This window comes from Microtetraspora glauca (assembly GCF_040656155.1).
Lineage (GTDB): Bacteria > Actinomycetota > Actinomycetes > Streptosporangiales > Streptosporangiaceae > Microtetraspora > Microtetraspora glauca.
Window position 1 is genome coordinate 1 of record NZ_JBFALK010000025.1, and the last position, 112,800, is coordinate 112,800.

A 112,800-nucleotide genomic window follows, 5' to 3' on the forward strand; every position below is an offset into this window, starting at 1 on the left:
CAGTCGTACCGGGCGACACGGCGACCCGTGGTGGTGACTTCACGCATTTCTCGACCCGCGTCGTCCCCCTGCGGTCGGGCCCGCACCCAGCCCGGGGAGAGGGCGTCACACGATCCGCGGAGACGCCGCGAGCCGGATCCCGATGTGGCTGTGGGTGCCCAGCAGCCACGCCGCGCTCACGTAGACCGACACCGTGGAGCCGCCGACGATCTGGGCCACCATCGACACGGGGAACCACATCCCCGCGAGCAGCGGCAGCCAGCGCAGCGCCCCCTGGTAGCGCCGGGTCACCGCGACCGCGACGCCCAGGACGAGCATGCCGATCTGGCTGAGCGGCCAGCTGGCGTCGAGGATCAGCAGCGCGGGCGGGAAGTCGTCGTAGGTGGCGTACCCGAAGGACAACGCGTTCACGAGGAACGCGACGGGCAGCAGCACGAGCAGGCCGGCCGGGATCACCCGGCCCCAGCGGTCGCCCGTCCCCCGGGTCCGCAGCACCACCTCGACCAGGGCGAAGACTCCCACGACGAACAGCATGCCGGTGACGCTGTCGAGCGTCTGGATGCCCTCCTGGATCTTGTCTCCGACGATGACGGTGCCGGCGGCCCAGGCGGCCGCGCCCACGGCGAGCAGCACCCCGGCGAGGCGAACCCGCCCCGGGGAGATCGTGGGCGCCGCCGCCGAGGGGCGGCTGGAGCTGTCCTCCGGGTTGACGTTGCTGGGCTGGATGTGCACGGCCATGGTCGTCCTCCTCGATCGCTGGGGTTCCCACCGTCCCCGCGACCTGTCCCGGGCGGCCAGTGAGCAGTGCCACGCGCCGCGTCCCGGCCGGCCCGCCCCGGTCAGGGACCCGTGTCCCGGATCGACGGGGACACCGCTCCCGTGACGGCGCGGCGGGCCGCGTGGCACGCTGAGTGTCGTGTCCGGCCTTCCCCGCGCGCTTCCCCCGGCGATCCACCACGAGATCTCCCGAGCGCCCCGCCGTACCGCGTCGGCCGCGATCGTGGTCGCGGCGCTGTCCGTCGTCGCCGCCGCGCTCGCCACGTGGGCCGACATGGCGGCCGGTCCCGGACCGCGACCCGAGCCGTTCGACTGGGCCGTCTGGTCCTCCACGGTCCCCGGCGTAGCCCTCGCGGCCGCCGGCGGCGTGCTCGCCCTCCGGCTGCCCCGCCATCTCATGACCTGGCTCCTGATCGGCGGAGGCGCCGTGGCCTGCGCCAACGGTCTCGCCGCCGCCTACGCGGTGTTGTCCCTGACCGGGCACGGAGGGACGCTGCCGCTGACCCCGGTGGCCGTGTACGCCGCGGCGCGGCTGGGCCCGCTGCTGAACCTCGTCCCGCCGCTCGTGCTGCTGTTCTTCCCCGACGGCCGCCTGCCGTCGCCGCGCTGGAGATGGGCCGCGTCGCTCTCCCTCGGCTCCATCGGTCTGGCGATCCTCGTCTTCCTCACGCTCCCCTGGCGGATCGAGTCCACGGCGAGGACGTGGCCGGGGATCGACCTCCCGCTCCCCCCGATCCCGGACGACATCTGGCGGGCGGCCATGGCCGTCGCGCCCGTCCTGCTCGTGCCGAGCCTCCTCGTACCGGTCGCGGCGTTCGCGTGGCGGTTCAGAGGGTCCTCGGGCGTGCGCCGCGCGCAGCTCCGCTGGATGTTGCTCGCCGCGCTGTTGAACGGGGTCCTCACCCTGATACCCATGCTGGTCAGGGGCCTGCCGCAGGATCTCGCGTTCGTCGTCTCCATGGTCGCGATCGCGGCGGCCGTCCTGGTGGCGGTCGGCCGGTACCGGCTGTACGACATCGACCCGGTGCTCAACTGGACCCTCCTGTACGGCGGTCTCGCGGTCGCGGTGGTGGTGATCGACGTCCCGGTCTTCGTGGGGCTCGGTGCGCTCATCGACGAGCCGGTCGCGGCCGTACTCGCGGCGGCCGTGGTGGCGGTCGTCTACGCGCCGCTGCGCACCCGCGCGCGCCGGTGGGTGAACCGCGTACTCGCCGGGGGGAGCGAGCCGTACGACGTGGTCTCCGTGCTCGCCCGGCGGCTGGAGGACTCCGTGGGCCCCGACGAGCTGCTGCTCGAGGTGGCCAGGGCGGTGTCGGCGTCGTTCCGCTCGCCGTACGTCCGGGTCGAGCTGGACCGGGCGGACGGCCAGACCGTCGTGGTCGAGCACGGGACGCCCCGCGACGGCATGCTCGTCCTGCCGTTCGCCTACCGGGAGGTCCCGATCGGGCGGCTCGCGCTGGCCCCGCGCAGGGGGGCGCCCCTGGCCGAGGCCGACCAGCGGCTCCTCGCCGACGTCGTACGGCAGGCCGCCGCGGCCGTACGGGCGACCGCGCTGACGGAGGAGCTGCAGCACAGCCGCGAGCGCCTGGTCACCGGTGTGGCCGAGGAACGCCGCAGGCTGCGCAGGGATCTCCACGACGGGCTGGGCCCGACGCTCGCCGCCGCGGCGCTGAAGGTCGAGGCCGCGCGCAACCTGGCCGTACGCGATGTCGGCGCGGCCCGGGACGCGCTGGACCAGGTGCGGCGGGACCTGGCGACGGTGATCGGAGACGTGCGGCGCCTCGTGCACGACCTGCGCCCACCGGCCCTCGACCAGTTCGGCCTGGCCGAGGCGCTGCGGCAGGAGGGGGCCAGGTTCCGCGCCGGAGGGCTCGCCGTACGGGTCGAGGCGCTGGGGGACATGGACGGGTTGCCCGCCGCGGCCGAGGTGGCGGCCTACCGGATCGTCTGCGAAGCTCTGGTCAACGTCGCCAGGCACGCGGGCGCCGTGACCTGCGAGGTGCGCCTGACCGCGAGCGGCGACGAACTGGAGGTCGAGGTGGTCGACGACGGGCGGGGGATCCGGCCGGGCGCCCTGGTGGGGGTGGGCCTGGTCGGCATGCGGGAGCGCGCCGAGGAACTCGGCGGCCGGTGCGCGGTCAGCACCCCGGAGGGGGGCGGGACCCGGGTTCACGCGGTGCTCCCGGCGCGGACGGGAGCGTCGCTGTGACGCCTCGGGTGCTGCTCGCCGACGACCACCCCGTGTACCGCGAGGGCCTGCGGATGATGCTGGCCTCCACCGGTGACGTCGACGTGGTCGGCACCGCCGCCGACGGGGACGAGGCGGTCGCCCTTGCCGTCGAGCTGCGCCCGCGTGTCGTCGTGATGGACCTGCGGATGCCCCGACTGGACGGCGTGCAGGCCACCGAGCGGATCGTGGCCGCGTGCCCGGAGACCGGCGTGCTCGTCCTCACGATGCACGAGGACGACGAGAGCGTCTTCGCCGCCATGCTGGCGGGAGCCCGCGGATACCTCCTGAAAGGCGCCGACCAGACGGAGATCATGCGCGCCATCACGGCGGTCGCGAGCGGAGAGGTGATCTTCGGTCCCGCGCTGGCCGGGCGGGTCACCCGCTACTTCGCCAGGCTCGCCTCCTCCCAGCCGTCCCGGGAGGAGGCGTTTCCCGAGCTCACGGTGCGTGAGCGGGAGGTGCTCGACCTCATCGCCGCCGGGCTGTCCAACGGGATGATCGCCGAGCGCCTGCATCTGTCGCCGAAGACGGTGCGCAACAACGTGTCGAACGTCTTCGCCAAGATGCGGGTCGCCGACCGGGCCCAGGCCATCGTCCAGGCCAGGAAGGCCGGGTACGGCCACTGACGTGCCGACCGCCGGATAGCCGAAATTTCGCGATATTTCGTTATTCGGTGTCGGGCCGTATCTCGACGTTTTGGCAAGAGACGGTAATCATCCCAGTTTTAAGGTCATCGCACGCGTGGTCGGTGCTCGGCCCCGGGGTACACAGGCTGACGTCGCCTATTCCGGAGAAGAACGTCTCCGTCGTGCCGATGACTGAAGGGCAGGTGTGCGACGAGATGATCCGCCGCCGCGTGGGAGAAACGCACGCCATTTCGGGGCGCAGGATATGGGCACCGGCATTGGCCGTGACGGCGGTCGCGATGTTCGGGGCCGTCGCGTGGCCGCACGAGGGGGCGAACGCGACGGCGATCCGTCCCGCCGCCTGGGTGACGACGACCGCCGGCGACCGTGGTCCCATCGTCGTGCGCACCGGCAACGGCAAGTGCAACAAGAACATTTCGGTCTCGATCAACAGCCCCACCATCCAGCGCGGAGTGCAGCAGGTGTCGAACACCGGCGAGAGCAACAACACACAGTCGGCCCTCTGCAGGAAGCGGGGCCGCGGCTGCAAGATCTTCCAGAGGATCAAGGCGTTCCACAGGCGATGAAGACGCTCATCGTCCGCCGGAGCGCACGGTAATGATGCGGTAATAACCGTCCTCCTCGTCATCTGCGCCCGGATCGGGGTACGCCCTTTTCAGTACGCTGGCGAAACGGTTCCGGCCCCGAAGACGGCCCGAACTCGTCCGGAATTCAGCAGAGGGCGACATCGATGATTTGTCAGCAGGCCGGCCGGACGCTCAGCGGAAAGAAGAGCCTTGCCGTTCTCTTTCTCGTCGGCGCTTCCGTTTCGACGGCATTCATCGCCGGCATCGCGCCGCTTCCCGCGTATGCGAAAGCGGAGCGTTCCCCGGCTGACCGGAGCTCCGGGCGCGATGGCGGTGGCGGGGACGAGAACAACACCGGAAACGGCAGCCGTAACAAGAACATCTCCGCGGTGAGGAGCCCGACGAAGAATCGCGGCTTCCAGCACACGTCGACCAGTGATATCGGCGGAGCCACCAGCGTCCAGAACGCCCTGTGCCGTGATGCCAAGGTGTGCACGATAACGCAGAACGTCACGGTGGTTCTCCCGGCCGAAGCCGGAAAGGGCGATCCGCGGCCGGCGGACACCGACGCCATGCGGCAGTCCGGCACGTCCGCGCCGGGACCGGACCCGACGTCCGACGGCGTGGGCGTGCCGGACACGCTCGACACGGCCCTGTTCTGGTACCGGGACGATCTGTCCGACCCGGTCCGTGCCTCGCTGGGACCGGGCTTCGGCGATCTGTGGTGAACTCGCCCCCGGGTCCAGCGGGGCCGGGCGCTGACGCGTGACCGTCAGGTGGTGGCCAGCGCGACGGTCGGGGACAGGCGGGCGGCGCGCATCGCGGGATAGAGGCCGGCGACGGTGCCGACGAGGAGTGTGGCGCCGATCGCCCCGCCGATCGCCCATGGCGGCACGACCGGTGGCCAGTCCCGGGACAGCGCGTACCCGATCGTGGCCAGGGCGCCGAGCACCGACCCCGCGATGCCGCCCAGCGCCGACAGCAGCAGGGACTCCGCCAGGAACTGGACGCGTACCTGCCCTCTGGTGGCGCCGAGGGAGCGGCGCAGGCCGATCTCCTTGCGGCGTTCCAGCACCGAGATCACCATCGTGTTGGCCACGCCGACGCCGCCGACCAGCAGGGCGACGCCGCCGAGCCCGAGCAGCAGGTTGGTGAAGGCGCCCGCCGCGGCGGCGCGCGCGGCCAGGGCGTCGGACGGCCTGCTGACGTTGACCTCCTCCGGGTTCTCCGGGTTCACCGTACGGGGGAGCACGGCACGGACGGCTTCCACGGACTCCTCGGCCGATCGTTCGTAGATCGTCGTGGGGTGACCGTCGAAGCCCAGGTGTTTCTCGGCGGCGGGGAATCCGATGAGTGCCGACCGTTCGATCTCGGGGGCGAGCGGCATCGGGCCCAGGATTCCGATGACGGTGAACCATCGGTCGCCCATCCACACCTGGACGCCGGTCCTGGTGATGCCGAGCCGTTCGGCGGCCTTGGAACCGAGGACGACGGCGGGCCGCTGTTCGGTGGCGGCGTTCAACCAGGTTCCCTTGGCGACGCGTCCTTCCAGTGTGGTGAGCAGGTCGACGGTCGCGGCCTGGACGGAGATGCCGCCGGTCACCGCTTCGGGGATTTGGTCGGTACGCCGTACGGTCGCCTCGACGGAGCCGGTGGCGGCGGCGGTGCGGACCGGGCCGACGCGGCTGACCATGGCGGCCGCGTCGACGGGCAGCTTGGCTTCCTCCCCGAAGAGGGTCTGGCCGGCCGAGACGGTGAGCATGTTGGTGCCGAGCCGGTCGAGTTGGCGGAGCAGTTCCTCCCGCGAGGACGAGGAGATGCCGATCACCGCGATCATCGTGGCGATGCCGATGGCGATCCCGAGCGCGGACAGGATCACCCGGGTCGGGCGGGTGCGCAATCCGGCCGCGCCGACCCGCAGCACGTCGGAGGGGCTGAGCCGGGCGGGCACCGGCCGGCGGGTCATTCGCGGGCTCCGATCGTGATCTCCGCGGGGGCCCGGCGACCGGAACCTTCGTCGGCGACGATCCGGCCGTCGCGGACCCGGACCTGGCGCGGGCACCATCCGGCGATCTCCATGTCGTGCGTGATGACCGCGATCGTCGTCCCGGCGGCGTGCAGGTCGCGCAGGACCCGCAGCACCTCTGCGCCGGCGGCCGAGTCCAGGTTGCCGGTGGGCTCGTCGGCGAGCAGCAGCGGCGGGTCGCCGGCGACCGCGCGGGCCACCGCCACCCGCTGCTGCTCGCCGCCCGACAGCTGCTCCGGCCGGTGCCCGAGCCGGTGGCCGAGGTGTACCCGTTCCAGGGCGGCGGCGGCCCGCTCGCGCCGGGCCCGCAGCGGGATCCCGGTGTAGAGGAGGCCGTCGGCCACGTTGTCCAGCGCGGTCATGCCGGGAGCCAGGTGGAAGCGCTGGAAGACGAACCCCAGGTGGTGCGCGCGCAGCGCGGACAGTTCGCGGTCGGACAGGTCGGCGACGTCGTGCCCGGCGATGCGTACGGTGCCGCTGGTGGGCCGGTCCAGGGTCCCGATCATGTGGAGCATGGTGGACTTGCCCGACCCGGAGGGGCCGACGATGGCCAGCAGCTCGCCACCCCCGACCGCCAGGTCCACCCCGCGCAACGCCTGCACGTTCCCGGCGTAGACCTTGGTCACGTCACGCAGTTCCACGACGTACGGCTCGGTCATGACGCGGGCACCCCCACCCGCATGCCCTCGGCCAGGCCGGTGCCGGTGATCTCCACCATGCCGCCGCCGAACGCGCCGGTCTCGACCGCCACGAGGCGGGTGGCGCCGTTCTCGACGACCTCGACGCCGAAGCCGCCCTCGCGCAGCGCGAGCAGCGCCTCCACGGGTACGGCCAGCACGTTCTTGTGCCGCTCGCTCACCAGCTCGACCTCGACCGGCGCCTGGTCCAGCCTGGTCTTGGGGGTTTTGTCCAGGGTGATGTCGACGTCGACGGTCGTGGTCCCGTCGCCCTCCCCCTGGCCGGATCCGCTGGACCTGGCCACCGTGCCGACCGAGGTGATCTTTCCGCTGATCTGCTCGCCGCCGGGCAGCTCCACGGTGACCTTGGCCCCCTTCCTGGCCAGCGTCTGGTCACCGGTGTCCAGATCGACGTGCACCAGCCGCCGCAGGCCGCTGACCGTGAGGACCGACCGGCCGGGGCCGGTCTTCGCGCCCACCTCGGTCTTGGCGTCGGTCACCCGGACCGCCGAGGGCAGAAACACCACCTGCGCGGCGTCCACCCGGCCGGTCTCCGGCAGCCCGCGGTCGTCCTGCCACGCCTTGACGGCCAGGTACGTCGCGTAGCTGAAGTGGTCGTCCACCGTCAGGTCGTCCCCGTAGCCGAGGGCCTTGAGGTTGCGCTCCAGTTGCTCGACGTCCGGGCCGTCAGAGACGCCCTGCTGCAGCGGGCGGTAGAGCGGCAGCGTGCCGTACATGAGCACGACCGGTTTGCGGTCGACCTTGAGCAGCGAGCGGCCGCGGCGGATCACCGCGCCCTCGGCGGCCACCCACGTCACCGTGCCGGACGCGTCCGTGCTGAGTTGGCGCTCGCCCGCGTAGGTGAGCGCGCCGTCGACGGTCTTGGTGTCCACCAGGTCCTGCCGGGTGATCGCCGCCGTGGCGGTCGTGGGAGGTGTGGCCGGCGCCGCCGCCTCCGTGCCGCCGCCGTCGAGCAGGGACACCACCGTCCAGGCGGCGGCGATCGCGAGGAGGCCGGCGGTGGCGGCGAGGAGCTTTCTCACGGCTTCTCCTTGAACTTCGGCGCGAACTCCTTGCACGCCTCCTCCGCCGCCTTGAGCTTCTGCTCTCCTCCCTCGGGGATCTTCATCTGGACCCGGCCGTCGGTCGGGTCGGGCATGTCGATGCCGTGCTCCCGCATGCACTGGGCGAGCTTCAGCATCCGGTCACGCATCTCCGGATCGTCCGCTCTCACCTTGTCGCCGACGGCCTTCTCCATGATGGGCTGGCACTCCTTCATCGCCGAGTCCGCCTTGCCCTTGTCCATGCCCTTGGGAATCTGGACGCGGATCCTGCCGTCCGTGCCCGGGTCGGGCATGTCGATGCCGTGCTCCCGCATGCACTGCGCGAACTTCAGCTGGGCATCGTGCGGGTCGAGTGACGCCGACGCGGACGCGGACGCGGTGGGATCGGCCGAGGCGCCGCCGGCGCTGGCGATGCCGTCTCCTTTCGAGGCGGTGCCGCAGGCGGCCAGCGCCAGCGCCAGCGGGGCGGTGACCGCGAGTAGCCGGATGTTCATGGTTCACTCCTTCGTGCCGCGGGGCCTTCGCCCGGGGCGCGGCCCAACTTCAGCGGGACCGGTGCTAAACGCGGATAAGCCCGGACAGGCGTTGGACGGGCGCGGATCTGGGGGTGGCTCGCCTTACCCGCGGCTAACACGTGGTCGGTCAGTCTCGGTGTGCCGCTTCAGGCGAGTCCCGGGAGGTGCGGATGCGCGTGCTCGTCGTCGAGGACGAGGAACAACTGGCCGACGCCGTCGCGCGTGGGCTGCGGCTGCACGCGCTCGCCGTGGACGTCGCGTACGACGGTCAGGAGGCGCTGGAACTGGCCGCGTACATCGACTACGACGTCATCGTCCTCGATCGTGACCTCCCGGAGGTGCACGGGGACGACGTCTGCCGGGAGCTGACGGCGGCGAGCGGGGCGAGCCGGATCCTCATGCTGACCGCGGCCGGGCAGGTACGCGACCGGGTGGACGGGCTGTCCATCGGCGCCGACGACTACCTGGTCAAGCCGTTCGTTTTCGCTGAGTTGGTGGCCCGGGTGCGGACGCTGGCCCGCCGCTCGCCCCGGGCGGCGCCGCCCGCGCTCGAACGGGCCGGCGTACGGCTCGATCCCGCACGCCGTACGGTCACCAGGGACGGGCGGGAGGTCACGCTGAACCGCAAGGAGTTCGACGTGCTGCTCGCGCTGTTACGCGCGGGCGGGAACCTGGTCTCCTCGGCCGAGCTGCGCAGGTCCGTCTGGGACGAGTACGCCGACACCGGGACGGGCGTGCTGCGCGTGACGCTGACCTCGCTGCGCAGGAAACTCGGCACGCCACCGCTGATCGAGAACGTGCCCGGCAAGGGGTACCGGTTGTGAGCGCGTCCGGCACCTCGCGGCCGCGACGCGTCCTCGCCGCGGCGTTCCCCTGGAACAGGCTGGGGCTGCGCATGCGGCTCACCCTGCTGTACGGCGGGCTGTTCTTCGTCGCGGGCTCGGCGCTGCTCTGGTCCACCTACCTGCTGACCGCCAGGGCGCTGGACCAGCAGTTCGTCATGCGGCTCGCGAAAGCGGACATCACTCCCGCGCTGCCCGATATGGGGCCGACGAAGATCAGCGGTCAGATCTTCACGAGCACGGTGAAGACGGAGGTGGAGCAGCGGGCGGCGGGCGTGCTGTCCGAGATGTTGCGGTCCTCGCTCCTCATCATGATCCTGATCGGGATCGTCGCGCTGGTGCTCGGCTATCTGGTGGCCGACCGAGCGCTGCGGCCCCTCGACCGCGTGACCGAGACCGCGAGGCGGCTCTCGGAGAGCACGCTGCACGAGCGGATCGCGCTGCGCGGCCCGCAGGACGAGGTCAAGCGGCTGGCGGACACCTTCGACGGGATGCTCGACCGGCTGCACCGGGTGTTCGACGCCCAGCGCCGGTTCATCGCGAACGCCTCGCACGAGCTGCGCACCCCGCTGGCGATCAACCGTACGGTCCTGGAGGTGTCGCTGGAGGAGCCCGCCGCCTCAGAGGACCTCAAGGCGCTGGCCCGCGCGCTGCTCGGCACGAACGCCCGGTACGAGCGGCTGATCGACGGCCTGTTGCTGCTCGCCCAGTCGGAGCAGGAACTCACCGTGCGCAAACCGGTCGATCTCCGCTATATCGCTCACACCGTGCTGGACGAGCTCGACCTCGCGCCGCGGAAGAGAGCGGTCACCGTGCATCAGGACCTGCGCCCGGCGGTCGTCCAGGGGGACCCGCTCTTCCTGGAACGCTGCCTGTTCAACCTGCTGGAGAACGCCGTCAAGTACAACGTCAGGGACGGCGAGGTCTGGCTCACGGTCCGCGACGATCGCGACCACCGTGGCGACCACCGTGGCGACCACCGTGGCGACGACGGTGACGGGGTGGTCGTCACGGTGGAGAACACCGGGCCCCAGGTGCCGCCGTACGACGTGGACGACCTGTTCGAGCCGTTCCGCCGGTTGCACGGGGAACGGATCCGCTCGGCGCGCGGCGCCGGGCTCGGCCTGTCCATCGTCCGCGCCATCGTGGACGCCCACTGCGGTACGGTCACCGCCCGGCCCCGCCCGGAAGGCGGCCTGATCGTCAGCGTCCGGCTGCCCCGGGGGACGGAGCCGGACCCTTCGCCATAGGCCGTGGCGGTGAGTCCGATGATCGGCCTCTTTGCGGGTAGGGGGGAGGAAAACCGGGTTCCGGATGAGCCGAGTTCCGGACGGTCGAGTTCGGGCCGGTCGAGGAGGTCACCCAAGGATGGAGCTGTCTGCCGCGAAGACGCTGGGCCTGCCGGACCGGGTGCGGGCCTGCCTGTTCGATCTGGACGGCGTCCTGACCCGTACGGCAGGGCTGCACGCCGCCGCGTGGAAGGAGATGTTCGACGCGTTCCTGCGCGCGCGGGCCGAGCGGACCGGCGAGCCCATGGTCCCCTTCGACCGGGTCGCCGACTACGACACCTACGTGGACGGCAAGACCAGGGCCGACGGCACCCGGGCGTTCCTGGCCTCGCGCGGCATCCACCTGCCCGACGGAACCCCCGACGACCCGCCGGACGCCGAGACCGTGAACGGCCTGGGCAACCGCAAGAACCAGCTGGTGCTGAGCCGGGTCAAGAAGGACGGCGTGGACGTGTATGAGGGATCGGTCCGCTACGTCCGCGCGGTGCGGGACGCCGGGCTGCACCGGGCGGTGGTGTCGTCGAGCGCCAACTGCCGCGAGATGCTCGCCGGGGCCGGGATCGAGGACCTCTTCGAGGAACGCGTCGACGGTCGCACCGTGATCCGCGACCACCTGGCGGGCAAACCGGCGCCGGACACGTACCTGGCGGCCGCGCGGGCGCTCGGAGTGGCGCCGGACGAGGCGGCCGTCTTCGAGGACGCGCTGGCGGGGGTCGAGGCCGGGCGGGCCGGGCGGTTCGCCTTCGTGGTCGGGGTGGACCGGGCCGGGCAGGCCGACGCGCTGCGCGAGCACGGCGCCGACGTGGTGGTGTCCGACCTCTCCGAGCTGATGGACCGATCATGATCAAGCATCCGGCGTTCGCCTGCGAGCCCTGGTGCCTGCGGGTGTCCGGGCTGGACCTGGACGTGCTCGCCCAGTCCGAGTCGCTGTTCGCGCTGTCCAACGGGCACATCGGCTGGCGCGGCAACCTCGACGAGGGGGAACCGCACGGCCTGCCCGGCAGCTATCTGTCCGGTGTCTACGAGCTGCGGCCGCTGCCGTACGCCGAGGCCGGCTACGGCTACCCCGAGTCGGGGCAGACGGTCATCAACGTCACGAACGGCAAGGTGATCCGGCTGCTCGTCAACGACGAGCCGTTCGACGTGCGTTACGGACGGCTGCGCGCGCACGAGCAGTCGCTGGACTTCCGGGCCGGTGTGCTGCGCCGTACCGCCGAATGGGAGTCTCCGGACGGGTGCACGGTGCGGGTGTCCTCGATCCGGCTGGTGTCGCTGGTCCAGCGGGCGATCGCGGCGGTCTGGTACGAGGTGGAGCCCGTGGACGAGGAGCTGCGGGTGGTGGTGCAGTCCGAGCTCGTCGCCAACGAGCAGCTTCCGCGCGTGGCGGGCGATCCGAGGGTCGCCACCGCGCTGGAGGCGCCGCTGGTCGCCTGCGAGAACGCGGCCTGGGACGCCCGCTCGGTGCTGGTGCACCGCACCCGTCAGAGCGGCCTGTGCGTCGCGGTGTCGATGGACCATGTCATCGACGGGCCGCCCGGCACCGGCGTCGTCGCGGAGAGCTCTCCCGACCTCGGCCGGGTGACGGTGACGGCCTCGATCTCGCCCGGGAATCCGTTGCGGCTGGTCAAGTTCGTCTCGTACGGCTGGTCGGGCGCGCGGTCGCGCCCCGCGGTCCGTGACCAGGCCGACGCCGCGCTCGCCGGCGCGCGCCAGACCGGCTGGGACGGGCTGGTCGCCGAGCAGCGGAGCTACCTGGACGACTTCTGGGCCCGTGCCGACGTCCGGGTGGAAGGGGATGCCGAGATCCAGCAGGCGGTGCGGTTCGGGCTGTTCCACATGCTCCAGGCCACCGCGCGCGGCGAAGGGAGGGGCATCCCGGCCAAGGGGCTGACCGGCAGCGGCTACGACGGGCACTGCTTCTGGGACAGCGAGGCGTTCGTGCTGCCGGTGCTCACCTATCTCCTCCCCGAGGCCGTCGCCCACATGCTGAGCTGGCGGCACAGCACCCTGCCGATGGCCGAGGCTCGCGCCCGGCAGCTCGGGATGAAAGGGGCCACCTTCCCCTGGCGGACCATCCACGGGGAGGAATGCTCCGGATACTGGCCCGCCGGGACCGCGGCCTTCCACGTCAACGCCGCCATCGCCGACGCCGTCAACCGCTATCTCGACATCACCCGGGACGAGGCGTTCGAGACCTCGGTCGGCCTGGAGCTCCTCGTCCAGACCGCACGGTTGTGGCGCTCCCTGGGACACCACGACGCCGACGGCGCCTTCCGCATCGCCGGGGTCACCGGCCCCGACGAGTACAGCGCCGTCGCCGACAACAACGTCTACACGAACCTGATGGCCCAGCGGAACCTGCTCGCGGCGGCCGAGTCGTGCAAGCGCCACCCCGAGGAAGCCAGGAAACTGCACGTCGACGAGGAGGAGGCGGCGGGCTGGCGGGACGCGGCCCAGGCGATGTACGTGCCCTATGACGAGACGCTCGGGATCCACCCGCAGGCCGACGACTTCACCAACCACCAGGTGTGGGACTTCGCCGCGACCAAGCCCGACCAGTACCCTCTGCTGCTGCACTTCCCGTACTTCGACCTGTACCGCAAGCAGGTCGTCAAGCAGGCCGATCTCGTCCTGGCCATGCACCGCAGGGGCGACGCGTTCACGCCCGAGCAGAAGGCCCGTAACTTCGCCTACTACGAGCGGATCACCGTACGGGACTCGTCGTTGTCGGCCTGCACCCAGGCGGTGATCGCGGCGGAGGTCGGCCACATGGACCTCGCCTACGACTATCTCGCCGAGGCGGCGCTGATGGACCTCGAGGACGTCGAGCACAACACCCGCGACGGGCTGCACATCGCGTCCCTGGTCGGGAGTTGGATCGCCCTGGTCGAAGGGCTCGCGGGCATGCGCCACCACGATGGCACCATGTGCTTCGCGCCCCGGCTTCCGTCGGGGCTCACCGAGCTCTCCTTCACCGTGTCCCTGCTGGGGCGGCGGCTGACGGTGAAGGTGAACCGGGACACCGCCACCTACACCCTGCTCGCCGGTGAACCGCTCACGATCGTCCATCACGGGCGGCCGGACACCGTCTCCACGGCCGCGCCGGTCAGTCACCGGATCCCTCCGATCTCCCCCGGAGAGCCGCCCACGCAGCCGCCCGGACGCGCCCCGGCCCACCGGCTGTCCATGCAGGACACCGGCTTCCGGCGGCCCACCCGGGCGTGATCCGTCCGCGCTCAGATGGTGGTCAGGATGGTCACCAGCTCGTCGAGCGATCCGATCACCGTGACGCGATCCGCGATCTCGCCGCCGGGCACGGCTCCGGTGACGGCCCTGTCGAGCCAGTAGGCGCGCAGGCCCGCGTCCCTGGCGCCGCACGCGTCGATGTCGTACTTGTCGCCGATGTACGCGACCTGCTGCGGCGGCAGGCCGAGGAGCGCGCACCCGGCCAGGAAGATGCCGGGGTCCGGCTTGGGCGCTCCGTGATCGTCGGAGCAGAGGATCGCGTCGCCGAAGTGGTCGAGCAGCCCGATCGCGCGCAGCTTGTCACGCTGGTGGGCCAGTGAGGAGTTGGAGATCACACCGAGCCGGTACCGCTCCGCGAGCGAGGCGAGCGCGGGGGCCGCGTCGGGGAAGGCGGCCCAGGCGGCGGTCCGGAACTTCGTGTATCCCTCGAACCAGGCCGATGCCGCCTGGTCGGAGATGCCGTCGGCCGGGAGTCGCCCGATGTGCGCGAGGAAGCGCCGGGTCCGGGCGAGCTGGTGTCCGGCGAACGTCAGCTCGCCGGCGAGGAACCGGGCATACTCCTCCTCCATGATCTCCCGCCAGATCGCCGCCGCGTCGGCGGGGGAGGGGAACAGCTCAAGCAGCCCCTCGGCCGCCAGGTGCTTGAGTATGCCGACCCGCTCCGAGGTGGAGTAGTCGAACAGCGTGTCGTCGATGTCGAAAAGCACCCCGCGGACCGTCATCCGTCCACCTTGTCAGATCCGGTCGTGGCTCCGGTCGACCGGGCCTGGGACCGGATCTGACACCGGTCGTGGCCACGCGCTGGCCCGAGGAACCCGCGAGATGGGGCGATTGAGGGGGTTTGGCTTACTGTGATCAGCGTGCAGCGAGCCGACGACTCCGGCGATGGCGTGCCTTCCGTGCCTTCCGGGCCGGCCGTGCCGCCGTCCAGCCCGTTCGAGGAGGCGCTCTGGGCGGCGTTCGAGGCGGGCCGTACGGCACTGTGCCTGAGCATGCTCAAGGACGCGGACTTCGTGCTGCCGATCAGCCGGGCCGCGGCCGAGGGCACAGAGCCGGCCGCCTGGCCGACGGCCACGGACACCGAGCGGACCTGGCTGGTGGCCTACACGTCGGCCGAGGCGATGGTGCTGGCCACAGGGGGCGTCACCGAGTACCACCGGATCGCCTCGATGGTGGAGCTGGCCGCCGGCTGGCCCGATCCCCGCTGGGGCCTGGCGATCAATCCCGGGTTGCCGGTGGGGTTCCTGCTGGAGTCGGGGACGGTGGCCAGGCTCGCCGTTCCGACGCTGGCACAGGATCTCGCGCTCGCGCCCGAGGCCGGCGTTCCCGTGATGCAGAAGCTGCTGCGCCCGGCCGAGATCCCCGAACTGCTGTCCGGCCGGGAGCCGCGGATCTCCGGCTACTGCCACCACGCCCTTGACGTCTCGCACATCGCCACGCCCGCCGTACTCGCCGAGGCGCTCGGCCAGACCGACGCGTTCACCGCGAGTGGCGGGCTCACCCTGTTGCGCTGGCGCCCGGCCGGGCTCGGCCTGTACCGCACGCCGTACGGCGGGGTGAACGAGGAGGGGCGGGACGCGGTGGCCGGCTGGGTCGTGGAGGAGCCGCCGTTCGTCGGGCTCGGCCTGGCGCCCAACGTCGACCAGGTCATCCGCGAGTACAAGGTGTACGGCGTCGGGCTGACCCACGGCGCCGAGATCTGGGAGCTGACCGCGGAGGGGACCGAGCATCGACGCGCCTACTATCACGGTGACCTGCGGCGCTGGCTGCTGGTCGCGGTCCGGGAGGAAATGCCATGACCTGGCACTCCTACCGCGCGCGCTGGCGGGGCGCCGACTACCCGTGCAGCCCCGACTCGTCGGCCCTGGAGACGTGGGTACGGCTGCGCCGTGACGAGCCGGCCGAGGGTTTCGAGGAGGTCGAGCCCGGGTGCCACGTCCGTACCGTTCCGGCCGCGGAGTGCGAGTCCGTGCATTTCGTGACGACGGTCTGCCGGTGGCGTGACACCGAGTTCCACGTGCACGCCGAACGCGAGGGCGAACTGCTGCTGGAGTATCTCGGCGGCTCGGCGCCCGAGGCGGTGGCGCTCGGCCTGGAGCGGATCGAGCGTGGCGTCTACCGCGCGTGGGTCCCGCGCGCCGAGGTCGGCGAGCTCCGGGAACGCAAGGTCTCGCTGGACTTGTGAACTTTTGCTGAAGATCAACGATTTCAGCCGCAGTCTTGTCGAATGATGTTCACTTGTCGGAAACTAGCGAGAAACGTGTGTGATGCCACAGACATACATGTGACCTGGCTCTGGGGGTGCCATGGAGTCCGACGCCGAGACGCACGCCGCCGGTCTGCGGGCCTACACGGAGCAGCTGCGCACGACCTTCCTGCGACTCCAGGACGAGGGCGCCGAGCTGCACGCCAAGGCCAGGAACATCCAGGTGTCCGAGAAGTCCCGCGACGGCCTGGTGTCCGTCACGGTCGGCTCGCGCGGTGAGCTGATCCGCCTCGACATCGATCCCCGCATCTACCGGCGCCCGGACGCCCGCGGCCTGGCCGACGCGATCACCGAGACCGTCCATCGGGCGGCGGCCCGGGTACAGGAGCAGATCATCGAGGTCTTCGAGCCGCTGATCCCGGCCGACCAGATGAAGGCCCACCTCGACGGCGACCTCGAAACCGTGATGACCCAACTCGCCGACCAGATGGGCGGAAGGCTATGACCAACACCTACGACGGCCTCGCCATCAACAAGTCCGCGGTGGACAAGGGCCTGTCGCAGTGGAGCGCCATGGCCGGCGACCTGGACAAGGCGCTCCCGGGGCTCATCGCGAGGATCGTCGAGCTCCACGCCGCCGCGCCCTGGGGAGGCGGCAGCGAGGGCCACTCGTTCCGGGACTCCTACATCCAGGGCGGCGGGCCCGGGGCCCTCATCGACAAGGGCAAGGCCGTCGTCAAAGAGATCGTGGACGTCGGCCCGAGGCTGCGCACGACGTTCGAGAACTCGCTCACCGTCGAGGAGGCGCACACGCAGGACCTGGCCCGGGGCACAGTGCGCGAGGTCTGACGCGCGATTGTCCGAGACGCCCTGAGCAGGGTGCGACGGGCGTGGATCAGGGTCGGAGCGGCGGAGCGGGAGCGGCATGGCCACGAACACGAACACGGGCCCCAGCACTGTCAACCAGAGCAGGGGGGCCACCAGGCAGGGCGCCGCGGTCCGCATCGACAGGGACGTCACGGCCGCCTGGGAGACCGACAAGCTGCCCGACTGGGTGGTCTACACGCTGATCCCGCTGCTGTCGGCCGGGCAGAAGTGGCCGGACGCCAGCGAGAGCAAGTTGTCGGAGCTGGCCCAGGCATGGGACGCGCTGGCCGTCGGGCTCACGCCGTACAGCGAGCCCGCGGGCAAGGCGGCCCGCACCGTCGTGTCCGGCTGGCAGGCCCCGGCGACGGCCGACTTCGTCACCCGGGCGCAGAACCTGTTCGGCAGGCAGGGCGGCCTGCCCGCGATCTCCCGGGGCGCGCTCGGCTACTCCGCGAAGGCCAGCAACTTCGCCGTCGAGACGCAGTACTCCAAGTTCTCCGTCAACGTGGCGTTCTGGGTCACCGCCATCGCCATCGCCATCGCGCTCTACGTCGCCTTCTTCACCGCCGGCTCGACCGCACCGCTCATCGGCCCGTACGCGTCGGCGGGCCGCGCGGCGATCAGCCGCATCCTCGCCCGGCTGGCCGCCATCGCGGGCCGCCAGGTCGGCACCACCGGCGCGGCCAAGATCGCCGCGCTCAGCGGGCCGACGGGCAAAGGCCTGATCGCCCGGCTGCTCCTTTCCCCGCTCGGCCGGGAGCTCATGGAGGAGATGGGCGAGGAGTTCTTCATCGACGCCGCCGCCCAGTACCTGCAGATGAGGGAAGGCACCCGTACGGAGTGGGACTGGGACAAGTCCAAGGCCGCGCTCATCGGCGCCGGCGCCGGCGCGGTGGCCGGCATGGGCGTCTCCGGCCCGATCTCCAAGTTCACCCGTGACGTACCGGGCTTCGGGGGGCGGGCGCTGAACACCGGCCTCAGCAACGTCGTCGCCTCACCGGCGGGCAGCTTCCTCGCCAACGGCCTGGTCTACGACCAGTGGGGCAACCCGTTCACGATGGAGTCGATGAGCGGCGCGTTCTTCGGAGGCGTCGGGCGCACCGGCTCCATCAGCCCCTTCAATCCCGAGGTCGTCACCGCGCTCGCCAACCCGAGCACGGCCCTCGCCTCCGCGTACGACATGGCGGCCCAGTCGGACGCGCGCCGGATGGGTCTCACCATCGACCCGGGCCTCGGCGGGTCGGGCGGCGACGCCACCGGCACCGGAGGTACTCCGGGAGGCACCGGTGGCGGATCAGGCCCGATCGTGGGCGCCGCCGCCGGCGGCGGCCGGTCCTCCGGAGGTGCGACGCGCGGCGGGACCTCCGTGTCCACCCCGTCCGGAGGCGGTACGGCGTCGCGTACGGGCACGGTCACCGCCGACGCGGAGGACGGCGGCCGCCGCGCCGCGTCCCCGTCCGCCGCCGACGCGGAAGGGCGCGGCAACCAGAGAAGCCGGCCCGACGACGAAACCCGCCAGAACGACGCCGAGGCGAAGCCCGACGCCGAAGGCCGGCCGACCACTGACACCGACCAGGCGGCGGTGACCACGCCGGACGCGCGGCCGGACACCGCGCCCTCGGTGGCACCCGACTCCCGAACGGACTCCACGGCCCGCACCCAGCCCGAGGTGTCACCCGCCGCGCCCGAGACCCAGCCGGACGCCGATCCCGGCCAGCGGTCCGACCCCGCTCCGGCGGCGTCCGACACGGGTACCGGCACGGGGGAGACCAGGACGGACACCTCGCCCGACGGCGCACCCGCCACCGACACCGGCGCGACCCAGGACACCACTCCGGCCCCGGACAGCGGCACGGCCCCGGACAGCGGCACGGCCCCGGACACTGACGCGGCGGTGGCTCCGGACAGCGCGCCGGATGCCCGGCCCGCGCCCGACACATCACCGGACACATCACCGGACACGGCATCGGGGGAGGTCGCACCGAGCACGCTCGCCCAGGAGGAGGCGGACCGCCATGTCGTGCGGGGCAGGGAGGCGGTCGTCCGGGCGCTGCTCGACGCGCATCCGGGCACCGTGCTGCTCCCCGACGGGGGCCTCATCGTGCCGCTTCAGGGAGCGGGCATCGGCGTCTCTCCCGCCGCTGTGGCTCGGATCGTCGACGGTGCCGCGCGGCGTTCGGCGCAGGTGGAGGACGACGAGGCGCTGCAGGCTGAGGCGCTGGCCCTGATCGACGAGCAGCTCGCCGCCGACATGGGGCCCGGCGACACGGCGCCCGAGGACACGTACGCGGCCGACCTCGTCCCGGGGCAGCCCATCGGCCTGCGCGCGAACGCGGCGCTCGACTACGCGCTGAACCGCCTGGCCCCGGGGGCCGTCCTGTTGGCGGACGGCGGGCATCTCGTGTCCGACGCGTCCGGCGACTATGTGATCACGCCGAGGATGTTGCGTGCCGTCCGATCCGTCCTTGAGGCCGCCGCGGTGAGCGGGCAGGACGCGGCCACGCTGCGGAGCAACGCGATCCTGGTCATGAGCCAGGCGATGGCCGTCAGCCAGGAGACCTCGCCGGCCCCCGAGCCGGTCACCAGCCGCCCCGGCACCGTCACGTCCCGGCCGATCGCCGACACCCGTTATGTCACTGACGGCCGCCCGAACCAGCGCCTCACCGACGACGAGATCCGCGCCGAGGTCGGGAAGCTCGTGGCGTCCGACTTCCAGGGTGATGAGGTGACGAGCTGGGCCTGGTCCCCTGACGAGACGACTCTGGTGGTGGAGACCGCCAATCACGGCACGCAGCGCTTCCGGTTCGTGGTCGGCGGCCTCGACTCCCGCCTCATGGCCATGACCGAGGTGAACCGCGGGGGCGGCGACCATGTCGTCCACTTCGCGCCGCATATCGCCCCGGACCAGCTCCCGCGCGTCTGGTTGCACGAGATCACCGACACCCTGCACGCGCTGAGCCGGCCGGAACAGGGTGTCATCCGCAGGACGCTCTTCCGCCGGGGCAGACAGCAGAACCACGTCGACGGATGCGTGCCGGCCCGGCTCAACGAGCACGCCTACCTGGTCCGCAAATGGCAGGCCGCGACGTCCGCGGACGAGCGCCAGGACATTCAGATCGATCTCGACGGCGTGGCCCGCGACCTCCGCGGGCACGGGCAGATCCCCCCACCGGCGCCCTGGGGTGTGACGCCTCCCGTACGCCGGGTCCACGCGCCCCCTGTGGCGGAGGCGGCGTTGGCCGAGCTGCGGCGGCTGGTCGACGATCCCGCCGTGGCGAGGACGGAGCTTCCGGACCGGGCCAAGCCGTACCTGGCCGAGCTGCGGCGCGTCGCCGACGATCTGGCCCGGGCCGAGGGGGAGCTCAAGAACCAGGAAGAGTCGCATAAGGACACCGCGACCAAGGCGGAGGAGGAGGCGGACAAAGCCAAGGCCAAGGCCGCCGAAGCCGCCACGATGCGCGACCAGGGCAAGGAGGCGCGCAGGCAGAAGCACGAGAAGGAAGAGACGCAGCACCGGGCCAAGCAAGCCAGGCACCTGCGGATCGCCGATGCGTACAGGGAGGCGGGGGAGAAGGCGGAGGCGGCGACGAAGGCTTACGGGCAGGTGATCGGCCTCGTGCGACTGGCGGCGTCGCCGAACGGCCACGAGGCGACCTTGGCCATGTCGAGGCTCATCAGTCTGCTGGCGGACGCCCGTACGCGGCACGAGGACTACCTGGGGTCGGTGAAGACGGCCCTCCCGCCGAAGGAGTCGCTGCCCTCGGCGCTGCCGACCCGCAGCCTGGCGCATCTCACGCCGTTGACGGACGCGATCAACAAGGTGCTGGCCGAGAACAACTCCCCGCGCCGGTTCACTTCCCGGCAACTGGAGCACATCCTCCGGGCCGACTTCCGGAAGGCCGTCTCACCGGACGGCGCGCTCCTCCGTATCGGCACCGGGAGGACGGCGGTGGAGCTGAAGATCCGGCTCAGCCTCTCCGACATGGTCCAGATCATCGATCCGGAGATCGTGGCCTCGGAGATCATGCTCGGCGTCATGCCGCAGGGAGGCCGGACGACCCGGACCACCGAGGGAGGCAGCGGCAGCCTGTCGGTGCCGCTCGGCCCCAAGCTGCTCGCCTCCATGGTCCCCAACGAGGACGTACGATCCGCGCTCGAACTCATGGGTGATGTGGGGGTCAACCTTTCCTTCGGGCGCTCGTGGTCGCGCGGTCCCGGCGCAGCCGACTTCGCCCTCGCGGGGGCGGTCGAGGACAACCGGGGAGAGTCCCTGCTGTTCGACGCCGCCGCCACCTGGTCGGTGAGCGTGCGCACCCGCCGGCAGAGCACCTGGCAGGAGGTGGCGACGATCGACTCCGGGGCTCCGGGGGACGCTCCCTCACAGCGGATCTGGGTCTCGCACGCCTACACCGTCGGGCCTCCCGCGAGGACGGAGACCATCGACTCCGGCAAGAAGAGCAACCAACTGCCCGAGCACTTCGTCAACGGCCTGACGGGGCTGGACCAGCTCGCCGTCGATGTCATCGGGCGCCTCCACGAGGGGCTGGGAAGGGTCCGCAGCCGGGCGGGAGTGGAGTGGCTCCGTGAGGGGGAGACGAGGATCGGCGGCATCGCCCGCCAGCAGATCATCAACATGATCGACCACGAGCTGCCCGGCAGGCTCGGGGAGGCGACCGATCCTGTTTACGGGATGACTCGTGTGATCACGGACGGGCACGGCCGGCCGGTGGCCACCGTGACGATCAAGACAACGGTGGACAGGGACAGCGCCGTCCTGGTCGGGACGCCGACTCGTGACCACTGGCAGGAGCGGCTGCGGGTGGGCTTCTCCAACGCCACCGGCAGCGAGTCGTTCAACGGATCCCTCTCCGCGGGGGTCAGCCCCCTGCCCGTCCCCATCCTCGGCGACGCGATCGGCGGGCTTCCGGATCCCGGCGGTTACGGCGATGTCGACGTGACCGCCGGGGCAGGGCGCGGAGTCTCCCGTTCGCAGTCGTCGTTCGTGAACGGGAACGCCATCCACCCCAGCGTCCAGCGCTACACGGGACACACCCAGGGATATGAGCTGGCCCTGAAGCACGAGGTCACCATCGTCCTGGCCGACGGGAGGGTGCTCAAAACGGTGCCGGGCACGAGTGAGGGCCTGTTCCGGATGCCGGAGACCGATGCCTACCGGTACGGTCTGCCGGTCGACGAGAACGCGCTACTCAAGCGGAAAAACGGCAAGCCCAAGCTGGATCGCCAGGGCAACCAGATGCTCAGAGGGGACCCGGAAAGATCGCGACCGCCGGGCCGGAAGAAGGCGCTGCCGTCCTGGCTCCGGCCGCCGAAGCAGGGGCGCCGTCAGACACCCACGGCGTCCGCGAACCAGGCGGCCGAGGAATTGATGCGCGGCGCGGGACCGGCGCTGGTCCAGCGGCTGACCGGCGTGGACGAGGCCAGGAAACAGGTCCTGGACAAGCTCGCCGACCTCGGCCTCGTCCCGAAGTTCGAGAACGGTGTCCCGCAGTACTCCCGGCTCCCGATACGGCGGGCCGGGCAGATGGCGAACCTGCGCGAGGTGCTCGAACAGCTCACGCCGGAGCGCCTGGAGACCGGATACGACCAGGCGGCCCAGGACGGCATCCCCATCACCCTGACCCGCGACGGCTTCGGCCAGTCGTCGCGGACGTACACGCTGCGTGTCCGGCTGGAGCAGGACCACGACGCGGCGACCTATCTCGGCCGTACCGACACCGAGGCCGTGGTCAACCTCGACATCGGGGGCGACACCGCCGGTCGCGGTAGCGGCCGCAGCTGGACCGGCAACGTGGACGTGCCGTACAAGACGTCGGAGGGACCGCCCGAGGGCGAGGACGGGCTGACGGGAACGCACGAGCGCAAGAAGTCCGGCAACTACACCCGTTCGATCGGTTCCAGCATCGGTGGCAGCGACTTCGGGGTGACGCTCGTGGAAAGCACCGGCGAGGTCGCCCTCTTCGACGTGCCCCACAAACTGGTGGTCGACATCGTCGTGGACGACGAGGTCGTGCACTCGGTGTCGGCGGACGGCAGCGCGCGGCTGGTCTTCGCGGCCGACCTGCTCCCGCTGAAGAAGGCGCCCTATCAGCCGCACAACGTGGGCGTGCTCTCTGAGGAGGTGCTCAGCCGGGCGACGCTGCTGCACATGGACACGACCGGCATGCTGGACCAGGTGAAGGCCGTGCTGCCCCGCAGCATGCGCCTTGACTCCGTCGCGTACCACCACTTCGCGGCGTTCAGTAATGTGCGCAACCTCATCGCGCATCCGGAGTGGCGCCACTCGCCGTACTTCACCGGAGTCGGCGTCCGGCCGCAGGGCGCGCTGCCGACGGAGGCGTCGCTGACGATCGAGGGCAGCTTCGGTGAGTCGTCCCTGGTCGGCGTCGCCGACCTCGTGGTCGGCGACATCAACTTCATGATGGGCAGCGCCGGCGTGAACTGGGGGCAGGGCTGGGGCAGATCCGGCGGCTCGACGCACGGCATCTCCGACTCGGACGGGCACGGCACCTCCCATCAGGGCGGCACCGGCGGCCACACGGGCGCGCGCGGCAGTTCCCGATCCCACAGCCAGCTCGACATCTGGGGCCGGGAACAACTCATCATCGAAACCGGCAAGCAGTACATCTTCCGCGGCGCCGTCGATTTCACCCTGGAGGGCAAGGAAAACGCCCCCGACTTCACCGAACTCGGCGGCAGCGGGAAGGCCACGACCGGCAACGCGTCGTTGAACGGCCGTCCGGTCGTCTACTCGATCCCCGAGTACGACGCGCTGACCTTCTACGCCAACCGCAAGCTCGACCTTCCGCTGATCCAGGTGGCCGACGCGGTGGAGAGGTTCGTGAACGGCAGCCTGACCCTCGACCGGACCCTCGCGACCTCGCTGCTCCAGAAGTACCTGCTCGATCTGAAGCACGCACGCGACGCGGGAGAGAACGTCTCGTTCGCCGACGGGCACACCGCCGACTCCCTGCTGCCGGCGCTCAAGAAGGTGAGCGGCCTGGAGCAGGTGGACACCGACCCCAAGGGCCTGGCGGAGCAGGAGCGGCTCGATCGGGCGCTCAGCGAAGCTGCCAAGCTGACTCAGCGACTGCGTGCGGTCAGGGTGGCTCCGCAGTACGAGGGGACCGTGGGATTCGCCGCGGTGGAGAGCTTCACCGTGATGGCCAAGGCCGGCCCCGTCAACGTGCGGGACGCGGTGCGCGCCGCGATCGGCGAGGCGGCGCCCGGCGCGATCGACAGCAGCCCCGTCATGCGCCGGAGCCTCGACGTCGACTTCGACAAAGACCGGGTCCGGGGGCACATCAACGAGATGCTCAGCCCGCGGGGCTACGTCAAGACCTACGAGACCCTGGCCGACCCGTCGAGCGGCCGGGCCGAGCTGGTCACGGTCCGGGCCAAGCTGGTTCCGGTGCCGGGCAGCGCCGAACTCGTCGGGCGCACCTACGACGCCGGCCTGATCCAGCAGGACTATCTCTACCGAGAGGTCTCCGACTCCGGGGCGTACAACGGTTCGCACTCTTTCAGCCTGTCGGCCTCGGAAGACGAGTCCGGCGAGGGCGTCGACGGCAACGTCGGCACCGACCGGGGCCGCTCGTACGGGGCCTCCAGCACGGAGCAGGTCACCAGGCTGCAGCGCATCGCGCAGTTCGGCGGGGTGGACCGGGTCCAGCAGCGGTACCAGATGGTGATCGAGGTGGAACGCACGCCGGTGCGGATGGGACCGGGGCGCAAGCCGACGCGCGGTGTCCTCAATCGCATCAAGGGCCGAGGCACCGGCCGGGCCACGATGACGTTCGACGCCACTATGGTCCGGCGGATGCCGATCGGCATGACCAGGCCGGTGAACGACAGCACGGCGGAGCCGGCCAGGATCACCGACACCAGGCGGGTGGAGCTGCCGCCCGCCCACTACGTCACCTCGGTGCAGGACGCCCAGGGCAACCGCCCCAGCCTGTTCGACGCGATCCAGAAGCAGTTGCGCTCGATGTCGGGCACCACCGCGACCCAGGAACAGATGGCGGAACTGGAGGCCCGGCTCTCGCCCATATCGCTGGCCGCCGCCTTCAGGCGGATGGCCTCCCCTGGCGGCCACGAGCTGGTCTCGACGATCCGTAAGGGAGCCCCGACCCAGGGGATGAACCGCAAGGGGAACATGAGCCAGGGCGTGGACGTCCGCGTCGAGGCCCATCTGTCCGACCTCCAGGTGGTGTCCGGCCCCGCCGTGGTCCACCCGGACGGGACCACCACCCCGGTCGAGGCCGAGCTCGGCGTGGTGGACCGCGTCCAGCGAACCTCGTCCACCTCGACTTCTCGCGGCCGGCTGCTCCCGATCGGCAGCGGAGTGGGCGGGCAGACGGAGTTCGGCCACCTCTCGGCGAGCGTGGGGGAGCAGGCGTCGGACGGTGTCACCGACAGCAGCGGCCTGCGCAACGAGGCGAGCACGTTCGAGAAGGCGAAGGTCGTCACCGTCCGGGTCCGGGTGGACTACGACCTCACGTTCCAGCGCAAGACGCGGTCGGCCGACGGCACCGAGGCTCCCTTCAGGAACCCGGTGAGGCTGCCCTCCGCCGCCTCCGGCGAGGTGTACGTGACCATGTTCGAGGCCGACCTCAAGGAGATGCAGGCCCGCATGGAGGCCGGGATCCAGGTACGGCCCCAATGGGACTTCGGCGACTCGGCGCGACGGCCCTCCGACTTCACTCCCGAATCCGGTCGCGAGAGCCTGATCCACCAACTCACGGACGCCCGGGTCGAGGCCAGGGAACAGGGCGCGGTCGTCCGGGCCCGGGTGCCGAACGGACAGGGGGTCGACGTCTACCTGGCCGCCCCGGACGGCTCCCTGCACAGCGTGAAGCCCGACGGAGGGTTCGCCGAGGCGGTCGCCACGCTGCCGCCCCAGGCGCTGGACGCGGCGGCGACGGCGGGCCTCGACCTGCGCCAGATCTTCATGGACCCGCAGCTGCCGGGCACGTTGACCGATCGGGTGACGGCCGCGCTGGCCGGCCAGAACATCCGGCCGGCGGCGCCGGATCCGGCCTGGCCGTCGGAGGCGGCCACGCCCGGCGCGGCGTCGCAGGGCGGCAGCGTGGGGCAGAGCGCATCCGGGGCGCCGTCGCCGGCGCTGCCGGGCACGCCGTTCGACACCCAGGCCCGGCCGGCGGGGGTGCCGGACCTGACCGTGACGGAGCTGGTCGGCCAGAACATCTCGGTCGCCGACTTCGGCGGCGGGGTCACCGCGCTCGACTGGACCACCGACCAGGGCGTGCCCATCACGCCGGACGCGCCGCCCGCCGACCTCGACGGCGCGGTCGTCAAGGTCACCACGCCGGCGCACGGCGTGCAGCACGCCCGCGTCGTCGTCGGCGATCCCGGGGAGGGCCGGATCGGCTACACGTCGTACCGTTCCGGGACGCCCGAGGACCCGCACATCATCACGATCGCCCCGCGTACGGACCCGGCCGTGGTCTCCTCGGTCCTGGTGCACGAGATCTCACACGTCGCCGACCGGCACGCGGCGGAGGCGGCGGGCGCGCCGCAGGGGGTGATCCGGCCCTCGCTGCCGGAGCACGCGCACGAGGAGGGCACCGACCACTGCCTCACCCCGCGCCTCAACGAGCACGCGCACCTTTCCCGCAAGTGGAGTGAGACCACCGATCCGGCGGCCAGGGCCCGCATCGCCGAGGCGATCGAGGCCGTCGCGGACGACATCACGAGGCGCGGGCAAACCCCGCCCGCGCCGCCCTGGGCGTCCGGGCCCACAGCGGTCGAGGCGAGACCCGAACGAGTCTCGATCGCGGATCTGCTCAGCGGCGAGGCCGCTCCCGGCGTGCCCGCGCCGGAGGCCGGCCAGGCCCGCTCCGTCCCGCTGCCCGAACTCGCCGCGGTGGCCGCCGTCGAGCGGGCCGCGACCGCACTGAACGCCGAGGTACGCCGGCTCGGCGACGGCCTGATCGAGATCACGACCCCGGGCGGGGCGTCCGTCACGGTGCGGGTGGCGCCCGCCGGGACACCGGCCGAGAACGGCGTGCTCGTCTACCAGGTCGATCCGCACCTGACGATCGGCGCCAACGAGCGGGCGGCCGCCGCGATGGTGGCCGGAGCGGTGGCCGAGGCGTCCGGCCTGCCGAGGAGTCCCACGGTCCTGTCCGGCGACCCGAACGCAGGCCGGCTCAGCGTCGCCGACGCCCGTGCCCTCGGCGAGCTGAGCGAGGCCGTCCGCCAGGTGAACACGGCCACGCACCCGCAGCTCCCCGCGAGGATGCGTGTCCTCATCGGGGTCGCCCAGCGGATGGGCCTGGACGCGGGCGGCGCCGAGCGGTTCCGGGGGCTGGCGCCCGATCCCCTGCTCGACCGGGTCACCGCACTGGTCGACGGCCGATGGCCACTCGGGGCGAGTGAGTACCTGCACAGGGCACGCCTCATCAGCAACGGCACCGGCTGGGAGCCGCCGGAGGACGACGACGAGGGCTGGGACCCGCTGGAGGACGACGGCGAGGAGTGCCGTTGCCCGGCGGGCGAGCCGTGCGCCTGCGGTCGGCGCGCGGGCCTGTCCATGGTCGAGGCATGATGGGGACTTCCAAGGAGAGGACGGCTATGGCGTTCGCGGTGGCACGGACCAGGGACGAGGCGCATCTCTACCTCGACCTGCATCCGTGCAAGCAGTGCGGTTCCGTGGAGACGGAGTGGGGCAGGGGGCTGGTCAACGTGGAGGGCGAGCTCGCCGACCGCTACGCCGGCACCTGCGACGGCTGCGGCGCGGAGCGCGAGTTCTTGTTCGGCCTTCCGGAGCGGCCCGTCATGCCCGCGGGCTATCCGACGTTCGGCGGCAAGGAGTCCTCCCAGCTCATCGACGCCGGCGAGTGGATGTGGGTGGCCGACCTGACCGCGGGCAACGTGCCGGTCGCCGACCGGGCCGAGGCCCATCGCGTGTTGTCGGTGGCCGCGGCGGCGGTGGAGGAGATCGTCAAGTTCATCCCGCCGGGCCAGGAGGAGGTGCCCGACGACGGCTTCTGGTCGGAGCGCGGGCGGACCGTCCGCGCGGCGGAGCCGGGCCGTTTCCAGCTCGATCGGCTGCTGGTCGTCCGGGACACCTATCGCGATCTGGCGGCGCAGCATGCCTGAGCCGGAGCGGAACGGCGTGGACGAGCAAGGTGGCCTGTCGCGGCCTGATGACGGGTCCGGCGGGTACGGCGGGGGCTCGGCACGCTCGCTGGTCGAGGCGTACGTCTATCTCGACCTCACCGTGCTCGGCGAGGAGCGGAACGCGGCCGAGCACGCCGTGCTGACCGAAGAGGAGGACGGCTGGCGGGTCAGGCTCGACGACGCCGAGGTCCTCGTGCCCTACGCGGCCGAAGAGGAGGCGAGGCGGGAGGATCTCACGTTCGGCTTCGGCGTCTCGGAGCTGATCGACCCCGGCCAGTGGGTGCTGGTCGGCGCCACGTACGCGAGAAGGGCGCTGGAGGCGGCCTTCTTCTTCGCCGCCGATCCCTCCTCCGACGAGCGGTACGAGGAGATCGTCACGGACTGGCGGTTCGCGGCCGACGCGGCGGCGGAGGCGCTCATGTTCGTTCCCGACGGCGCCGACGCGCTGCCCCCGGTGTCGTTCTGGACCGAGATGGGGCGGGAAGCGTACGAGAGCGAGCCGGCGCGGTTCACGCGGGCCAGGCTGGAGGACGACCTCGTCTACTACCGCGCCGCGCTCGACGACTTCCTCCGGTTGCACGCCGAGGACGATTGATCATCTGTCCGGGGCGGGACGCTCTACCTCGCGGACTCTCCGGCATGTTCCAGGAAGGCGCGGACCTCCTCGGCCTCCGGAACACCGAGCTCCCCGTAAAGGCAGAGAGCCAGCCGCCCGTGCTCACACGCCTGCTCTGAGCGCCCGAGTGCGAGGTGGGCGCGCGCCAGTCCATCATGAGCACGCGCCTGCTCCGGCCGGTTGCGCGTCAAGTCGGCGAGCGCGAGCGCGGCCGTGTGCTCCTCGACCGCCAGAGCCGGGTTGCCCGCCGCCTCGGCCAGCCCGTTGAGTGCGGCCGCCTCGTCGGTGGTGTTGCCGAGCGTGCGGTGGAGAGCCGCGGCCTGCTCGTGGCGGGTGCGTGCCTGGGCCGGCTCGCCTTGGTGCCGGAGGACGACGCCGAGGTGGTTGAGGGTCACCGCCTCTCCGGCCGGGTTGCCGACCCTGCGGTGGAGAGCCAGTGCCAGGTCGAGATGGCGCCGGGCCTCCTCCGGACGGCCGGCCCGGTCGAGGACGAGGGCGAGGAGGCCGAGCACGTGCGCCTCGGCCCAGGTGTCGGCACCGATCCGGGTGAGGCCGAGGGCCTGCTTGAGGTACTGCTCCGCCTGAGTGTCCTGCCGCCGGCGCAGGGCCACGTTCCCCAGGGTGAGGAGTGCCCGAGCCCGTTCGTGGTCCTCCTCGCACCCGTCGAGGGCCTGGTGGGCGTGCTCCTCCGCTCGCTCGTACTCGCCGCGCCGCCAGTAGGTCCATGCCAGGTCGGTGAGTGCTCGCGCCTGGACCTCGCGGTCGCCGAGTTTGCGGCTGCGCTGGAGCGCCAGGGTGTGCAGCGTGAGCGCGTCGTCGTGGTGCGCCTGCCCGTCGAGGTAGGGGCGCATCGTCAGAGCCAGGAGGCCGAGGCAGATCTCCGGTCCGTGGACGGCGGTCGCGATGATGTTGGAACGCTCGGCGTCGAGCCAGGCGATCGCCTCCGCGGCGTCGCGGACGGGCGCGATCGGGGCGGCCGGCTGGGGGATGCCCTCCCGCTGGCTGACACTGTGCGGGAAGAGCCGGTCCATCGCCGCGCGGGAGCGGTGCAGGTAGTGGACGAGCAGCCGCATGACGGCGCCGTCGTCCCCGGCGATCGAGCGCGCGTGCTCGCGGAGCAGATCGTGGAAGGTGTATCTGCCCGGTTCGAGCTGCAGGAGCATGTGGGCGTCGAGGAGGCCTTCGAGGAGCTCCTCCGCCTCGTCCTCCGAGATCCCGGCAAGCGCGGCCGCGCCGCAGGCGTCGATGTCGCGCCCGGGAACCAGCCCGAGCAGGCGGAACATGTGCTGCTCGGCCTCATGGAGTTGCTCGTAGGAGAGGGCGAAGGCCGCCGACACCCCGTCCAGGAGCCGGCGATGGTCCCGCAGCCGCCCCGCCAGATAGGACACGGTCCAGCGCGGGCGGTGCTGGAGACGGGCGGCGGAGATCCGGATGGCGAGAGGGAGGTGCCCGCACAGGCGCAGCACCTCGCGTACGGCGTCCGGCTCGTGGTGAGCGCGTTCGCCCACGATCCGCTCGAACAGCCGGGCCGCGTCCTCCTCGCCCAGCACGTCGACCGACAGCGCGTGGGCGCCGTCCAGGTCGATGAGCCGCCGCCTGCTGGTGATCAGGAGGAGGGTGTCGGAGTGGCCCGGCAGCAGGGGGCGCACGTGCTCGGCGTCGAGGGCGTTGTCGAGTACGGCGAGCACGCGGCGGTCGGCCAGCTCGGCGCGCCAGAGGGCGCTCCGCTCGACCAATGGGACCGGGATGCGGTCGGCGGGCACCCCGAGCTGGCGGAGGAGGGCCTCCAGCGCGGCGGCGGCGTCGACCGGCTCCCGGCCCGCGGTGTGGGCCCGCAGGTCGATGAAGAGCCGGCCGTCCGGATAGCGGGCGGCCAGCCGGTGGGCCACGTGGACGGCGAGCGTGGTCTTGCCGATCCCGGCCATGCCGTCGATCGTGACGACCGCCGAACCGTGGTGCTCGCCCACGAGCCACTCCTGCTCGGCGGTCCGTCCGGAGAAATCCGGAATGTCATAGGGCAGGAAGGTGGAGCGACGCGGCGGGCCGGAAACCACTGGTGCCGTGTCAGCCAGGCGCAGGGCCGGATCATCCACCAGGACCGCCCGCTCCAGCTCGGTGAAGGCGTGTCCGGGGTCAAGGCCCTGTTCGTCCACGAGAGCCGTACGGTAAGAACGCGCCGCGGCCAGGGCGTCGGCCTGCCGCCCCGCCCGGTGCAGGGCCAGGACGAGGTGGCCGTTGAGCTTCTCGCGGAGCGGGTTGGCGGTCACCTGGGCGGCGAGCTCGTCGAGCAGGTCGCCGTGCCGTCCGGCGGCCAGCTCGCCTTCCACCAGGCGCTCGTATGCCGACAGCCGCCGGTCGTTCCAGAGCTCCCGGACGCCGCTGACGTAATGCGCGTGCACATCCTCCAGCGCCTCGCCGCCCCACAGATCCAGGGCTTCGCGCAGCTCACCCGCGGCAACCAGTTCGGTGAACTCCTGCGCGTCGACCTGGCCGGGCTCCGGCTGCGCGACGTAGCCGCCGGCCCGCGTCTCAAGGAGGTGTCCGGCTCCCGCGCCACGCAGCGCCTTGCGGATCGCGGTGATCGAGGCATGGATCTGCGATCGGGCGGTGTCCGGCTGGTCGTGGCCCCACATCGCGTCGATCAGCCGCTCGATGCTGATCACCCGGCCGGCATTGAGCAGGAGGTAGGCCAGTACAGCCCGGTGACGTGGGGCGATACCCGTCAGCGGCGCGCCGTCGACGATCATCTGGACGGGGCCGAGAAGGGTGAAGCGCGGCATCGTCCCCCCATCACCGTCGCATCGTGCGCGCATAGCGAATGTATCAATCCGGACAGCCACTCTGATCTCACACGAACCGAGACGGAGGAAACACGATGGAAGCCCGGATGAAGAACCCCGCCACGATCATCCCCGCCGCGATGAAGCCGATCATGGAGTTGATGAAGGCCGCCCGGTCGCAGGGGCTCCCCCAGGAGCTCATGGAGATGATCCATCTGCGGGTCAGCCAGATCAACGGCTGCAGCTTCTGCGTCGACGCCGGCCTGAAGAACCTGCGCAAGCTCGGCGAGAGCGACGACCGCATCGGCCTGGTCGCCGCCTGGCGCGAGGCTCCGTACTACACCGAAGCCGAGCGGGCCGCGCTGGAGCTGGCCGAGGCCTCGACCCGGCTGGCCGACCGCGCCGACGCCGTCCCCGACGAGGTCTGGGACAACGCCGCCGACCACTTCGACGAGCGGCAGCTCGCGTCGATCCTGCTGATGACCGCCGTCACCAACCTCTTCAACCGCCTGAACGCCCCGATCCGGCAGATCGCCGGCAGCTGGTAAGCCCGCGCCCCCCACACACAAGGAGACACCGACATGTCCGTCGTCCGCTCGCACCGCTACTCCGTCGCCGACGCCGACCTGGAGGAGTTCCTGGCCCGCCGGAGCTCGCTGATCGCGACCGTCCGGGAGGGGCACCCCGGGCTCACCCACGTCGTGCTGATCCAGCTCGAGGACGGCACCTACACCGACACCTGGCACTGGGAGACCGGCGCGCAGATGGGCGCCGCGCTCGCCGCCCTCCCCACCTTCCCGGAGGCGCCGCTGACCATGGCCCTCACCAAGGACGGCACCGCCCTGAACGGCCAGGTCGTCGACGAGCGCTGAGATCGCCCGCCCCCGGGGAGAGTGACCGGGGGCGGGCGATCGGGGTGGGTGACCGGGGTGGGTGACCGGAGGAGAGCGACCCGCGTCAGGCGGCGCCGCGTACGGTGACCGTCAGCGTCCCCTCGACCGGTGCCCGGCCAGGTACGCCGATCGAGAGCGTGCCGGTGTAGGTTCCCGGACTGCCGAAGGCGCGGTCGGACACCACGGTGAACGCGTCGTTGATCCGCATCTCGGGGATGCTCGCCTCACGGGTGGTCGTCGGGGTGAGCCGCTCTGTCACGCCGTCGCTCCAGGTGACGATCGCCGTGAGGGCGGTGGAGGCGACGCCGGGCGCGGTGACGGTCCAGGTGGCTCCGGCCGGCGCGCCGCCCTTCACGGTCACCGGCGCACCGAGCGCCGCCATGCGCCAGGGGACGTCGGCCGTGGGGAAGAAGTTCGTCCCCTGGACCGTCAGCCGGCCGCCCATCGCGGACAGGCGGGTCGTGAAGTCGGCGTAGTTCCGCTGGGCCTGCGGGGTCCATCCCGCCTCGGCGGTGGCGATGAGCCTCGGGTAGCTGTAGTACTGCGCCTGGCCGACCCGGCGGATGAACTCGCCCCACAGGGCCGACTCGACGCCCAGCACGCTGGACTCGGTGACGTTGGGGATGAACGTGCCGGGATCCCAGTTGTAGTGGCGGTCCAGCCCGCACACCCCGCCGCACGCCCAGGTGCCGCCCTGCGGCTGGCGCGCGTCCTGCTTCTGCGGCACGTACGTGTGGGCCGCCGGCGAGAGGATCACCTTGGCGCCGCGGTTGTTCACCGCGCCGGCCACGGCGTTCCTGTCGCCGTTCCAGAACTGGACGACGGCGCCGTCCCGCGGGAGCGCGGTCCCGGCGTACTCGTTCCAGCCGACGACGGTCTTGCCCAGCGACGCGACGGTCTCCGTGAAGGCGTCGACCATCCTCGTGTAGTCGGCGTGGCTGGTGACGTGCGCCTCGTCACCGCCGATGTGCAGGTACGGCCCCGGGGTCATCTCGGCGATGTCGGCCAGGACGTTCCGTACGAACTCGTAGGTCACGTCGCTGCCGGCGTCGAGCGACGAGTAGCCGACGGAGCCGGTGCCGTTGTGCGGCACGGTCGCCTCCCCCGGCCGCGGCCGGGGCTGAGCGCCGGCGGAGTTGAGCTGCGGGATCGCGTGCAGCGCGGCGTTGGTGTGGCCCGGCAGGTCGATCTCGGGGACCACCGTCATGCCGTTCTCGCCGGCGTAGCGGACGATCTCGGCGTAGTCGGCCCTGGTGTAGAAGCCGGTGACGCCGAGCTCGGTGCCCATCTGCTGGCCGTTGCCGTTGTATGTCATCGCGGTGCCGCCGCTGATCCCGGTGAGCAGGCCGTAGTCGATGCCGGACGGGTTGTCGTCCGGTGTGCCGACCGCGATGCGCCAGCCCTGGTCGTCGGTCAGGTGCAGGTGCAGACGGTTGACCTTGAACTGGGCCGCCGCGTCGATGTACGCCTTGACCTCGTCCATCGGGTAGAAGCTGCGGGCGACGTCGAGCATCATCCCCCGGTACGCGAAGCGGGGATAGTCGCTGATCGTCACCTGGGGCACCGTCCACGCGGTGGACACGACGGTGTCGGACTCCACCCACTGCGGGAACAGCTGGCGCAGCGTCTGCACGCCGTTCAGCGCGCCGTTGGGCGTGTCGGCGCCGATCAGGACACGATCGGCCTCGACGGTGAGCGTGTATCCCTCGTCCGCGTGGCCGGCGGGCGCCTTGCCCGCGCCGACCTCGACGACGATCGGCGCGGGACCCCATCCCTGGCCCACCACGTTCAGGCGGTAACCGGTGGACGGCCGCAGGATCCCGGCCAGGTACCGCGCCGGGCCGTCGGCGCCCTGGCCGATCGCGACGATGCGGGTGTTCTTGTGCAGGGTGAACGGCGTGCCGTCGTGCGTCTCGACCGACACCGGACGCGGGAGCAGGCCGAGGGTCGGCTGCGGCGGCGCGGGCGGGCCGTCCCAGATCTCGAACTCGGAGATCGAGTACCCGTACGCGGCCCACCGCTGGTAGCCCCGCATGCGGACGTAGGACACCGGCGCGGGGGACTTCACGTCGATGATGTCGGTGCGGGGGCAGGTGTCGCGCTGGAGCCGGGTGACGTCGGTCCAGGTGACGCCGTCGGCCGACGTCTGCAGGGCGAAGTCGCGGGCGCAGGCGTTGGGCCAGGTGAGCGTGACGTGGTCGACCGTGGCCGGTCGGGCCAGCTGGACCTGCACCCAGTTGTCGTCCTGGTATTTCGACGACCACCGCGTATTGGTGTCGCCGTCGTTGACGTGCGCGGCGACGAAGTCCTGGCGGTCGAGCTCGACGCTCGACGCGGTGGCGGTGCCCGTGAGCGCGAGGTTGGCCGGAGCCGCCACGGCGGTCGCCGCCGGGGTGGCCGACGGGGTGGCCGACGGGGACACCCGTGCCATGCCGACGCCCGGTTGCGCGAGCATCGCCGCGGCGAGTACGGCGGACAGGGCGACCCCGATCGAGCGGCTCCTCGATCGGGTGGGGGAACGGTGGGGGGATGCGGACATGGGGCTCCTTCGCGACGCCCGATGTTGTCGCCGACGCATGCCGAGCCGACGCTCGGCCCGCCGGTTACGGGGATAACGCCCGAGTTTGGGCGTCGGGGTCGGTTTATGTCAAGAGTCTGAACATAAATCGACGAGACGCGGGCGTCCGTATCACCACTGTCAGGAGGCGTCGGTCCGGAAGGACGAGCGGTACGACTGCGGTGTGACGCCGACGACGCGCTTGAAGCGCTCACGGAAGGCGGTGGGCGAACCGAAACCGGCCTGTGCGGCGATGCGCTCGACGCCGTGGTCGGTGGTCTCCAGCAGGAACTGCGCGCGCCGTACCCGGGCCCGCAACAACCACTGCAGCGGCGTGGTGCCCGTCTGCTCCCGGAAGCGGCGGCTGAAGGTCCTCTCGCTCAGCCCGCTGCGCGCGGCCATCGCCGCCAGGGTCACCTCCTGCGCGAGGTTGTCCTCGATCCACGACAGCACCGGCTCCAGCAGTGAACCCCGGGGCATCGGCGGCTGCGCGTGCACGATGAACTGCGCCTGTCCGCCCTCCCGTTCCAGCGGCATCACCGACAGCCGGGCCGAGTCCGCGGCGACCGCCGAGCCGAGGTCCCGCCGGATGATATGCAGGCACAGGTCCAGGCCGGCGGCGGCCCCGGCCGATGTCAGGATCTGGCCGTTGTCGACGTACAGCACATCAGGCCGCACATCGACCAGCGGGAACATCTCGGCCAGCCGGTGGGCCGCCACCCAGTGCGTGGTCGCGCTCAGCCCGTCCAGCAGTCCGGCCGCGGCGAGGGTGAACGCTCCGACGCAGATGGACGCGATCCGGGTCCCGGCGGCCGCGGCCGCGCGCAGGGAGTCGAGCACCTCCTGGCCGGGCGGCGCGGCGTGCTCCGAGCATCCCGGCACGATGATCGTGTCCGCCTCGCGCAGCGCCTCGAGGCCGTGTGGGGCGATGATCGTGAAGGCGTCGCCGGGCACCTGCGGCGTCGCCGCACAGACCTGGACCCGGTACGGACGGCGCCCGTCCGCCAGGCGGGCACGCCCGAACACCTCGATCGGGGTCGCCAAGTCGGCCGCCACCACATGGTCCAGGGCCAGGACCGCCACCGTGTGCATGGGGACACGGTAAGCGAGAAATCGCCAACCACAAACGGACAGGTCAAAGAAGTGGTATGTGCGTTTTCGCCGACCATACCGGGTGGCGAGAATCCGGTGGAAGTTGTCGATTCAGCCCATGGGAGCCGGTGACCGGTCGCCCTAGCCTGGCGCTGCACGTTTCCGAGCATGTTGAGGAGGAGCGCACTGATGCGCGCGCAGTTCGTCTTGTTCGACGGCTTCGACCCGCTGGATGTCATCGCCCCCTACGGGGTTCTGTACGGCGCGGGGACGGCCGCCGTCGTGCGGTCCGACCGCGGCCCGGGGACCGGAACCGACCGGTGACGAAGTTCCTGCTCTCCGTCCATGTGCTGGCCGCCATCATCGCCATCGGTCCGGTGACCGTGGCGGCCAGCATGTTCCCCGCGGCGGTGCGCCGCGCCCAGTCGGCCGGACCGGACGCCCCCTCTCTCGCCTCCGCCCGGCTCCTGCACCGCGTCTGCCGCGTGTACGCCGTCGTCGGCCTGGTCGTCCCGGTCTTCGGCTTCGCCACCGCCAGCAGCCTCGGCGTCCTCACCGACGCGTGGCTGATCACCTCGATCGGGCTCACCGCCGCCGCGGCCGGGGTCCTCGCGCTGCTCGTCCTCCCGGGCCAGGAGGGACTACTCGTCGAACTCGACCGCGCCGGCACCTCGGTGGAACGGGGCGCAACGGCGCGCCTGGCCATGTTCACCGGCATCTTCAACGTGCTCTGGGCCGTCGTGACGATCCTCATGATCATCCGACCCGGCTCGACCACAGGAGTGTGACCGTGAACCGCACCAGACAGCCCCTGCGCATCGCCGCCGCGGTCGAACTCGCTTCGCTCCTCGTCCTGCTGGGCAACCTCGCCACCGCACACCTGCCCGCCATCTCCTCGCTGGCAGGACCCATCCACGGCTGCGCCTACCTGTTCACCGTCATCGCCACGGCCCGCGACCCGCGGCGCACCCCCGTGGCCGTCGGCCTGGCCCTGCTGCCCGCCGTCGGCGGACTCCTGGCCCTGCGCCGGCTGACCACGACCACGGAGCGAGCCGGCCGGAGTCTCGCCGACTGAAGCGGCGCTCGGCGGCGGAAAGGCGTCGAGGCTGCCGGGGTCCGTCGCTCATTCCCCGCCGGTCAGCTCACGCTTACGGCGCAGCAACGCCGCCCGGTGGGCATGGGCCCGTACGGCCAGCACGAGCGCGATCACGACGAGGACGGCGCCGGTCACCAGTGAGGCCACCAGTCCGGTCCCGCGCTGGACGGCGGCCACCGCCAGGACCACGGTCATGACGGTCGAGGCGGTCGTCGCGAGCCAGGCGGCGATCACCCGGTCCAGGGCGAACAGCGGTGCCCGCCGGGTGATCGCCCAGGCCCCGTAACCGGCCCATGCCAGGCAGAACACCGTGAGAGCGGTGAAGGCGAGGTGGGTACGGCCGGGCAGCGGGCCGGGCTCGCCGGCCCACAGGACTCCCACGAACACCGCTCCGGCGAGCCCGGCCAGCAGGGCCGCGACGCCCCGGATCCGCGCCCACGGTGACAGCGTCGGCGCCAGCCGTTCGAGCATCTCCTCGGGTGAAAGGCGTGGCTCATCGTTCATGGCAGGTATCCCTTCTGGATGAGATGGTCGCGCGACATCCGGCGGGCCCGGTTCAGCCGGGACTTGACCGTGCCGACCGGGACCTGGCAGATCTCCGCGCAGTCCTCCAGCGACAGGTCCTCCAGGTAGAACAGGACGAGGATCTCCCGCTCGACCACCGGCAGGTCCGACAGCGCGGAGACCAGTCCGGCGCGGTCGACCACGGCCTGAACCGGATCGTCGGCGGTCGGTTCGGCCCCTGTCGGCGCCTCGGCCCTGGCGTACTCCTCACGGAGCCGATCGGTCACCGCGCGGCGGGCGATGGTGAACAGCCAGGGCGCGAACCTGCCCGGATCGCGCAGCCGGGGCAGTCCACGGATCACGGCCAGCCAGATCTCCTGGGCCACGTCGTCGGCCCGCTCCGCGTCGAGCATGCGCCGTACGTAGGTCCACACCGGCACATGCCAGGCCGCCACCAGTTCGGTGAACGCCGCGCGTTCGCCGAGCTGGCAGCGCACCACCAGCAACTCGTCGGTCATCATGTCCTCCCGTCACCCAGCACAGTCGGGAAGAGAACCCCTCAGGTTCACGATGACCCGGACGACTTCCGCCGCTAACGGATTTCGGGGAACGCGGATTTCGGGGAACGCGGGCCGGGGGCCCGCGTCACCGTGACGCGGCGACCGTCCGGTGATCGAACAGGACCGCGACGGCGTCGGCGGTCTCCGGGTGAAGGGCCAGCAGCGCGCCGACCTCGCCGTGACCGGGCCCGTCACCGGCCTGGACGGTTGATCGCCACTCGCCGTCGCACCCGAGCAGCGCGGCGACGGCGTCGCACGCCGCCGGATTGCCGGCGAGCAGGTCGGCCACCGGTCCGGCGGCCAGGGCGGGTGCCCGCCCCGGCGCCGCGTCCGGGCCCGAACGCGGCCGCGCCGACCACGGCGGCACCCACGTGTCGACGGCCGGCAGGGCGGCAGGGAACGTGCGGCCCGCCTCGCGTACGAGCACCGGCACCAGCTCGGGCGCCTGGTCCCGCAGGGTCGTGATCAGCTTGGGCAGCCACGGGAGCAGGACGGTGTCGGGCAGCCGACCGAACGCCTTGGACATCAGCTCGACCACGAAGGGCGTCAGCGCCGGAGCCGGTTCCAGCGCCTGCACGAACCCGCTCAGATACAGCGGGAACGCCGGGATCACGAGCGGGTTGGCCAGCAGCTCGTCACACTGTTCCCGCAGCTCGGCCAGCGGCATCAGGCCGAGCTGGAACCGGGCGGCCCACAGCAGCGCCACCTTGGCGGGCGCCGCGGGATGCGACTGCTGTACGGCGAGTTCGAGCTGGGCGCGGTCACAGCCGAGAGCCAGCGCGAGGCTTTCCATGGAGAACAGGAAGCCGAGCATCGCGGCCACCTGGCGGACCCCGGTCTCCTCGTCCACGAAGGCGGTCGGCAGCAGCGTGCAGTAATGCGCGTATCCGGCGGTGACGAACGCCTCGCACCACTCCGGCAACGCCGGCTCGGTGGCCCGGTAATGCGCCAGCAGGCGGCGGATCCGGCGCAGCACGTCGGGGGCGTCGTCCACCGTTCGCTCGGCGGACAGCAGTTCCACGGCCCGCGCCCCGAGCTCCTCGGTGAACCGGCGGCTGCCCAGATAGAGGATGGAGTCCTCCACGGCCGCGAGCGCGACGGCAGCGGTCGCCTTGGGCGCCCACACGGTACGGCGCAGCCGCTGCTCCAGCACCTGCTCGACGGTGACGCCCTCGTAGCCGAGCTCGATGATCGATCGCTGGTGGCGGCCGATGGCCAGGTCCCAGCTCTCCTGGATCGACCGCTCACCCAGCCGGCGCTCGCCCATGATGGGACGTACCGCGTCCTCCGGCAGCAGGCGGCGGAGCATCCACAGCAGGTGCGAGCAGGGGCCGAGCTCAGGGTTCGCGGCGAGGTCGAGCAGCGCCCGCTGGATCGTGCGCTTCTCCAGGTCGACGCCGAGCGGCTCCAGCCGGTCGTACACGTCGCGGGCCAGCGGCGGGAGGGCCTCGTACCCGACCTGGCCGATCCGGTCGCCGCCGAGGAGGATCTCGCACAGGCGGCGCACGTCGCGGCGGCCGGGCACCACGTCCTTCTCGATGCAGGTGACCGCAGCGTCCTGGAAGTCGTACGGCGTGGGCCGGGCCCGGTTGCGCATCCCGGCGAGCAGGATGGACGTCTCGAACACGGCGATGGCGTCGGCCGTGCTGGCCAGATAGCCGTTGCGGCGGGCGAGGCGGACGATGTCGACGCACCAGCCCAGCAGCTCGGCCTCGTCGAGACCGTCCAGCGCGGGCGGGTTCGCCAGGAAGCCGGACAACCGGTCGGTGACCGGGCCCTGCGGGGCGGGCGCAGGCAGCGGCGCGCGCTTCGCCCGCTTCGCGGCTCCCTTCTGGCCGTCGAGCCGGAACGACGTGACGCCCCAGCGGGTCAGCGCCTTGCTCCAGGTGGCCGCGGCGATCGACACCGAGCCGGAGGCGAGGCCGAACTGCGCCTCGATGGCGGACTGGCTGGACGGGATGAGCCCGTACAGCCAGCGTGTGCCTGTCCGGGGGCTGATGTCGTAGGGCACGTCGGACGACAGGCCGAACTGCTCGACCCGGCTGGCCGCGTGGTAGGCGCCGCACACGTACAGGCAGTCGGCCGGATCGGCGCCGGACGTGGCGAGGTGTTCGCGCATCCGGGTCCACATGTAGCGCTCGCGGTCCTCGTCACGGGACGAGCGGTCGTCCTCGGCCGGGCGAAGGCGCCGGAACAGGCTGCCGATCAGCACCATGACCTGGCGGTAGGTGTCGTAGTCCGCGCCCGCGAGGGGCTGCTCCACGTACTGGTCCCACCACTCGGACCAGTGCCGCACCTTGCCGTGGTGCAGCAGGTGCGCTTCGAGTTCGGCGAAGCGGGGACGCAGGTCACCGATCTCGACGCCCACGGCGTCGCCGTGCAGGGCCGCGTCCTCCTCGTGCCCGGCGGTGTCGTCGTCGGCCGGGGCCGCCTGGGGCTCGGCGGGTCGCTCGCCGGGCAGCCACTGGAAGACGTGGTCCGCCGAGCGGTCCACCAGGACCAGTTCGACGCCCGGCGTGTCGAGGGCGTACGCGATGGCCTGGTACTCGGCCGACGCCTCGGTGATGGGCGCCACGACGCTGAGCGGCCCGGAACCCGGCGGGAAACCGTCGAGGTCGGACGCGAACGCCTGCAACGCCACGGGGAGGCGGCAGTTGCGCAGCTCGTCGAGCAGCGGCCGGAGGTCCTCGCACAGCTCCAGGTAGACGACCTTGGGCTGCTTCTCGCGCAGGCGGCGCACCATCGCCAGCGCGGAGGCCGGCGAGTGGTGGCACACCGGGAAGATCTCGAGTTCCTCGCCCAGCGCCCGGTCGACGTCGTCGACCATGCCCGACAGGATGTCGGCCAGGGCGCTCGGAGCGTCGGCGAAGGCGGCCGCGGCGTCGAGCAACTGCCCGCGCAGCGCGCCGAAGGTGCCCTGGCTCATCGAATCTCCTTGAGCGTGGAGACCCCCGCGTTCAGACAGGGGAGGAGAGCGGGAAGCCCGACCCGTTCGGGTGGAACTGCCCAGGAGTGGTCAGGAGAGCGTGGCGATCGCCTGGCGGCCGCCTTCGAGGAAGTCCTGCCACGGGCCGCCGTCCTGCTTGCTGCGGGGCTCGATGACGCCGTGCCAGTACTTGTTCAGGATGGCCAGGTCCTCCGGGCTGCGGCGGGCCAGCGAGCCCACCAGGGATCCCGCCAGCGTCTCCGCGCGCAGCGTGCGGTCGCCGAAGAAGTGGCTGTGCAGGATGGCGTCCTCCAGCACGCCGATCTGCTCGGCCGTGGACAGCGCCGACTCCAGCTTCTCGTCGTCGCTGGTGGCCGACGCCGCCGCGGCGCGCAGGTCGGCGAAGCTCTGCAGCAGGATGTCCAGCAGCGTGGGCGGCAGGTCCAGCTCGATCTGGTGGCGGCGCAGCAGCTCGGTGGTGCGGAACCGGACGATCTCCGCCTCGCTGCGCCGGTTCGTCACCACGGGGATCCGGACGAAGTTGAACCGCCGCTTCAGAGCCGACGAGAGGTCGTTCACGCCCCGGTCCCGGCTGTTGGCCGTTGCGATGATCGAGAAACCGGGCTGGGCGAACACGATGCTGTCGTCGTCCAGCTCGGGGATCGACACGTACTTCTCGGAGAGGATGGAGATCAGCGCGTCCTGCACGTCGCTGGTCGCCCGGGTCAGCTCCTCGAAGCGTCCGATCATGCCCTGCTCCATGGCGGTCATGATCGGTGAGGGGATCATCGACTCGCGGGACTGCCCGCGGGCGATCACCATGGAGACGTTCCACGAGTACTTGATGTGGTCCTCGGTGGTGCCCGCGGTGCCCTGGACGACAAGGGTCGACGTGCGGCAGATCGCGGCCGAGAGCAGCTCGGCGAGCCAGCTCTTCCCGGTGCCCGGGTCGCCGATCAGCAGCAGGCCGCGATCTGACGCCAGGGTCACGATGCTGCGTTCGACGAAGCTGCGGTCGCCGAACCACTTCTGCGAGATCTCGCGGTCCAGCCCGTCGGAGCGCTCGGACCCGAGCACGAACAGCCGCACCATGCGGGGGCTGAGCCGCCACGAGAACGGCTTGGGACCGTCGTCGACGGACTCCAGCCAGTCGAGCTCTTCGGCGTATTTGACCTCGGCGGGGGCACGCAGCAGGTCATCGGTCACTTGCGGGTCTCCTAGGTGAGGAAGCTCTTCAGCTCGAACACGAGTTTGCGGATGTGGCCCGAGATCACGGGCGTGCCCAGGTCCTTGAGGTGCTGGCGGAACCACGGGTCCACGCTCTGGTGCCCGGAGCTGTTCACCGAGCCGACCGGGATGAACTTCACCCCCGAACGGTGCACCGACTGGAAGTCGGTCAGCAACGATCGGTTGTCGTAGAAGTCGGAGATCCACACCATCACGGTGTTGCGCGGATCGGTGATCTTGGGCCGGGCGATGGACATCGCGACGGTGCCGTCGGTGCCGCCGCCGAGCGTCGTACGGAGCAACACCTCGAACGGGTCGTGCACCCACGGGGTCAGGTCGATCGCCCGGGTGTCGTACGCGACCAGGTGCACGTCCACCTTGGGCAGCCCGGCGAAGATCGACGCCAGGATGGTGCAGTTCACCATCGAGTCGACCATCGACCCCGACTGGTCGACCACCACGATCATCTTGGCCGGGGTGGTCCGCCGGGCCGTGTGCCGGTAGAACAGCCGGTCCACGTAGAGCCGCTCGTCCTCGGGGCTCCAGTTGGTGAGGTTCTTCCAGATCGTGCGTTCGACGTCGAGGTTGCGGAACACCCGCTTCGGCGGCACCGACCTGTCGATGGTGCCGACGCTCGTCTTCTCGACCTGGGTGCGCAGCACCTCGGCGACCTCGTCGACGAACCTGCGGATCAGCGCCTTGGCGTTGGCCAGCGCGATCCCCGACAGGTTGGCCTTGTCCCGTAGCAACTGCTCGATGAGCGACATGCTCGGCGTCAACCGCCTCGCCAGCGCCGGGTCGGCCAGCACCTCGCGCAGCCGCATCCGGCGGACGAGGTCGCCCTCCAGCCCGGCGAGCACACCGGCCAGCTCGTTCCCGCCGGGGTGGGAGCGCAGCTGGCCCGGCTCGCAGCCGAGCGCCTGCTCGAACCATCCGGCGTCCTGCTGCCAGCGGGCCAGTTCGGTGGCTGTGACGGAGCCCGTCCCGGTCGAGAACACGTTGAGCAGCAGCTTCGACACCAGGGCCGCCCGGCGTACCTCGTCCGTACCGACACCCTCGGAGGACGCGGGGGTGCTTTCCAGGGCGTCGCTTTCCGAGGCGTCGTCCTGCCGCACCATCAGGCCCCGCAGTTCGGCGCCCAGGTCGGGGAACCGCTGCACGAGGTTGTCCACCGACACGGACGGATCGAGCAGCGCGGGCGGCAACCCGAGGTCGTCGACGATGGCCACGCTGGCCGTCTCCAAAGAGGGCTGCTCTTCGGGGTCGAACAGCCGCGCGAGCAGGCGCCAGTAGAGCACCTGACGCCGGTTCTCGTCGGCGCTGACCCGGGAGTCGATCCGGGGGTCGTTCAGGGGGGTGCTCATCGTCTCAGGAGCCGTCCGGCTCGCTCGCGCAGTACGGCGACGGCGTCACCGGCCTTGGCCTCCGCCTTCACCACCTTGGGATCAGTGGGGCCCAGCGCCCAGTCGCCGTTGTGCGCCGTCACCGGCTTGCGCTTGACCGTCGCCTGAACCGCGAGGGGCTGCAGAGTCCAGCCGCCGTCCCAGCGGATCAGGCCGAGGCACGCCGTGGAGGCGGCCACCAGTTCTGGTGTGAGCGGGCCGCAGGTCGGCAGCCGGTCGACGTCGACGGCGAGGATGTGCCCGCCGAGATCCAGCGTGACCGCCCCGCCTTCGGTCGCCGTCGTGTAGCCCTCCACCAGCACGGGTTCGGAGATCCGTACCGGATGGCGGTCCAGGGGAGGCACCGCGGGGGCGAGCGCGCCGGCGAGCAGGACCCGCGCGGTGGCGAACGGGTCGGCGGGCTCGCCCGCGCCGGCCCGGTCGTCGTGCCACACCAGATCGCCGCTGTTCAGGAGGGGCATGTCCGTGATGTCCAGGCTGCGCTGCTCGGCCAGCGCGCCAAGCAGCACCGGGTACCGGTGCAGCAGCCGCCAGAGGGCCGGACCGACGATGGTGTCCACCTTCGGGGCGGCGACGCTCGCGCGCACCAGCCGGGGCGGCGTTCCGGCGGACTCCAGGATGCCGTGGACCTGGATCTGCACCGCGGTGCCGTGCTCATGGACGTCGACGCCGAGGATCAGCAGCCGTCCCGACACCGATCCCGAGGGCTCGGAACCACTGTGCCCGCCGCCGGGCCGCGACAGCAGCAGGGCGCGCGTCCACAGGTCGGCCCAGCGCCGGGCGGGCAGCCGATCCATCGTCCCGACCGGGCTCGACGCCCGCAGTTCGGCCGCCAGGCCGTCGAGCAGCACCGCCTGCCGGCGCAGATCGGGTACGGCCAGCAGGGCCTCGATCGTCTGGTCCGCGGCGGAGACGAGGTCGTGGCCGACACCCCGCCACCCGGTGATGGCCAGCTCGTTCAGCCAGGACCGGCACCCGCTGAGCAGGTTGTCCGCGCTCGGCGCCGTCGTGGACGGAGACTCCTCCCACGCCACCCTGGTCCGTCCCAGCGCGGTGTCGAGGCGGGTGAGCAGGGCGTCGTGCACCGCGCCGAACAACGCGGTGCGCCCGCCGGCCAGCGTGGTCAGATGCTCGTCGGTGGCCGAACCGGCGATGATCTTCTCGGCCGCCTCGCCCGCCCGTACGCCGAGCGGCGTGGCCGCCAGGGCGCCGGCCAGCGCGGACAGCGCCATGGCGCGATCCTCACCGAGCCGGGCGAATCCGTGGACGAGGGCGTCGTCGAAGCCCGCCACCAGGTCGAGTGCCTCGTCGACCCCGGGCAGGGGAGCGTCGAGCAGTTCGCCGAGTTGCACGCCAATCATCAGCGGACCGCCCCCAACGCCGGGAACCAGTGCATCTCGGGGATGGGCACGGTCGTGTCGGGTACCTCAAGGTAGTTCAGGTGGCGCAGGAAGCGGCTGAACACCATGGCCGCCGGAGCGCGCTCGACCTGGCCGTCCATGCGGCTCACCAGGTCGGCGCCGGACGACGCGCCGTCGCCGACGTCGACGCGCAGGTAGCGGGCCACCCGATCGAGGCCGTACTGCAGCACGGCCTCGGCGGCGAGCAGGTGCAGGTGCTTGCACGGCGAGCTGCCCGACGGCAGGGCGCCGCACGGCCGGTTGTTGTTGGTGCTGCAGCTGTACGCGTGGGTCCCGGCGGTGAACGACGAGACGTACACCCGCTCGATGTCCGAACCGCTCGACACGACGCCCTGCAGCCGTCCGTCCGCCAGCTCGACGAAGGGCACCTTCGCCAGCTTGCGCGGCTGGACAGGGGAGACCACCCGTATCGAGCTGCGCTGTTCCCACGCGGCTCTGTCCGCGTTCACGCCTTTCGACCTCCAGCCCGACGGCTCGCGGACGCCGGCCGGTACGGCGGCATCTGCTCGAACGGCCGATCCATGATCGGGTAACTTACCCCATGACAAACCGGCCGGTGCCCATTCTTACGAATGTCGGCTTTTGTCGGCATAAGCCAGACAAATGCGCTCGCCCGCGCACACCGATCTCACCGCGGCACCTCCGGTGACGAGTCGCGTGACGCGGGGCCGCAGGTCACCTCGGTCGCGGCCGGCGGGCACGGCATGGTCCAGTCGGGTGTCGTCACCAGGACGTCGACGCCGGGCGGCACGCTCAGGGTGTAGTCGGTCCGGCAGCCGGGATCCCCCAGCTCTCCCGGGCAGGTCACCTTGACACGCAATGTCTTGCCCGACTCCCAGGCCTCGCTGATCGAAGGCGGCCCGCTGTGCCAGGTGGTCTCCCGTTTGGCAGTGAGGCGTCCGGGGACGCCCGGAGCGACCCGCACGTCGACCCTGCCCCGCACGTCCACGATGATCTGGGGCGTGGTGACGGCGTATGTCACGGTCCTCGTCTCGGTCGCGCTCTGATCGAGGACCGACGAGTCGTAGGAGCCGGGGAAGGAGAAGTCGTAACCGTGGGGAATGGGGAGCCGGTACCACGCTCCCAGCGCCATCGCCACCACCGCGGACACGGTCAGCGCCGCGCCGGTGGCGATCCATCCGGTACGCACGTTTCTTCGCATCATGTCGCCCTTCAAACCTTCAGGAATCGCAGTACGGCCAGCACCCGCCGGTGGTCCTTCTCGACGCCGGAGAGGCCGAGCTTGGCGAAGATGTTGTTGATGTGCTTGCCGACCGCGCTCTCGGAGACGACGAGGGCTTCGGCGATGCCGGCGTTGGACCGTCCCTCCGCGATCAGCGCGAGCACCTCGTACTCCCTGCGGGTCAGCAGGTCCAGCGGATCGCTGTGCCGGCGCAGCAACAGCTGGGCGACCACCTCGGGGTCCAGGGCCGTGCCGCCGGCGGCGACCCGCCGGAGCGAGTCCAGGAACTCGGCGACGTCGGCCACCCGGTCCTTGAGCAGATAGCCGATGCCGGTCGTCGCCATGGACAACAACCGGGTCGCGTAGCGCTCCTCGACATACTGCGAGAGCACGAGGATCGGCAACTCGGGCCGCCGGTGCCGCAGCAGCAGCGCCGCGCGCAGGCCCTCGTCGGTGTGCGACGGCGGCATCCGCACGTCGGTGACGACGAGATCGGGTTCGTGGTCGTCCACCGCACGCAGCAGCCCCTCGGCGTCGGCCACCGCCGCCACGACCTCGATGTCGGCCGACCCGAGGACCCAGACGAGCCCTTCCCTGAGGAGGACCGAGTCCTCGGCGAGCACTACACGCACGGCAGCTCCACCTCTATCGTCGTCGGACCACCGCTCGGGCTCTCGATGCGCAGGGTCCCGTCCACAGATCCTGTCCGCTGCGCGAGGCCGCGCAGGCCCGACCCCTTGGACGGCTCGGCACCCCCGCGGCCGTCGTCGCGTACGACGAGGCGGAGCACGTCGCCGTCGCGCCGTACCGTGACGTCGGCGCCGGAGGCCCGCGCGTGCTTGGCGATGTTGGTCAGCGCTTCGGAGACGACGAAGAACGCCACCGCCTCGACCACGGGAGAGGCGCGTTCGGACACGTCGACGCTGAGCCGTACGGGGAAGGGGGCCCGCGCCGCGAGACCGGACAGCGCCGCGTCCAGACCCTGGTCGTTCAGTACGGCCGGGTGCAGTCCCTGGACGACGTCGCGCAGCTCCTTCAACGCCTGCTTGGCGTCGTCGTGCGACCGCACGATCACCTGGCGGGCGGGCTCGGGCAGGTCGGTGAGAGTGGCACGCGCCATGCCGAGGTTCAGCGCGAGCGACACGAGCCGCTGCTGTGTGCCGTCGTGCAGGTCGCGTTCGATCCGGCGGCGTTCCGCGTCGGCGGCCTCGACCACCTCCGCCCGGCTCTCCCGCAGCGTCTCCACCCGCCGGGCCAACTCGTCGTTCCGGCTGGGGCCGAGCAGCGACCTGGCCGCGACCGCGTCGAGCGCGGTGATGCCCCGGAGCAGCCACGGCACCGCCACGAACAGCAGCAGCGCGCCCGCCGCGGGCAGCGCGGCGATCCATCCTCCGCCCGCCATCTGAAGCTGGACGGCGACGACGGCCGCGACGAGGCACGCCGACCACGAGACGACACCGCCGACGAACCCCACTCCGCCGACCAGCGGTGCGACCACCAGGTGATAGGCGATCTGCCGCCACATGCTTCTCGACCGCGCCTCCAGGAGCAGTTGCCTGAGCGGGTTCCCGACCCAGGGGAGACGCGGCACCGGGGGGATGTCCTGGTCGAGGAAGGCGGCGAACCGGGCGCGTTGCAGCCAGGTGAGCAGCGGGACGATCCGGGTGAGGACCAGCAGCGCGATCAGGGGGACGATGACGGTCCAGATCAGCACTATCGACAGCGCGGCCAGCCCGACGATCGTCTCCGCCGCGAGGAGCGCGATCGGTACGCCCGCTGTCACGTGGATGGTGCGGAGCCAGGTCCGCGTCGACCAGTGGCCGCGGATTCGGTCCCAGGGAGTGGTCATACGTCAACCGTAGAGATCGGTATCGCTCGACGACATGACCAGGACATCCCAGAAAAAGGTGAGGCAAGCCCCACCCTTTGACTCGGGGCCCCTTCGCGTTCCGCGACACGCGGGCGTGAGCCGATCGCCGATCCGGTACGTCATAGAAGTATGAGGATGTGGCGAATCGCGCTTCTGGCGGCACTCGTCCTGGTTTTTGGGGCGTCCATGACGTCGTCGGCGCAGGCGGTGACCGCGCAGAAGAAGGTCCTGGTGCAGCTCCGCGAGCAGGGCGGCTTCGCGGGCCTCGACGACCGCGTGACCGTGTACACCGACGGATGCGTCCGGCTCAGCCGCCGTACGGGACCGGCCGCGGCCCGATGCCTCACCGGCGGTGAGATGCGCGGGTTGCGCGCGGACCTGAGGCATCTGCGCGTCGGCCGCTCCGAGGCGCGGCCGCCGGGAGCCGACTTCATCAAGTACACGCTCGCGTACCGAGGCCACCGCGCCGGCCGCTACACGCTGCCCGGCACGTGGACTCCGGTGGTTCGGCGGCTGGAGCGGATCCTCCAGAAGTACTGGACCCCGTCCTGACCGCTCGCGGTCACGCTTCGCGGCGCGACCGGAAGAACTCCGAGACGATCCGGGTGTGCAGCGGGAACGCCAGCTCCCGCGGTCCGTCGATCAGCAGCCACTCCGACGTCTCGGCCGTGGCGACGACCGGCGGGAGGCCGGCCGAGCCGGTACGCGGACCGAGGGCGAAGACCAGCACCGTGCCGTCGGGAGCGCTGAGCACGTCGAAGAGCCGCACGTCGTCGGCCTCGACGACGACGCCCGTCTCCTCGCGGAGCTCCCGGACGGCCGCCTGCTGCCAGGACTCGCCCATGTCGATGAAGCCGCCGGGCAGGGCGAGACCGCCACGGTGCGGCTCGACGTCACGGCGCACCACCAGCAGGCCGTCGTCCACCGGCAGCACCATCACCGCGACCGGCAGCGGGTTGAGGTAGCTGGTGTTCGCGCAGCCCGAGCATGAGCGCGGCCACGCCTGGTCGGGTGCGAAGGCCGCGCCGCAGAAGGAGCAATGCGAGTTCCTGATCGTCACGACCGTGAGACTAAACCAGGCCGAGTCCGCTGACCCGGATATCCATCACCTCATACCTGTACACATCGGTCGGCGTCAGCCGGTCGTTCGGCCGTCCTGATCGGGTGGCCGCCCGAGGGCGCGGAACCCGCCGGCGAGGTGGACCGCCATCGCGCCGAAGGTGAGCAGCCAGGCCAGGAGCCCGAACCACACCTCGACGTCACCGATGGCCACCACGATGGGCAGACCGGCGACGGTCCCGAGGTTGTGCGACGCGGCCCCGTACATGCCGAGAGGGAAGACCATGCTCCACAGTCCCGGCCCGTACCTGAGCGGGACGCCGGACCAGATGTGCCGCCACCAGCCCGCGATGATCAGGGCGACGAAGATCCAGCTTCCGAACGACCAGAAGAGCAGGCTCACATGCACGGAGAGGTCGTGCGCCACCGCGGCAGCGGACGCCCCTCTCATGTTCGAGATCTGAGTTCCGGCGACGACGCTGATCGCGGTGGCGCCCATCGCGACCCAGTAGGGCGGCGTGAGATCGCGGGGCCCCATCTCGAAGAGCATCAACCGGAACGCCACGACGATCGCGATCGCCAGATAGAGCCAGATGGAGATCGACCAGGTCATGACGGCGAGCAGCGCCAGCTCGTTCCGCCACCCGCTCGCTGCGGGCTCCAGCGTCGCGGCGAGCACCGCGACGGACTGCCCGCCGACCACCCAGACGAACCAGGTTCCGTTGGCCCCCGCGATGGCCTTCGTCCCGTCCCGGCTCAGCAGGGCGGCCCACGGCACGAGATAGCTGAAGAGGACCCAGCTCGCCGCGCCGACGGCGAGCAGCACGGCGGCGGTGCCGGTGCGACCCTCCATGGCCAGCCGGGTGCCGAGCACGTTCGTGCCGGCGGTGAAGGTGAAGAACCCGAACGCCCGCCCGGGGTCCCGCAGGTCGCGGACCATCTCCGCCCGGCAGGCCAGCAGCCGCCACGCGTACAGCACGAGCAGGACGGCGTAGCCCGCCGCTCCGACCCAGAGCAACGCGGCGGACAGCGCGGGCAGGCGCATCGCGCGCATGTCGATCGACACGATCCCCGTCGCCATCACCATGGCGAAGTAGGCCGGGGACAGGTCGCGGACCGCCGCCGCCCGCACGTCGCTCAGGCTCGGGCGGCGCACCTCAGGCCGGCCCGCCGATCTTGCGCCATCTGCGGCCCGTGGTGCCGGGCTCGGGAGGCACGATGGCGCCCCGGCTGCGGTAGACGACGAACGGCCGCCACAGGTACCACAGCGGGAAGCTCCAGGCGTGGACCAGGCGGCTGAACGGCCAGACCGCCCAGAGTGCCCACGCGGCCGTCGCGTGGAGCTGGTAGATCACCGGAGCGGTCGTCATGGCCCCGATGTCGGGCGATCCGGTGAACAGGCCGCGGAACCAGGGGCCGACGGTGAGCCGGTAGTTGTATCCGGGACCGAAGAGGTTCCACCCGATGGTGGGGGCGACCCCGGTGAGCACGATGATCAGCAGCATGACGAGCGCCACGTAGTCGATCGTCGCGGTGGTGGCCTTGACGCGCGGGACCAGCATCCGGCGGCTCGCGAGGATCGCGATGCCCACGATGACGACGAGCGCGGCCAGCGCGCCGCCCACGGCCGAGAACCACCGGTAGACGACCTCCGGTATGCCGATGGCGTGGGTGACCGACGCGGGCACGAGGATCCCCATGACGTGGCCGAGGATCGCGGCGAACGCCCCGTAGTGGAAGAGCGGCGCGCCCCACTTGAGCAGCCGACGCTCCAGGAGTTCGGTCGAGTAGCAGTCCCAGCCGAACCTGTCGTACCGCCACCGCCAGACGTGGCCGACGACGAAGACGGTCATCGCGACGTACGGCAGGACGACCCACCAGAACACGTCCAGGGTGCTCGCGTCGGTCATGGTCGTCGCTCCTGTCCCGAGAGATACTCCGGCGGCGCGAACGGCTCCAGGCCGACCTCCTCGGTGGGCGGGCCGCTCTCCCACAGCGCGCGCACCGCTTCGAGCTCCCCGCGCCGCAGCTTCGGCAGCAGCGCGCAGACCGCCTCCACGACGTGCGCGTACGGCGTGTCCACCGAGCCGAGCGCCCGGCGGAGCAGGTCGAGGTCGGCGCGGCGGCGGCGCAGCAGCGCGACGCCCTCCCGGCTGAGCGCGGCGAATTCGAGCACGAGCGGAACGAAGTCGGGCAGCTCGGCGTCCGGCGGGTGGAACCCCGCGCGGCGGTAGGCGGCCTTGTACGCGAGCATCGCCGTACCGCGCCTGCGCGTGTCGCCGTACCGGTAGTAGGTCAGGTAGAGCGCGGAGTGGCGGCGCAGATCGAAGGTGTCGACGTAGTGCCCGGCCACCTCGCCCGGAGGGGTCGCCCGCAGCCAGGCGAGGAAGGCGGCGAACTCCTCGCGCGCCGCCCTGGGCGCGGCGCGGCCGGCCTCGTCGAGCCGGTCGATGCCCGTGAACAGCGCCATGGTCGGGTACTGCAGCAGCACCGACGCGAGCTTGAACGCGTGCTCCGCGCCGGTCATGGCGCCTCCTCCCCGGGGATCGGGTCCTTCCCGGGAAACGGGTCCTTCCTGGGGAACAGGCGCGACGGGTCGCCGGTGCCGTCCCAGCCGAGCAGGTTGGCGCGCGGCCGCCCGTCGTCCCCACGGAACATGGGCGGTCCCCCGGCCGGACTCCCCGCCGGAGGCGGGTACCCCTGACCGCCCATGCCGGGGCCGCCCTCCCCGTCGAGGCTGCAGAAGAGCTGCTGGTGCTGGGCGGTCAGCGCGCCGGCGTCCTCGGCGTGGACCTGCGGGATGACGTAGCGCTCCTCGTACTTGGCGATCGCCAGCAGGCGGTACAGGTCGTCGACGTCCTCCGCGGTCATGCCGACCGAGCGCGGCAGATCCTCGCCAGGGTCCCGGCCGAGCTGTACGGCCCGCATGACCGCACGCACCGTGGCGAGCCTGCGCAGCACCAGGCGTACGGTCTCCGCCCTGCCCGCGGTGAAGAGGTTGGCCAGATACTCGACGGGTACGCGCAGCGAGTCGATGGTGGCGAAGACCCGGTCGGGGTCGGCGTGGTCGTATCCCTCTGCGTGCACGACGTCGGCGACCGGCGAGAGCGGCGGGATGTACCAGACCATGGGCAGCGTACGGAACTCCGGATGCAACGGCAGCGCCACCCGGTGGCGTACGGCCAGCGCGTGGACGGGGGAGCGGCGGGCCGCCTCGATCCAGTCGTCCGGGATGCCCTGGCGTGCCGCCTCCGCCCGGATCGCGGGGTCCTCGGGGTCGAGGAACACCGAGAGCTGCGCCTCGTAGAGGTCCTGCGGGTCGGGGGTGGTCGCCGCGCCGAGCACCGCGTCCGCGTCGTAGAGGAGCAGCCCGAGATAGCGGAGCCGGCCGACGCAGGTCTCCGAGCAGATCGTCGGCTGGCCGGCCTCGATCCGGGGGAAGCAGAACGTGCACTTCTCGGCCTTGCCGGTCTTGTAGTTGAAGTACACCTTCTTGTACGGGCAGCCCGACACGCAGAACCGCCAGCCCCGGCACCGGTTCTGGTCGACGAGGACGATGCCGTCCTCGGCCCGCTTGTACATCGCCCCCGAGGGGCACGAGGCCACGCACGACGGGTTCAGGCAGTGCTCGCAGATGCGCGGCAGGTAGAACATGAAGACCTGCTCGAACTCCATCCGCACCCGTTCCTCGATCCCGGCGAGGTTCGGGTCGCTCGGCGCGTGCTCGGGCGCGCCCGCGAGGTCGTCGTCGAAGTTGCTGCCCCACCGGATGCGCATGCCCCGCCCGGTGAGCGTGGAGATCGAGTGCGCGCTGGGGTTGGGCGTGCCGAGCGGCGCGTCGATGACGGTGCCGTAGTCGTACGTCCACGGCTCGCCGTAGTCGTCGATCGACGGCAGGTCGGGGTTGTAGTACATCTGCAGCAGGCGGCGCACCCGGCCGCCCGCCTTGAGCTGGAGCCGTCCCTTCGTGTCCAGGGTCCAGCCGCCCCGCCACCGGTCCTGGTCCTCGTACCCCCTGGGGTAGCCCACGCCCGGCTTGGTCTCGACGTTGTTGAAGTAGACGTATTCGAGGCCGGGCCGGTTGGTCCAGACCTGCTTGCAGGTCACCGAGCAGGTGTGACAGCCGATGCACTTGTCGAGGTTCATCACCATCGCGACCTGCGCCATTATGCGCATCAGAACCGCACTTCCTGCGACCGCCTGCGGATGACCGCGAGCTCGTCGCGCTGGAACCCCGCCGGGCCGTAGTAGTTGAACGCGAACGACAGCTGGCCGTACCCGCCGATCATGTGGGTGGGCTTGACGAGCACCCGGGTCAGCGAGTTGTCTGCCCCGCCGGGCCACCCGGAGATCTCCGACTGGGGGGTCATCAGGTTCCGGTCCTTGGCGTGGTACATGAACGCCGTGCCCTCGGGCATCCGGTGGGTCACCACGGCCCGGCAGACGACCACGCCGTTGCGGTTGTACGCCTCGATCCAGTCGTTGTCGGCCACGTCGATCTTGGCGGCGTCCCGATCGCTCATCCAGATGACCGGGCCGCCGCGGAACAACCGCAACATGTGCAGGTTGTCCTGGTACTCGGAGTGGATCGACCACTTGGAGTGCGGGGTGAGGTAGCGCACCGTCACCTCGGGGCGGTTCTCCTCCTCGATCCCCTGCGGCCCGAACAACCGGGCGTAGTTGAGCGGCGGCCGGTAGTTCGGCAGCATCTCGCCGTACTCGACGAGCCAGTCGTGATCGAGAAAGAAGTGCATGCGCCCGCTCAGCGTGTGCCACGGCTTCTTGCGCTCGACGTTCAGCACGAACGGCGAGTAGCGGCGTCCGCCCGTCTCGATGCCCGACCACTCTGGGGAGGCGAACACGGTTCTGGGTTGTACCTGGGTGTCGGCGAACGTGATCCGGCGGCCCGCGCTCTCCCGCGCCAGGTCGGCGAAGCTCACCCCGGTGCGCTCCCGCAGCGCCTCCCACGCCTGGGCGGCCACCTGCCCGTTGGTGCTGCAGGAGAGCGTCATGATCGCCTCGGCCATGTGCACGTCGCGGGCCAGCGAGGGGCGCCCGTCGCCCGCTCCGGCTCGCACCCGGCCGTTGTCCTGCCCGAGCTGCTCGACGGCGGCGGCGGGCACCCAGGAGATCCCCTTCGTCGCGGTGCCGAGGGTGTCGACGAGCGGGCCGAGCGCCGCGAGCTTGTCCGCGATGGCGCCGTAGTCCCGCTCGACCGTGATCAGTTTGGGCATCGTCACGCCGGGAACCGGCTCGCACTCCCCGGCCTTCCAGTCGAGCACCCGGCCGCCCGGCTGGGCCAGCTCGTCCGGGGTGTCGTGCATGAGCGGCGCGGCGACCACGTCCGTACGGGTGCCCAGGTGGACGGCGCCGAGCCGCGACACCTCCCGCGCGATCGTCGCGAACGTCTCGAAGTCCGACCGCGCCTCCCATGGAGGGGCGATGGCCGGATTGAAGGAGTGGATGAACGGATGCATGTCCGTGGTCGACAGGTCGTACTTCTCGTACCAGGTCGCGGCGGGCAGCACCACGTCCGAGTAGGTGCAGGTGCCGGTCATCCGGAAGTCGAGCGTGACGAGCAGGTCGAGCTTGGCGCGAGGTGCCTCGTCGCGCCAGGTCACCTCGGCCGGGCGCACGCTCGGCGGCGACTCCGCGGCCCGGACGGCGTCGTCGGCGCCGAGCAGGTGCCGCATGAAGTACTCCATGCCCTTGCCGGACGAGCCGAACAGGTTGGCCCGCCACAGGGTGAGCACACGCGGGAAGTTGCGCGGGTCGTCGGGGTCCTCGGCGGCGAAGCGCAGCCGCCCCGATCGCAGTTCGTCCACGATGTGGTCGCCGACCGGGCGGCCGGCGCGCGCGGCCTCGTCCGCGAGATCGAGCGGGTTGCGGTCGAACGCCGGCTGCGCGGACGTCCAGCCCAGCCGCTGGGCCAGGGCGACGCAGTCGGCGAAGGACCGCCCCGCGAACAGTCCGCGCCCGAGCGGGCTGGCGAGCTCTCCCGCGCCGAACGTCTCGTACCGCCACTGGTCGGTGTGCATGTACCAGTACGGCGTGGCGGCCATCTGCCTGGCCGGGCGCTGCCAGTCGAGCGCGAACGCGAGGTGGGCCCAGCCGGTGAGCGGGCGGATCTTCTCCTGCCCGACGTAGTGCGCCCAGCCGCCGCCGTTCACGCCCTGGCAGCCGCACAGCATGATCAGGGTGAGGAACGCCCGATAGGTCTGGTCGGAGTGGCACCACTGGTTGGTGCCGCCTCCCATGCAGATCATCGACCGGCCTTCGGAGGTCTCGGCGTTGCGGGCGAACTCCCTGGCCACCCGGGCCGCCGCCGCGGCCGGCACCGACGTGATCTTCTCCTGCCAGGCCGGGGTGTACGGCTCGGGATCGTCGTATCCCGCCGGCCACTCCCCGGGAAGCCCGTCGCGCCGCACGGCGTAGTGCGCCATCACGAGGTCGAAGACCGTCGTCACCAGGCGACCCGCGACCCGCGTCACCGGCACTCCGCGGCGTACGGCCGAGCCGCCCTCGGTCGGGCCGACGTCGAAGCGGGGCAGATCGACGGGAACCGCCTCCGTGTGCCCGCCGTACAGCGTGAGCACCGGATCGATCCCGCCCAGGTCGAGGTTCCAGCGGCCCTTCCCCTCCTCGCCGAAGCGGAAGCCGAGCGAGCCGCCCGGCACCTTCGGCGTGCCGTCCGCCGCGTCGAGCAGCACCATCTTGTGCGCCGCGCCCTCACTCGCGTCGCCGAGGTCGGCCGCGGTCAGGAACCGGTCCGGCACGTACGCGTCGCCGCGCTCGGCCAGCGTCACCAGGAGCGGCAGGTCGGTGTACGTCTTGACGTAGTCGGTGAAGTAGGGCACCTGGCGGTCGCGGAAGAACTCGGACAGGACGACGTGCCCCATCGCCATGGCCAGCGCGCCGTCGGTGCCCGGACGGGCGGCCAGCCAGTCGTCGGCGAACTTGGTGTGGTCGGAGTAGTCCGGGGAGACCACCACGACCTTCTGGCCCCGGTAGCGCGCCTCGGTCATGAAATGCGCGTCCGGGGTACGGGTGATCGGCAGGTTGGTCCCCCAGATCATCAGGTAGGAGGCGTTCCACCAGTCCCCAGACTCCGGCACGTCCGTCTGGTCGCCGTAGACCTGCGGCGAGGCGAGCGGAAGGTCGGCGTACCAGTCGTAGAACGACAGGATCGTGCCGCCGATCAACGAGAGGAACCGTGTCCCCACCGCGTAGGAGACCAGCGACATCCCCGGGATGGGGGAGAACCCCGCCACCCGGTCGGGGCCGTACGTCTTGATCGTGTGCACGTGGGCGGCGGCGATCAACTCGCTCACCTCGGACCAGGACGAGCGGACGAACCCTCCCTTCCCCCGCGCGTTCTTGTAACGGGCCGCGCGTTCGGGGTCGCCCGTGATCTCCGCCCACGCTTCGACGGGGTCGCCGAGCCGCTCCCGCGCCTCCCGCCACAGTTCGAGCAGGGGGCCGCGCACGTACGGGTAGCGCACCCGGGACGGCGAGTAGGTGTACCAGGAGAACGCCGCCCCTCGCGGGCAACCGCGCGGCTCATACTCGGGTGAGTCCGCCCCGATCGAGGGATAGTCGACCTGCTGCGTCTCCCAGGTGATGATCCCGTCCTTGACGTAGACCTTCCACGAGCACGAGCCGGTGCAGTTCACCCCGTGCGTCGACCGCACCACCTTGTCGTGGCGCCACCGCTCGCGGTAGAACTCCTCGGCCTCACGGCCGTCCTCGCGGTGCACCTCGCGGTAGTCCGTCGACGGCGTGCCCACCGTGAAGAACTGCGCGGCGCGCAGCAGCGACTCGACCGGCTCGCCGCCGGGCAGCAGCGGGGCCAACGGTTCCGCCATGAGATCACCTCGTTAGCGAGCGATACCCGGCAAAACGGACGGCGACGACCGGCTTAGGTGGATCGTGGCGATCTGATTACGGTGCAACGAAACGCGGTGACCGGACGTCCCTGGGATCGTGGACCACACCTTCGACGAATTCGTCCGGGCACGAGGCGACGCGCTGTTCCGCTACGGCGTCGTGCTGACCGGAAACGCGGACGACGCGGCCGACCTCGTGCAGGAGGCGCTGCTGCGGCTCGGCGACGCCTGGCAGCGCGTGGTCCGCAAGGACGACCCCGAGGGCTACGTGCGGACGATCATGGCCCGCCAGCACATCAGTTGGTGGCGGCGAAGACGGCGAGAACGCCTGGTGGCCGACACACCCGAACACGGCTACACCGACGTGCGGCTCGACGGAGACGCGGGGCTGTGGGCCGAGATCGGCGGGCTGCCGCCGAAACAGCGGGCGGTGCTCGTGCTGCGTTACTACGAGGACCTCCCGGACGTCGAGATCGCCAGAATCCTCGGCATCTCGCCGGGGACCGTACGCAGCCAGGTCTCGCGTGCCCTCGACAAGTTGCGGATCCAGCGCCGCGCGATGCACATGGAGGAAGTGTGAGAACCGAACAGGACCTCGTCGGCACGCTGAGGAAGGCAGCGAACAGCGTGCCCCCGCCGGTCGATCTCGGCCATGGCCTGGTGACCCGTCGCAGGCGCAGGACGCGCAGGCGCTACCAGTCGGCCCTGGCCGTCGCCGGGGTCGTCGCCGTCGTCCTGGGAGGGACGGCCGTCGTCCGCGGTGGAGATCGTACGGACGAGGTCGGGCCGATGGCCTCGGCCGCTCCCGGCATCGTCGATGATCCCGCCACCGTCGAGGGGCGGCCGAGTCCGGCCCGCGAGGTGTGGCCGGAGGCGGTGTCGACGATCCCCAAGAAGGCCGCGGACGGCTTCAGGTACCGGCCGGTCACCGCGCTCAGCCCCACGGAGATCCTGCTCATCGCGGAGGCGTCGTTCGAGAAGGCGGGTCGTTTCGAGGTCTATGACACGAGGACCGGGCAGGCACGGGTGCTCACGACGATAGTTCCCGGTGGAAAGGGCTACTTCGAGCAGCACGCCGAAGTGGGCCAGGACTACATCGCCTGGTACGGCACGAAGCCGAACGACGGCGTCGCGTGGGCCGTCCTCTGGGCCGCCCCCCGCCAGGGCGGGGATCCGATCCGCGTCGGCGAGGTGGGCGGGGGCCTGGCCGAGGTGGACAGGATCGGGGTAACGAAGGACCACGTCCTCTGGTCGCCCCGTTCCGGCGGGGTGTACCGCATGCCGATCAGTGGGGGCGCGCCGGAGAGGATCGCGGGAACGGACGGGCTGTGGCTGTACTCCTGGCCGTGGGCACGTGACGTGCCGGGCGACGCGGGCCCCGACGAGGAGCAGCGGAACAGGAACCAGAGCCTGCTGGTCAACCTGGAGACCGGCGCCCGACGATCGATCACCGCCCCTTCCGGCGTGACGGGCCTGCGCTGCGCCACCGAGTGGTGCGTCGGCACCTCCGGCGGATCCGAGGGATCCGACGGACAGGTCTTCGCCATGCGGCCCGACGGCACTGAGGGAAAGCAGCTGCCCGGACGCGCCCACATGCTGGAGATCCACGGCGGCCACTTCGTCCAGCTGAGCGAGGGACGTCCCGCGCTCTACGACTTGAACACCGGGAAGGTCGCCGGGATCAGCGCGATCACCAAGGACGGGGCCGGTGGCTCATACGGGAGCGGCGTCTCGTCGTCGCCCACCCTGGTCTTCTACTGGAACGCGGGCGAGACCAAGACCAAGAGGACCTGCGTCCCGATGAGAGAAGAGGACCGGAAGCTGATGGCGTCGGCGGGGGCGACCCCGTCCCCCGGCGCGACGACGTGCATGACCGAGACGATCGAGCTGGGCGACAAGAACGAGATCCTCAACCTGGCCGCCGTCCAGGACGCCGGGTGAGGCATGTGGCCGGGTTCGAGGCACGAGCGGGTGCCGAAATCTCGGGCGGCGAATCGCGGCAAAGGTATAGGAATTAGCGCGTGATGATGGCTGAGCACGCTCAATCCCTGGCCCCGGTCAACTCGCAGGTGCGGCGGAAGGCCCTGCGGCCGCAGGATCTCCAGCCGTTCTTCGTCGAGCGGGTCAACGCCCGCGATCTGGAGGGGCTCGAAGAGCTCTACGAGCCTGACGCGGCGCCCTGCTCCGTCAGCGGGTACGCCCGTCCCGGAGCAGGGCGATCGTCTCGGTGAGACGCCGCTGCCTGGTCTCGGGCTTCTTGGCTCCCTCGACGGAGAGAACGAACCACTGCTTCTTGGTATAGGAGAGCGTGTCGAAGAACCTCTTGGCCTCGGCGTCGCGGTCGAGGGCCTCGGCGAGATCGGCCGGCACGGTGACCTCGCGGGGTTCGGTGTCGAGTTCGAGGTCCACCACGACGTCGTCGCCAGCGGAGACCCCCGCGTGTGTGCGGTTCTCCGCGCTGATCCCGACCATGTATCTGCCGCCCATGGACGCCACGGTCGAGCGGTAGGTGTGACCGTTGATGGTGACGCGGACGGGGGGCCGCTTGCCCGCTCCGAGGTCGGCGACGACCTCGTCGGGCACCTGGAACCCCGTGGCGGTTTTGCCGGACAGCTCGAGTGTGACTCGAAATCTCATCACTGTCGCCTCTCTACGGGTGGAGCGCGGGCTGATAGGTCAGATGAACGACACCGGTGCTGAAGGTCGCGGAGTCGATCAGCCGCAACGGCGTCTGCCGGTCGTCGTCGAAAAGGCGCCGGCCGCGGCCCAGGACGATGGGGTGGACCAGCAGCTGGAGTTCGTCCAGGACGCCCTCACGCAGCAGTGACCGGACCAGGGTGGGACTGCCGCTGACGGTGATGTTGTTTCCGGGTTCCTCCTTGAGTTTGGTGAGCTCGGCGGCCACGTCGCCGCCGAGCAAGGTGGTGTTGTGCCACCGCACCGTGTCCAAGGTCGTGGAGGCGACCAGTTTGGGCATCGTGTTGATCCGCTCTGCCAGCGGCATCTCGCTGCCGCGCTGCGGCCAGGAGGCGGCGAACACCTCGTAGGTCGTCCGCCCGAGCAGCAGGATGTCGGACTCGTGGAACTGTGCGGCTACCACCTCGCCCATCTGCTCGTTGTAATAGGGGAAGTGCCAGTCCTCAGGTGTTTCCATGACACCGTCCACGGACACGAACAGCTGCGCGACGATCTTCCTCATGGCCTCTCCTCGGTGGGTGGCGCCTCTGGGGATGCCTGGGCGACGCGGTCTCAGGCGGCGAAGAACTCCGCCAGGACGGGCGCGATGGCCGCCGGGTCGACGTTGTGGGGCTGACCGTGCAGGGTGCGGCGCTGGGGGGTGGGCAGGGCCGCGGTGATCGCCTCGGCGGCGGTGCTGACCCAGGGGATCGTCCCGCCGTCGATCACGATCGTGGGGACGGTGATGGAGGCCAACTGGTCGGCGGGCAGGGAGAAGTCACCGGCGACCTCGGCGTCGTAGGCCAGGGCGGGCGCGGTGGAGCCCATCGCCTCCCAGAACGGGCCGGCCTTCATTCCGGCGACGAACTCGGCGGGCATGAGCACCGCCTCCAGGAAGAACAGTTCGAGCATGTCGCCGTGACGGCCCTGCTCGCGCAGCGCGAACTGCTGGTCGCGATAGTCGGCGGGGACGGCCGGGCGGGTGCCGGGGAGGATGTAGGGCACCTCCCACAGCGCCAGCCTGGTGATGGCCAGACCGCGAGCCGCGGCCTGGACGGCGAGGATCCCGCCGCCGGAGGTCCCGTACACCATCGCCGATCCGCCCGCTTCGGTGATCAGGGCCTGGATGTCCTCGAACTCGCGGTCCACCGAGTACGGCGCGGCGTCGCCGCTCTGGCCCCGGCCGCGCCGGTCGTAGTTGTACACGGTGTAGTCGCCCGCAAGCAGGTCGGCCACCGGCGCGTTCGCTGATCGGTCGGTGGGTCCGCCGCCGATCAGGATGACTGCCGGTCCCGAGCCGATCCGGTCGTACGCGATGGGGGTCCCGTCCGTGGAGATGACCTTGTTCATGGCGTTTCCTTTCGAGCTCGTTCGGTACTGGACCGTACAGTACTTGTTTGAGTACTGAGCCGTCTAGTACTAAACTGAAAATGAGGAGAGGAGCGGACGATGACAGACGTGGCACAGACGACGCCGCAGGTGGAGGGCCGTTCAGCCCGCAAACGCAGGGCGATCATGGAGGCGGCCACCGGGCTGTTCCTGCGTAACGGCTATCAGGGCACCAGCATGGACGAGGTCGCCGCCCTTGCCGCGGTGTCCAAGCAGACCGTCTACAAGAACTTCACCGACAAGGAACAGTTGTTCCGCGACATCATCCTCGGCGCCACCGACCGAGTCGGCGAGTTCACCGAGGTCGTCGCCCAGCTCGCCGGCACCGAGGACCTGGAGGAGGACCTGGGTGAGCTCGCCCGCCGATACATCACCGTGGTCATCCAGCCGCGAACGCTGCAGCTGCGCAGGCTTCTCATCGCCGAGGCGGGCCGCTTCCCGGCGGTGGCGCGTGACTATTACCAGCGGGCGCCGGGACGCACGATCGACGCGTTCACCGACTGCTTCCAGAAGCTGGCGGACCGGGGGCTGCTGCGGATCGACGATCCGCCCCTGGCCGCCAGCCACTTCGCCTGGCTGATCTTGTCCCAGCCGATGGACAAGGCCATGTTCTTCGGGGACGAACAGCAGTACACCCCCGCGGAACTCCAGCACTTCGCGGACGAAGGGGTCCGCGTGTTCCTCGCCGCCTACCGGACCTGAGCGAGACGGCCCGCCGGACCTCGACGGCTGATCGGCGCCGGAGTCGCGGAGGCTGCGCTTGAGCAGCCCGACGATCAGGTTGGAACGCGGTGGCCGGCGAGGTGGGCGAGGACCGCGTGGTTGGCCTCCCAGCCGTCGGGGAACTTGACGGGCACGTTGAGCCGCACCCTCCCCGTGCTGGGATGGGCGTCGAGGAGCTCGGGGATCCCGGCGCGGGCGACGACGACGCAGGCGTGGCGGTGGCGCGAGGCCAGCACGCACAGGCGCCCGGACTCGAGGTGGAACGCGGTGGCGTCGCGCCGCCCGGACAGCGGGTGGAGGACGATGGTCACGTCGTACTCGCGGCCCTGGAGCCGGTTGGCCGTGTCCACGGTGATCCCCGCGGGGACGCCCGCGGCGCGGATGGCGGCCACCTGGTCGTTGTGCGCGGCGCCGATGGCGATCCGGGTGGCGTCGACGTGGTGGGAGCCGTGCTCGTCGTGGGCGATCGGGCCGCGCTGCAGCAACCGGGTGGCGAGCCCGGCGCACGCCTGTACGGCGTCGGCGTCGGTCCGGACGGTGTGGCGGCTGGGCAGTTCGTGCAGCGCCCAGCCCGTGGAGGCGGCCTCGTTCAGCGTGTGGTCCCAGGGGACGGGGAATCCGGCGGCGGTGAACTCCAGCGCGCGGTCCGCGCCCGTCGTGCCGGATCGGAACGGAGTGAACGGATAGAACGCCTCGGAGATGAGCGGGGCGGCCGAGGCCGGCAGCCGCCAGGAGACGGGCAGCCGGTGGACGGGAAGGTCGTTGAGCCGGGCGGTGACCGCGACGGCGCTCTGCATCGGGTCCCAGGCCAGGCCGGCCCAGCGTTCGGTGTCGACGACGGAGAACGGGTCGAGCTGGCCCGGGTCGCCGACGAACAGCGCCTGCTCGAACAGCGCGGCGATGGCCAGCAGCTTGTCCGAGCGCATCTGGTAGGCCTCATCGATGATCGCCCATCTCCAGGTGCGGCCGGACACGTAGGCCCACTTGTCCGCGGTGGCGAGGACGACCGCGCAGGACGCGACGTCGTCGATCTTCTTGGACGCCGTGACGCCGGGATGCCGGAGTACCCGCTCGGGGACCTGGAAGCCGTCCTTGTGCAGGCGGCCGACGGTGATCGCGGGTGCCCTCGTGGCGATCTTGTCGACCAGGTCGTCGACCTGCTCGTTGGTCTGGGCGACGATCATCAGGCGTTCCCCGGCCAGGGCCAGTTCCAGCGTGGTGGTCACGACGAGGGTGGACTTGCCCGCTCCGGGCGGGGAGTCCACGATGACGCCCCGGTGCCCGCCGCCGGTGAAGTCGGCCAGGATGGCGGCGGTGGCACGGTCGGCGGCCGCGGCGGCGCTTTCGGCGGCGCTTTCGGCGGAGAAGGGAACGGTCATGACCAGGCCTCCACCGCGTCCTCGTCAGTGGGCACGTACGCGGCGGGCGGACCGCCGTGCGTCCACGGCGTCTCCTCGCCGGTCGGGAAACCGGGCCGGATCCGCCCGCCGAGGTCGAGCTCGGTGAAGCAGACCGCGTCGCCTGCGGTGGGGACGCCCGCCCCCTTGGCGAGCTGGTCGTTGAGCTGGACGACGACGATGTCGCCGTCGATCTCGACGATCTCCGCGGACTGCTTGCGGCGGTGCACGGAGAAGACCTTCTTGCCGGGCGTGAGCCGTACCGGATCGCCGGTGCGGACGGTGACCAGCGGTCGGGGCACCGGCTTCTTCCCTCCGGGTAGCAGGATCCTGCGATCCGCGTCCACATGGACCGCCTCGCCGGTGAACGCCTTGCCGGTCGCGCGGTGCTCGGTCATGACCAGCGGATCGTCGTAGGCGCGCTGCGCGTCGTAGGTCTGCTGCGCCGCCTCCATGTCCCACAGCCGGATCGCGGCGGGTCCGGCCTGGTCGCGGCGGCCACGGGGCGGCCCGCCGTCGGCCAGGCGGGCGACCTCACGGGTGTACTGGTCCCTGTCGAAGGCCCACCGTTCGGCGACGCTCGCCGCCTCCGGAAGGCCGCGCAGTTGATCGACGGCCTGCCACATGAGTCGCCAGGTCGGCTCCAGCTGGGTGCGCAGGGCCTGGCGGACCAGAGCCGGCGAGCCGGAGGCGTCGTACGCGCGGATCGCGTGCTGCAGGACCTGGGCGTCGAAGCCGGGGTCGGTGTCGGGGCCCGCCGGCGGCCAGTCGAGGGGGTTCTCGGCCGCGGCCGCCGCCTCCTGGCCGGTGAGACCGGGCGGCGGGGAGATCCAGGCGAGCAGTGTGGCGAGGTTGGCGTCCTCCAGCGGGCTCTGCCCGGTCGCCCAGTGCAGGGCCAGCGCCTCGGTCACGGGAACCAACGCCGACGATCCGGCGAACTCGGTGCGCTCGTACAGGAAGGTCAGCCACTGGCCGAGGACGGGCACGGAGGGATCGACAGGGTAGGGGCCGTCGGTCCGGCGGAACCGGGTGGAGCGGCCGAGCAGCCTGACGAACTCGATCGCCCGTCCTCCCGGTACGAGGATCTGCGGGGCGTCGAGGTAGCGCTCGCGTTCGTTCCTGCCGGTGACCGTTTCGGTCGCGGTGGCGAACCCTTCGATGTACGGAAGCATGATCTGGGCGAGCTCGGCCATGAAGGCGAACCGCAGGTCCCGGTTGCGCGGCTGCGGGACGACCAGCAGGCGGGGATCGGCGGGATCGGTGCCGACCATCGCGCCCAGCGGCGCGGCGGCCTCTCCGGCGAGCTTGAGCGGGATGAACACCATGGGCCGGGCCGACAGGTGCAGGTGCCGTACGGTCGCGATCGGCTGGGCACGCCCTTCGCGGACGGCGAGCGCGCGGGCGTAGGAGGTCACGATGCCCATGCGACCGCTTTCGCCTCGGTGTGCTCGCCGTAGATGGCGCCGACGTGGCGGAGCTGGCCGAGGATCTCGGCGTGCTCGGGTGACGCGAGGAGGTCGCCGCCGACGAGGTCGAGTACGGCGTCGACCGATTCCAGGCCGCCGAGGTCGTCGCGGGTGGTGCGGCCGAGGGCGTCCAGCGAGCCGCAGGCGCGGGCGTCGGCACGGCAGAAGTACGCCATCTCACAGCTGGACAGGCATTCCGGCGCGTACCGGGCCTCGACCGTACGGATCGCCCGCGCCAGCTCGGCGGGCGACTGGTCCAGGGTGAAGGAGAGGTCGGGAGGGAGCCGGTCGAGGATCCGGTCGATCCCGGTGAGCCGCGACAACTGCCGCCGCAGCGACGCGAGCTGCTGGCGTACGTCGAGCAGGGTCGCGGTCGGGTGGTTGGCGAAGTCCTTGGGGCAGACCAGCACGACCTCATGGGACACCCGGTCGGGATCGATGCCCTCGGCCTCGAACAACGCCTTCAGCGCGTACACGTAGAGCGCGGAGAGCCGGGACGCGGCGGCCACCTGTGCCGAGTCCGCGGTCTCGTCGATGATCGCGAACGACTTGATCTCCACGATGTGGAAGCGGCCCCCGATCTGGAAGGCGATGACGGCCGGTTCCAGGTAGACCTCGTGGCCCGCGACCGGCAGCTTGAGCAGCGGGTGGTCGAAGAGCGTGCAGCTCCGCTCGTCGTCCTCGGCGGCCCGGCGCAGCTCGGCCCGGGTGTGGGTGTGCCTGAGCTGGTGGGCGGCGTTGCCGCCGACGTCCGCGATGTCGGTGTAGGCGACCTCGGGGATCGACAGGCCGAGCGTGTCGCGCAGCAGCCGCAGCAGGTGGGCGCAGCCGTCGGCCTTCACCAGCTCCTCGAAGGACCTCGCTCGGGCCAGGGCGAACGGGGACTGCCCGAAAGGAGCGGGGTGGCCGAGATGGACGGCGGTGTTCTGCTTGTGGATCCCGGCCGCGTCGAGTACGGCCCGCCGGTCGCAGCCGGGGTTGCCGGCCAGGGCCGCGATGGTGCGGGCGTTGTGGTCGACGGGCGCGGCGTCGCCGCGCAGGGCGTCCAGCCGGTGATTGGGCGTGCTCACTCGGTCCTCGTGGGGTTGGGATCGGTCTAGGAAGCGGATCGGGACGCGGTCTTGAGCCCGGCCCCGAACAGGCGGGTGACCTCGTTCAGTCGTGCGGTGGCGCGTTCCGCGGCCTCGCGTCTGTGCCGCCGGTCGCTCTCGAGGTGGACGACCAGCTCGGCGTCGGCCGCGCTGATCACCCGGGCGGGATCGGCCCGCCCGAAGCCCTCGGTGGCGCCGGGAATGTTCCGCGCCATCCTCGTCAACAGCCGGTACGCCTCGGTGGAGGCGTCCCCGCCCGCGCCGGTGAGCCTGGTGATGTGCTCGGCGACGCGGATGGCGGAGGTGAGGAAGCCGGTGCGCGGGCTGAGCGGGCCGATGATCCGTACGTCCATCGGCCAGGTGCTGATCGCGAGCAGGCCGCGCGCCGGGGACAGGAGCTCCGCGGTGAGCGCGGGGCACAGATAGTACGGCCGGGCGTAGGGCGAGGAGCGGAACGACTTCTCCTCGTCCCGGCGCAGGCTGGTCAGCTGTGTGGTGGTGACCCGTCCGGCGAAGAACGCCTCGTTGACCGCGACGATCATCTTCGTGGCCGAGGGCACGCCGAGCAGAGTGAGCGCCTGGTGGACCTGTTCGCGGATCGGCAGCAGCGGAACATCGTCCGGCTCGAAGTCGGGCTCCAGGGCGTCGTCCCAGGCGCGCTCGGCCTTGCGCAACTCCGCTCGCAGCCTCCGGACCTTCGCGTCGTCACCACCGGCCTTCGCGAGGCGTATCTCCCCGCGCAGCTCGGTGATGCGCTCCTCCAGGTCGTCGAGCTCCACGGTCACGCACCCTACCAGCTGTCCCACGGGAAACCAGTGAATTCCAGTTGTTTCCCATAACTTCCAGTATCTAGGTCGGCCGACTATTGAGGTCATGATCGGGGCGGCGTAAGAGAGTTAGTGTGGATGGCCACGAAATGAGCAAGATCTTCAGCGATACGGAAATTGTCCCTGCTCCTGGCGAAATGGTCGTGCACAGCGGAGCGGCGAATCTGTGGCGGGGGCCGGAAGCGGTTGGCGGCCGCCTTTGGCTGACCGGCAACTGGCTCGTGTTCCGCTCCCACGCGGTGAACGTTCAACGAGGCGCTTGGGCATGGCCCTTGCGTCAGATCGCGTCGATCGGGCCGGTCAACACGCTTTTGGTCGTCCCGAACGGTCTCGAGGTCGTCATGGATGACGGGGATCGTGTTCGCTTCGTCGTAAACAGGCGGCGTGCCTGGATGGACGCCGTCGAGAAAGCCAAAGGCTGAATGGTCCCCGCTGAACGAGCGGCGGGTTCCGCATTCTGTGCATACGATTCATCCCGGGAGATCATCCAGCGAAAGGCAGGCGAATGGACGATTTTCCGCAGGTGCCGGCAGGGGTTGACCCCGGCATTCCCAGCGTCGCCCGCATGTACGACTACTACCTGGGCGGCAAGGACAACTTCGCCTCCGATCGCGAAGCCGCGGAAAAAATGATCGTCATCGGCCGGCGAATGGGCAATGATGTCAGGGAGATGGCCAGGGAGAACCGTGGCTTCCTCGGCCGGGCCGTACGGCATCTGGCGGAGTCCGGCGTCAGGCAGTTCATCGACATCGGCGCCGGACTGCCGACCCGGGAGAACGTCCATCAGGTCGCCCAGCGCCATTCGTCCGACGCCCGCGTCGTCTATGTCGACAACGACCCCACCGTCCTCGTCCACGCCCGAACGCTCCTGGCCGGCGATCCCGGCACGATCGTGCTGCCCGGAGATCTGCGGAGCCCGAGCGCGATCTTCGATGACCAGGCGGTGCGTGCCCACATCGACTTCGGCCGGCCGTTCGCCGTGCTGCTGCTCGCGGTGCTGCACTTCGTCCAGGAAGACGAGGCCGCCGCCCAGATAGTCAGTCAGGTCCGTGACCGCCTGACTCCCGGCAGCCATCTCGTGCTCTCGCACGTCTACCGAGGTGACGGCGACCAGACGGCCGTCAGTGCCGGGCAGCGGGTCTACTCCACCACGACCTCCGGCGGCATCGCCGGTCGTGATCTCCCGCAGATCACGTCGTACTTCACCGGGCTGACGCTCCTGGATCCCGGCATCGTCCAGGTGCAGGCCTGGCGGCCTCCCGGAGACGTCCCCGTCGACCTCGCCAGAGCCGGGATCCTCGGAGCCGTCGGCCGTATGGACTGACGGTCAGTTGTTCGTCGAACGCCGTTGTTCGTCGAACACCGTCCCCCGGATCCGCTGACCGGGCTCTTCGCGGAACCGAGTGATTCTCCGTGAGCGCATTTCCCGACGAGGTACGCTCACGGCTCCAGGAGAGAATGACGCCTCACGCATTCGGAGCAGCGTGCGCAACGACAGGTCCGGTTTGTGTGACTGTGATTCCTGAGTACGGACCACCGTCGTCGGCGTCAGGATCATAGGTGGTTTTCATGACCGGGCCGAAGCCCTGTCGGTAGTCCGCACGGGAGGGCTCGCCTGCGCTTGAATTAGGCATCCGAGCATTCTTTCCTGGCCGATCCATCCGCCGGATGGCTGAACGGTCCTTTTCCTCTTGAACATCACACGCCTACCGCACGAGTATGTAAGCCATGCCGATCGCTCCACAGGACAACGCGCAAGGTGTACGGCCGCCGGAGGCGACAGTGAAGCGGCGCTGGGGATGCCTGGCGGCAATCGTGATGCCGTTCCTTTTGCTCTTCGTCCTCATCTCGATGCCGCAGTGGCTTCACAACCGTGAATTGGACGGCCTTGCCGACCGTTTCCAGAGCTATCCCCTCCCACCGGGGACCGAGTTCAGTGATCACGAGGTGCAGATGTCGGTGGCGCTACGGGGCAACAGCAACCACTGCGATTACCGTCTTCGCTTCAATCTGCAGACCAAACTCCCGGTGAGTGAGGTCGTGCGCCACTATGGGGCCGCGAAGATCGGCATCGAGGGTGGCGGGGTCGAGGTCATCGGGTGGACACCGTCGACAACGCCGTCCTTCCCGCTCACCTTCGACCAGCGTCAGCCGATCATCGTTGAGATTCAGGACAACCTCCACGACCCCAGCTGGGATTTTCGTTGCTGGTGACTTCTGGGCCGAGTTCTTGCGCCCCTCTGACATGATCGGCAGTCAGCGACAGCCGTTCCGCAGCTAGGCCGCGGAACGGTCGGCGATCGGGCGCCGACGGCGGGCGGTGTCGGCCAGCACCGGCGGGCGCCACGCGCCGTCCGGCTGGTAGATGTTCGTCCCGGGCGGCACGATTTCGTCGATCCGGTCGAGAGCCGCGTCATCGAGGGTGAGCGAGGCGCCCTTCAGCAGCGCCTCCAGCTGGTTCATCGTTCGCGGCCCCACGATCACCGAGGTGACGCCGGGATGCGCCACGGTGAAGGCCACGGCCAGCTCGGGTAGTGAGCAGCCGAGGCCGTCCGCGACCTCGACGAGCTGTTCGACGATGTCCAGCTTGGAGGCGTTCACGGTAAGCGAAGGATCGAAGCGCGCCGGCGTCAGCGCCGCGCGACCGGTGGCGAGATCGATGGGCTGCCCCTTGCGATATCTGCCGGTCAGGAAGCCCGAGGCCAGCGGGCTCCAGGTCAGCACACCCATTCCCAGACGCTCGCAGACCGGCAGCACGGAGGTCTCGACGCCCCGGGCCAGCAGCGAATACGGCGGCTGCTCGGTCCTGAAGCGCAGCAGGCCACGGCGCTCGGCGACGTGATGCGCCTCGACGATCTCATCGGCCGGGAACGTGGAGCAGCCGAAGGCGCGGATCTTGCCCTGGTGCACGAGGTCGCTCAGCGTGGAGAGCGTCTCCTCGATGTCGGTCGTGTGGTCGGGACGATGGATCTGGTAGAGGTCGATCCAGTCGGTCTGCAGGCGCTTGAGACTCTCCTCGACCTCCTTGATGATCCATCGACGGGAATTGCCGCCGCGGTTCGGGCCCACGCCCATCCGGAAATGCACCTTGGTGGCGAGCACGACGTCGTCACGACGGCCGCGCAGCGCCTTTCCCACGATCTCCTCCGACTCGCCCGCCGAGTACATGTCCGCGGTGTCGACGAAGTTGATCCCCTGGTCGAGGGCTGAGTGGATGATGCGGACACATTCGTCATGGTCGGGGTTGCCGACAGCGCCGAACATCATGGTTCCGAGGCAGTGGACGCTCACTTCGATGCCGGTCCCGCCGAGGACGCGGTAGTGCATGCTCATGCTCCCTTAGTGGTGGGGGTGATCATGCGCCGAACTCTAGGTTCTAGAGTCGGCTCTAGGGCAACCCCCTACTCTGGGGGGCATGCCTGAGGTCGCACAGGATCTGAGCATCGGACAGGTCGCGGAACGCACCGGCTTGAGCGTGCACACGCTGCGCTTCTATGAGCGTGAAGGCATCCTGGCCAATCCCGTACGACGTGGACCCGGTGGGCGTCGTTTCTACAACGAGGACGACGTGGAGTGGCTGCGGCTCTGCGTCATCCTCCGCGCCTCCGGCATGCCTCTGCCCGCGATCCGCCAGTACACCGACCTCGTCAGGCAGGGCTCTGGCACCGAGAAGGAGCGACTCGCGCTGCTGCGCCGGCACCAGGAACACGTGATCGCCCAGATCGACAAGCTGACCCGATGCCTGGACCTGATCACCTTCAAGGTCGGGGTGTATGAAGACCACCTCGAACAGGGCCCCGCCGACCAAATGTGCGGCGCCTCGTCATTGCCGGAAAACGCCGAACACGATTAGTTCGGACGGCGCGGACGTTCAAGGTGGCTCGCCGGATTCCCGGTCGCCGCCGTGAAAACGGATCGGCCGTACCGCGTACTCGGCGATGACGTGCCGGTGGCGCGGCGGCGAGGGCCGACGGTGGGCGGTCCACCGCCCCGCCACGTCACATGACGCCAGATCATCAGTACTTCTATCGACAGGAAGTGTCGATATTTCGAATTCATGATTTATCCACGCATTAGATGCGATATCTGAACCCCGCACGCTTTAATCTCTCGGGCCATGCGTGCAATGCCCCGGGCGCTCGCGATCATCGTGACTGCCGGCGTCACCGTCGGCTCGATCGCCGCCCTCCCCTCAACCCCTGCCATCGCGGCGCAGGGGACCGTTGTCATCAGCCAGGTATACGGCGGAGGCGGAAACTCCGGCGCCCCCTTCACCAACGACTACGTCGAGCTCTTCAACCGCAGCGCCGCCTCCGTCTCGCTGGACGGCTGGTCGGTGCAGTACACCAGCGCCAGCGGAACCGGAAACTTCTCCGCCAACAAGACGAGCCTCTCCGGAACACTGGCCCCTGGCCAGTACCACCTGGTCCAGTTGGCCGCGGGTACCACCGCCAGCGGCTCGCTGCCCACGCCGGACGACGTCGGCACCAGCAACCTGAGCGGCACGGCGGGCAAGGTGGCGCTGGTCCGCTCCGCCGACGGCCTGGTCTGCAACGGCTCCAGCACCCCCTGCACCGACGACCAGATGGCGCTGGTCGCCGATCTCGTCGGGTACGGCGCGGCGAACTTCTTCAAGGGCACCCCCGCCCCCGCTCTCACCAACACCACCGCCGCGATCCGCAAGAGCGGCGGCTGCGCTGACAGCGGCGACAACGGCGCCGACTTCGACGCCGCGGTCCCCGCCCCGCGCAACGCCGCCACGCCGCCGGCGCCGTGCGGTGGCGACGAGCCGTCCCCGTCGGCTTCCCCGTCGGCTTCTCCGTCAGCCTCGGCCAGCCCGAGCGCCACGCCGAGCCCCACGCCGAGCCCCACGCCGAGCGCCACGTGCGACACCCCGATCACGCACCGGATCGCGCAGGTGCAGGGGAACGGCGACGTCAGCCCGCTCGCCGGGACGGACGTCCGGGTCGAGGGCATCGTCACCGGCGCCTATCAGGGGGCCGGCCAGTTGAACGGCTTCTACATCCAGGACCCCACGCCGGACAACGACCCGGCGACCTCCGAGGGCCTGTTCGTATTCTCCCCCTCGCCGGTCAAGGCCGGTGACCGGGTGCTCGTCTCCGGCAAGGTGATCGAGTTCAACGGCCTGACCGAGGTCTCGCCGGCCACCGCGGTCAACGTCTGCGGCACCGGCACCATCAAGCCGGCCAAGGTGAAGCTGCCGCTCAAGAAGGGGATCTCCTTCGAGCGGTACGAGGGCATGCTCGTCACCTTCACGGACGACCTGGCCGCCTCGGAGATCTACAACCTCGGCCGGTTCGGTGAGATCACCCTGTCGGAGGGCGGCCGGCTGTGGCAGCCGACCGACCACAAGGGTGTGGACAGCGAGAAGGACGCGCGGCGGAAGATCCTGCTCGACGACGGTTCCGACACGCAGAACCCGGCGACCCTGCCGTACCACTCCAAGGGGTCGGACACCGTCCGGATCGGCGACGAGGTCAAGGACCTGACCGGGGTGCTTACCTACGGCTTCGGGGTCTACCGGGTCCAGCCGACCCAGCCGGTCGTCTTCGAGCCGGAGAACCCGCGTCCCGCCAAACCCGCGAAGGTCGGGGGCAACGTCCGGGTCGCGAGCCTCAACACCCTCAACTGGTTCACCACGCTCAAATCCCGGGGCGCCACCACAACCACCGAAAGGGACAGGCAGCTCGCCAAGCTGGTCGCCACCATCACGGGCCTCGACCCTGACGTGGCCGGGCTGATGGAGGTCGAGCGCAACTCCGACGTGGCGCTGAACGCCCTGGTCGACGCCCTCAACGCCAAGGTCGGCGCGGGAACCTACAAGGCGATCACCCACCCCAACCCGGGCACCGACCTGATCCAGACCGCGTTGATCTACAAGCCGGCCAAGGTCACCCCGGTCGGCGCGGCGCTGTCCTCCTCTGACCCGATCTTCAACCGGCCGCCGCTGGTCCAGACGTTCCGCAAGGCGAGCGGGAACGGCCAGACCTTCACCGTGCTGGTCAACCACTTCAAGTCGAAGGGCTGCACCGACGTCGACGGTGACGCCACCGGCGCCGACGCCGACCAGGGTGACGGGCAGAGCTGCTACAACGCCAAGCGGGTCAAGCAGGCCCAGGCTCTGCTGGCCCTGATCGACACCCTCAAGCCGCGGAACGCGCTCGTTCTCGGCGACATCAACGCGTACGGCGAGGAGGACCCGATCCACGCTCTGGAGCGGGGCGGTCTGACCAGCCTGAGCAAGAAGTACGTCTCGGCGAAGGACCGCTACAGCTACGTCTTCGACGGTCTCTCCGGCGAGATCGACCACGCCCTGGCCGACCGGAACCTGAGCAAGCTGGTGAGCGGCGCGACCATCTGGCACATCAACAGCGACGAGGGCCGGTTCATGGACTACAACACCGAGTTCAACCCGCCGTACCTGTACGCTCCGGACGCCTTCCGCTCCTCCGACCACGACCCGCTGCTGGTCGGGTTGGATCTCTGACGGATGCTCCGGCGGCCTGAGCGAGCTGTGCCTGGCATCGGGCCGCGCGGGGCCGAGTACGGCTGCACGAGAATCCGGCGGAGGGCACTGCCAGGCTGCGGCCCGGCCGTTCCTCCGCCGGCCTGGTGACTACGTGATGTGGACAGCGGCCGGCGCGGCGGGCAGCGGTGGCGCGTGGCGGACGGCCGGGCTGGCGGTCGCGGCGACGGCGGTGAGCAGCATGCCCAGGGCCAGCACCAGGATCGTGCCGACCGGGCCGAGCGTGTCGAGGAGAAAGCCCGCGATCAGCGATCCCAGCGGTATGACACCCCATGCCAGGGTCATGGACGCGCTGCCGACGCGCCCCAGCATGTCGTTCGGCACCAGCGTCAACTGGTAGGTGCCGATCACGACGTTCCACATGGGACCGATCGCCGACGTCATGGCGGCGACCACGCCCAGCGACAGCGGGTTCGGCGCCACCGCCAGCACGGGCAACACCGCGGCCCAGATCCAGTTCACCCCGATGATGACGGTCTTCGGAGAGAACCGGGAGTGCAGCCGACCGGCGACGAGGGCGCCGATCAGCCCCCCGCCGCCGTAGACGCCGAGCATGAGGCCGATCTCCGCGGGTGAGGCGCCCTGCCGGCGGGCCAGGACGACCAGCGCCAGGCTGAGCGCCGAGAAGATCATGTTGCTGGCCGCCACCAGGAGAACCGCGGCCCGGACGAGCGGCTGCCGCCACAACCACCGCAGTCCTGCCCTGGTCTCGTTCCAGAACGAGTCACGGGGAGCGGAGCGCTCGTCCTGGAGATCCGATCGAACGAACAACAGCCCGATCATGGCCACCATGTGGGAAAGGGCGTTGGTCAGAAAGGGTATGGCGTGACCTAGCCCGAACAGCAGCCCGCCGAGCGGGGGACCCGCCAGGGAGGCCCCACGTCCCTTGGCCTCGTTCTGCGCGATCGCGGAAGGGAGAAGAGAGGGCGGCACGATCCGGGGGAGGGCCGCTTCCTCCGCCAGGTCGTAGAAGACGAAACACGTTCCTTGGGCGAAGGCGACGATCGTCAGCTGGGAAATCGTGAACACGTCCAGCCATAGCGCCACGGGGATGCTGGCGAGCGCGACGCACGCGGTGATCTGGCTGACCAACATGATGCGCCGCCGGTTCCAGCGATCAACCAGTGTGCCCGCCGGCAGAAATATCAGCAGGTAGGGCAGCGACCCCGCCGCGCCGACCAGTCCGGCGTTCGCCGGTGATCCGGTAACGGCGAGTACGAGCAGCGGAAGGGCCGTCGCGCTGATCCGGGTACCCAGGGTGGAGACGATCTGGCCGCCCCACAAGGCGAGGAAGTCCTTGTTGCGCCATAAAGATGGGGTCTGCGGTCCCGTGACGCTCATGTCACGCGCTCTCGTCCGGAGTCGGGAAGGCGTGGAAGACCACAGTTATGTGCCGGGCGCCGGGAAGCGCGTGTTCGGGCTGCCGGCGCCAGCGGTTGAGCAGGTCGACGTACTCCTCCGTGAACTCCGCCAGTTCGGCCGCGGTCAGGGTGGTGCCTCCCAGTGAGCTGAGCGCGGCGTCGCTGAAGGCACCGAAGTCGTCCTCCCTGGCGCGGAACGCCGCGAGCTCGCGCTCAGCGCGTTCCTGCCACTGCCTGCCGAGCTCGCGCGCCGCGACATCGACCTCGGGGCTGGTGCCCGACCCCGGCAGGCGCAGGTCCTGGGGGATGGATCGCCAGTACTTCCGTCGCCCCTCCGACCGGGCGGTGTCCTCTTCGATGAACCCGTACCGGGCGAGCTGGCGCAGGTGGTAGCTCGTGGCACCGCGGTCTTCGCCGAACTCGGTGGCGAGCATCGCGCTGGTGGCCGCGCCCCGCCGCTGCAGCCGCGTCAGGAGCTGCTGGCGGAGCGGATGGGCCAGCGCCTTCAACGCTTCGACGTCGGCGAGTTCTCGCCGCTGATACGTGGACATGATGAGAAGGTATCAATGCAAAGAATTCTTCTCAATAGTTCGCGGCGGACACCTAACGGTGACGCGACGTGGAGGCGCTCAGTACCAGCGCAGCGCCGCCCACACATCGGGGAACATCGCGAACACGACGACCGGGACGAGCGCCACGACCGCACTGAACGTCCAGTAGGGCCGTGCGCGCAGTCTCGAGAACCTCCGAATCGCGATATTGACCAACGCCCACAGGGCGATGAACCCCCAGACCACGCTGAGGACGATCAGCCAGGGGAAGATTCCGTCGTTGTCGGTCGGATCGCGGTGCGTCAGCCCGACGGCCGCCAGCGGGTAATTGGCGAGGAATATCCACACGAAACCCAGCGGGATGGTTCCGAAGTACCCGAACACCGTGTTGACCATGAGTGACGCCACCCACGCGATTCGCGCGCGGTGTCCGGCGACGCCGTTCATGATCTCCTCACCGCCCCTGGCGCTCCCGTCAGAGGTACGTGCCGTACAGGTCGCCGGTGGGCCAGGTCGTCACCGCGTTGGCGGCCTTGTGCAGGGCCGGATCGATGTCGGAGTAGCTCAGGCCGGACGCGTCGTCACGCTGGTTGAACAGCGCCGCCCAGGTCAGCCCGTCATACCGCCGCACCAGGATGGTGGACGTGCCGGGGAGGCTGCCGGTGTGCCAGGTGTTGCGGCCGCCGCTGACGTTGCGGACCGACCAGCCGCAGCCGTACCACCAGCCGCCGTCGTTGACGCCGGTCTCGGGCTGGGCGAAGGCGCGGGAGATCGACGTCGAAGTGAGCACCGAGCTCGCGGCGTCGAAGATCCCGGCGAACCGGACCAGATCGACCGCCGAGCCGAGCCAGCCGCCGTGCGCGTCCATGTTCTCCAGGCTGAACGAGCCGTACGGGGCCGGGACGGACGCGCCGGAAGCGTCGAACACCGTCTTTCCGGAGTACTGCGAGACGTAGGGCACCTCGCCGGTGACGGCGTTGGCCTTGAGCGTGCGCCCCAGCCTCATCCGGGTGATTCCGCGCGGACCGAGGATCTTCTGCTGCACGTACGTGGCGTACGGCATGCCGCTGACCTTCTCGATGATCCGCCCGAGCAGCATGTAGTCGTAGTTGGCGTAGGTGTAGGTGCTGCCGGGGTTGTGGTTCAACGTCAGGCCGCTGGCGTACCGGATGATGTCGGCCTGACCCACCGGCAGCGCCGCACCGAGCGCCCTGGAGATCGTCAGGTCGCTGAACATCGGGTCGGTGGTGACGGACGAGTCCCAGCCGCCCAGGTGCTGCAGCAACCTCAGCACGGTCACGTTCGCCAGCCGCGGATCCAGCGTCTTGCCGGACGGAGGCGTCAGGGTGAGCAGGTCGGGCAGCCGGTCGGTGAGCCTGAGCTTGCCGTCCTGCACCAGCTTGAGGACGGCCGCCGCGGTGATGGGCTTGCTCAGGCTGGCGATCCGGAACAGCGAGGTCGGCTGGGTCCTCAGTATCGTGCTGGTCATCCAGGTGTACCCGCGGGCCAGCACGAGCTTGCCCTTGCGCGCGACGGCCAGGGATCCGCAGGAGATGTTCCTGGCCTGCATGAAGGCCTTCATCGTGTTGTCGAAGCTGCTCAGCCCCGCGCCCAGGGTGCCGGTCGTCCTCCACGGCACGGCGGCGGCGTGCGCCGTGCCCGCCTGCCCGGTGAGGAGCCCGGCGCCGGCCAGCCCGAGCCCGGACAAGCCCACCGTTCGGCCGAAATCACGTCGGGTCAGCCCGTCAGCCATCTGTCTACCTCCATGATCGGGTAGTGCGAACAAGGGGGCAAACTATCCCAAAACCCATTTATGGGTGGCGCGAATTGCGGCTTTTGCTTGGTTATGAGCGTGTTTGAAGGCCCGCCGGTAGATGACTCTCGTGGATCGGCTACGCCATGCGAGAGCCGGTAATACGCCGGACCGTGACGGTATGTCTTCCCGACCCGAGGCGAGTCGGCGCGGTCCTGACGCGCAGGGCGAGCAAGCCGCCGATCGTCAGGGCCAGGCAGAGCCAGGCGAACCAGTCATCGAACCGCGTGTCCAGCGTCTATTGCCTCACCTCCGAGGAGCCCGCGGCCGGCCGTTGCCGGATGGCGTCGCCGTCGTCCACGCATACGGGCTGACCGGCGCGTCTCGCCGACGGGGCGCACGTGGTCAATCACTGGCCGTACGGGCAGTGGTGGGTGGACTTCGCCTGGGGCCGGGTGGTCCAGGTGCGTGTCGGCTTCGGCGACTACTTCATGGACATGATGCCGGAGCCGCCGGCGACCTGAACGTTCTCCGACCACGGTCATCGTCGGACCGCCCACGTGCTCGGGCAACATCCGGGAGTGGGGCCTGGGCAGGCCGATCGCATCAGGAATCGCGACGGACCGGCTCTGTATCGGAGTCTCCTGGCCTTGATCGACTAGGCTCCGCCGGACGTGAAGCGCCTCATCCGTCAAAGACGATCCCGTGCGGACAACTGAGGCACCTACCCTGCTCATGTGATCATCGAGCAACGTGTGTACTTCATGATCCGGTCCAATCATCTATCCCCCGAGCAGATCACCAAGCGCCTGGGGATCACTCCCAGCCGGACCGAAGCCAGGGAATCGAGGCGAGGCAGCCGGAGCGGGCGCCTGATACCGCCGTGCCATGAGTGGATCGCGGACTCAGGTCTTCCGGAGACCGCTTCGCTCGACGATCAGGGTGGAGGCCCTGCTGGGCCGACCGAATATCGCAGGCGAGCGAATCGGAGAGCTGACGGCGCAAGGCAGTGAAGCCGACCTCGTCATGTTCCGGTCATTCGAGCCGGGACCGGGTTCCACCAGATTTGGGCTGCTCCTCAACGAGGAAGCCATCAGGTTCCTCCACAAGGCTGGAGCGGGCGTATGGATCGACGAGTACGACGATGAATAGCCAGGGGGATGGCGACATCACCACCTCCGTGAACCGGAGCCCGGCGTCGCGGCCGTCGCGGCGGCAGAACCCCTAGGGACAGACGCGGCCGGAGGACTGGAAGGCGGCGTGGGTGAGGGGCATCAGTTCGGCCCAGATCGCTTCCATCTTCTCGGCGACCATCTCGATCTCGTGCTGCGGGAACGACGGGAAGGCCGAATCCTCGCGCCTGGTACGCAGCGACAGGAAGTTCATCAGGGCGCGGGCGTTGCAGGTGGCGTACATCGAGGAGTAGAGGCCGACCGGGAGTACGGTACGCGCCACCTCGCGGGCGACACCGGCCTCCAACATCTCCACGTACGCGCGGTAGGCCTGGCGGTAGCTCTCCTTGGTGGTCTCGGCGACCAGCGAGCGCTGCTCCTCCGTGCCGTCGACGAACTCGTACTTGCCGGGCTTGCCGATCTGGACCAGCTTGCGGCCCGGGGCGGGCACGTAGAAGACCGGCTCCAGCGTCCGGTAGCGGCCGCTCTCCTCGTTGTAGCTGAACGTCCGGTGCCGCATGAACTCCCGGAACACGAAGATCGGCGCCCGTACATAGAAGGTCATCGAGGAGTGTTCGAACGGCGTGCCGTGCCGATCCCGCATCAGGAAGTTGATCAGGCCGCGGGAGCGCTCCGGATCGGCCTGGATCTCCTCCAGAGAGCTCTCCCCCTTGGTCGACACCCGGGCTGCCCACAGCACGTCGGCGTCGGACGCCGCATGCTTGATCAGCTCGACGGTCACGTCGCTGCGGAACTGGATCTCGGTCGCTTCGTTCTGGCTCACGCGGTCACTCTAGGAAAGAAGGGGAGACACCGAGGTGGCCGGATCGCCCGCGGCGGCTCCGCGCCCGGCATGTCACGCCGCAGCGGGCGATCCGGCTGGCTCGTTTCATCGAACCGCGATGAACCCCCGCTGGTAGGCGCGTACGAGACGGCGAGGGACCAGGAGATCCCGGCCGTTCAGGGTGATCGGGACGAGGTCGGGAACGGTCGCCTTCCACTGGCTGCGCCGATGCCGGGTGTTGCTGCGGGAGGTCCTGCGCTTGGGCACGGCCATGGCTACCAGCTCGCCTTCGTGACGCCGGGGAGCTCGCCCCGGTGGGCCATCTGCCGGAAACGGATCCGGGAGAGCCCGAACCTGGTCAGATGGCCGCGGGGACGGCCGTCGACGGAGTCGCGGTTGCGCACGCGGGTCGCGCTGGCGTCACGCGGCTGCCGGCCCAGTTCCCGTACGGCTCGCGCGCGCTGCTCCGGTGTGCCGGTGCGGATGGTCTCCTTCAGTTCGGCCCGGCGTGCGGCGTGACGCAGGACCACCTCCTTCCGCCGCTCGTTGGCGGCGATCTTGCTCTTCTTGGCCATCAGATCCGCTCCCCTCGGGCGCGGATCTGGGCGACGGCTCTTTCGATGCCGATCCTGTCGATGGTTCTGATCGCCCGGGCGCTGAGCGTCAGCCGGACATACCTGCCCTCGCCCGACAGCCAGTAGCGACGGCGCTGGATGTTGGGGTCCCACCGCCGCCGGGTGCGCCGGTGGGAGTGGGAGACGTTGTTGCCGAAGACCGGCCCGGCGCCGGTCAGTTGGCAGCGGGCGGACATCAGTCCCTCCCGTAGCGCCGGTTGAACCGCTCGACGCGGCCCGCGGTGTCCAGGACGCGGCCGCGGCCGGTGTAGAAGGGGTGACTCGCGGAGGAGACGTCGACGTCGACCACCGGGTAGGTGCTGCCGTCCGTCCATTCGATGGTCGTGTCACTGGTGATCGTGGACCGGGTGAGGAACGCGAAGTCCGCGCTCGGGTCCCGGAAGACGACCGGGTGATAGCTGGGGTGGATGCCCTTTTTCATCGTTCCTCCCTGAAGTGCACGTGTCGGCGGACGATCGGGTCGTACTTGCGGAGCGTGAGCCTGTCGGGGTCGTTGCGCCGGTTCTTCGTGGTCACGTAGGTGTAGCCGGTCCCGGCGGTCGATCGGATTTTGATCACCGGGCGTAGCTCGTTCCTGGCCAAATCGGATCCTCTCTCGTTGCGAGATGTGTAATGATAACGACAACCGTTTTCATTCCCGCAACTGGAGGTGTCGTGTCCACCCCTGTCGTCCTCGTCGCGGGCCTGCACGCCTCGGCCCGCACGGCAACCGTCGACCGGCTGTTGACGGAGCACCCCGGATCTGTCGCCGTCCACCACGACCTGTGCGCGGTCACGCTGGATCGTGTCCGGCGAGTCGTCCGCGCCGGGGCGGGTGTGCTCGACGTGACCGACGTGCGGCTCGCACACGGCTGCGTCACCTGCACCGTTCGCGAGGACATGCTCCCGCAGCTGGTAAGGCTGGCCGCGACGGCCTCGCTGCTGATCGTCGACCTGTGGGACTCGGTCGAGCCTCGCTCGGTGGCCGAGGCGATCGACTGCGACGAGGCCGGTGGCATCCTGCGCCTGACCTCCGTGCTCACCGCGCTGGACGCCGAACGCATGCCCGTCGACATCACCCGCGGCGATCGCCTGTCCGAAATCGGCAAGCCCGCGGCGAGAGGCGACCGGCGATACCTGGCCGAAGTCCTGGCCCGCCAACTGGAGTACGCCACCGGCCTGGTCCTGCACGGAGGCGACGAGGAGGACGCCGACCTCTCCCGGGGAGTGCTCGGCCACCTCGCGCCCTTCACGCCGATCCACGAGCTCACCGCGCTGCCCCACCTCACCGGCGCCGCACTGTGCACGGCGGAGCTGGCCGAACGCGTCGACCCCGCCACCGCCCAACTCCCCTGCGACGCCCAGGACGACGAGATCACCACGGTGGTGTGGCACCATGTGCGCCCGCTGCACCCCGCCCGCCTGTTCGAGGCCGTGGACGAGCTGGTCACCTCATCGGTCCGCTCACGCGGCCGGTTCTGGCTGGCGACCAGGCACGAGCAGCTGCTCGCCTGGGACGCGGTCGCGGGAGTCGTCTCGGTGGAGGACGCCGGCCCCTGGCTGACCGCGCTGCCAGAGTCCGCCTGGGACGGGATCTCCCCGGCCCGCCGCGTGGCCGCCACCCTGGACTGGCACCCGGTCAGCGGCGACCGCGTCCAGCACCTGGTCTTCACCGGCCCGGACCTCGACCGCGAGCACATTCACGGACTGCTCGACGCCTGCCTGCTCACCCGGGAGGAGGAACAGGCCGGTCCCGGCGCCTGGGCCGACTACGACGACCCGTTCGCCCCCATCCTCGACCTGAAGGAGATCGCATGAAGCCCCGCCGTACCCCACGCAAGAAGAGCAATCCGCTGCGGGGCGTCGGTTACATCGACTACAAGGACACCGACCTGCTGCGCAGGTTCGTCTCCGACCGTGGCAAGATCCGCAGCCGCCGGGTCACCGGCGTCACCGTACAGCAGCAACGGCAGCTGGCCCGCGCGATCAAGAACGCCCGAGAGATGGCACTGCTGCCCTACGCCTCCCGGCCCCGCGGATGACGGCGCCCGCGCCGTCGGAGTGGGCGCGGGCCATGCGCGGCACAGTGATCAAGATCATGAGCGTCGGCAGAAGGGCACGGCTGGCGTCGAATAGACCCTTGGCGATCGCCCCGGAGCCGGAGCGCCCTTGCCGGAGGCGGCTCTCTTGGTTGTGAGTGAGCGATGAAAGAGTTCATGCAGGCGACCCTGTCGGCCCCAGCGCCCGGGCGCGGGTCGCGATACCAGGCGATAGCTTGGATGTATCCGCGAGGGGGCGATGGCCGTGGCTACTGCTCGAGAGCTCAAAGACGCGCTGTTTGAGGCGATAAACGACCACGATCTGGATCGAGTGCTTGAGTGCTACTGCCCGAATGCGGTCTACGTCACCCCAGTGGGCGTCGCGGAAGGGCATGAGCAGATCGCCTGGCAGTTCGAACACCTTTTTGAGGGCTTCCCGGATCTGCGCATCGCGGCATGGTACAAGTTCGCCCCTGACGAGCCGGCGGCCACCGAGTACACGCTCGTCGGCACCCACACGGGCCCCTTCCTCCTGCCGGACGGCAGCGTGGTGGAAGGAACCGGCCGTCGCATCGCGGTCCGCGGCGCCTGTGCGTGCTCGACCGAAAACGGTCTCATCATCACCGATCGGGACTACTACGACCAGCTGGAGCTGTACAGCCAGCTCGGCTATCGCCTCGCGCCTGTCCCGGTCCCGTGATCGCCTTCGCGTCCCGACACGCCCCGCCACCTGCTGGAGCGGTTCGCGGTACACCTTCCGGCAGGCGACGCGCGCGAGCGGAACGTGCGGGTTCTCACCGCACGCGAGCATGAGGTGGTCTCCACGTGGCGCGAGGCCTGTCGAACACCGAGATCGCCGCGCAGGGCGACCAGGGTGACGGTGCGACGCGTTCGGACGGCCTTGCGACCCGTGTCAGCTCACCTCCTTGCGGATCACTCGCACCATGCCGGCCGTCATCGGGATGACGATCCACAGGATCGTCGACGTGGCCAGCCGGGCGGCGTCGCCGCCGGTCATGCCGCCGTCCATCAGGGGAGTGGCGGTGGTGTTCAGGTCGAACCATTCGGCGAGGATCTCGCCGGCGGCGCCAAGCCTGCTCACTACGGCCCACAGGACCGGAGCCGACAAGCAGACCACGATCGCGGCCGGCGCGTTCATGAACAGCATGCCCAGGGCGAGCCCCGTCGCGACCACGAGAACGTTCGTCCCGGTCCAGCCCAGCAGGGCGAGAGGCGCGATCTCCCAGGTGGCCGGGACGTCCTGAACCCCGGCGACGACGGCCGTCACCGCGACCGCGATCAGGATCGCGAGCAGAGAGGCCGCCACGGCCGTGATCAACGGCGGCAGGCACTTGGCCGCCATCACCCGCGAGCGTCGGGGTTCGAGCGTGAACGTGGTCAGGGCGGTGCGATGACTCCATTCGCCGGTGACCGTGAGGATGCCGAGCACAGGGAGCAACGTCCCGAACCCGATTCCGGCGGTGCCGACCAACGTGTGCAGCTCCGGACCCACGGCGACACCGCGCCCGATGATGGCCACGACCGTCACCATGCCCAGAATCACCGTCATGATCGTGCCGGTCCGCGTGTCGAAGAGCTTGCGCGCCTCGACCGTCAGCAGCCGGTGGAAGGGGATCGGCGGCCGGTGGATGTCCGTGTACTGCGAGCCGATGGCCGGGACGTCGTCCGTTGTGGTGCCGTTCACGGTGCTCGTGGTCGGGGGAATCCCGGTGTCGGTCACGTCGTGCTCCGATCGGCGTTCGCGGTCAGTTCGAAGAAGATCTGTTCGAGGCTCTGGCCCCGGTTGAGCTCGTCGACGGTGCCCTGAGTGAGGATGCGGCCCCGGCCGATGATCACGATATGGTCGGCGACCTGCTCCACTTCGTGCAGCAGGTGTGAGCTGAGCAGCACGGAGCATCCCGAGTCGGAGAGGCCGTGGAGCAGACCGCGCATCCACCGGATGCCCTGCGGATCGAGACCGTTGACGGGCTCGTCCAGGACGAGCACCTTCGGCCGGCCGAGGAGGGCGTGGCCGACGCCGAGACGCTGCCGCATCCCGAGCGAGTAGCCGCTGACTGTCCGTCCGCTCTCCCGGCCGGTCAGCCCGACCAGGTCGAGGACCTCGTCGACCCGCGACTTCGGCAGGCCGAGCATCATCGCGCCCAGGGTCAGGATCTCCCGCCCGGTGCGGCCGGGATGCTGGGCGCCGGCGTCGAGCAGCGTGCCGACATGGAAACCGGGGCAGGCCAGCTCGGCGTACGGCCGGCCCAGCAGGGTGGCCGAGCCCGCGGTGGCGCGGGAGAGCCCGACCAGGATGCGCATCGCGGTCGACTTTCCGGCGCCGTTGGGCCCAAGGAAACCGGTGACGCTCCCGGCTCCTACGGTGAAGGACACGTCGTCGAGCGCCTTCACACCTTTGTAGATCTTGCTGACGTTCCTGAACTCGATCACGGATCCAGCTCACCGGATGCGCGGCCGTCGGACATCGGACCCAGGTCGACGGCCGCCGGACGGAGGGCCGGACATGACGCCTCGGTTCTCGACCTGAGGCCGGCCGGATGCCGACCCAGGTCGCTAAGGCATCGGCCCGGCCGTCCCTAGGCTGTGGACCGTGCACGCCCATACGGAGAACCGACCGCCCCTGGACCGGCCGGGCGTCGCGCTGCGTTATCTGTGCGCCGTGCTGCCGATGCTGTTCTACGGTGTCGTCCTGGCCGTGATCGTCTCCGGGGAGCGGGACCGGCTCCCAGCGGCACTGGTCGACGTGGGGCTCGGCCTGATCGGGCTGGTTCTGATGCGCGGGCGGCGGCGCCGGCCGTGGCAGACCGCGCTGGCGACCGCCCTGCTGACCGCCTTCTCCACCACGGCGACCGGCCCGGCCCAGGTCGCGTACGTATCCTTGGGGACGCGTCGTCGGTGGCGTCAGTTCGTCCCGGTCGCGGTCGTGTCCTGGCTGTGCCTGGCCGTGCGGTCCAGCTGGTACGGCGTCAACCAGGCGACCATCGTCTCGATGCTGACCGGAACCGCCGTCCTCGGCGTGCTGACCCTCTTCGGCCTCTACCTGCGCGGGCGTCGCGACCTGGCCGCCTCACAACGAGAGGCGGCGCTGGCCGCGGAGCGCGAACAGCTGCAGCGGATCGAGCAGGCCAAGCTGGCAGAGCGGGTCGCGATCGCCCATGAGATGCACGACGTCCTGGCACACCGGATCTCGCTGCTGTCGATGCTCGCCGGCGGTCTGGCGTACCGGACGGACCTCACCGCCGAGGAGACCCGCGAGATCGCGCTGGCGATACAGGAGAACGCGCACCAGTCGCTGAACGAACTGCGCACCGTGCTCGGCAAGCTCCGGCGTGACGACGCCCCCGAGGCCCCGCAGCCGACCCTGGCCCACCTGGACGCCCTGTTCGACGAAGTACGCGCGGCCGGCCAGCGGATCGAGGTGGACGACACCATAGAGAACCGGGAACTGCTGCCGCCCCAAACCGGTCGGCACGCGTACCGGATCGTGCAGGAGGCCCTGACCAACGCGCGTAAGCATGCGCCGGGCAGCCGGGTGACGGCCGTGCTCGGCGGGCGCCCGGGTGACGGCCTGCGGATCCGGGTGAGCAATCCGGCGCCGTACGGGACGGCGGCCGGGCCCGGTGGTCGGCTGGGTCTGGTCGGCTTGGCCGAACGAACCCGGATGGCCGGCGGAACCCTCCGCCACGCCACCCGGGATGGACGCTTCATCCTCGACGCCCGGCTGCCATGGGAGGCTGCACATCGTGACTCGACTGGTGATCGTGGATGACGATCCGATGGTGCGAACCGGGCTGCGCCTGATCTTCGGCGGCGAGCCCGACCTGGACCTCGTCGGCGAGGCTGAGGACGGCCGGCAGGCCATGGACGTGATCCGGGACCTCAGGCCCGACGTCGTGTTGATGGACATCCGGATGCCCAACCAGGACGGGCTGACCACCACCGAACTGCTGCTGGCGCGGCCGGAGCCGCCACGGATCCTCGTGCTCACCACCTTCGACGCCGACGACATGGTGCTGCGGGCTCTGCGGCTCGGGGCCGACGGGTTCCTGCTGAAGGACACGCCGCCACCGAAGATGATCGAGGCCGTTCGCGCCGCGGCGAAGGGGGAGCCGGTGTTGTCACCGAGTGTCGCCCGTCAGGTGATCGCCGCGGCAGCCGGTGCGCGCGAACCGCGGCAGGTGGAGGCGCGGCGGGAGCTGGCCACGCTCACCGAACGCGAGCGCGAGGTCGCCATCGAAGTGGCCAAGGGCGGCTCGAATGCCGAAATCGCCGAATGCCTCTATATGAGCGTCGCGACCGTGAAGGCGAACATCACACGGATCTTCGCCAAGCTGGCGGCCGACAACCGTGTCCAGGTCGCCATGAAGGTGCGCGACGCCGGCTTCATCTGAACGAGCGGTTTCATCTGAACGTACGGTCTCTCGGGTAGACGTCGACCACGACGTGGGCGTGCCACATCCCGGCCTCACGGCCGAACCGCAGCCCGAGTACCGCGACCGCCGTGGGCGACCCGCCGACGTGGCCGACCGTCCCTACCGGGACAGTCGCCAGCCGCATCTCGACCTGTCCCCGGGTGACGCCCGTTCGCTCGTCGATCGACACGTCCACCGCCACCCGACCGGGCACCTCGACCTGATAGACCACCTCGTCCAGCAGCGCGCCGAGAAGCCCTTCGTCGGTCTCCTCGGCCAGAGCGATCATGACGCTGCCGTCCGGCACCGCCTCGCCGATGTCGGCGAAGGTCTCCACCAGCGCCCGCACCGCTTCGGCCAGGCACTCCTCCCGGCTGTCCGCCCACGCCTCCAGCGCGATGTCGGCCGTGCGGGGGACCGACCTGTGACCCCTGCTCACCCTGTCCACTCCATCAGTAATCCCCGGCGCGGGAAAGTGCCGGCCGCGGCCTGACCAGGCACGGCTGACATCGGAAGCGGAGAGTCACCGCAGCGGGCGGGCTCCCGGCGATGCGCGGACCGGCTCGCCATCGACCAGACAGCGGCGGCCTGACGGCGTCGATCATGCTGGTGAGGCTCTTCGTCACTCCCAGGGCCGGTGGATGAGTCCTTTCAGCGTGGCGGTGCCGCCGACGCTGATGACTGGACCTGTGGGGCTCTGCTGCGCGGTGGCCGTGATGGTGGAGGGGCTCCCGAGAGCGTCGCCCATGTCGACGGTGATGTCGGTGATGCCGTGACCGGCCAGGTGGGCGGCGAGGCAGGCGGTGCTGTTGGCGTTGGCGATGTCTTCCACGACGCCGATCGACGGCGCGAACATGCGCGCGGCGAGGCGCCCGTCGGCCGTCGGGATGGAGTGGACGTAGCAGCCCAGCAGGCCGAGACGGTCACAGGCGTCACGGAGCCGGTCGAGGTCCGGGGCCAGAGTGGCGAGCACGGACCGTGTGGAGACGGGGACGAGCAGCCGGGGCCGTCCCAGCGAGGCGACCCGGATACCGGCAGCGAGCGTGTCGGCGGTGACACCCAGTGCGGCGAGGACGGGTTCACGCTCGGCCGCGGTGGGCTCGCGCAGGTCGACGGGGCCCGGATCGAAGACGGCCGTGATCTGACTTCCGTTCCTGAAGGACCGGCCGGTGAATGCGCGCCCGGACACGCGAATCCTCATGCGATGCTCCGTGCCCCCGGCGCCCCCGGCGCGCTCGGCGAGGAAGGCCAGAGCGGCGACTGTCCCATGACCGCAGGCGGGCAACTCTCCCTCGGAGGTGAAGAAGCGCAGCGAGGCCGAGGGACGGCCTGGTCCGTCGTGCTCCATGGAGACGAAGACGGCGTGCGAGGTCCCCAAGAGTTCAGGCACCTTCCGGCGCTCGCTGTCGCTCAAGGCCGTTTCGTCCAACACCGCAGTGGGACTGCCGCCACGGCCGTCCCTCAGGCACGCGTTGACGATCGTGACGGGAAGGCCTCGACTACTCATCGGGAGTCACGGGGAAATCGGCGCAGAACACGGGACGGATCGTACGATCACCAGTCATCGGCAGGGAACGGCGGCGTGCCGATCGTGTACAGGAGGTGGGGCGGCCCAGGCAAGGAGCAGGCGGAGGGCGTCGTCGGGCGCCTTGCCGGGGTCGCGCCGGGCACGACTGTCCGTCTCGCGGGCGGGCAGGCCGATCCAGTCCCGCAGCCCCAGCGGGTCGCCCACGGCCTGGCGGAAGTACGCGCCCGGAGTGATCCCGGTGATGCGCCGGACGACCTGGCCGAGGAGGAAGCCGAAGATGTCCGAGGACCATGCGGTCCGGACGCCCGGCGCTGACGTGTTCCGGCCTACCTCGTGGTTTCGGCGGGAGTTGATGTCTGGCCCTCCTCGACGAGCGCGGCCAGGTTCGCCAGCGCCATCCGCGTGCCCGTCTCGTTGTCGGCGGCGGGCACGGCGTCGGAGATTCCGTCGTGGACGATGACGACATCGGTGCCGCCACCGGCGTCGGTAAGCGTCGTCGTCATCGTCATGGTCCCGCGCAGGGCGGGATCCGTGGTCTCGAACTCGAACACCTCGACCACTCGCTCGTCCGGAACGAGCTCCGCGAAGTGGCCATGGTACGTGTCGGTGTGCGACGCCGACTTGCCGGTCGGTCCCGGCTCGTCGTACGTGAGCGAGATTCGGAACGAGCCGCCCTCGCGAGCGTCGAACTCGTGGACGTGGCTGCTCATACCCGCTGGTACCCGCCATTTTGCGATCGCGTCCGCGTCCACGAGCGCCTGGTAAACGGCCGAACGCGGCGCGTTCACATGCTGAGTGACCCGCGTCGAGTACATGCAGCCGACTGTACCGGCGAAGAGGGCGGAGACCATCAGTCAGATCGCACTGACCGGGGACGAGGGCTCGGGTTCATCGGCCCGAAGGGCGCCCAGCTCTGGGGGCCACCTGCACCCGCACGAGGTCGTGGCCCACCCTGGCCTTCGCCGAATGGTTCGAATCAGAAGAATTCAGGGCAAATGTGATCCCAATGTCATAAAGATCCGCCATCGTGGAGGAGTGCGAACGTGGCTCAGTGATCAAGTTAGGAAACGGCTGGGTACGTTTGGCCTGATTGTGCCCTCTATCGCGCAGTGTGCCGTCGGCGCCGCGCTGGCCTGGATCGTCGCCGTCCATCTGCTCGGCCACGCCCACCCCCTCTTCGCGCCCATCTCGGTGATGATCTGCGTGGGTGTGGGGCTCGGGCAGCGACTGCGCAGGGTGGTCGAGCTGGTGGTCGGCGTCAGTCTGGGCGTGGGCATCGGCGACCTGCTGGTGTCCTGGATCGGCTCGGGCCCCTGGCAGATGGCGCTCGTGATCGCGCTGGCGATGAGCGTCGCGGGGCTGCTGAACAGCGGTGAGCTGTTCGTGTCGCAGGTCGGGTCGTCCGCGGTGCTGGTCGCCATGCTGGTGCCGGGCGAGGACGTCGGCGGGCTGGACCGGATGGCCGACGCTCTCACCGGCGGCGTCATCGGCATCGCGGTAGTCGCGCTGCTGCCCGCCAGTCCGCTCACCATCGCGGGCAAGCATCTGTCCGGCGTGCTCGACGCCTTCTCCACCGTCCTGGAGCAGGCGGCGGAGGCGATCGAGAAGGGCGATATGGACCTGGCCGCCGAGGCCCTGGAGTGCGGACGCAGGACACAGACGGCGGTCGAGGAGTTCGCGGCAGCGCTGGAGAACGGCAAGGAGATCATCAGGATCTCGCCGCTGCGCTGGCATCACCGGGCCAGACTGGCCAGGTACGAGACCGCCGCCGTACCGGTGGACCTGGCGCTGCGCAACGCGCGGGTGCTGGTCCGCCGCACGCTCGCGGCGCTGGGGGAGTCCAGCCCGCCGCCGGCCGCGCTGGCCGAGTTGCTGCGCGAGGTCTCGGAGGCGGCGCTGCTGCTTCAGCTCGAACTGGGGGCCGGGCGCGAACCGATGCTGGCCAGGCAGGCGTTGCTCGCCGTCGCCGCCCGGGAGCGGCCGAAGAACCTGGGCTTCTCCGCGAACGTCATCATCGCGCAGCTGCGCTCCATCGCCGTCGATCTGCTCGAGGCGACCGGGATGGATCACGACGCGGCCTCGGCCGAGCTGACCCCGCTGGACGAGCCGAGCGGCGAGAGCATACGCGGCTGAGCCGCGCCCGGCCCCACTGGTGCGGCGTGGCCGCCGGTGGATAATCGCCGGCATGCGGTTCGGAATCCTCGGCGAGACCCGGGCGTGGCACGACGACGGGACCGAGGTCCCGCTGGGCGGACCGGCGCGGCGCGCGCTGCTGGCGCTGCTGCTGGTACGCCCCGGTCAGGTCGTGCCATCCGACCGGCTGACCGAGGAGATCGACCCGGACGGCGCGCTGTCGGCGCACGCGCTGCAGTCCCAGGTGTCCCGGCTGCGTGCCGCGCTGAGGTCGGCGGGCGCGATCGAGCGGGCCGGGGCGGGATACCGGATCGTGGTCGCGGACGACGACGTGGACGCCTGCCGGTTCGAGCGGCTGGCCGGGGAGGGGCGGGCGGCGTCGCGCGACGGCGAGGTGGGACGGGCGGTGGCACTGCTGCGCGAGGCGCTGGACCTGTGGCGCGGACCCGCGCTGGCCGGGGTCGCCGGGAGCGAGACGGCCCAGGCCGCCGCCGTGCGGCTGGAGGAGCTGCGCCTCGCGGCGCTGGAAGACCGGATCGAGGGCGAACTGCGGCTCGGCGAGCAGCGCGCCGCCATACCGGAGCTGCGCGAGCTGGTCGGCCGCCACCCGCTCCGTGAACGGCTGGCCGGGCTGCTGATGCGGGCGCTGTTCGCCGAGGGCGGGCAGGCCGAGGCACTGGTGGTGTTCGAGGAGACCAGACGGCACCTGGCAGAGGAGCTGGGCGCCGATCCCTCGGCCGAGTTGGTCGCGCTGCACCGGGAGTTGCTGAGCGTCGATCCGTCGCCGGCGCCGACCGCGCCGCCCGCCCAGCTGACCTCCTTCGTCGGCCGCGCCGAGGAAGTGGCCGAGGTCGCCGATCTCCTGCGGGCGGCCCGCCTGGTCACGTTGATCGGCCCCGGAGGCGTCGGCAAGACCCGGCTGTCGGTCGAGGTCGCCGGGGCGGCGGCCGACGCGGTGTGTTTCGTGGAGCTGGCGGCGCTGGGCGACGGCGCCGGGCTGCCGCGGGCGGTGCTCGGCGCGCTCGGCCTGCGCGAGCGCGGGCTGCGGGTCGGGGACGGCCCGCAGACGCCGGTCGATCGCCTGATCGCGGCGCTGTCGGACCGGGGGCTGCTGCTCGTACTCGACAACTGCGAGCACCTGGTCGAGGAGGCCGCCGCGCTGGCGGCACGGCTGCTGGCGGCCTGCCCACGGCTGCGGGTCCTGGCCACCAGCCGCGAACCGCTGGGCGTCATCGGCGAGCACCTGCACCAGGTGCGTCCGCTCGACGGTGACGCGGCGGTGCGGCTGTTCACCGACCGGGCCCGCGCCGTGCGGCGCGGTTTCGCCGCCGATCCCCAGCGTGTACGGCCGATCTGCGCGGCCCTGGACGACCTGCCGCTGGCCATCGAACTCGCGGCGGCGCGGCTGCGCTCGCTGGACCTCGACGAACTCGCGGAACGGCTGAACGACCGGCTCGGGGTCGCGTCCCGCGGCAGCCGCCCGGCCGACGGGCGACACCGGACACTGCGCTCGGTGGTCGCGTGGAGCTGGGACCTGCTGTCCGAGCCCGAGCAACGCGCCGCACGGCGGTTCACCGTCTTCGTCGGAGGCGCGACGGCGGAGTCCGCGCGGCGGGTGTGCGGCACGGACGGCGAGACACTGGAATCGCTGGTCGACAAGTCGCTCCTGGAGGTCTCTCGCGGTCGTTTCCGGATGCTGGAGACGATCCGCGCCTACAGCGTCGAGCGGCTCGACGAAGCGGGTGAACGCGAGTCGGCACGGCGCGCGCATGCTCGGCATGTCCTGGACGTGATGCGGACCGCCGACCCGCACCTGCGGCGAGCCGAACAACTGGAATGGCTACCGGTCGTCGTAGCCGAGCACGACAACCTTCTGGCGGCTGTGCGCTGGGCGATCGAGACGTCGGACGTCGCGACGGCTGTGGAACTGCTCGCCTCGGCCTCGGCCTACTTGTGGATCCGCGGCGCGTCCGCCACGGCGGCACCGTACGCGATCAGGCTGCTCGGCATGATCGGCGACACACCCCCGGCCGGCCTCGGCGAGGAGTACGTGACCAGCGTGCTGCTGGCCGCGTCCGACCGGGCGTCGTGGCGGCGCCACCGCGCGACGGCGGGGAAGGCCCTGGCCGCCGCGTGGCCCGGCGACCGGCCTGGGCGTTACCCGGCGGCCCTGCTGCTGTGGATGCTGCGGAACGCGAGCGACGGCGACCCGCGGGAAAGCGACACGCAGGGCGCGCTCGCGCTCCTCCTGGCTCAGCGGGACTGCCCCGAGCCGTGGGCGCGAGCGGTCGCCCACTACATGTCCGGTTTCGGGGCCATGGGCGAGGGGGACGCCGCGGCGGCGGCGCAAGTGTTCGGCACGGCCGTCGAGGAGTTCCGTTCGCTCGGTGACCGATGGGGCACCGCACTGGCTCTGGACATGCTCGCCGGGTTGGCCGCAGGACGCGGCGACCGCGCGCGGGCGATCGCGCTGACCGATCACGCCCTCACCTTGACCGACCAGCTCGGCGCGCAGGAGGACTCCGCCGACCTGCTGGTCAACCGGGCCGACCACCTCGCCGCCGCCGACACGGAGGCGGCCCGCGCCGACTATGCGAAAGCCGCCGACCTGGCCCGCCGCGCCGGCAGCACCACCTGCCTGGCGGCGGCTCTGCGCGGGCTCGGTGACATCGCCCTGCAGGAAGGAGACCTGGACGAGGCGGAACGGCTGTACACCGAGGCCGTCGAACGGATCGACCCGCACTGGATCAAGAGCCTCGGTAACCGGGTGCGCACCCTCGCCGGGCTCGGCCGTGTCGCCGAAGCGCGCGGCGACCACACCACGGCCAGGACGCGCTACCGGCAAGCCGCCGAGAACGCGACCGCGCTGGGGTCCTCGACCCCGGACGCGCTGCGCCTGCTGGGTCTTCCCGAGGCCCTCGCCGAGGCGGTGAGCCGGTGGTGAGCCTCCGGTGAGCCCTCCCCGGCAGGCTCTCGGCCATGGACAACCGCAACGTACTGATCTCCGGCGCCTCCGTCGCCGGCCCAGCGCTCGCCTACTGGCTCCACCGCCACGGCTTCACCCCCACCATCGTGGAGCGCGCCCCCGCGCTGCGCGACGGCGGCTATGCCGTCGACTTCCGTGGTGAGGTACACCTGTCGATCCTGCGCCGGATGGGCATCCTGGACGACATCGAACGCGCCCGCACCGGCATGGGCTCCATGTCGTACGTCAACAGCGCGGGCAAGACGCAGGCGGAGATGCCCGCCGACCTGTTCGCCGGAGACATCGAGATCCTCCGCGGAGACCTGGCCCGCATTCTCTACGACGCCACCAAGGAACACACCGAGTACATCTTCGGCGACTCCATCACCTCGCTCACGGAGGACGCCCACGGGGTGGCCGTCGCCTTCGAACGCGCCGCGCCGCGCCGGTTCGACCTGGTCATCGGCGCCGACGGCCTGCACTCCACCACCCGCCGCCTGACCTTCGGTCCCGAGGAGAACCACGTCAGGCACCTGGGTGTCTACTGCGCGATCTTCACCACCGCCAACCACCTCGGGCTCGACCACACCGGCCACGCGTACCGGACCGGGAACAAGCTGGTGGCGATGTACAGCGCCCGTCACAACACCGAGGCCAAGGCGGTCTTCTACTTCGGCTCGCCGGAGCTGGACCTGGACCGGCGTGACGTGGCGCGGCAGCAGGCCATCCTCGCCGAGCAGTTCACCGGAAACGGGTGGCAGAGCGACCGGCTGCTGCACGACATGCGACAGGCGCCCGACTTCTACTTCGACTCGGTCGGCCAGGTCCGCATGGACGCCTGGAGCCGAGGCCGCGTCGCCCTGGTCGGCGACGCCGCCTACTGCCCGTCCTCCCTGTCGGGCATGGGTACGGGCCTCGCCCTGGTCGGCGCGTACGTGCTGGCGGGCGAGCTGGCCGCAGCGCGCGGCGACCACCGCGTCGCGTTCGCCCGCTACGAGCAGGAGATGCGCGCGTACGCGGAGGGCTGCCAGAAGATGGGCGACGGCGTCGCCAAGCTCATCGTCCCGAGCAGCCGCTTCCTGGCCTCGATCCTCAATCGGTATTACAAGGTCATGCCGTACCTGCCGGGGAAGAACATGGCCTCCAAAATGGCCCGTAAGACCGCGGGGAACATCACACTCCGCGACTATGTCGTACAGGACGCCCGCGCGCAGGAGAGGTCGTCGACTTCGTGACAGGGCCCGGGGTCCTTTTGTGGGGTTTCCACAACGCAACAGCTCCGGGACGCGCGATGCGGACCATTGGTGTAGCCACCGGTAATCAAGGAGGGTGTAAACAGGTGCAGGCGACGCTCCGAGACCCGGACGTCGCCTTCTGCCCGTGGAAACTTGGGAGGCTCAGCCGGTGTTCAGTCGTGTCGCGATCGTCAACCGTGGAGAGGCCGCGATGCGGCTCATCCACGCGGTGCGGGACCTTTCGGCGGAAACCGGGACGCGGATCGAGACGGTCGCCCTCTACACCGACGCCGACCGCCACGCGACCTTCGTCCGTGAAGCGGACGTCGCCTACTCGCTCGGCCCCGCCTCGGCTCGCCCGTACCTCGACCACGCCGTCCTGGAGCGGGCACTGGTGGAGACCGGGGCCGACGCCGCGTGGGTCGGCTGGGGGTTCGTCGCCGAGGACCCGGCGTTCGCCGAGCTGTGCGAGAAGATCGGCGTCACCTTCGTCGGGCCGAGCGCGGAAGCGATGCGCAAGCTCGGCGACAAGATCGGCGCGAAGCTGATCGCCGAGGAGGTCGGCGTCCCGGTCGCGCCGTGGAGCCGCGGCGAGGTCGCGACCCTCGATGAGGCGCTGCGCGCCGGCGACGAGATCGGCTACCCGCTGATGCTCAAGGCGACCGCGGGCGGCGGCGGACGCGGCATCCGGATGGTCGCCTCCAGTGAGGAGCTGGCCGACGCCTACGAACGCACCAGCCAGGAGGCGCTGCGCGCCTTCGGCTCCGGCGTGGTCTTCCTGGAGCGTCTGGTCACCGGCGCCCGGCATGTCGAGGTCCAGATCATCGCCGACGGACAGGGCACCGCATGGGCGCTGGGCGTCCGGGACTGCTCGGTGCAGCGGCGCAACCAGAAGATCATCGAAGAGTCCGCCTCCCCGGTACTGGCTCCCGAGCAGACCGCCGAGCTGAAGGCGTCGGCCGAGCGGCTGGCGCTGGCCGTCGGCTACCGCGGCGCCGGCACCGTCGAGTTCCTCTACCACCCCGGCGAGAAGCTGTTCGCCTTCCTCGAGGTCAACACCCGGCTGCAGGTCGAGCACCCGATCACCGAGATCACCACTGGCACCGACCTGGTCCGGCTGCAGTTGCACGTGGCGAACGGCGGGAAGCTGGAAGGCACCCAGCCGGGAGAGGTCGGCCACGCCGTCGAGGCCCGGCTCAACGCCGAGGACCCCGACCGCGACTTCGCACCCGCCCCGGGCCGCATCGCGCGCCTGGTGCTGCCCGCCGGGCCCGGCATCCGCGTGGACACCGGTGTCAGCGAGGGCGACAGCATCCCGGCTGACTTCGACTCGATGATCGCGAAGATCATCGCCCACGGCCGTGACCGCGAGCAGGCGCTGGGCCGGCTGCGCCGCGCGATGGCCGAGACCACAGTGATCATCGAGGGTGGCGCGACGAACAAGAGCTTCGTGCTCGACCTGCTCGACCAGCCCGAGGTGATCGACGCCAGCGCGGACACCGGCTGGATCGACCGCGTCCGCGGCGAGGGCCGGCTCGTCTCGAACCGGCACTCCGCCGTCGCGCTGGCGGCCGCCGCCATCGAGGCGTACGAGGAGGAGGAACGCGTCGAGCGGCAGCGGCTGCTGTCGACGGCGTTCGGCGGACGACCGCAGGTGCAGCACGAGAGCGGCCGACCGCTGGACCTCAAGCTGCGTGGCGTCGGCTACCGCGTGCGCGTCGCCCGGGTCGGCGCGCATCGGTTCCGTGTCGGCATCGAATCGGGGGACGACGCCCGCATCGCCGACGTCGAGCTCGACCGCTTCGACCGGCACACCGGGCGGATCGTCGTCAACGGCAGCCGGTACCGCCTGCTCACCGGCACGCACGGGCCGATCCACCTGGTCGAGGTGGACGGCGTGACGCACCGGGTCAGCCGCGACGAGGGCGGCGTCGTCCGCTCGCCCGCGCCCGCGCTGGTCGTCGCCACGCCGCTGGAGGTCGGCGCCGAGGTCGAGGCGGGCGCGCCGGTGCTCGTGCTGGAGAGCATGAAGATGGAGACGGTGCTGCGGGCGCCGTTCAAGGCGCGGTTGAAGGAAAGCGTCGTCTCCGTGGGCAGCCAGGTGGAGACCGGTGCACCGCTGCTGCGGCTGGAGCCGCTCGCCGACGACGACGCCCAGGCCGAGGACGCGTCGGCCGCCGAGTCCGTCACGCTGGACCTGCCCGCCGCACCCGGCAGGGTCCCGGCGCGGGAGCGCACCAGGCGTGGCCAGGAGGACCTGCGTAGCCTGCTGCTGGGCTTCGACGTCGACCCGCACGACGAGGGCGGGGTGCTCGACGACTACCTCGCCGCGCGCCGGGCGGCCACCGAGGACGGCCATCGGCCGCTGGCCGAGGAGCTCGAACTCGTCGACGTGTTCGCCGATCTCGCCGAGCTGAGCCGCAACCGGCCGGCGGGCGAGGACGGCGGCGGTGGCAGTGGCGGCCACGTGTACAGCGCCCGCGAGTACTTCCACACCTACCTGCAGAGCCTCGACGTCGAGCGGGCCGGGCTGCCGGAGGCGTTCCAGGCCAAGCTCGCCAAGGCACTCGCGCACTACGGAGTCACCGAGCTGGAGCGCTCCCCCGAGCTCGAAGCCGCGGTGTTCCGCATCTTCCTCGCCCAGCAACGCGCGTCCGCCGACGCCACGGTGGTCGCGACATTGCTGCGCGAGTGGCTGCGGGAGTCGCCGCCGGACGAGACGCTGCGCGAGCCCGCCGGTCTCGCGCTGGAGCGGCTGGTGGCCGCGACGCAGGTCCGTTTCCCCATGCTCTCCGACCTCGCGCGCGGCGTGGTGTTCACCTGGTTCGGCCAGCCGCTGCTGCGCCGCAACCGCGCCCGCGTCTACGCCGACGTCCGCAAGCATCTGCGCCACCTGGACGCGCACCCGGACGCGGCGGACCGCGCCGAGCGCGTCGCCGAGATGGTGCGCAGCACCGAGCCGCTGGTGCGGCTGCTCGGCCAGCGGCTTGCCCGGGGCAACCTGGACAACGCGGTCATGCTGGAAGTGCTGACCCGGCGGTACTACGGCAACAAGGGTCTCACCGGCGTCCGCACCAGCGAGGCCGCGGGCTGCAGGTTCGTGGTCGCCGAGCGGGCGGGCTCGTGCGTGGTCTCCTCCGCGGTGAGCTTCGAAGCGCTGGGCAGCGTGCTGCGCGGGCTCGCGGAGCTGGCGAGCGGCGAGGACGCCATCGACGCCGACATCTATCTCGCCTGGGAGAAGCAGCCGGAGGACTCCGAAGCGATGGCGGCCGCGCTGCACGAGGTCGTCAGCGCGCACCCGCTCCCTGACCAGGTCCGCAGACTCACCACCACCGTCGCGGGCAGCGGCGGCGCGGTGATGCACCACCACTTCACGTTCCGCCCGTCGGCCACCGGGATGGCCGAGGAGCGGCTGATCCGCGGCCTGCACCCGTACATCGCGGAGCGGATGCAGCTGGAGCGGCTGTTCAAGTTCGACCTCACGAGGCTGCCGTCGTCGGACGAGGAGGTCTACCTCTTCCAGTGCGTGGCGCGGGAGAACCCGTCGGACGACCGCCTCGTCGTGTTCGCACAGGTGCGCGACCTGACCGAGCTGCGCGATCACGACGGCAGGCTGGTGGCGCTGCCGACGGCCGAGGACACGATCGCCACCTGCCTCGACTCGATCCGCCGCGCGCAGTCGCGACGACCGTCGAAGAAGCGCTTCACCACCAACCGGATCGTGGTCTACGTCTGGCCGCCGAGCGACATGACCCGGGCGGAGCTGGAGATGATCGCCGGTCGCGTGTTGCCGACGACCGCGGGCGCCGGGCTGGAGGAGATCCTGTTCATCGCGCGGCAGCGCGACCGGACGACCGGCGAGCTGACCAAGATCGCCGTGCGCATCTCCTTCGACGCCACCGGCGGCACCGAGCTGACCGTCGGCGAGCCGCCGCTCGAGCCGGTCGAGCCGCTCGACGACTACCGGCAGAAGGTGCTGCGCGCGAGCAGCCGCAACACGGTGTACCCGTACGAGCTGACCGGGCTGCTCGGCGACTTCGTCGAGCACGACCTCGACGCCGACCACGCGCTGGTGCCGGTCGCCCGGCCGAAGGGGCGCAACACCGCGGCGATCGTCGCGGGCGTGGTCGCCACGCCGACCCGGCGGCACCCGCAGGGCGTCACCAGGGTCGTGCTGCTCGGCGACCCGACGAAGTCGCTCGGCGCGCTGTCGGAGCCGGAGTGCCGCCGCGTGATCGCCGCGCTGGACCTGGCCGAGCGGATGCGGGTGCCGCTGGAGTGGTACGCCTTGTCCTCCGGCGCCCGGATCTCCATGGGCTCGGGCACGGAGAACATGGACTGGGTGGCCGCGGCGCTCAAGCGGATCGTCGAGTTCACCCAGGACGGCGGCGAGATCAACATCGTGGTCGCGGGCATCAACGTCGGCGCGCAGCCGTACTGGAACGCCGAGGCGACGATGCTCATGCACACCAAGGGCATCCTGGTGATGACGCCGGACTCGGCGATGGTGCTCACCGGCAAGCAGTCGCTCGACTTCTCCGGTGGCGTGTCGGCCGAGGACAACTTCGGCATCGGCGGCTACGACCGGGTGATGGGCCCGAACGGGCAGGCGCAGTACTGGGCGCCGAACCTGACCGCCGCCCGGGACGTGCTGATGTCGCACTACGACCACACGTACGTCGCACCCGGTGAGGAGGCGCCGCGGCGGGCGAGGACGACCGACCCCGTCGACCGCGACATCTCCGACTTCCTGCATGCCGTGGAGGGCAGCGACTTCACCACCGTAGGCGAGATCTTCTCCGCCGAGGCCAACCCGGACCGCAAGAAGCCCTTCGACATCCGGACCGTGATGCGGGCGCTCTCCGACCAGGACCACCCGGTGCTGGAACGCTGGGCGGGCATGGCCGACGCGGAGACCGCGGTGGTGCAGGATGTGCATCTCGGCGGCATGCCGGTGTGCCTGCTCGGCATCGAGTCACGGGCGGTGCCGCGGCGTGGCTTCCCGCCCACCGACGGCCCGGACACCTACACCGCGGGCACGCTGTTCCCGCGGTCGTCGAAGAAGACCGCGCGGGCGATCAACGCGGCCAGCGGCAACCGGCCGCTGGTGGTGCTGGCGAACCTGTCGGGGTTCGACGGCTCGCCGGAGTCGATGCGGAAGCTGCAGCTGGAGTACGGCGCCGAGATCGGCCGCGCGATCGTGAACTTCCGCGGGCCCATCGTGTTCTGCGTGATCTCGCGGTACCACGGCGGCGCGTTCGTGGTGTTCTCGAAGGCGCTGAACCCGAACATGACCGTGCTGGCGCTGGAGGGCTCGTTCGCGTCGGTGCTCGGCGGCGCCCCGGCGGCGGCCGTGGTGTTCTCCGGTGAGGTGAACAACCGCACCGCGACCGACCCGCGGGTGACCGAGCTGCAGGCGCAGGTCTCGGCGGCGAGCGGCGCCGAGCGGGCGGCGCTGAACGCTCAGCTCGCCGAGGTGCAGTCCGCCGTACGGGCGGAGAAGCTCGGCGAGGTCGCCGCGGAGTTCGACCGGGTGCACAGCATCCAGCGCGCGGTCGAGGTCGGCTCGGTGGACGCGATCATCGGCGCCGCCGAGATGCGGCCGCGGATCATCGAGGCCATCGAGCGCGGCATGAAGCGTCCGCACGGGGGTTGACGGGGGAGATCGCCGTGCGGTCGGGAGCGCGTCGTGCAATCTGCACGGTGGACCGGTGCACGGTGAACTACCCGCGGCGACGGCATTTCTCCAGCATGGAGGCATGAGTTCAAACATCACTCCCTTCCGTGTGGAGATCCCCCAGGCGGCCTTGGACGACCTCCAGACGCGGCTGGACCTCGCCCGCTTCACCGACGAGGTCTCCGACGCCTACGGCGTGAGCGTCAGCCGGGTCCGGCGGTTGGCCGAGTACTGGCGGAACGGCTACGACTGGCGCGCCTGGGAGGCGATGGAACGCCTCGGATACGACCGCTACGGCGCGGTCGGCAACAACCAGCGGCAGCTCACCGATCGGGCCGCCGGTCATCGTGTGGATGCTCATCGCGTCCTCCCTTCCCTGGAGCCGACACACCCGCTGGCACGGAACCTCGGCGGTATTCGGATATCGCGTTCAGGCTGCGGCGGTGGCCCACGGCCGGGCTCAGCGATCAGTAGGCGAGAGCGATCCGGCCGTCGTCTCCGTCCCGGAGAGTCATCGAAAAGTAGCCCTGCGGCTACAGGTGGGATCCACGCTCACGAGACTGGAGCGATAATTCCGAAAATATCAGGAAATTTGGTGTATTTCGCATTGCGCCCTTCGATGGGTGGCCGGCCGGAACTACGGCGCGAACTCGCCGAAATGCCGCAGGCTATTTGATGCTTGATTGGCATCTATTCCATACGCCCCGTTGGTCGCATTTAGGTTATCCAAATGCCAATCGCGTAACAGGGCGTGCGAGTCATGGTCTGGCATAGTAGTTTCCGGTCGGAATCTTGATTGCGGCCCTCATTGCGAGTGGCGGCCAAAGAAAGGCGACAGGATATGCAGAAAGCGGCCATCGATCGAGTAAAGCTCATCTTCACCCTGCTCGACGCCGACGGCACCGGCAGCCTCGAAGCCGAGGACTTCGACCTCATGGCGGCCCGAGTGGTCGCCGCGTCCCCCGGCTCCGACGAAGCGGCCAAGGCGGCCATGCTCGCCGCTTTCCGGCGCTACTGGACAACCCTGGCCGCCGAACTCGACGCCAACCGCGACGGCCGGGTCACTTTCGAGGAGTACACCGCGTGCGTCCTCTCCCCGGAACGTTTCGACGCGGCGCTCACCGACTTCGCCGAGTCCCTGGCCGCGCTGGGTGACCCGAACGGCGACGGCCTCATCGAGCGGGACCTCTTCGTGGCGCTCATGACGGCGATCGGCTTCGAGCGGGCGAACATCGACGCGCTCTTCGACGCGTTCCAGCCGTCGGACGACGACCAGATCGAGGTCGCGGTCTGGGCCGCGGGCATCAGGGACTACTACGGCCCGGAGAAGACGGGAATTCCAGGCGACCATCTGGTCGCGGTCCGGGGCTGATCGGACCGCGGTGGTGGACACACTGCTCGACGTGCTGGACGGAGCCGGAGGGGCAGCCGGTCCTGGTGGCGGATTCGTGACTCCGGTGGAGGGCATGGCGCGTTCCAGAAGGGCTTCCAGCCCACATCACCACCCACGACCACCCGGACCGGTGGGGGCCGCCCGCCGAAGAGGAGAACGCGTGCCGGACGCACAGCACACCGGTGTCGAAGACGGCGTCGGCCTGACCGCCCTCATGGTCGCCGCCGCGCGGGCGATCGAGACCCACCGGCCCGATGCCCTGGCGAGTGACACCTACGCCGAGCATTTCGTCCGCGCCGCAGAGGCGTCTGCGGCGTGGCCGGTCCGCCCTGCGGAGGTGCCGGACGGGGACGCGAACCCCTTGTGGGGCAGGCTGGGACGGTACTTCGGCCTGCGTACCCGAGTCCTCGACGACTTCCTCATCCGCTCGGCCCACGCGGGCGTCCGGCAGGTGGTTCTGCTCGGCGCCGGCCTTGATATGCGGGCTTTCCGGCTCGACTGGCCGCCGGGTCAGGTCGTCTACGAGATCGACCGCGACGGCGTCCTGGCGTTCAAACGCGACGTGCTCGACGGCCTCGCCCTCATCCCGGCGGCCACGCGCTGTCCGATCGCGGCCGATCTGCGCGATACGTGGGTTCGATCGCTGGTGAGCGCGGGCTTCGACCTGACCGCGCCGACCGCGTGGCTGGCCGAGGGACTGCTGCTCTATCTCCCGTCGGCCGCCGAGCGTCGTCTCATCGAGACCGTGGACCGCCTGAGCGCCGACGGAAGCGCGCTGGCCTTCGAGGTCAAACTCGGGACGGAGTCTCCGGAGGTCCGCGCCAACCCCGTCTACGCCGCGACCAGACAACAGATCGGCGTCGACCTGCTCGCCCTGTTCGACAGGGAGCCGCGCCCCGACTCCGTCGGCTCCCTGAGGGCGCGGGGCTGGTCCACCGCCATCCACACGCCCTTCGACTTCGCCCGTCAGCACGGCCGCGGTCCGCTCCCCGAACCGAACGACGCCCTGGCGAGCAACCGCTGGGTGTTCGCGACCAAGCGGGGCACGCGCGAGCGGTCAACGAGTGACCACCGAGCAGCGACCGAGAATGATCGGCACTCGCAGGGTGCGGTTCCTCGCGGCGAGCCGACAGGTGCGGCGGTCAGCCGAGCCAGCGGCCGTCGCGCATGAGGTCGCGTCCCCGCAGCTCGTTCGCCTCACGCCAGGCCTGGACGCGCCGCGGCCGGATCAGGAAGTACTGGTAGGGCTCGTCGAGCTCGCGCGGGTCGAAACCGGTCTTGGTCGCGAACGCGTCGCCTGTCTTAGGGGCGAGGTCGGCGATGTCCACCGGCTCGGCGGTGCCGTCGACGACGACGACGTCGCGGGTCGGTCCGAGGCTGAGTCGCACCCGGCCGTCCGCCAGCAGGTTGCGACCGGTGACCGAGGCGCGCGGCGTCGAGATGAGGAACGCGGTCCCGTCCCAGAGATACGAGAGCGGGATGAGGTGGACGCCGCCCTGGGAGCCCGACGTCGCGACCCAGAGATCGACGTCGCTCTCCAGTTTCGCGCGAGTATCCCGCAGCCTCTCCTCAAATCCGCGCGGCGGCGCGCCCGTCATGCTTCCTCCAGTCACTTCGTGAAGAGCTCTTCCTTCAGGGGACGGGCTCCGTCGGTCATCGGCCGGTTCCGCGTACGTGTGTATGTATCCGCTCGGCAGCCGGCACCGCCCCGAGACCGGCGGCTGTCTCGTGGTCGGCGACCAGGCAGGGCAGGGGGCGGTGACACGTCAGGGCGTGAGTGCCGGCGACGCGGCCTCCCATGCGAACCCGTCCGGGTCGGTGAAAGGCCCGGCATCGCCACCGATCATGAGCCGGTGCGATCCGGTGCCGTCGGGAGAGACGCCGACGTCCTTGGCAAGGGCACGGCGCCTGTACAGCGCCAGCTTGACGGGACTCGACCCAGCGGCGAACTCGACGTACATGCGGCCGAAGCTCTTCGCCACGACAAGGCCTTGGTCGACGTAGAACCTCTTGCTCGCGGCCACGTCCGCGACTCCCAGCAGGAGCACGATCTCGTCGATCTGCCGGGTGGCAGGGCCGGTGTCCTTCTTCGCCGAGGTCGCGACCTTCCAGATCGTCCCGTCCGGGGCTTGTACGACACCGCCGTAGCCCCAGAGCGACTTCGCGGCAGGCTTCAGCGCCGTGGCGCCGGCGTCGAGGGCGGCGTCGATGAGGCTGCTCACGGTGGCCGGCTGGGACACCGTGAGCGCCAGCGTGAACCCACGGAAGCCGGTTGTGGGTGCCTCCGAGGCCCGCAGGCGTATCTGCGTGTCCAGACCGAAGGCGGCGGTGTAGAAGCGGTCGGCGGCCGTGGGGTCGGCCACGTCGAGGGTTACGGATTCGATGGATGCCATGGTCATCACGCTAGTTGCGGCTCGGCGACCGGCGCTTCTTGATTCCTGACCGGTCTTGTCACCTGTTTTGCGACACACGGCGGCATCCCCGCCGTAGCGCCCGTTGCGCGGCGCCGGTAGGCGCTGGGCGACATGCCGACCAGTTCGGTGAAGCGGGTGCTGAAGGTGCCCAGCGATGAGCAGCCGACCGCGAAGCAGACCTCGGTGACGCTGAGGTCGCCGCGACGCAGCAGCGCCGTCGCGCGCTCGATGCGACGCGTCATCAGGTACGCGTACGGCGACTCGCCATAGGCCAGCCGGAACTGGCGGCTGAGGTGCCCGGCGGACATGTTCACGCCGCGGGCGAGCGCCTCGACGTTCAGAGGCTGCGCGTACTCCCGGTCGATCCGGTCGCGGACGCGGCGCAGTCGGGCGAGGTCGCTCAGGCGGTGCGCCGTGGTGCGTGCGAGCCCCCACGAGGGGTGACACATGGGATAACTCCTTCTCATTGATGTTCGCGAGCACCTGGGTCGCATGCCGAGGGAGGCGGCGGGGCGCTCGATGGCGATGACCGGCCTGCCGGCCTCGGCGGCCGACATCGCGAGCACCTCTGCGATGGTGCGGCCGCCGAGGGGGCGGTCGAGGACAGCGGCCTGGAAGCGCCGGCCGCCGTATTCTTCGCACGTGGTCGCGACGCCGGCCATCATGGCCGAATCGATGACCGGACGGCTCAGCGAAGTTCCTGGATGCGGACCAGGTTGCCCGCGGGGTCGCGGAAGGCGCAGTCACGGATGCCGTACGGCTGCTCGGTCGGCTCCTGGACGACCTCGGCGTCGCCAGCCTGCACCTTCTCGAAAGTGCCGTCGAGGTCCCGGGTGGCCAGCAGGATCCAGCCGTAGGTGCCCTTGGCCATCATCTCGACGATGGTGCGGCGCTCGTCCTCGGTGACCCCGGGATCGGCGGCCGGCGGCGCCAGGAGGATGGACGTGTCGGGCTGGCCGACAGGGCCGACCGTGATCCAGCGCATCTTGCCCTGTCCGACGTCGCTGCGGACCTCGAAGCCAAGGGTGTCGCGGTAGAAAGCCAGGGACGCGTCAGGGTCGTCATGCGGGAGGAAGCTCGTATGAATGGTGATGTCCATGGCCATCAGGCTAGGTGCGGCTCCGTGACCCGCGCTTCTCGATTCCTGCTCGATCTGACCACCTGCTTCGCCACACACAGTCGCGTCCCCGCCGTCGCGCGCACCCCATGGCGCCGCGTCGCCCACACCAGTCGCCGGGCCGGCGGCTCTCAAACCGACTGACAGATGGCTCCCGGATCCACCTTCGTAGCCAGAAGTCTCCGCCCGTCGATCGCCCCGAGTAGGTACGCCGGCAGGGCGATCGTCGGGGTTTCGGCGGGACCACGGGCGACGGCATAGACACGTGGCCCGGGGAGTTGTGGTGGTTCGTGACCATGGATCAAGATCTCCGGCTGGATCTGCATCCGCTCCTGGCGGATCGGTTCAGCCCGTACCAGTTCGACCCGGCCGGCGTCATCGATGATGAGATGCTCGGGTTGCTGTTGGAGGCCGCGCGGTGGGCGCCTTCTGCGGGGAACTCCCAGCCGTGGGGATTCTTCCCGGTCCGTCCTGGTGAGCTGGACCATGCGCGGGTCACCCGGTTTCTCGCACGTAGCTCGGCGCGATGGGCATCGAACGCAGGGCTCTTGATCGTAAATTTGACTCGGCGGTTCGTCGATGACACCGACTTGGTCTTTTCGGAGTTCGCCGACTACGACCTCGGACAGGCCGTGGCACACCTGACGGTGCAAGCACAAGCGATGGGACTGACGTGCCACCAGTTCCGCGCCTTCGACAGGGACGGTCTGACCGGGGAACTGCGGCCGAACCCAGGCTGGGTGGTCATGTCGATGACGGCCGTCGGGGCCCCGGCCGATCGCGGGCAGCAGGTGCGGTGGCGGCGCAGCGTGGCCGAACTGCGCAGCGATCCATGGAGCGAAGACCGCTGATCGAGGTTTCGGTGGACGTGCACGAGGGCGAAGAGCGCTATCAGGTCGAAGTCGTGTACTGCGCCGCATGATGGTTTGACCTCAACTCAAGTTGAGGTTGCCGGCTTCTCTGTGCCGATGTGGCACGAGCCGAGCGCAGGGAAGTCGGTGGAGAGATCGGCTGGGCCGCGTTCGAGGTGACGATGGACGGTGGCCGCAGCGGACGCGCGCGCCGCGATCGAGTCGCGCAGTGACCTGGGCAAGACTCTCCTCCTGATCCAACAGCGTTCCGGGACATCGCTCCCGTGGTCATGGTCATCCTGGAAGCGCAGGTCAAGCGGTGCCGGTGGCGGTGATGCCATCGACGCCGGTCGTAGGCGCGCGACGAAACCCGTACGAGGGCGCGCTCGGGCTGCCCGCATATCTCAGATATACAAACGATCGGTCGTTAATGTAGTTTGTCCCCATGACACAAGACGGTCGGCGGCTGCGCGGGTTGCGCAGCCGCGAGGCGATCCTCGAGCAGGCAGTGGGCCTGGCCTCCGTCGAAGGGCTGGACGGACTCTCCCTGGGACGGCTGGCGACGGCGACCGGCACCAGCAAGTCCGGATTTTTCGCCCATTGGCGTGACAAGGAGCAACTACAGCTCGACGCCGTGGACTGGGCCGGCCGCCAGTGGGCCGAGCGGGTGGTGGCGCCCGCTATGCAGGCGCCGGCCGGGGTGCGACGGCTGTTCGCGCTACACGAGGCGCGGCTGAGGTTCTACAGCGAGGGCGTGCTCCCCGGCGGGTGCTTCTTCTTCGCCGTCCAGGCCGAGTTCGACGACCGTCCCGGCGCGGTGCGCGATCGCGTCGCGCGCGCCCTGCGCGAGTGGCAGAAGTTCATCCGGCGGCAGGTGGCACAGGCCATGGCGCTGGGCGAGCTGGCCGAGAGCGTGGATGCGGCCCAGCTCGCGTACGAGATCGACGCGCTCGGGGAGATGGTGATCATCCACTCCCGGCTGCACGACGGGCCGGCCTCCCTCGTCCACTCCCGCCGCGCAGTGCTGCAACGCCTGCGCACGCTCTGCCCCGACCCGACACTTCTCCCGGAGGATTGATCATGACTGAAGACGGCGTGCACGAACCGGTCCAGGTGCATTTCGATGATCTCGACGCCATGGGCCTGTTGCACAACTCCCGGTACGCCCTGCTGGTCGAGCGGGCGATCGGCGCGTACTGGCAGCGCCTGGGCTGGGCGCCGGATCCGGCCCGGTCGGCCTTCAAAGACGTTTTCCTGGCCGTGCGCGAGTTCAAGGTGACCTACCACGTGCCCATCGCGGGGGCGGGCGAGCCGCTGGTGCACTTCTGGATCGAGCGCATGGGCCGCACGAGCGGCGTCTACGGCTTCCGCGTGCTGTCGGCCGACCGGGCGGTGGTGCACGCCGAGGGCTATCGCGTCAACGTCAATCTGGACCCGGCCACACTGCGGCCCATGCCGTTCAGTGACGAACTGCGTACCGCCGCCGAACCCCTGCTCCACAGAACGGCGGCGGCGTGCTGAGGTCCCGCTGGATCGCCGGCCCGGCGGCCCCAGTTGATCAGGCCGCGGCGATCACGGGTGACCCCTGCGCGCCCGGCTGTGATCGGCACACGTCGACGCGTACCGCGACCGTAAGAAGTTGACGAGGCCACTCAGGCTGTGGGAAGCTAAACCCGGCATTGAGGTTGACGCTTTAAGTACGCGTGGACATACGTTTGTCATTTGCGTTACGCTGCTCCCTCGTGCCGTCTGTTTACGCCCTCGGATTTCGCCCGGGGCGTTTGGCGTGCGCGCAGTTGGTTCCATCCGTGCTCTCCGGAAGGACATCCGTTGGCAGCCTCGCGCAGCGCCTCCGCCGTACCCGCTGGTCCCCGTCGCGTCTCTTTCGCGCGCATCGAGGAGCCGCTCGAAGTTCCAGATCTTCTGGCCCTGCAGACCGAGTCGTTCGACTGGCTGCTCGGAAACGAGAAGTGGAAGGCCCGGGTCGAGGCGGCTCGCCGGGCCGGGCGCAAGGACGTCCCGGCCCAGTCGGGCCTCGAAGAGATCTTTGAAGAGATCAGTCCGATCGAGGACTTCTCGCGGACAATGTCCCTGTCGTTCCGCGACCACCGGTTCGAGCCGCCGAAGTACTCAGTCGATGAGTGCAAAGACAAGGACATGACCTACTCCGGCCCGATGTTCGTGACGGCGGAGTTCATCAACAACACCACCGGTGAGATCAAGAGTCAGACGGTGTTCATGGGCGACTTCCCGCTCATGACCTCGAAGGGCACTTTCATCATCAACGGCACCGAGCGTGTCGTGGTCTCCCAACTCGTCCGTTCGCCGGGCGTCTACTTCGACCGTTCGGTCGACAAGGCCACCGACAAGGACCTGTTCGGCTGCAAGGTGATCCCGTCGCGGGGTGCCTGGCTGGAATTCGAGATCGACAAGCGCGACAGCGTCGGCGTCCGCGTCGACCGCAAGCGCAAGCAGCCCGTCACCGTGCTTCTCAAGGCACTGGGATGGACCAACGAGCAGATCCTCGAGCGTTTCGGCCGGTACGAGTCGATGCGGGCGACCCTGGAGAAGGACCACACCTCCGGCCAGGACGACGCCCTGCTCGACATCTACCGCAAGCTGCGTCCGGGTGAGCCTCCGACCAAGGAGTCCGCGCAGACGCTGCTGGAGAACCTGTACTTCAATCCCAAGCGTTACGACCTCGCGAAGGTCGGGCGTTACAAGATCAACAAGAAGCTCGGCGTCGACGCCGACATCACCCAGGGCACGCTGACCGACGAGGACATCGTCGCCACGATCGAGTACATCGTGCGCCTGCACGCCGGCGAGGACAGCATGGGCCCCGACGGGTCGGTGATCGTCGAGACGGACGACATCGACCACTTCGGCAACCGCCGCCTGCGCAATGTTGGCGAGCTCATCCAGAACCAGGTCCGCCTGGGCCTGGCCCGCATGGAGCGCGTCGTGCGCGAGCGCATGACCACGCAGGACGTCGAGGCGATCACGCCGCAGACCCTGATCAACATCCGCCCGGTCGTGGCGTCGATCAAGGAGTTCTTCGGTACGTCGCAGCTGTCGCAGTTCATGGACCAGATCAACCCGCTGGCCGGTCTGACGCACAAGCGGCGTCTGAACGCGCTGGGCCCCGGCGGTCTGTCACGTGAGCGGGCCGGCTTCGAGGTCCGCGACGTGCACCCGTCCCACTACGGCCGGATGTGCCCGATCGAGACCCCTGAAGGCCCGAACATCGGCCTGATCGGCTCGCTGGCCTCCTACGGTCGGCTCAACGCCTTCGGCTTCATCGAGACGCCGTACCGCAAGGTCGTGGACGGGAAGGTGACTGACCAGATCGACTACCTGACCGCCGACGAGGAAGACCGTTACGTCAAGGCGCAGGCCAACACGGCGTTCAACCCTGACGGGTCGTTCGCCGAGTCGCGCGTCCTGGTCCGCACCAAGGGCGGCGAGACCGAGCTCGCCCGTGCCGAGGAGGTCGACTACATCGACGTGTCGCCGCGCCAGATGGTGTCGGTGGCCACCGCGATGATCCCGTTCCTCGAGCACGACGACGCCAACCGGGCGTTGATGGGCGCGAACATGATGCGCCAGTCGGTGCCGCTGCTCAAGAGCGAGGCGCCGCTGGTCGGCACCGGTATGGAGTACCGCGCCGCGACCGACGCGGGCGACATGATCAGCGCCGAGAAGGCGGGCGTGGTCGAGGAGGTCTCCGCCGACTACATCACGGTCATGAACGATGACGGCACGCGGACGACGTACCGGGTGGCGAAGTTCAAGCGCTCCAACCAGGGCACCTCGTTCAACCAGAAGCCCATCGTGGCCGAGGGCGACCGGGTGGAGGTGAACCAGGTCATCGCCGACGGTCCCTGCACCGACAAGGGCGAGATGGCGCTGGGCAAGAACCTGCTGGTGGCGTTCATGCCGTGGGAGGGCCACAACTACGAGGACGCGATCATCCTGTCCCAGCGTCTGGTGCAGGACGACGTGCTCTCCTCGATCCACATCGAGGAACACGAGCTCGACGCCCGCGACACCAAGCTCGGCCCCGAGGAGATCACCCGGGACATCCCCAACGTGTCCGAGGAGGTGCTGGCGGACCTCGACGAGCGCGGCATCATCCGCATCGGCGCCGAGGTCACGACCGGTGACATCCTCGTCGGCAAGGTCACCCCGAAGGGTGAGACCGAGCTGACGCCGGAGGAGCGGCTGCTGCGCGCGATCTTCGGCGAGAAGGCCCGTGAGGTCCGCGACACCTCGCTGAAGGTGCCGCACGGCGAGTCCGGCAAGGTCATCGGCGTCCGCGTGTTCAGCCGCGAGGAGGGCGACGAGCTCCCGCCGGGGGTCAACGAGCTGGTCCGCGTGTACGTGGCCCAGAAGCGAAAGATCACCAACGGTGACAAGCTGGCCGGCCGTCACGGCAACAAGGGCGTCATCTCCAAGATCCTCCCGGTGGAGGACATGCCGTTCCTTGAGGACGGCACCCCGGTCGACATCATCCTCAACCCGCTGGGCGTGCCCGGCCGAATGAACGTCGGCCAGGTGCTGGAGACCCACCTCGGGTGGATCGCCGCCAGAGGCTGGGACGTCACCGGCATCCAGGAGGCCTGGACCGAGCGGCTGCGCGACAAGGGCCTCGACAAGGTCGAGCCGCACACCAACATGGCCACACCCGTCTTCGACGGCGCCCACGAGGAAGAGATCATCGGGCTCCTGGACAACACCGTCCCCAACCGGGACGGGGATCGGCTGGTGCAGCGCAGCGGGAAGGCGCGGCTGTTCGACGGCCGCTCCGGCGAGCCGTTCCCGCACCCGATCTCGGTCGGCTACATCTACATCCTGAAGCTGCTCCACCTGGTCGACGACAAGATCCACGCGCGTTCGACCGGCCCGTACTCCATGATCACCCAGCAGCCGCTCGGCGGTAAGGCCCAGTTCGGTGGGCAGCGCTTCGGTGAGATGGAGGTGTGGGCGCTGGAGGCCTACGGCGCCGCGTACGCGCTTCAGGAGCTGCTGACGATCAAGTCGGACGACGTTCTCGGCCGCGTGAAGGTCTACGAGGCCATCGTCAAGGGCGAGAACATCCCCGAGCCGGGCATCCCCGAGTCGTTCAAGGTCCTCATCAAGGAAATGCAGTCGCTCTGCCTCAACGTCGAGGTCCTGTCGAGCGACGGCATGTCAATCGAACTGCGCGACACGGACGAGGACGTGTTCCGCGCCGCTGAAGAACTCGGCATCGACCTGTCCCGGCGTGAGCCGAGCAGCGTGGAAGAAGTCTGACAGTCCCCATGCGCGACCTGCGGGCGTCGGCCCGCGCCGGAAGGTGGGCATCTTCCGGCGCGGGTCCGACACGCCGCGGTGGAGGAGAACCGGCGGGTTCCATCCGGGCCCTGGAGAGTTTCTCGACCGGCACATCCTGGCCAAGACAGTCTGACCAGCTCCGAGGTTGCTCCGCGCCACGGCAGGCTCTGGGGACTGCAAGCTTCGGAGGACACGATGAACGACGAGACGGCTGCACTGCTCTTCGAGGTGGTCGAGCGTCTCCAAAAGAACATCGCCGCCCGGGACTGCCCCGCGATCGTCGCTCTCGAAGGAGAGTGGAAGCTCGTGCTCAGCGACTACGACTACCTCCGCGATCCGCGGGGCGCCACCTCGTTCGAGACGCGAGCAGCCGCCAAAGCCCAGGAAATCCAGGCAACGCGATGGGTCTTCGCCGTCCCTTTGGTATGGGTCACCACACCTGACACCGTCTACAGCCGCGCCGTGTCCAACCACCCTCTACGCGAAGGGGAGCAGGAAACGATCACCTGGATGAGCTTCGACGAAAGCGACGGCGTGGATTACGGGCGCGTCCCGTACACACGCCGCCCCAGTGGAGAACCCGTGTTCGACGACCCGGAGATGTTCGCGGTGGGCGTGCGTCCGGCCCAGGCCATGCCGGGCCACACGCTCCTTCAGGAACTCTTCCTGAACAGCTGATTCAGCCTCGTACAGCAGCCGTAGATCGTGGCCGTGGAGCTCATCGTCTCGTTCAGTCCGCCTGCGCGGCGTGGATCGCGGTGAAGGTCAGGAGGGGTGTGGCGGTCCGCGGCGGATCCTCGAGCATCGGTGAGTGTCCGACGTCGGGCAGCAACTCGACTCTCGCGCCCGGAATGGCGCGGTATTCGGCGGCGGACGAGGATCGCCATCTCCGGTCTTCCGTGCCGAAGATCACCAGCAGTGGCTTGCCGAGAACCGTCAGTCGATCGGGGAGCGCGCGCTGGTTCAGATAGTCGTCGACTGCCCGCGACGTCGCGGTGACACAACGATCGCGTTCGCCAGGAGCAGCTCGACGGCTGCCAGGAGGATGGCTGACGCGATGATGTAGCGCTTTCGGCGGCTTCCCGCGCCTCTCACGTCCGGCTCCCTATCAGGAGACCGCGGAACGGCGTCGTCCAACCTGCGGGGCTATCGACCCTCGGGGAGGGAATCATGGGCCCACTGTCGCCGTTCTGAGCGCCGGCGGCTTGAACAAATGTTCCTGTCAGCCGGCTCGCGTAACCGTGACCGCGGCCCGGCCTCGCCTTAGGGGTGGCGCGTGAAGCGGCCCTGTTATCTGCGGCAAGGCACACGCAGACCGTCACCGGCCAGCCTCGGCGTGACGGCTCAGACGGTGCGGCGGGAGCGGGCCAGAGCCAGCCCGCCGAGGACCATGGCGATCAGCCCAACCGCCAGAGCCACGAAGCCCCCGACTATTCCGTAGCCGGTGCCGGGACCACCGTCGGCGGCGGCCACAACCAGCCCGCCGATGACCGCGCCGGCCAGCCCAGCCACCAGGGCCACGATGGCGCCCCTTCGCCCGTTTCCGGTGCCGTTACGACCGGCGGAGCGGGCCAGAGCCAGCCCACCGATGACCGCACCGGCCAGTCCCAGCAGCGCGGCCACCAAGGACCAGAGACGCCCGGCGGTCAAGGTGTATGCACTGGCGGCGGGGTCCGGCTGGATCAAGACGTGCGCGGCCGCCGGTGCGGCAAGCCCGAAACTGATCAGGGCGGCTCCGGCCACGGCAAGCACAAATCGGACTGGCATGAGGTGCTCCTTCTCCTCCTGCGAGTGAATGTCGCCTGATCATGTCCGCCTGACCCACCGCCGGTCGTCTGGCGGGCGCAGGCAATTCGCGCTGCCGCCGATGCCGCAGCCGGCTACCGCGGACGCCGCAGGAGCCGCGAAGGTACCGCGTGTGCGGTAGCCGGCCGATCATCCGCGCGCAGGAGTCGCCCGCGCAGGCATCCGGCTAAAGTGCGCGCATGAGCACAGGACGGCCCGGTGTCCGGGCCGGTGTCAGAGACTGGGCGATCGCCGTCTGCGTGGCGGCGACGCTGCTGGTCACCGGGCTGTCCGGGCAGCACTCCGCCACGAACCTCGACCTGCTCGGCTACGCGCTACTGACATCTGGCGGCCTGGCGCTGGCCGCGCGCCGCC

Annotated in this window: 104 protein-coding genes and 1 pseudogene (1 of these 105 only partly in view); 51 read left to right on the plus strand and 54 right to left on the minus strand. The window is 70.3% G+C overall.

The genetic code is table 11. The annotated features are described in order from the left end of the window. Nucleotides 1–105 precede the first annotated feature (105 nt). The gene (locus tag AB0I59_RS35050) at nt 106–738 is read right to left on the minus strand and encodes a hypothetical protein (RefSeq protein WP_358139820.1); all 633 of its coding nucleotides are present in this window, start codon (nt 736–738) and stop codon (nt 106–108) included. Nucleotides 739–916: 178 nt separating this feature from the next. On the opposite strand from AB0I59_RS35050, the gene AB0I59_RS35055 reads away from it, so the two are divergent. From AB0I59_RS35055 to AB0I59_RS35070, 4 genes are all read left to right on the plus strand, one after another. Continuing rightward, nucleotides 917–2,986, plus strand: coding sequence for a sensor histidine kinase (locus tag AB0I59_RS35055; protein ID WP_358139823.1), 2,070 nt, complete (start codon nt 917–919; stop codon nt 2,984–2,986). After that, nucleotides 2,983–3,633, plus strand: a complete 651-nt coding sequence (locus AB0I59_RS35060; RefSeq protein ID WP_358139826.1) for a response regulator transcription factor — start codon at nt 2,983–2,985, stop codon at nt 3,631–3,633. Before AB0I59_RS35055 ends, AB0I59_RS35060 begins: the two co-directional genes overlap by 4 nt. 188 nt (nt 3,634–3,821) lie before the next feature. After that, nucleotides 3,822–4,220, plus strand: a complete 399-nt coding sequence (locus tag AB0I59_RS35065) for a hypothetical protein (protein WP_358139829.1) — start codon at nt 3,822–3,824, stop codon at nt 4,218–4,220. Between the two features lie 389 nt (nt 4,221–4,609). Continuing rightward, a complete protein-coding gene (locus AB0I59_RS35070; RefSeq protein ID WP_358139832.1) occupies nt 4,610–4,948 on the plus strand; it encodes a hypothetical protein in 339 nt (112 codons plus the stop codon). A 44-nt stretch (nt 4,949–4,992) separates the two neighbouring features. On the opposite strand, the gene AB0I59_RS35075 is transcribed toward AB0I59_RS35070, so the two are convergent. Genes AB0I59_RS35075 through AB0I59_RS35090 form a run of 4 tightly spaced genes read right to left on the minus strand, consistent with a single transcriptional unit; the run spans nt 4,993 to nt 8,481 of the window. Further along, entirely contained in the window at nt 4,993–6,186 is a 1,194-nt protein-coding gene (locus AB0I59_RS35075; protein ID WP_358139835.1) for an ABC transporter permease, read from the minus strand. Then, the gene (locus tag AB0I59_RS35080; RefSeq protein ID WP_358139838.1) at nt 6,183–6,905 is read right to left on the minus strand and encodes an ABC transporter ATP-binding protein; all 723 of its coding nucleotides are present in this window, start codon (nt 6,903–6,905) and stop codon (nt 6,183–6,185) included. The genes AB0I59_RS35075 and AB0I59_RS35080 overlap by 4 nt, the downstream gene beginning before the upstream one ends. Further along, complete coding sequence (locus tag AB0I59_RS35085) at nt 6,902–7,966, minus strand: efflux RND transporter periplasmic adaptor subunit (protein ID WP_358139841.1); 1,065 nt, start codon at nt 7,964–7,966, stop codon at nt 6,902–6,904. The genes AB0I59_RS35080 and AB0I59_RS35085 overlap by 4 nt, the downstream gene beginning before the upstream one ends. Continuing rightward, nucleotides 7,963–8,481: a hypothetical protein gene (locus tag AB0I59_RS35090; protein ID WP_358139844.1), complete on the minus strand. Its 519-nt coding sequence runs from the start codon at nt 8,479–8,481 to the stop codon at nt 7,963–7,965. Before AB0I59_RS35090 ends, AB0I59_RS35085 begins: the two co-directional genes overlap by 4 nt. A gap of 191 nt (nt 8,482–8,672) precedes the next feature. Between AB0I59_RS35090 and AB0I59_RS35095 the strand changes: the two genes are divergently transcribed. The 4 genes from AB0I59_RS35095 (at nt 8,673) to AB0I59_RS35110 (ending at nt 13,858) form a co-directional block, all read left to right on the plus strand. Continuing rightward, nucleotides 8,673–9,326: a response regulator transcription factor gene (locus AB0I59_RS35095; protein WP_228641056.1), complete on the plus strand. Its 654-nt coding sequence runs from the start codon at nt 8,673–8,675 to the stop codon at nt 9,324–9,326. Then, on the plus strand, nt 9,323–10,594 hold the full coding sequence (locus AB0I59_RS35100; protein WP_358139847.1) for a sensor histidine kinase: 1,272 nt from the start codon (nt 9,323–9,325) through the stop codon (nt 10,592–10,594). The genes AB0I59_RS35095 and AB0I59_RS35100 overlap by 4 nt, the downstream gene beginning before the upstream one ends. A 118-nt stretch (nt 10,595–10,712) precedes the next feature. Beyond that, nucleotides 10,713–11,477 carry an HAD family hydrolase gene (locus AB0I59_RS35105; protein WP_228641060.1) on the plus strand — a complete coding sequence of 255 codons (765 nt, stop codon included), beginning with the start codon at nt 10,713–10,715 and terminating at the stop codon, nt 11,475–11,477. After that, on the plus strand, nt 11,474–13,858 hold the full coding sequence (locus tag AB0I59_RS35110; RefSeq protein WP_061259827.1) for a glycoside hydrolase family 65 protein: 2,385 nt from the start codon (nt 11,474–11,476) through the stop codon (nt 13,856–13,858). The genes AB0I59_RS35105 and AB0I59_RS35110 overlap by 4 nt, the downstream gene beginning before the upstream one ends. Before the next feature lie 11 nt (nt 13,859–13,869). Here the strand turns inward: AB0I59_RS35110 and AB0I59_RS35115 are convergent, their stop codons facing one another. Further along, entirely contained in the window at nt 13,870–14,601 is a 732-nt protein-coding gene (locus AB0I59_RS35115; RefSeq protein ID WP_358139851.1) for an HAD family hydrolase, read from the minus strand. A 138-nt stretch (nt 14,602–14,739) separates the two neighbouring features. Here AB0I59_RS35115 and AB0I59_RS35120 point away from each other — a divergent pair, with 138 nt between their 5' ends. The 7 genes from AB0I59_RS35120 to AB0I59_RS35150 all read left to right on the plus strand — a co-directional run bounded on the left by AB0I59_RS35120 (nt 14,740) and on the right by AB0I59_RS35150 (nt 28,710). Next, a complete protein-coding gene (locus AB0I59_RS35120; protein ID WP_358139853.1) occupies nt 14,740–15,678 on the plus strand; it encodes an SseB family protein in 939 nt (312 codons plus the stop codon). Beyond that, a complete protein-coding gene (locus AB0I59_RS35125; RefSeq protein ID WP_061259829.1) occupies nt 15,675–16,064 on the plus strand; it encodes a UCP033725 family protein in 390 nt (129 codons plus the stop codon). Before AB0I59_RS35120 ends, AB0I59_RS35125 begins: the two co-directional genes overlap by 4 nt. Before the next feature lie 121 nt (nt 16,065–16,185). Then, nucleotides 16,186–16,590 carry a YbaB/EbfC family nucleoid-associated protein gene (locus AB0I59_RS35130; protein ID WP_061259830.1) on the plus strand — a complete coding sequence of 135 codons (405 nt, stop codon included), beginning with the start codon at nt 16,186–16,188 and terminating at the stop codon, nt 16,588–16,590. After that, a complete protein-coding gene (locus AB0I59_RS35135) occupies nt 16,587–16,934 on the plus strand; it encodes a hypothetical protein (RefSeq protein WP_061259831.1) in 348 nt (115 codons plus the stop codon). The genes AB0I59_RS35130 and AB0I59_RS35135 overlap by 4 nt, the downstream gene beginning before the upstream one ends. 76 nt (nt 16,935–17,010) lie before the next feature. Then, entirely contained in the window at nt 17,011–27,540 is a 10,530-nt protein-coding gene (locus tag AB0I59_RS35140) for a WXG100-like domain-containing protein (protein WP_358139858.1), read from the plus strand. 26 nt (nt 27,541–27,566) lie between these two features. Continuing rightward, complete coding sequence (locus AB0I59_RS35145; RefSeq protein ID WP_358139861.1) at nt 27,567–28,094, plus strand: hypothetical protein; 528 nt, start codon at nt 27,567–27,569, stop codon at nt 28,092–28,094. Then, a complete protein-coding gene (locus tag AB0I59_RS35150) occupies nt 28,087–28,710 on the plus strand; it encodes a hypothetical protein (protein WP_358139864.1) in 624 nt (207 codons plus the stop codon). Before AB0I59_RS35145 ends, AB0I59_RS35150 begins: the two co-directional genes overlap by 8 nt. Nucleotides 28,711–28,733: 23 nt before the next feature. Here AB0I59_RS35150 and AB0I59_RS35155 read toward each other — a convergent pair whose 3' ends face one another. Next, nucleotides 28,734–31,511, minus strand: coding sequence for an AfsR/SARP family transcriptional regulator (locus AB0I59_RS35155; protein ID WP_358139867.1), 2,778 nt, complete (start codon nt 31,509–31,511; stop codon nt 28,734–28,736). Between the two features lie 95 nt (nt 31,512–31,606). On the opposite strand from AB0I59_RS35155, the gene AB0I59_RS35160 reads away from it, so the two are divergent. Further along, the gene (locus tag AB0I59_RS35160) at nt 31,607–32,059 is read left to right on the plus strand and encodes a carboxymuconolactone decarboxylase family protein (RefSeq protein WP_358139870.1); all 453 of its coding nucleotides are present in this window, start codon (nt 31,607–31,609) and stop codon (nt 32,057–32,059) included. Nucleotides 32,060–32,092: 33 nt separating this feature from the next. Next, entirely contained in the window at nt 32,093–32,383 is a 291-nt protein-coding gene (locus tag AB0I59_RS35165) for a hypothetical protein (RefSeq protein WP_061259836.1), read from the plus strand. Nucleotides 32,384–32,468: 85 nt separating this feature from the next. On the opposite strand, the gene AB0I59_RS35170 is transcribed toward AB0I59_RS35165, so the two are convergent. Together AB0I59_RS35170 and AB0I59_RS35175 are read right to left on the minus strand one after the other, a co-directional pair. Then, on the minus strand, nt 32,469–34,943 hold the full coding sequence (locus tag AB0I59_RS35170; protein WP_358139874.1) for a family 20 glycosylhydrolase: 2,475 nt from the start codon (nt 34,941–34,943) through the stop codon (nt 32,469–32,471). A 159-nt stretch (nt 34,944–35,102) separates the two neighbouring features. Further along, nucleotides 35,103–36,053 carry a GlxA family transcriptional regulator gene (locus AB0I59_RS35175; RefSeq protein WP_358139877.1) on the minus strand — a complete coding sequence of 317 codons (951 nt, stop codon included), beginning with the start codon at nt 36,051–36,053 and terminating at the stop codon, nt 35,103–35,105. A gap of 189 nt (nt 36,054–36,242) precedes the next feature. Between AB0I59_RS35175 and AB0I59_RS35180 the strand changes: the two genes are divergently transcribed. From AB0I59_RS35180 to AB0I59_RS35190, 3 genes are read left to right on the plus strand one after another with little or no spacing between them, the layout of a single operon-like run. Further along, the gene (locus AB0I59_RS35180) at nt 36,243–36,377 is read left to right on the plus strand and encodes a hypothetical protein (protein WP_358139880.1); all 135 of its coding nucleotides are present in this window, start codon (nt 36,243–36,245) and stop codon (nt 36,375–36,377) included. Beyond that, nucleotides 36,374–36,841 (plus strand): hypothetical protein, encoded by a 468-nt coding sequence (locus tag AB0I59_RS35185; RefSeq protein ID WP_358139883.1) that lies wholly within the window; start codon nt 36,374–36,376, stop codon nt 36,839–36,841. The genes AB0I59_RS35180 and AB0I59_RS35185 overlap by 4 nt, the downstream gene beginning before the upstream one ends. 2 nt (nt 36,842–36,843) lie before the next feature. Then, entirely contained in the window at nt 36,844–37,128 is a 285-nt protein-coding gene (locus tag AB0I59_RS35190; RefSeq protein WP_358139886.1) for a hypothetical protein, read from the plus strand. A 48-nt stretch (nt 37,129–37,176) separates the two neighbouring features. Here the strand turns inward: AB0I59_RS35190 and AB0I59_RS35195 are convergent, their stop codons facing one another. From AB0I59_RS35195 to AB0I59_RS35240, 10 genes are all read right to left on the minus strand, one after another. Next, complete coding sequence (locus AB0I59_RS35195) at nt 37,177–37,653, minus strand: hypothetical protein (protein WP_358139890.1); 477 nt, start codon at nt 37,651–37,653, stop codon at nt 37,177–37,179. After that, nucleotides 37,650–38,171: an RNA polymerase sigma factor gene (locus tag AB0I59_RS35200; RefSeq protein WP_061259842.1), complete on the minus strand. Its 522-nt coding sequence runs from the start codon at nt 38,169–38,171 to the stop codon at nt 37,650–37,652. The genes AB0I59_RS35195 and AB0I59_RS35200 overlap by 4 nt, the downstream gene beginning before the upstream one ends. 127 nt (nt 38,172–38,298) lie before the next feature. Next, nucleotides 38,299–41,139 carry a DUF5682 family protein gene (locus tag AB0I59_RS35205; protein WP_358139893.1) on the minus strand — a complete coding sequence of 947 codons (2,841 nt, stop codon included), beginning with the start codon at nt 41,137–41,139 and terminating at the stop codon, nt 38,299–38,301. Between the two features lie 90 nt (nt 41,140–41,229). Next, nucleotides 41,230–42,345: an ATP-binding protein gene (locus AB0I59_RS35210; protein WP_061259844.1), complete on the minus strand. Its 1,116-nt coding sequence runs from the start codon at nt 42,343–42,345 to the stop codon at nt 41,230–41,232. Nucleotides 42,346–42,356: 11 nt separating this feature from the next. After that, complete coding sequence (locus AB0I59_RS35215) at nt 42,357–43,730, minus strand: VWA domain-containing protein (protein ID WP_358139897.1); 1,374 nt, start codon at nt 43,728–43,730, stop codon at nt 42,357–42,359. After that, nucleotides 43,727–45,130, minus strand: coding sequence for a hypothetical protein (locus AB0I59_RS35220; RefSeq protein ID WP_358139900.1), 1,404 nt, complete (start codon nt 45,128–45,130; stop codon nt 43,727–43,729). The genes AB0I59_RS35215 and AB0I59_RS35220 overlap by 4 nt, the downstream gene beginning before the upstream one ends. Further along, nucleotides 45,130–45,639 carry a hypothetical protein gene (locus AB0I59_RS35225; protein ID WP_358139903.1) on the minus strand — a complete coding sequence of 170 codons (510 nt, stop codon included), beginning with the start codon at nt 45,637–45,639 and terminating at the stop codon, nt 45,130–45,132. The genes AB0I59_RS35220 and AB0I59_RS35225 overlap by 1 nt, the downstream gene beginning before the upstream one ends. Nucleotides 45,640–45,818: 179 nt before the next feature. Further along, complete coding sequence (locus AB0I59_RS35230) at nt 45,819–46,355, minus strand: hypothetical protein (RefSeq protein ID WP_358139906.1); 537 nt, start codon at nt 46,353–46,355, stop codon at nt 45,819–45,821. Nucleotides 46,356–46,363: 8 nt separating this feature from the next. After that, complete coding sequence (locus tag AB0I59_RS35235) at nt 46,364–47,005, minus strand: response regulator (RefSeq protein ID WP_358139909.1); 642 nt, start codon at nt 47,003–47,005, stop codon at nt 46,364–46,366. Then, a complete protein-coding gene (locus AB0I59_RS35240; protein WP_358139912.1) occupies nt 46,996–48,222 on the minus strand; it encodes a sensor histidine kinase in 1,227 nt (408 codons plus the stop codon). The genes AB0I59_RS35235 and AB0I59_RS35240 overlap by 10 nt, the downstream gene beginning before the upstream one ends. Before the next feature lie 156 nt (nt 48,223–48,378). Here AB0I59_RS35240 and AB0I59_RS35245 point away from each other — a divergent pair, with 156 nt between their 5' ends. Further along, complete coding sequence (locus AB0I59_RS35245) at nt 48,379–48,795, plus strand: hypothetical protein (protein ID WP_358139915.1); 417 nt, start codon at nt 48,379–48,381, stop codon at nt 48,793–48,795. Between the two features lie 10 nt (nt 48,796–48,805). Here AB0I59_RS35245 and AB0I59_RS35250 read toward each other — a convergent pair whose 3' ends face one another. From AB0I59_RS35250 to AB0I59_RS35275, 6 genes are all read right to left on the minus strand, one after another. Beyond that, a complete protein-coding gene (locus tag AB0I59_RS35250; RefSeq protein WP_082777452.1) occupies nt 48,806–49,303 on the minus strand; it encodes an NUDIX domain-containing protein in 498 nt (165 codons plus the stop codon). Nucleotides 49,304–49,378: 75 nt separating this feature from the next. Next, complete coding sequence (locus tag AB0I59_RS35255; RefSeq protein ID WP_358139918.1) at nt 49,379–50,434, minus strand: tellurite resistance/C4-dicarboxylate transporter family protein; 1,056 nt, start codon at nt 50,432–50,434, stop codon at nt 49,379–49,381. A gap of 25 nt (nt 50,435–50,459) precedes the next feature. Beyond that, the gene (narI, locus tag AB0I59_RS35260; RefSeq protein ID WP_061259852.1) at nt 50,460–51,212 is read right to left on the minus strand and encodes a respiratory nitrate reductase subunit gamma; all 753 of its coding nucleotides are present in this window, start codon (nt 51,210–51,212) and stop codon (nt 50,460–50,462) included. After that, nucleotides 51,209–51,829 carry a nitrate reductase molybdenum cofactor assembly chaperone gene (gene narJ / locus AB0I59_RS35265; protein ID WP_061259853.1) on the minus strand — a complete coding sequence of 207 codons (621 nt, stop codon included), beginning with the start codon at nt 51,827–51,829 and terminating at the stop codon, nt 51,209–51,211. Before narJ ends, narI begins: the two co-directional genes overlap by 4 nt. Beyond that, the gene (narH, locus tag AB0I59_RS35270; RefSeq protein WP_358139923.1) at nt 51,826–53,478 is read right to left on the minus strand and encodes a nitrate reductase subunit beta; all 1,653 of its coding nucleotides are present in this window, start codon (nt 53,476–53,478) and stop codon (nt 51,826–51,828) included. Before narH ends, narJ begins: the two co-directional genes overlap by 4 nt. After that, on the minus strand, nt 53,478–57,167 hold the full coding sequence (locus AB0I59_RS35275; RefSeq protein WP_358139926.1) for a nitrate reductase subunit alpha: 3,690 nt from the start codon (nt 57,165–57,167) through the stop codon (nt 53,478–53,480). Before AB0I59_RS35275 ends, narH begins: the two co-directional genes overlap by 1 nt. Before the next feature lie 118 nt (nt 57,168–57,285). Between AB0I59_RS35275 and AB0I59_RS35280 the strand changes: the two genes are divergently transcribed. Together AB0I59_RS35280 and AB0I59_RS35285 are read left to right on the plus strand one after the other, a co-directional pair. After that, nucleotides 57,286–57,768, plus strand: a complete 483-nt coding sequence (locus AB0I59_RS35280) for a SigE family RNA polymerase sigma factor (protein ID WP_358139929.1) — start codon at nt 57,286–57,288, stop codon at nt 57,766–57,768. Continuing rightward, on the plus strand, nt 57,765–59,129 hold the full coding sequence (locus AB0I59_RS35285; protein ID WP_358139932.1) for a hypothetical protein: 1,365 nt from the start codon (nt 57,765–57,767) through the stop codon (nt 59,127–59,129). Before AB0I59_RS35280 ends, AB0I59_RS35285 begins: the two co-directional genes overlap by 4 nt. A 246-nt stretch (nt 59,130–59,375) precedes the next feature. On the opposite strand, the gene AB0I59_RS35290 is transcribed toward AB0I59_RS35285, so the two are convergent. The 3 genes from AB0I59_RS35290 to AB0I59_RS35300 are packed head-to-tail and all read right to left on the minus strand — an operon-like array spanning nt 59,376 to nt 61,214. Further along, nucleotides 59,376–59,825: a YdeI/OmpD-associated family protein gene (locus AB0I59_RS35290; RefSeq protein WP_061259859.1), complete on the minus strand. Its 450-nt coding sequence runs from the start codon at nt 59,823–59,825 to the stop codon at nt 59,376–59,378. A 13-nt stretch (nt 59,826–59,838) separates the two neighbouring features. After that, a complete protein-coding gene (locus tag AB0I59_RS35295; protein WP_358139936.1) occupies nt 59,839–60,387 on the minus strand; it encodes a dihydrofolate reductase family protein in 549 nt (182 codons plus the stop codon). A gap of 50 nt (nt 60,388–60,437) precedes the next feature. Next, complete coding sequence (locus AB0I59_RS35300) at nt 60,438–61,214, minus strand: alpha/beta fold hydrolase (RefSeq protein WP_061259861.1); 777 nt, start codon at nt 61,212–61,214, stop codon at nt 60,438–60,440. Nucleotides 61,215–61,313: 99 nt separating this feature from the next. On the opposite strand from AB0I59_RS35300, the gene AB0I59_RS35305 reads away from it, so the two are divergent. Beyond that, nucleotides 61,314–61,955 carry a TetR/AcrR family transcriptional regulator gene (locus tag AB0I59_RS35305; RefSeq protein WP_061259862.1) on the plus strand — a complete coding sequence of 214 codons (642 nt, stop codon included), beginning with the start codon at nt 61,314–61,316 and terminating at the stop codon, nt 61,953–61,955. A 74-nt stretch (nt 61,956–62,029) separates the two neighbouring features. Here AB0I59_RS35305 and AB0I59_RS35310 read toward each other — a convergent pair whose 3' ends face one another. The 4 genes from AB0I59_RS35310 to AB0I59_RS35325 are packed head-to-tail and all read right to left on the minus strand — an operon-like array spanning nt 62,030 to nt 66,736. Next, nucleotides 62,030–63,355, minus strand: coding sequence for an AAA family ATPase (locus AB0I59_RS35310; protein ID WP_358139939.1), 1,326 nt, complete (start codon nt 63,353–63,355; stop codon nt 62,030–62,032). Continuing rightward, nucleotides 63,352–64,797 (minus strand): hypothetical protein, encoded by a 1,446-nt coding sequence (locus AB0I59_RS35315; protein WP_061259864.1) that lies wholly within the window; start codon nt 64,795–64,797, stop codon nt 63,352–63,354. The genes AB0I59_RS35310 and AB0I59_RS35315 overlap by 4 nt, the downstream gene beginning before the upstream one ends. Next, a complete protein-coding gene (locus AB0I59_RS35320; RefSeq protein ID WP_061259865.1) occupies nt 64,785–65,909 on the minus strand; it encodes a hypothetical protein in 1,125 nt (374 codons plus the stop codon). Before AB0I59_RS35320 ends, AB0I59_RS35315 begins: the two co-directional genes overlap by 13 nt. 26 nt (nt 65,910–65,935) lie before the next feature. Continuing rightward, nucleotides 65,936–66,736, minus strand: coding sequence for a hypothetical protein (locus tag AB0I59_RS35325; RefSeq protein ID WP_358139943.1), 801 nt, complete (start codon nt 66,734–66,736; stop codon nt 65,936–65,938). A gap of 110 nt (nt 66,737–66,846) precedes the next feature. Here AB0I59_RS35325 and AB0I59_RS35330 point away from each other — a divergent pair, with 110 nt between their 5' ends. The 3 genes from AB0I59_RS35330 to AB0I59_RS35340 all read left to right on the plus strand — a co-directional run bounded on the left by AB0I59_RS35330 (nt 66,847) and on the right by AB0I59_RS35340 (nt 68,971). After that, nucleotides 66,847–67,179, plus strand: a complete 333-nt coding sequence (locus AB0I59_RS35330) for a GRAM domain-containing protein (RefSeq protein ID WP_082777453.1) — start codon at nt 66,847–66,849, stop codon at nt 67,177–67,179. 101 nt (nt 67,180–67,280) lie between these two features. Beyond that, a complete protein-coding gene (locus tag AB0I59_RS35335) occupies nt 67,281–68,081 on the plus strand; it encodes an SAM-dependent methyltransferase (protein WP_358139947.1) in 801 nt (266 codons plus the stop codon). A gap of 404 nt (nt 68,082–68,485) precedes the next feature. Further along, nucleotides 68,486–68,971, plus strand: coding sequence for a hypothetical protein (locus AB0I59_RS35340; protein WP_358139950.1), 486 nt, complete (start codon nt 68,486–68,488; stop codon nt 68,969–68,971). Nucleotides 68,972–69,034: 63 nt separating this feature from the next. On the opposite strand, the gene AB0I59_RS35345 is transcribed toward AB0I59_RS35340, so the two are convergent. Next, nucleotides 69,035–70,090: an aldo/keto reductase gene (locus AB0I59_RS35345; RefSeq protein ID WP_358139953.1), complete on the minus strand. Its 1,056-nt coding sequence runs from the start codon at nt 70,088–70,090 to the stop codon at nt 69,035–69,037. An 82-nt stretch (nt 70,091–70,172) separates the two neighbouring features. Here AB0I59_RS35345 and AB0I59_RS35350 point away from each other — a divergent pair, with 82 nt between their 5' ends. Together AB0I59_RS35350 and AB0I59_RS35355 are read left to right on the plus strand one after the other, a co-directional pair. Next, a complete protein-coding gene (locus tag AB0I59_RS35350; protein WP_061259870.1) occupies nt 70,173–70,610 on the plus strand; it encodes a MerR family transcriptional regulator in 438 nt (145 codons plus the stop codon). Nucleotides 70,611–70,874: 264 nt separating this feature from the next. Continuing rightward, complete coding sequence (locus AB0I59_RS35355; RefSeq protein ID WP_358139957.1) at nt 70,875–73,265, plus strand: ExeM/NucH family extracellular endonuclease; 2,391 nt, start codon at nt 70,875–70,877, stop codon at nt 73,263–73,265. A gap of 129 nt (nt 73,266–73,394) precedes the next feature. Here AB0I59_RS35355 and AB0I59_RS35360 read toward each other — a convergent pair whose 3' ends face one another. The 4 genes from AB0I59_RS35360 to AB0I59_RS35375 form a co-directional block, all read right to left on the minus strand. Next, nucleotides 73,395–74,645, minus strand: coding sequence for an MFS transporter (locus AB0I59_RS35360; protein WP_358139960.1), 1,251 nt, complete (start codon nt 74,643–74,645; stop codon nt 73,395–73,397). A gap of 1 nt (nt 74,646) precedes the next feature. Next, nucleotides 74,647–75,216: an ArsR/SmtB family transcription factor gene (locus tag AB0I59_RS35365; protein WP_061259873.1), complete on the minus strand. Its 570-nt coding sequence runs from the start codon at nt 75,214–75,216 to the stop codon at nt 74,647–74,649. A 78-nt stretch (nt 75,217–75,294) separates the two neighbouring features. Beyond that, the gene (locus tag AB0I59_RS35370) at nt 75,295–75,663 is read right to left on the minus strand and encodes a hypothetical protein (RefSeq protein WP_358139963.1); all 369 of its coding nucleotides are present in this window, start codon (nt 75,661–75,663) and stop codon (nt 75,295–75,297) included. 28 nt (nt 75,664–75,691) lie between these two features. Then, on the minus strand, nt 75,692–76,969 hold the full coding sequence (locus tag AB0I59_RS35375) for a serine hydrolase domain-containing protein (RefSeq protein WP_358139966.1): 1,278 nt from the start codon (nt 76,967–76,969) through the stop codon (nt 75,692–75,694). Between the two features lie 401 nt (nt 76,970–77,370). Here AB0I59_RS35375 and AB0I59_RS35380 point away from each other — a divergent pair, with 401 nt between their 5' ends. The 3 genes from AB0I59_RS35380 (at nt 77,371) to AB0I59_RS35390 (ending at nt 78,121) form a co-directional block, all read left to right on the plus strand. After that, nucleotides 77,371–77,493: a hypothetical protein gene (locus AB0I59_RS35380; protein ID WP_358139969.1), complete on the plus strand. Its 123-nt coding sequence runs from the start codon at nt 77,371–77,373 to the stop codon at nt 77,491–77,493. Between the two features lie 240 nt (nt 77,494–77,733). Beyond that, nucleotides 77,734–77,982 (plus strand): DUF4279 domain-containing protein, encoded by a 249-nt coding sequence (locus AB0I59_RS35385; RefSeq protein WP_358140075.1) that lies wholly within the window; start codon nt 77,734–77,736, stop codon nt 77,980–77,982. Continuing rightward, entirely contained in the window at nt 77,912–78,121 is a 210-nt protein-coding gene (locus AB0I59_RS35390) for a hypothetical protein (protein ID WP_358140084.1), read from the plus strand. Before AB0I59_RS35385 ends, AB0I59_RS35390 begins: the two co-directional genes overlap by 71 nt. Nucleotides 78,122–78,193: 72 nt before the next feature. Here the strand turns inward: AB0I59_RS35390 and thyX are convergent, their stop codons facing one another. The 6 genes from thyX to rpmG form a co-directional block, all read right to left on the minus strand. Beyond that, nucleotides 78,194–78,925 carry an FAD-dependent thymidylate synthase gene (thyX, locus tag AB0I59_RS35395; protein WP_061259876.1) on the minus strand — a complete coding sequence of 244 codons (732 nt, stop codon included), beginning with the start codon at nt 78,923–78,925 and terminating at the stop codon, nt 78,194–78,196. 105 nt (nt 78,926–79,030) lie between these two features. After that, entirely contained in the window at nt 79,031–79,198 is a 168-nt protein-coding gene (gene rpmF / locus AB0I59_RS35400; protein WP_061259877.1) for a 50S ribosomal protein L32, read from the minus strand. A 2-nt stretch (nt 79,199–79,200) separates the two neighbouring features. Next, entirely contained in the window at nt 79,201–79,500 is a 300-nt protein-coding gene (rpsN, locus tag AB0I59_RS35405; RefSeq protein WP_061259878.1) for a 30S ribosomal protein S14, read from the minus strand. Beyond that, nucleotides 79,500–79,736 (minus strand): 50S ribosomal protein L28, encoded by a 237-nt coding sequence (gene rpmB, locus AB0I59_RS35410; protein WP_061259879.1) that lies wholly within the window; start codon nt 79,734–79,736, stop codon nt 79,500–79,502. Before rpmB ends, rpsN begins: the two co-directional genes overlap by 1 nt. Continuing rightward, nucleotides 79,736–79,981: a type B 50S ribosomal protein L31 gene (locus tag AB0I59_RS35415; RefSeq protein WP_061259880.1), complete on the minus strand. Its 246-nt coding sequence runs from the start codon at nt 79,979–79,981 to the stop codon at nt 79,736–79,738. Before AB0I59_RS35415 ends, rpmB begins: the two co-directional genes overlap by 1 nt. After that, complete coding sequence (gene rpmG / locus AB0I59_RS35420; RefSeq protein ID WP_061259881.1) at nt 79,978–80,142, minus strand: 50S ribosomal protein L33; 165 nt, start codon at nt 80,140–80,142, stop codon at nt 79,978–79,980. The genes AB0I59_RS35415 and rpmG overlap by 4 nt, the downstream gene beginning before the upstream one ends. A gap of 72 nt (nt 80,143–80,214) precedes the next feature. Between rpmG and AB0I59_RS35425 the strand changes: the two genes are divergently transcribed. The 3 genes from AB0I59_RS35425 to AB0I59_RS35435 all read left to right on the plus strand — a co-directional run bounded on the left by AB0I59_RS35425 (nt 80,215) and on the right by AB0I59_RS35435 (nt 82,278). Further along, a complete protein-coding gene (locus AB0I59_RS35425) occupies nt 80,215–81,357 on the plus strand; it encodes a CobW family GTP-binding protein (protein ID WP_358139974.1) in 1,143 nt (380 codons plus the stop codon). Further along, nucleotides 81,354–81,581, plus strand: coding sequence for a 30S ribosomal protein S18 (gene rpsR / locus AB0I59_RS35430; RefSeq protein WP_061259883.1), 228 nt, complete (start codon nt 81,354–81,356; stop codon nt 81,579–81,581). The genes AB0I59_RS35425 and rpsR overlap by 4 nt, the downstream gene beginning before the upstream one ends. A 256-nt stretch (nt 81,582–81,837) precedes the next feature. After that, complete coding sequence (locus AB0I59_RS35435) at nt 81,838–82,278, plus strand: ester cyclase (RefSeq protein ID WP_358139977.1); 441 nt, start codon at nt 81,838–81,840, stop codon at nt 82,276–82,278. Between the two features lie 213 nt (nt 82,279–82,491). Here AB0I59_RS35435 and AB0I59_RS35440 read toward each other — a convergent pair whose 3' ends face one another. Continuing rightward, entirely contained in the window at nt 82,492–83,319 is an 828-nt protein-coding gene (locus AB0I59_RS35440) for an ABC transporter permease (RefSeq protein WP_061259885.1), read from the minus strand. Next, on the minus strand, nt 83,316–84,029 hold the full coding sequence (locus AB0I59_RS35445) for an ABC transporter ATP-binding protein (RefSeq protein WP_358139981.1): 714 nt from the start codon (nt 84,027–84,029) through the stop codon (nt 83,316–83,318). The genes AB0I59_RS35440 and AB0I59_RS35445 overlap by 4 nt, the downstream gene beginning before the upstream one ends. A 160-nt stretch (nt 84,030–84,189) precedes the next feature. Between AB0I59_RS35445 and AB0I59_RS35450 the strand changes: the two genes are divergently transcribed. Next, a complete protein-coding gene (locus AB0I59_RS35450) occupies nt 84,190–85,368 on the plus strand; it encodes a sensor histidine kinase (protein WP_358139984.1) in 1,179 nt (392 codons plus the stop codon). Further along, complete coding sequence (locus AB0I59_RS35455; protein WP_358139987.1) at nt 85,343–85,990, plus strand: response regulator; 648 nt, start codon at nt 85,343–85,345, stop codon at nt 85,988–85,990. Before AB0I59_RS35450 ends, AB0I59_RS35455 begins: the two co-directional genes overlap by 26 nt. A 10-nt stretch (nt 85,991–86,000) precedes the next feature. Here AB0I59_RS35455 and AB0I59_RS35460 read toward each other — a convergent pair whose 3' ends face one another. Further along, complete coding sequence (locus AB0I59_RS35460; protein WP_061259889.1) at nt 86,001–86,450, minus strand: archease; 450 nt, start codon at nt 86,448–86,450, stop codon at nt 86,001–86,003. A 183-nt stretch (nt 86,451–86,633) separates the two neighbouring features. Then, nucleotides 86,634–87,518 carry a PhzF family phenazine biosynthesis protein gene (locus AB0I59_RS35465; RefSeq protein ID WP_358139990.1) on the minus strand — a complete coding sequence of 295 codons (885 nt, stop codon included), beginning with the start codon at nt 87,516–87,518 and terminating at the stop codon, nt 86,634–86,636. A gap of 75 nt (nt 87,519–87,593) precedes the next feature. On the opposite strand from AB0I59_RS35465, the gene AB0I59_RS35470 reads away from it, so the two are divergent. Then, entirely contained in the window at nt 87,594–87,854 is a 261-nt protein-coding gene (locus tag AB0I59_RS35470) for a hypothetical protein (protein ID WP_358139993.1), read from the plus strand. Between the two features lie 11 nt (nt 87,855–87,865). Here the strand turns inward: AB0I59_RS35470 and AB0I59_RS35475 are convergent, their stop codons facing one another. Further along, nucleotides 87,866–88,354, minus strand: coding sequence for an SRPBCC domain-containing protein (locus tag AB0I59_RS35475; RefSeq protein WP_061259921.1), 489 nt, complete (start codon nt 88,352–88,354; stop codon nt 87,866–87,868). A 277-nt stretch (nt 88,355–88,631) separates the two neighbouring features. Between AB0I59_RS35475 and AB0I59_RS35480 the strand changes: the two genes are divergently transcribed. From AB0I59_RS35480 to AB0I59_RS35510, 7 genes are all read left to right on the plus strand, one after another. Then, a complete protein-coding gene (locus AB0I59_RS35480) occupies nt 88,632–89,672 on the plus strand; it encodes an FUSC family protein (RefSeq protein WP_358139997.1) in 1,041 nt (346 codons plus the stop codon). Nucleotides 89,673–89,724: 52 nt separating this feature from the next. After that, nucleotides 89,725–92,616 carry an ATP-binding protein gene (locus tag AB0I59_RS35485; RefSeq protein ID WP_358140000.1) on the plus strand — a complete coding sequence of 964 codons (2,892 nt, stop codon included), beginning with the start codon at nt 89,725–89,727 and terminating at the stop codon, nt 92,614–92,616. Between the two features lie 35 nt (nt 92,617–92,651). After that, nucleotides 92,652–93,872: an FAD-dependent monooxygenase gene (locus tag AB0I59_RS35490; RefSeq protein WP_061259893.1), complete on the plus strand. Its 1,221-nt coding sequence runs from the start codon at nt 92,652–92,654 to the stop codon at nt 93,870–93,872. A gap of 169 nt (nt 93,873–94,041) precedes the next feature. Beyond that, nucleotides 94,042–99,528 carry an ATP-binding protein gene (locus AB0I59_RS35495; protein ID WP_358140003.1) on the plus strand — a complete coding sequence of 1,829 codons (5,487 nt, stop codon included), beginning with the start codon at nt 94,042–94,044 and terminating at the stop codon, nt 99,526–99,528. Nucleotides 99,529–99,631: 103 nt separating this feature from the next. Next, nucleotides 99,632–100,225, plus strand: coding sequence for an epoxide hydrolase N-terminal domain-containing protein (locus AB0I59_RS35500; RefSeq protein WP_358140006.1), 594 nt, complete (start codon nt 99,632–99,634; stop codon nt 100,223–100,225). Nucleotides 100,226–100,390: 165 nt separating this feature from the next. Next, nucleotides 100,391–100,921, plus strand: coding sequence for an EF-hand domain-containing protein (locus AB0I59_RS35505; protein ID WP_061259897.1), 531 nt, complete (start codon nt 100,391–100,393; stop codon nt 100,919–100,921). A gap of 181 nt (nt 100,922–101,102) precedes the next feature. After that, nucleotides 101,103–102,113 carry an SAM-dependent methyltransferase gene (locus AB0I59_RS35510; RefSeq protein WP_358140009.1) on the plus strand — a complete coding sequence of 337 codons (1,011 nt, stop codon included), beginning with the start codon at nt 101,103–101,105 and terminating at the stop codon, nt 102,111–102,113. Here AB0I59_RS35510 and AB0I59_RS35515 read toward each other — a convergent pair. The 4 genes from AB0I59_RS35515 to AB0I59_RS35530 all read right to left on the minus strand — a co-directional run bounded on the left by AB0I59_RS35515 (nt 102,085) and on the right by AB0I59_RS35530 (nt 104,455). Beyond that, on the minus strand, nt 102,085–102,540 hold the full coding sequence (locus tag AB0I59_RS35515) for a pyridoxamine 5'-phosphate oxidase family protein (protein ID WP_358140012.1): 456 nt from the start codon (nt 102,538–102,540) through the stop codon (nt 102,085–102,087). The genes AB0I59_RS35510 and AB0I59_RS35515 overlap by 29 nt on opposite strands. 168 nt (nt 102,541–102,708) lie before the next feature. Then, entirely contained in the window at nt 102,709–103,341 is a 633-nt protein-coding gene (locus AB0I59_RS35520; protein ID WP_435831158.1) for a glyoxalase, read from the minus strand. Further along, nucleotides 103,341–103,805, minus strand: coding sequence for a helix-turn-helix transcriptional regulator (locus AB0I59_RS35525; protein ID WP_061259922.1), 465 nt, complete (start codon nt 103,803–103,805; stop codon nt 103,341–103,343). Before AB0I59_RS35525 ends, AB0I59_RS35520 begins: the two co-directional genes overlap by 1 nt. Before the next feature lie 239 nt (nt 103,806–104,044). Next, nucleotides 104,045–104,455 (minus strand): VOC family protein, encoded by a 411-nt coding sequence (locus AB0I59_RS35530; RefSeq protein ID WP_061259924.1) that lies wholly within the window; start codon nt 104,453–104,455, stop codon nt 104,045–104,047. Nucleotides 104,456–104,769: 314 nt separating this feature from the next. On the opposite strand from AB0I59_RS35530, the gene AB0I59_RS35535 reads away from it, so the two are divergent. From AB0I59_RS35535 to AB0I59_RS35555, 5 genes are all read left to right on the plus strand, one after another. Further along, nucleotides 104,770–105,324 carry a nitroreductase family protein gene (locus AB0I59_RS35535; RefSeq protein ID WP_358140016.1) on the plus strand — a complete coding sequence of 185 codons (555 nt, stop codon included), beginning with the start codon at nt 104,770–104,772 and terminating at the stop codon, nt 105,322–105,324. Between the two features lie 445 nt (nt 105,325–105,769). Beyond that, nucleotides 105,770–106,402, plus strand: coding sequence for a TetR/AcrR family transcriptional regulator (locus tag AB0I59_RS35540; protein ID WP_358140019.1), 633 nt, complete (start codon nt 105,770–105,772; stop codon nt 106,400–106,402). A gap of 2 nt (nt 106,403–106,404) precedes the next feature. Continuing rightward, on the plus strand, nt 106,405–106,845 hold the full coding sequence (locus AB0I59_RS35545) for an acyl-CoA thioesterase (RefSeq protein ID WP_061259900.1): 441 nt from the start codon (nt 106,405–106,407) through the stop codon (nt 106,843–106,845). Nucleotides 106,846–107,154: 309 nt separating this feature from the next. Continuing rightward, the gene (gene rpoB, locus AB0I59_RS35550) at nt 107,155–110,619 is read left to right on the plus strand and encodes a DNA-directed RNA polymerase subunit beta (RefSeq protein ID WP_358140022.1); all 3,465 of its coding nucleotides are present in this window, start codon (nt 107,155–107,157) and stop codon (nt 110,617–110,619) included. A 216-nt stretch (nt 110,620–110,835) separates the two neighbouring features. Further along, a complete protein-coding gene (locus tag AB0I59_RS35555; RefSeq protein WP_358140025.1) occupies nt 110,836–111,318 on the plus strand; it encodes a hypothetical protein in 483 nt (160 codons plus the stop codon). Nucleotides 111,319–111,370: 52 nt separating this feature from the next. On the opposite strand, the pseudogene AB0I59_RS35560 reads toward AB0I59_RS35555, so the two are convergent. Both AB0I59_RS35560 and AB0I59_RS35565 read right to left on the minus strand, forming a co-directional pair. Further along, nucleotides 111,371–111,649, minus strand: a pseudogene (locus AB0I59_RS35560) (alpha/beta fold hydrolase); the annotation flags it as partial. A gap of 335 nt (nt 111,650–111,984) precedes the next feature. Continuing rightward, the gene (locus AB0I59_RS35565; protein ID WP_358140028.1) at nt 111,985–112,407 is read right to left on the minus strand and encodes a DUF6223 family protein; all 423 of its coding nucleotides are present in this window, start codon (nt 112,405–112,407) and stop codon (nt 111,985–111,987) included. A gap of 218 nt (nt 112,408–112,625) precedes the next feature. On the opposite strand from AB0I59_RS35565, the gene AB0I59_RS35570 reads away from it, so the two are divergent. After that, nucleotides 112,626–112,800: the start of a sensor histidine kinase gene (locus AB0I59_RS35570; RefSeq protein ID WP_061259905.1), read on the plus strand. It continues 953 nt past the right edge of the window; the window shows 175 of its 1,128 coding nt (coding positions 1–175); the start codon lies at nt 112,626–112,628; the stop codon falls past the right edge of the window.

What these genes read in the sequence shown, in the direction of transcription:
- AB0I59_RS35170 (WP_358139874.1), bottom strand. Translation starts at nt 34,943, where the DNA reads ATGTCCGCATCCCCCCACCGTTCCCCCACCCGATCGAGGAGCCGCTCG.
- AB0I59_RS35215 (WP_358139897.1), bottom strand. Translation starts at nt 43,730, where the DNA reads ATGAGCACCCCCCTGAACGACCCCCGGATCGACTCCCGGGTCAGCGCC.
- AB0I59_RS35350 (WP_061259870.1), top strand. Translation starts at nt 70,173, where the DNA reads ATGCCTGAGGTCGCACAGGATCTGAGCATCGGACAGGTCGCGGAACGC.
- AB0I59_RS35475 (WP_061259921.1), bottom strand. Translation starts at nt 88,354, where the DNA reads ATGTACTCGACGCGGGTCACTCAGCATGTGAACGCGCCGCGTTCGGCC.
- AB0I59_RS35545 (WP_061259900.1), top strand. Translation starts at nt 106,405, where the DNA reads ATGACTGAAGACGGCGTGCACGAACCGGTCCAGGTGCATTTCGATGAT.
- AB0I59_RS35375 (WP_358139966.1), bottom strand. Translation starts at nt 76,969, where the DNA reads ATGGCTGACGGGCTGACCCGACGTGATTTCGGCCGAACGGTGGGCTTG.
- rpsR (WP_061259883.1), top strand. Translation starts at nt 81,354, where the DNA reads ATGAAGCCCCGCCGTACCCCACGCAAGAAGAGCAATCCGCTGCGGGGC.
- AB0I59_RS35220 (WP_358139900.1), bottom strand. Translation starts at nt 45,130, where the DNA reads ATGATTGGCGTGCAACTCGGCGAACTGCTCGACGCTCCCCTGCCCGGG.
- AB0I59_RS35365 (WP_061259873.1), bottom strand. Translation starts at nt 75,216, where the DNA reads ATGTCCACGTATCAGCGGCGAGAACTCGCCGACGTCGAAGCGTTGAAG.
- AB0I59_RS35180 (WP_358139880.1), top strand. Translation starts at nt 36,243, where the DNA reads ATGCGCGCGCAGTTCGTCTTGTTCGACGGCTTCGACCCGCTGGATGTC.
- AB0I59_RS35345 (WP_358139953.1), bottom strand. Translation starts at nt 70,090, where the DNA reads ATGAGCATGCACTACCGCGTCCTCGGCGGGACCGGCATCGAAGTGAGC.
- AB0I59_RS35135 (WP_061259831.1), top strand. Translation starts at nt 16,587, where the DNA reads ATGACCAACACCTACGACGGCCTCGCCATCAACAAGTCCGCGGTGGAC.
- AB0I59_RS35050 (WP_358139820.1), bottom strand. Translation starts at nt 738, where the DNA reads ATGGCCGTGCACATCCAGCCCAGCAACGTCAACCCGGAGGACAGCTCC.
- AB0I59_RS35240 (WP_358139912.1), bottom strand. Translation starts at nt 48,222, where the DNA reads ATGACCACTCCCTGGGACCGAATCCGCGGCCACTGGTCGACGCGGACC.
- AB0I59_RS35370 (WP_358139963.1), bottom strand. Translation starts at nt 75,663, where the DNA reads ATGAACGGCGTCGCCGGACACCGCGCGCGAATCGCGTGGGTGGCGTCA.
- AB0I59_RS35505 (WP_061259897.1), top strand. Translation starts at nt 100,391, where the DNA reads ATGCAGAAAGCGGCCATCGATCGAGTAAAGCTCATCTTCACCCTGCTC.
- narH (WP_358139923.1), bottom strand. Translation starts at nt 53,478, where the DNA reads ATGCGCATAATGGCGCAGGTCGCGATGGTGATGAACCTCGACAAGTGC.
- AB0I59_RS35305 (WP_061259862.1), top strand. Translation starts at nt 61,314, where the DNA reads ATGACAGACGTGGCACAGACGACGCCGCAGGTGGAGGGCCGTTCAGCC.
- rpsN (WP_061259878.1), bottom strand. Translation starts at nt 79,500, where the DNA reads ATGGCCAAGAAGAGCAAGATCGCCGCCAACGAGCGGCGGAAGGAGGTG.
- AB0I59_RS35195 (WP_358139890.1), bottom strand. Translation starts at nt 37,653, where the DNA reads ATGAACGATGAGCCACGCCTTTCACCCGAGGAGATGCTCGAACGGCTG.
- AB0I59_RS35490 (WP_061259893.1), top strand. Translation starts at nt 92,652, where the DNA reads ATGGACAACCGCAACGTACTGATCTCCGGCGCCTCCGTCGCCGGCCCA.
- narJ (WP_061259853.1), bottom strand. Translation starts at nt 51,829, where the DNA reads ATGACCGGCGCGGAGCACGCGTTCAAGCTCGCGTCGGTGCTGCTGCAG.
- AB0I59_RS35535 (WP_358140016.1), top strand. Translation starts at nt 104,770, where the DNA reads ATGGATCAAGATCTCCGGCTGGATCTGCATCCGCTCCTGGCGGATCGG.
- AB0I59_RS35125 (WP_061259829.1), top strand. Translation starts at nt 15,675, where the DNA reads ATGACCTGGCACTCCTACCGCGCGCGCTGGCGGGGCGCCGACTACCCG.
- AB0I59_RS35150 (WP_358139864.1), top strand. Translation starts at nt 28,087, where the DNA reads ATGCCTGAGCCGGAGCGGAACGGCGTGGACGAGCAAGGTGGCCTGTCG.
- AB0I59_RS35245 (WP_358139915.1), top strand. Translation starts at nt 48,379, where the DNA reads ATGTGGCGAATCGCGCTTCTGGCGGCACTCGTCCTGGTTTTTGGGGCG.
- AB0I59_RS35300 (WP_061259861.1), bottom strand. Translation starts at nt 61,214, where the DNA reads ATGAACAAGGTCATCTCCACGGACGGGACCCCCATCGCGTACGACCGG.
- AB0I59_RS35385 (WP_358140075.1), top strand. Translation starts at nt 77,734, where the DNA reads ATGATCCGGTCCAATCATCTATCCCCCGAGCAGATCACCAAGCGCCTG.
- AB0I59_RS35165 (WP_061259836.1), top strand. Translation starts at nt 32,093, where the DNA reads ATGTCCGTCGTCCGCTCGCACCGCTACTCCGTCGCCGACGCCGACCTG.
- AB0I59_RS35500 (WP_358140006.1), top strand. Translation starts at nt 99,632, where the DNA reads ATGAGTTCAAACATCACTCCCTTCCGTGTGGAGATCCCCCAGGCGGCC.
- AB0I59_RS35315 (WP_061259864.1), bottom strand. Translation starts at nt 64,797, where the DNA reads ATGGGCATCGTGACCTCCTACGCCCGCGCGCTCGCCGTCCGCGAAGGG.
- AB0I59_RS35105 (WP_228641060.1), top strand. Translation starts at nt 10,713, where the DNA reads ATGGAGCTGTCTGCCGCGAAGACGCTGGGCCTGCCGGACCGGGTGCGG.
- AB0I59_RS35360 (WP_358139960.1), bottom strand. Translation starts at nt 74,645, where the DNA reads ATGAGCGTCACGGGACCGCAGACCCCATCTTTATGGCGCAACAAGGAC.
- AB0I59_RS35115 (WP_358139851.1), bottom strand. Translation starts at nt 14,601, where the DNA reads ATGACGGTCCGCGGGGTGCTTTTCGACATCGACGACACGCTGTTCGAC.
- AB0I59_RS35230 (WP_358139906.1), bottom strand. Translation starts at nt 46,355, where the DNA reads ATGATGCGAAGAAACGTGCGTACCGGATGGATCGCCACCGGCGCGGCG.
- AB0I59_RS35435 (WP_358139977.1), top strand. Translation starts at nt 81,838, where the DNA reads ATGGCCGTGGCTACTGCTCGAGAGCTCAAAGACGCGCTGTTTGAGGCG.
- AB0I59_RS35140 (WP_358139858.1), top strand. Translation starts at nt 17,011, where the DNA reads ATGGCCACGAACACGAACACGGGCCCCAGCACTGTCAACCAGAGCAGG.
- AB0I59_RS35555 (WP_358140025.1), top strand. Translation starts at nt 110,836, where the DNA reads ATGAACGACGAGACGGCTGCACTGCTCTTCGAGGTGGTCGAGCGTCTC.
- narI (WP_061259852.1), bottom strand. Translation starts at nt 51,212, where the DNA reads ATGACCGACGCGAGCACCCTGGACGTGTTCTGGTGGGTCGTCCTGCCG.
- AB0I59_RS35465 (WP_358139990.1), bottom strand. Translation starts at nt 87,518, where the DNA reads ATGAGTAGTCGAGGCCTTCCCGTCACGATCGTCAACGCGTGCCTGAGG.
- AB0I59_RS35565 (WP_358140028.1), bottom strand. Translation starts at nt 112,407, where the DNA reads ATGCCAGTCCGATTTGTGCTTGCCGTGGCCGGAGCCGCCCTGATCAGT.
- AB0I59_RS35540 (WP_358140019.1), top strand. Translation starts at nt 105,770, where the DNA reads ATGACACAAGACGGTCGGCGGCTGCGCGGGTTGCGCAGCCGCGAGGCG.
- AB0I59_RS35340 (WP_358139950.1), top strand. Translation starts at nt 68,486, where the DNA reads ATGCCGATCGCTCCACAGGACAACGCGCAAGGTGTACGGCCGCCGGAG.
- AB0I59_RS35290 (WP_061259859.1), bottom strand. Translation starts at nt 59,825, where the DNA reads ATGAGATTTCGAGTCACACTCGAGCTGTCCGGCAAAACCGCCACGGGG.
- AB0I59_RS35530 (WP_061259924.1), bottom strand. Translation starts at nt 104,455, where the DNA reads ATGGACATCACCATTCATACGAGCTTCCTCCCGCATGACGACCCTGAC.
- AB0I59_RS35205 (WP_358139893.1), bottom strand. Translation starts at nt 41,139, where the DNA reads ATGAGCCAGGGCACCTTCGGCGCGCTGCGCGGGCAGTTGCTCGACGCC.
- AB0I59_RS35295 (WP_358139936.1), bottom strand. Translation starts at nt 60,387, where the DNA reads ATGAGGAAGATCGTCGCGCAGCTGTTCGTGTCCGTGGACGGTGTCATG.
- AB0I59_RS35330 (WP_082777453.1), top strand. Translation starts at nt 66,847, where the DNA reads ATGAGCAAGATCTTCAGCGATACGGAAATTGTCCCTGCTCCTGGCGAA.
- AB0I59_RS35110 (WP_061259827.1), top strand. Translation starts at nt 11,474, where the DNA reads ATGATCAAGCATCCGGCGTTCGCCTGCGAGCCCTGGTGCCTGCGGGTG.
- AB0I59_RS35080 (WP_358139838.1), bottom strand. Translation starts at nt 6,905, where the DNA reads ATGACCGAGCCGTACGTCGTGGAACTGCGTGACGTGACCAAGGTCTAC.
- AB0I59_RS35515 (WP_358140012.1), bottom strand. Translation starts at nt 102,540, where the DNA reads ATGACGGGCGCGCCGCCGCGCGGATTTGAGGAGAGGCTGCGGGATACT.
- AB0I59_RS35485 (WP_358140000.1), top strand. Translation starts at nt 89,725, where the DNA reads ATGCGGTTCGGAATCCTCGGCGAGACCCGGGCGTGGCACGACGACGGG.
- AB0I59_RS35130 (WP_061259830.1), top strand. Translation starts at nt 16,186, where the DNA reads ATGGAGTCCGACGCCGAGACGCACGCCGCCGGTCTGCGGGCCTACACG.
- AB0I59_RS35200 (WP_061259842.1), bottom strand. Translation starts at nt 38,171, where the DNA reads ATGACCGACGAGTTGCTGGTGGTGCGCTGCCAGCTCGGCGAACGCGCG.
- AB0I59_RS35160 (WP_358139870.1), top strand. Translation starts at nt 31,607, where the DNA reads ATGGAAGCCCGGATGAAGAACCCCGCCACGATCATCCCCGCCGCGATG.
- AB0I59_RS35145 (WP_358139861.1), top strand. Translation starts at nt 27,567, where the DNA reads ATGGCGTTCGCGGTGGCACGGACCAGGGACGAGGCGCATCTCTACCTC.
- AB0I59_RS35065 (WP_358139829.1), top strand. Translation starts at nt 3,822, where the DNA reads ATGACTGAAGGGCAGGTGTGCGACGAGATGATCCGCCGCCGCGTGGGA.
- AB0I59_RS35525 (WP_061259922.1), bottom strand. Translation starts at nt 103,805, where the DNA reads ATGTGTCACCCCTCGTGGGGGCTCGCACGCACCACGGCGCACCGCCTG.
- rpmF (WP_061259877.1), bottom strand. Translation starts at nt 79,198, where the DNA reads ATGGCCGTGCCCAAGCGCAGGACCTCCCGCAGCAACACCCGGCATCGG.
- AB0I59_RS35175 (WP_358139877.1), bottom strand. Translation starts at nt 36,053, where the DNA reads ATGCACACGGTGGCGGTCCTGGCCCTGGACCATGTGGTGGCGGCCGAC.
- AB0I59_RS35520 (WP_435831158.1), bottom strand. Translation starts at nt 103,341, where the DNA reads ATGACCATGGCATCCATCGAATCCGTAACCCTCGACGTGGCCGACCCC.
- AB0I59_RS35310 (WP_358139939.1), bottom strand. Translation starts at nt 63,355, where the DNA reads ATGACCGTTCCCTTCTCCGCCGAAAGCGCCGCCGAAAGCGCCGCCGCG.
- rpmB (WP_061259879.1), bottom strand. Translation starts at nt 79,736, where the DNA reads ATGTCCGCCCGCTGCCAACTGACCGGCGCCGGGCCGGTCTTCGGCAAC.
- AB0I59_RS35355 (WP_358139957.1), top strand. Translation starts at nt 70,875, where the DNA reads ATGCGTGCAATGCCCCGGGCGCTCGCGATCATCGTGACTGCCGGCGTC.
- AB0I59_RS35415 (WP_061259880.1), bottom strand. Translation starts at nt 79,981, where the DNA reads ATGAAAAAGGGCATCCACCCCAGCTATCACCCGGTCGTCTTCCGGGAC.
- AB0I59_RS35275 (WP_358139926.1), bottom strand. Translation starts at nt 57,167, where the DNA reads ATGGCGGAACCGTTGGCCCCGCTGCTGCCCGGCGGCGAGCCGGTCGAG.
- AB0I59_RS35155 (WP_358139867.1), bottom strand. Translation starts at nt 31,511, where the DNA reads ATGCCGCGCTTCACCCTTCTCGGCCCCGTCCAGATGATCGTCGACGGC.
- AB0I59_RS35095 (WP_228641056.1), top strand. Translation starts at nt 8,673, where the DNA reads ATGCGCGTGCTCGTCGTCGAGGACGAGGAACAACTGGCCGACGCCGTC.
- AB0I59_RS35075 (WP_358139835.1), bottom strand. Translation starts at nt 6,186, where the DNA reads ATGACCCGCCGGCCGGTGCCCGCCCGGCTCAGCCCCTCCGACGTGCTG.
- AB0I59_RS35090 (WP_358139844.1), bottom strand. Translation starts at nt 8,481, where the DNA reads ATGAACATCCGGCTACTCGCGGTCACCGCCCCGCTGGCGCTGGCGCTG.